The following is a 115343-nucleotide window of genomic DNA, read 5'->3' as shown; positions in this document are numbered from 1 at the left end:
CAAATACCCTCGGCAATCTCAAAGATCTCTTTCGGAGTATGCACTCCCGTATCACCGGATCGTTCCGCATATACTCGCATGACCGCACGTATGCTGACACTCTCCTCTACGATATACTCCGGATATTTCTTATTCCGAAAACACCAGATATCTCCTCCTGCCGCATTATCTCCCAATAGAAGCTTTTGATTAATGACAACCCCGGCACCAAAACCGGTACCCAAGGTGACTCCCAGCAGGTTCTTATATTGCTTCATGCTTCCTGCCTCCCGCAAACGGCGGTTTATATCCGGAAGGGCTCCGGTTAACGCTTCTCCATATGCGAATAAATTCCCATCGTTATTGATAAATACCGGTATCCCGAATATATCTTCCAGAAACGGTCCTAACGCTACTCCACCCCGGAAAGAGGGGAAGTTGGGTAAATCGCCTATGATACCGGCTTGATAGTCTGCCGGACCGGGAAAAGCGAAACTGATAGCGACCGGAGTTTCCGGCAAGCCTGCCTGAATTGCCTTAAAACCCTCTACCAAATTGCCTAAACACTTATCTAAACAATCCGCGCATGCCGGAAGAACTACCGGATCGGCTATCTCTTTTCCTCCTTGGATGGCAGAGAAAACAAAATTCGTTCCTCCCGCATCCAATGTCATTACTATTCTATTGTCATTTGTATACATCATATATTCCTTTTCTTTATTTACCCATGTTCCGCCAGTGCCACCGTGGTGGCACAGCCGTGCCATAGGGTTGGCATTGGCGTGCCATCAAGGGTGGCACAGTTGTGCGATGCCTATGGCACGGTGATTATTGCCTAAATCGTACGTAAGCTTTTATAGTACCACAGTATTTACCTACGGACGATCCATACGGGCGGATCGTATATTCACCCACGCAAGCCGGAATGATAAAAGTCTCCGCGTAATGAACGATGAATGGTTCAAAAGCGTTTGTCGGACTCTCCACGATCAACTCATCTCCCTTGATTACATTCAGCACTTGCACCCCTCCATTCGTATTGTGAGGCACGATATCCGTGAACCAATGACGGCGGGTCTCGATGAACTCGTTCTCATGCAAGCCGGTCCGCTCCTCCCGCCAACCGTCTCCCTCGGCGATCATCTCCACTTGGTTGATCAAGTTATGACGGACAAACTCCGTTTGCCGCTCCCATTGGATCACTTTCGAGCCGTGGCCGATATTAATCGGTCGAGGCAGTCCGTCCAATCCCAAGCGGCCCCAGTCCCAAAGCTTAAAGGTAAAGATACTTGGGGTAGCGCTAATCTCCAGCACCATGGCACCGGCTCCCGAACAATGGACCGTTCCGGCGGGGATCAGATAATGATCATGGCGTTTGGCAGGCCATTTGTTGACATATTTCTCCGTATCGAAAGGCTTTCCGGTCTGTTGGGAGTCGTTTAGGGCAGCGATCATCTCGTCCGGATTTACACCGGTTTTCAATCCCAGATAAACGGTAGCGTCCTCCTCGGCATCCAGCAGGTAGTAGCTCTCGTCCTGCGTATAATAAATCCCGAACGTATCCCGGATATATTGGGTGACCGGATGCACTTGCAAACTTAGGTTTCCTCCTCCCATCGTATCCAAGAAGTCGAAACGGATCGGGAAATCTTGTCCGAAACGAGCCTCGACCGGCCCGCCCAGCAAGTCTCTCGTCTTATAGAATACCAAGTCATTGGAAGGGATCTCAAACAGCTCTCCGGCAACTTTCAGGTATAAACTATTTTCCTCGGGCACGCAATCAAAACACCAGCCGAAGTTATCTTGCTTTTTATCCAGATCACAGACCTCTTTCATCCATTGGCCGCCCCAAGGAGCCGGATCGAAGAAAGGTACTACCCGGAACGGAGTATGCGCCGTTTTCTCCAACCCTTCTTTCAAGATCTCCCCGGAAATCATCTTAGGTGTTCCGACGATATGGGTATCCAACCAATAATCGACCTTGGGAAGGACTTTCTTCTTCAGATTATCGCAAACAATCCAATCAATAAAATATCCTCGCTTATAATGGTACGACGGGGCTTCCTCCCGGTTTTCCACTCCTAGCCCGTTCACCTCTTTTCTACGGGAACGCATCTGGATCTCCCAACGAGCCATATCCGCGTAGATCAATTTGTCCGGAGCGGGAACGATCTCGGCGGCGGCGTGGCCATAAACGATTGTCCAGCCTTTTTCATCACGCAAGGACTCCCGGCAGGCGTTCACCTTCTCCTCATCCAAGAAATCCGTATAAGAGAAATGAGCCCGGCGGCCAAACAACCGGTCATCCGTCAGATAAGGATAGGTCATCGCCTCTATATCTTCTGCCGATTTAAATAAATCTCGCGTATTGATAAAACGATCGGGCGCGAGTGCTTGCAGTTCACGCATCAACTCCTCGTGATGAACCCCTTGGTAGCATTCCACCACCCAAACTTGTGATCCATTCGTTTCTGCATGTATCTCCGCCAATCGCTTCCGTATCGATTCCCAGCCTTTCCACAAGGTACCGTCTACAACGGTGGCCGGCATTTTATCATAATTACTTTTTCTCATCTCTTTTGATATTTAATATTGCACGCTTGTATTTAACTCTTATTTTTCTCTGCCCAATCCCTTAATAATTCAATCGCCTTAGATAACACTCCGGCCGATCCTTTAAAGTTTCCGGAACCACTAGGAATACCTCCTTTACCATACCATTCGTAGAATCCGTTATTTTGGATCACACGCTCGATCATCGGATGGATCTCCGCATAAGCCTCCTCAACCATACCGTTTACGACAAGCTGCTGGATCATCCGACCGCCAAACCATGTCCAATCCCCGCCATTCTGATACAGATAAGCCTTTGACATTCCTCCATGGAAAAAACCATCCGGATACACGGGATATAAGGTAAGACCAATACTCGACATACCCGACAGGCGAACATTCTCAAGCATCTGGGCATTTACGGTACGTATCTCGTCTTCCGTTAATAAGCCAGCCTCTATAGCGACAGCCGTCCCACCATGATAATGAATGGCCAGCTCGTCGAATCCTTCCGGTATCGGCGATTTCTCAGGATAGATATGAGGAATGAATTTCTGTCGCTTCTCGTCCCATAAATGAGTCCGTACATTCTTGGCGATTCCCTCCCGTAAACTTCTCCAACGGGGAGCTTGCGGAGAATCGGGAGCCATCTCCAATAAATAATCTAAAGCGATAAGAAACATAGCGTTATCATATACGTCAATGGCCGGATCGGATAGCTCATTCATGTCACATCCGAAATCATCGTTCGGCTGTACGTCGCCCCAATCAGCGGTCATCGCTCCATAAAGCAATCCATATTTCTCATTATATCGTTCCCGCATCAGATAATCTACCATTGCGTTCATTCGCTCGAGAACGGTCTTCCCGGCAACTTTCTCATTCAATATCTCCCGATCACCCGTCTTACGAATGTATTTACCTGCGATCTGAATCAAGGAAGACTCTTGGTCCGTCTCTACCGTATTCTTAAAAGCGACATGTTTCGGGGCGGCATTCGAATAATAAGGCGTATCATCATACCATGTAAAATCTTCTTTCAGCACATAACCATCGATCATCTCATCATTCGGCTGTTGAAGAGCGAAAAACAATAAGATAGCTTCCCGCAGTTCGTGTGGATCACTCTCCTCGCAAGCGATCTCTATAAACGTATTCATATCACGAGCCCATATCTGGGAATAACCGCTGCCCGCGTTAAAACCATTGCGGATGGTAGCACGAGCCATACTATCGACCTTCAACAAATTCGTATCAGACAATATCTGATTGGCCAATCGCTGTCTATCGGTTAATCCCGTACAAGACAAAAAAGATACAAATACAAAAGAAACTACAACTAGAATTTTATTCATGGCATTATGTTATGATTTATGTCGGCAAAATTATTTCAATAATCCAGAAAGGAATACTACATTTGTTCCGATTTACTTGTACAATCTTATGATTTATAGATCATGGTCAAGATAAAAGAAGGATTTAAGGGAGAACGGCTCGTTTCTTTACCCGAGGAACTATTGGCAAGCTACCGGAGGGAACCGCTCATCAATAATTTATATGTACGCAAGATCGGTTTCTTCCCACGTGTTAAATATCATTTTCTCCAAAAAGAACATGGCTGTGACTACGCCATGCTTATTTATTGTACGGAGGGAAAAGGATGGTATCGTATCCTCGGTAAACAATATACCGTGGAGAAATACCAATATATCATCATCCCTCCCGGTATCCCCTACTCATTCGGGGCAGACGAGGGAGATCCATGGACTATTTACTGGTTACACTTCCAAGGGAAGCTTCGCGATCAATTCCTGCCGTCGCATCCGGTTCCGGTCACTATTTCGCCGAATGAATATTCCCGTTTACAAGATCGGTTACGGCTGTTTGAGGAGATATATAGCAGTTTCTCCATGGGATATATTAAAGAATATATGATTTATTCCTCCATGTGCCTTTACAATTTTCTGGCCTCTTTCATCTATCTGGAGCAATTCCGCCATATCATGATTCCCTCGCAAAAAGAATATCCGTTCACGGCACGGGTTATTCATTATATGCGTGAGAACATCCAGCAGAATCTTACCTTGAAGGAATTAGCGTCTTATTTCAAATATTCCCCTTCTCACTTCTCGGCTCTCTTCTTTGGCGAGACCGGGGTCTCGCCCATGAATTACTTCATACGCTTGAAAATACAGAAGGCTTGTGAATATATCGAGCTAACGAATATGAAGTTGAATGAGATCGCCACGCATCTGGGATTCGAGGATGCCGCCTACTTCTCGCGTACGTTTACGAAAGTTATGGGTTGCTCTCCTTCCGTTTATCGTAAAAAGGAGATGGAGATATAGAATTCGTTTGGATTTCTAGTATTTCTCATGAGAATAAAATATATTTGTACAATAGATATTTAAACGAACATAAAGTAAGTAGTTACTATGATAGACCTAACACAGTTCACCCCTTGGACTCTCTTTACGGATCTTGGATTCATTTCGATACTTCTATTGGTTGGCAAATTCATACGAGTCAAGGTAAAACTGATACAACAATTATTCATCCCACCCAGCTTGATCGCGGGCTTGCTAGGACTGGCGTTCGGACCTAATGGACTGGGGTGGATTCCGCTTTCCAATGACTTAGGTACTTATGCGGCTATCCTTATCGCCTTGGTGTTCGGCGCGTTGCCTTTATCTTCCCCGAACGTCTCCATGAAAGAAGTAGCGAAACGAGTCGGGCCGATGTGGGCGTACGCTCAGGTGGGTATGTTATTGCAATGGGCATTAGTAGGCTTGTTCGGATTGTACGTGATCAAGCTGATCTGGCCGGACCTGAATGACGCTTTCGGCATTATGCTGCCGACAGGCTTTTATGGCGGACACGGCACGGCCGCCGCTATCGGGTCCGCGTTCGAGGGATTGGGCTGGGACGAGGCTCGCAGTTTAGGCATGACAACCGCTACCGTGGGGGTTATTTGCTCGATCATCGGAGGTTTACTGATGGTCAAATGGGCGGCCAAGCATAAACAAACCGCTTTTATCTCGGATTTCGACGATCTACCGGACGAGCTGAGAAGTGGGTTGCTGCCAGAGGATAAGCGGGATTCCATCGGAGAGGCTACTACTTCCTCCATATCCATCGATACGCTGACTTTCCATGTGGCTTTGGTATTTGTCGTGGCTTTTTTGGGATATATGGTTAGCCAAACCGTAAAGGTGTATTATCCGGTATTGGAGTTACCTGTTTTCAGTTGTGCCTTTATCATTGGATTAGTATTAAAGAAATTCTTCGACGCGACAACCATATCCAGATATATCTGCCCGCAGACGACCCAGAGGCTGAGCAGTTCCTTCACGGATATGTTGGTAGCTTGCGGTGTAGCGTCTATCAAGCTAGGGGTGATCGTAAAATATGCCTTGCCGCTTATCGTACTCATCATAGCGGGCGTGGCGATCGTCTGGTGCATAACATTCTTCTTAGGAAGAAGATTAGCCAAGACCTTTTGGTTCGAGCGCATGATTTTCGCTTGGGGATGGTGGACCGGCACGATGGCCATGGGCATCGCCTTGCTGCGGATCGTCGATCCGAAACTTTCCAGCAAAGCGATGGATGATTACGCGATGGCTTACCTGCCTATCGCTCCCATAGAGATCTTATTGATCACCTTCGTCCCCATCCTTTTCGTCAACGGATTGGGAGTTTGGTTGCTATTAGCCTGCTTGGTCCTTTCCCTACTGATCTTGCTACTGGCGTGGAAGATGGGATGGTGGATTACTCGCTCTTGATACTATTTACCGGGTTCTCGTTCGCCGCTTTCCAGTTCTGGAAGCTTACGGTCAATAATGTGATTACGGTTACGATCAATAAGGCGATTAAGAATACCCACCAATGAAGCGGAGTCTTATAAGCGAAACCCTCGAGCCACATCTTCGCGCCCTGCCAAGCGATCGGCGCCGCTATCACGAAGCAAATACCTACAATCCTCAGATAGGCCTTATTAAACATCAGCAGGATCTCCCCTACCGTAGCTCCATGTACCTTGCGGATACCTATTTCCTTACGGCGGTATTGAGTCTCGAACACCACTAAGCCAAATACCCCGACCAAAGAGATAATAATCGCCAGTAAACTAAAGACCGTAACCAGATCGCGCAGGTTCTCCTCTTTCCGGTAAAGATGATTAAAGATCTCATCATAGAACTCGATATTGAACGGATAGGAAGGGTCTAATTCTCTCATCGTCTCCTGGATGTGTCCTACTACGGCATGAATGTCCGATCCGGCTTTCAAGCGGATATAAGAGATTGGCAAAGAATAACCAAAGTTTCCGACCAAGAAAGCGATATTATCCTCTCCACCACGAAGCGAGGTGAATTTCACATCGTCGGAGAAACCGATAAGATGACCGGAAGAATAGCTATCGAACGCGTCACCCACTTGCATATCCAACCCCTCCATCGCCGTACGATTGAATATATAAGACACATGATCCGAAAGTTCGTCCGCCTTTGAGAAATCTCTCCCTTCTATAACCGGAATCCCCATCACCCGCAAGAAATTGGAAGATGCTATAATTATGAAATACTGAAAGTCCTTGCCCTTATAACTACCGCCATTCGTGTTATACCCGTCCTTAGAGCCCACTTTCTCCATAGCGAAAGCTACATCCTCGATCCCCGGATTCTCTTTCAAGCGATTCACATATGTATCGTGATGCTTATTGTACATTGTCTCATTCAGCTCCACGATAGCTACCTGATCCTTATCGAATCCTAAAGAGAAATTCCGCATATAACTATTCTGGATTTGTACAAAGCAAGCCCCGATAATCAACACGATCGAAACAACGAACTGGACACAAATCAATGTCGTACGTAACTTACGCCCGGAAGGAGATAACCCGAAGCTGCCCTTCAGCACCAAGGCCGGAGGAAAAGAAGTTATATAATAAGCAGGATAAATACCCGCCAGCCAACCGATAACCAACGCTACGATGCCACACAAGAAAACGATCGGAAGATTTGAGACCAAACTCAAATCGGCCTCGATAAAAGGTAGCGCTTCCGCCCAATCCAATCCCCAAACGATAACGAGACTTACCAGCCATGCTATAAAACTAATAAGGGCTGCCTCTATCAATAAAGATCTGCGCAACAAAGTATCCGAACTACCCAATACCTTCTGCGTATTGATACTTTTGATTCGCAACGGAGTCAGAGAAGTGCTAAAGTTCGTGAAGTTAATAGCCGCGACAATGACGATCAGAAGAGCTATACCGAACAATAAGGCCGTGACTTCCTTGTTTCCGCTCCGGAATGTACCACCGTCTTGCGTCTCATTCATATAATAAATATCAGTCAGCGGAACGAGCCGGATCTGTTCTCCTTCATGGTAAATCTTCTTGAAATCAAAATGACGGTTGAAATTATCGGCAACCTCATCTGCCATGGCAGGATTATCAAGCAATAAATAACAAACCCAGTTACTTGAGCTAAAATTATTGATATTATAATCCGGATCGATCGCCGTATAGACCACGTTCCGAAGCTGCGTGTTCTCCGGGAAATCCTTATAAACCGCACCAATCGTAAAGAGTTTAGCCGATTTAGTCCAGATATTTTCTTCCGCTCGCAACGTCTTACCAACCGCGGAGATGTCTTCCCCAAACAACTTGTCAGCCAAGCTTCGGGGTACCATTACTTTCTCGGGATCTTTCAAGCAATCGATATCGCCTTCCACGATCGGGAACGCGAATATCTTCGGTAAACTAGCGTGGCAGGTTGTCACGATTTCCTTAAACCCAAACGGTTGCCCGTTTCTATCCACCGAGAGATAAACACCATTTTGGCCAAAAGAAGGAGTCAACAATGTACCCGCCTCTATATGCGGGGAAGATTGGATGACAGCCTCCACAAAGGCACGGGGTAATATTGTCCCGAAAGTACCCGGAATGGTCAAGTCCACCCTAAAAATCCGCCCGGACGTAGGATGGCAACGGTCAAAAGTCCGCTCAAAATTAATCTGTATCAAAATCACGATAAAAGCGGCGAAAGCAACCGCAAGACCGGCTACGTTCAATGCGGTCGCCATTTTAAACCGCCTCAACACACTTAGAAAGTTTCGAATAATCGTTTTCATTTTATTATAGTTTCATTTATTATTCCGTTTTAATGCTATCCACCGGATTCGCGTTCGCCGCACGCCAGTTTTGGAAAGTTACCGTAAACATCGTTATTAAGGAGACAATTAATAGAGCGAATGCAAATATCCACCAATAAATAGGAGTTTTATAAGCAAAACCCTCTAACCATTTCCGTACGCCATAATAAGCCAAAGGAGCCGCTATGATAAAGCAAACGCAGACAATACGGAAATAAATCTTATTGAACATAACCAAGATCTCATGAACCGTGGCCCCGAATACCTTACGAATACCGATCTCTTTCCGGCGATACTGGGTCTCGAATATAACGAGGCCGAATATACCGACAATAGAGATAATCACAGCCAACAGGCTAAACAATAAAATCATCGTACTTAAATTCCGTTCTTGATGATATAAATGATCGAAAATCTCATCATAAAATTCCACCTCACAAGGATATGTGGGATCTAAGTGGGCTACTGTCTTACGGATATGATCCACCACGCCCATGATATCGCTTCCCGCTTTCACACGAATAAAAGAATAAAGCATCAAACGAGGTTCATTAATAACAAAACCTAATTCGGAGACGCTTTGTCGCAAGGAAGTAAATTTAACATCATCTACAAATCCGATGACGGAACCATCGGCCGATTCCTCCTCAAGCCATGGAATCCGCATGATATCATTCGGTTCCATGTTCCATTTATCCCGCATTTGTCTATTGAATACATAACTATAGTTGTTACCTCTCTCATCAGACTCGGTAGGCATCCGCCCCCCAATCAATGGAATACCCATTACTTTGAAGAAATTCCAAGAAACAGAAAGAGAAGTGAAATTAACACTCTGCTCTTTATATACACCTCCCCACGTACGATAGCTATCCTCCGATCCAAACTTCTGGGAACAGAACGCCACATCCTCTATTCCCGGATATTCTTTCAATCCACCCACGTAACTATCCTTATGGTCATGCATAATATTCCGGTTCAGCTCGACAACTACTACCTGATCTTTGTCGAAACCCAAAGAATATTTTTGCATAAACCTATTTTGTTGACGAACGAACATGGCTGATATAATCAATACGATAGAAACGATAAACTGAAAACCGATCAATGCCGTACGCAACTTCTTCCCAGAGGAAGAAAGCCCGAAAGAGCCTTTCAATACTAATGCCGGAGGGAAAGAAGTCATATATAAAGATGGATAGATCCCCGCAATAAGACCTATTATAACAGATAATACAGCTAAGCCACCTACTAAACCGGGGTAAGCAGTCAATGTCGTATCCGCTTGCACAAAATACAGCCATCCCATATGTCCTAATCCCCAAACGATAAACAAAGAACAAAGGAAAGCAAGCAAACTAATACCCACGGCTTCAAATAACAGGGAAGCACGTAATATGCCAGCAGAACTCCCCAGAACTTTTTGCGTGTTGATACTCTTGATGCGCAAAGGCGCCAAAGAGGTACTAAAATTCGTGAAGTTGATACCCGCCACAATAATCACCAGAAAAGCGATCAGCATCAGTAACCGGGCTTTCTCCGCGCTACCGCTTTTCACTAAACTTCCGCTGGAATCCTCGTTCATATAATAAATATCGGTTAGGGGGACCAGCTCGACATGTATATCTTTCGCCATATCCCCATATTGCTTCGAATAGTCAAAATGGGCATCAAAATTCTCAGCTACTTCTTTCGGGGAAGCAGAAGGATCTAGCATCACGTAACAGAAATAGTTACTACTTATCCAATTCGTCAGTGCGTAATCCGGAGACATCTCTGTATAAATCACGTTTTTCAACTGTGTGTTTTCCGGGAAATCCTTATAAACACCTCCTACGACCAAATATTTCACACCCGGTTTCGTCCAGATCCCACCATCGGGAACGATCTGCTTTCCAATTGCCGATTCCTTTCCAAATAATCGGTGAGCCATACTTTCGGGCATCAAGGCTTTTTCCGGTTCCGACAAGCAAGAAGATTCTCCTTCACACATCGTAAACTGAAACATCCGGGTAATCTCCGGATGGCAAGTTATGATCGTCTCCTTAAAACCTTGCTTTCCTTCTTTTCTTGTAACAGTCACATACATCTCTCCTATATACGGATTGATTAACGTACCAGCCTCAATATGCGGGGAAGAGTGGATAAACGCCTCTATCAACGGGCGGCAATGGATCATGCTTGCTCCATCCGGGAAAGAAAGTCCCATCCGATAAATCCGGGTCGAGTCCGGATGACAACGATCGAAGTTACGCTCAAAGCTTACTTGCATCATGATAATTAAAAACGCGGCGAAAGCGACCGCCAATCCCGCTACATTCAAAATGGTAGCTACCTTGAAACGTATTAATACATTGATGAAATTGCGTATGATTGTTTTCATAACTTGCTCTATTTTATTGATACTAAAATCGACCCAAAAAGAGTATTCCTTAAATAAGATGGCTGATATTCATTCGTTTCAAGATATTCAAAGAAACCTTGTTCAACGCAATTGTCTCAACCTCTTCCGTACGGAAAAACTTACTTAAACCTTCGATCTTAATCATGGCTGTATTTGTTTTAATTTATTATACTCAAATCCATCTAATAATATTCAAATAACGTGCCAAACTACATATTAAACTAATACTCAATAAATTAATTCTCAATTCATAAAACAGAAGTGTCCAATAATTGGACACCATTGTACAATTATTGGACACATGCTTTTCTATGAAAGCAGCAATCTGATTCTACAAAAATCTTCTATTCATTCTTAATACTATGTACTGGATTCTCATTCGCCGCACGCCAGTTCTGGAAAGTGACAGTCAATATCGTGATAACCGCTATGATAGCAAAAGCGATCAAATACACCCACCAATACATAGGAGTCTTATAAGCGAAATTCTCAAGCCATCGATGTACCACGTAACCGGCGATCGGCGCCCCCAAAACAAAACAAACACATAAGATTCGTATGTATGTTTTGTTAAACATCACGATAATCTCCTCGGTAGTAGAGCCTAATACCTTACGGATACCGATCTCTTTCTTCCGGTACTCACTATCGAATACGACCAAACCGAATACCCCTACCACCGAGATAAAGATCGCGATTAAACTAAATAAGGTAATCAATGAACTGAGGCTTCTCTCTTTCTCATAAAGTCCGTTCAATACCTCATCGAAGAAACGGACATTAAACGGATATTCCGGATCAAATGATTGAAGCGTAGTCTTGACATGTTGCATAGCCCCCCGTAAGTCAGAGCCGGCCTTTACCTTTATATAAGCGTAATTAGGTTGGTTTCCCCAATTATTAGTACCCCATACAAAAAAGGCCATAGGCGTTACCTCCGTACGGAAAGAGGCGAATTTAACATCCGGCATAAAACCGACAATCTCCATACTATCTATTAAAGATCCTATCTCCAGCCCATATTCTGTCCGGGCACGTTCGTTAAAGACAAACGTGCCATAACGTTTCGCCTTATCTTCCTCCCGGAAATCACGACCTTCCGATATTTTCACATTCATCACCTTCAAAAAAGAAGATTCAACCGGTAGACATTGGAATTGTATATCCTTATCCCGGTATTTACGTCCCCATCCCATGTATTGGTCCTGACTAGAAAGGAGCATCTCCGCATATGTAACCTCTTCGATACCGGAGAAAGATTTCACTTGGCTGGCGAAAGCATCCCGACTTTTCCGGATGTTGTTATTCATATTCGTAATAATTATCTCTTCCTTATCATAACCGAGAGGGGTGTTTTGCATATAATAATTCTGCAAATACATGAATGTAGCACCGATTATCAGACCAAATGAAGCTACAAATTGTATACCGATCAGCACGTTACGTAATTGGCGACCTTTCGGGGATAGACCGAAACTTCCTTTCAATACCAAAGCCGGAGGGAAAGAGGTCATATAATAAGATGGATAGATACCAGAAAAAATACCAGTCGCTATAGCGATAAGGGCGGTTAACCATACTAGCCCCCAATGTGCCGACAACGTAATATCCGCATCAATCAAGGATGCGATACTTGTCTTTCCCGTCATATACACCAAGAGCAGCCCTATAAAATAAGAGAAAACACTAATAAACATGGCCTCTAATATCAAAGCCAGACGGATCACAGACTCTTCGCCACCCAATACTTTCTGCGTATTAATGCTCTTGATACGCATTGGAGTAAGCGCCGTGCTAAAGTTCGTAAAATTGATGCCAGCGATCACTACGATCACGATAGCGATCGCAAACAACACCAACAAAGTTTGCTTACTGGATTTAGGAGTCGTATCATATTGAATACCCGTTGTATAATGAACATCAGGCAGTGGGTTCAAACGAATATGATACCCGCCCCAATGTTCTTTCACGGGAGTAGGATCAAAATGAGCCGCAAAATTCTCAAACAGCCCTTCAGCGTTCTTTGGATCATCTAACCGAACATAAAATACATAACTCCAGTTTCCCCATTCTTGAATATTTTCCCTCGGATCCATCCTCTGGTAAATACAGTTTTGTACAGACGAATTACGGGGAAAATCTTTATATACACCTCCAACTATCAACCTATCACCATTCTCAAATAACAACTGTTTACCAACAGCCGATCCGTTTCCAAATAATTTATAAGCCATGCTTTGCGGTAGCAAAACACTGGTCGGTTCCTCCAAGGCCGATTGATTCCCTTCTAAGAAATCAAAATCAAACACCTTTGTAAAATCTGGATAAACATTTAAGTATTGTTCCCTGAAACTATTCCGTTCGCCATTCTCTTCCACAGAGAAAAATAATGCACCATCCCATGAATTTACCAATGTCCCTGCGACAATATGTGGAGAAGATTGAATGAAGGCATCTGCCAACGGACGGCAGACAATCGCTTGCCCATCGCCATCGTTCTGTATTATTTCCACCCGGAATATTGATTCCGTATCTGTATACCCCCGGTCAAAATTCCGGTCATACTCGACTTGCATCATAATTAAGATGAAGGCAGCAAAAGCAATCGAAAGTCCTAATACATTTAATAGCATCGCCATCTTGAAACGGCGCAATACACTCAAGAGATTCCTCAAAATAGTTTTCATACGTAATTTTATATTACCTGTTATATTATTCGTTCTTAATGCTACGGACCGGATTCTCATTGGCGATATTCCAAGATTTCAGGATCACGCATCCCCAAATGATCGCTAGAACCAGTAGAGCCGTAGATATGAAAATAAAAACAGTCAGCGGTATCTTATCCGCGAATTGCCTCAACCAGCTCTCTCCCACGACTCGTGAGGCTATCACTCCTAAAAGGATAGCCGGGAAAGCCGTGATCAAAACATCCTTAGATAAAAGACGTAAAATATTCGGGGCCGTCGCTCCATTCACCTTGCGAATCGCTATCTCCTTGCTCCTACGGTGCATCTCGTCCGTAATATACCCTAATAATCCCATTAAGGTGATCAGCAAGATAGCGATCGAGGCAACAAAGACGCCGTCACGGAAATGACGGGTTCCCTCATACTGAGACTCTATGATCGTTTTCAGCACCGTAAAACCGACATCCTCATTCGGAAATAGTTCCGCTATCTTATCATTCATTTCCCGTAAATATTCCGGAGTTAGCTCGGAGACACGAACCGTAAAGTTACAATAACTCATCCGGTCACAACCAAACATGATGACCGGTAACTGGGGAGTGAAGAAGGAATTCACCATGAAATCACGGGTTACACCCACTATTTTTCCTTTTAAATTACCCTCATCATCATAAATATATTTACCGATCGCAGCATCCGTCCACCCACGTTTACTCACGAATGACTCATTCACTAAAATATCCCCGTCACCTTTTAGTGGTTGCCCCTCAAGCAAGGGGATTTTCATCAGAGAGAGATAATCGGCGTTATAGTTTACCTGACGGGCCGTGAACAGCCAGTTTTTCTCATTATCCAGAATAGGGAAACCACCATAACCACTTAGAATGTCCATGGACGAAAGCCCCGTAGCCATGACATAAGGTAACTTCTTGAACTCGGCGGTAAGTTTGGCCGTTTTCGGATCATCCATATTATTCAAGGGGGCATACACTATATTTTCCGGATCATATCCTAAATCATTATTCATTAGCCGATCATATTGCAATAACACGATCACCAATAATGTAATGACAAACGCTATTCCCCCAAACTGGATAAAAAGCAAACTCCGCTTCCATCCCTGCTTACCCGAAGTAGATACCCGGAATACTTGGGTAACCGGGATAACGCTGAACAAACGGGCCGGTAGCAAGGCGGACAAAATGAATATAGCCAAGATCATGATCGCAGGAAGCCATATAGTCTGCGCATTCAATAAAGTGCCCAAAGTAGGAACAGCCGCCATATCCGCTACATATTCCCGGAAAGCGAATAAAAGCAATGCCATACATACAAGAGCCACTACAAATAAAGCCGCCGTCTCAAACAAGAACATATTGAAAATGTCCTTGCAGGAAGCTCCATTACATTTGTGTACTCCTACGGATCTCGCCCGGATCGGCAGAGAAGATACCGAGTTCAAGATATAATTCATCGCCGCCACGAATAACAAAGCGAAAGCCAGTACGCTCATGATCACCACCATCCGCTTCACCTCGGTACTTTGCGTATATATCTCCGAGACCGGTTTGATATAAAGCTCCATATCAAAACCTTGTTTCCTCTCTCTTTCTACATCTATATATTTAGGCAATAAAGCCGGTATTTTCTGATTGATTTGTTCCGGGAACACACCCGGTTTCAGGCGGATATAGCCCAGATAACTATCGTCGGCACCCCAACCGGCATAGGCACCGAACTGGGTTTTCATATTAATGAAAGAAGCGACAGCGTCAAAACGTAAATGACTATTTTCCGGTATGTCACGGAATATCCCGGCCACCGTATAAGGATAGTTTTTTCCGTACAGCAGTTGTTTCCCGATCGGATCTTCCTTGCCAAATATACGTTCAGCCATTTTTTCCGATAAGAAAACTTGATCTTCGATTCCTAACAAACGGTCATCCCCTCTTAGCACCTTGATTCCCATCGTACGGAAAAAGAGGGAATCCGCCATCATCAAACGGGGCTTGAACCGATCCTCACCATGATACAATACGGCTCCGTATCTTCTCCGGCAAACCGTCGCGTACTGTATCTCGGGGAACTCTTGCCGCAAAGCCTCCGGGATCGGGGCAAATAGGATACGAGACCCATCTTCCTCTCCCGTTTTATCATCATTGTATCGCACATGCACGCTATACAAATCTTCCACTTGGTCAAAGAATGTATCGAAGCTCAATTCAAAAGCGACCCTAGCGAACAGGATCAATCCCACTCCAAGTCCTAGTGTCAAGGACAGAACCTTGATCACATTTCCCCCTCGGCCTCGAAGTAAATAACGGATTGTATAATATAGCTGTCTCATCGATTTGTATTTAAGTTAAATTGAAAGCTAACCGACCTTCACAGGCCAATTAGCTTATAAAAAACTCTTGTGTGTATGTGTTTATGTCATGTTGACTAAATAAATTCACTAACGGAAGAAACAACGCTACCGTCGAATAAATTGATCACACGGTGGGCGAAACCCGCGTCGTGCTTGGAGTGCGTCACCATTACGATTGTCGTTCCCTCCTTATTCAGCTCGGTGAGCAGCTGCATAACCTCGGCACCGTTCTTGGAATCCAAGTTACCCGTTGGCTCATCGGCCAAGATTATCTTCGGGTTGGAAACTACCGCACGGGCGATAGCCACACGCTGTTGCTGACCTCCGGAGAGTTGCTGAGGGAAGTGAGCCGCACGGTGGCTGATATTCATCCGCTTCAAGATATCCGTTACCATCTGCTTACGCTCCGACGCCTTGATCTTTAGATAAGTCAACGGCAGCTCCACGTTCTCGAAAACGTTCAACTCGTCTATCAAGTTGAAGCTCTGGAACACGAAACCGATGTTTCCCTTACGGACCTGCGTACGCTCTTTCTCTTTCAAGTGTCCTACCTCTTGGTCGCCCAAGTAATAATTTCCCTCGGAAGGGTTATCCAGCAAACCCAGAATATTCAACAACGTAGACTTACCGCAACCGGAAGGTCCCATGACAGCGACGAACTCGCCATCTTTTACCTCCAAAGAAACCTTATTCAACGCAATTGTCTCAACCTCTTCCGTACGGAAAAACTTACTTAAACCTTCGATCTTAATCATGACTGTATTTGTTTTAATTGTTATCTAACTATTTAATTTACCATATCTAATTCAAATAGTGTGCCAAACTAACTAAATATTTAATTCTCAAACAAGTAGTATTTTACTTTCCAAAACAGACTGTCCAATTATTTGACAGTGGTGTACAAAATTTAGACACTACTATCCAATATCTCGACATAAAAAAATAGTCTAAATTATAATAGTCTAACTCGCCACGCATATACCATAGTTTCAAAAAGACTTCCTGCATGATATCCTCGGCATCCTCCGGGTTATCAAGCAGCCTTCTCGCGTAAAGGAATAGTTTCTCCCGCAAAGGCAATATCTCTTTTTTAAACTGTTCTTGTTCCATTCTATCTTAATGACAATCGAGAAAAGAAAACGTAACATGGCTGGAGAAAATAAATTCAAGGTCTTTGTCATTCTAGTATTATAGTCGTGCCACCCTTATGGCACGATAATGCCACGGCGATGGCACGATGATGCCATAGCGATGGCACAACGAAGCCACGCTGGTGGCACAGCCGTGCCACTATAACGGCACCGGCTTGGCACTGTAAGTTATTACTAAATAGCCCTATACATCACAGATACGGATACACTTCTCCAAGGAAGCGATCTTGTCTTCTTGGGCGGGGACGAACTCCTGCCCAACGAAGCCTTTATAGCCTGTCTCCATAAGAGCCTTGATGATAGCCGGATAATAAAGTTCCTGCGTCTCGTCGATTTCCGCACGTCCCGGACTACCTCCGGTATGGACATGGGAGAAGTATTGATTATATTTCCGGATATTCTCGATGATATTCCCCTCCATGATCTGCATATGATAAATATCATATAGTAACTTAAAATTAGGGGAACCGATACGGCGACAAAGCTCCGCCCCCCAAACCGTATGATCGCACAGATAATCCTTATGGCCGACACTGTTCAAAAGCTCCATGGTCAAGACGACCTTATGTTTCTCCGCTAACGGGATAAGGCGCTTCAACCCCTTCTCGCAGTTCTCCCAGCCTTGCAAGTCCGTTACGCCATTACGTCTGCCGGAGAAGCAAATCAAGTTTGTCAATCCAGCGTCCGCCACCATCGGGATCACCTTCTCATAACTGGCGACCAACTCGTCATGCAAGGCCGGATCATTGAAACCTCGATCTATTCCAAGCCCGGCCCCTTGCGCCATCGCCACCGTCAAGCCATGTTTTTGTACGATCGGCCAATCTACCGGGTCCAGCAACTCAACGGATTCAATCCCTATATGCTTGCAGATCTCACAGAACTCGTCCAGCTTATAATCGCCGAAACACCATTTACTTACGGAATGGCGGACATTTCCTTTCAAGGGTTCCTTCACGTCTGTTTTCTTTTTCGCGGCGGCTGCCGCCTCGATACCTGTAGTCGCCAAAGCCACGCCTCCAGCTAAAAATGTCTTGATAGCCGTTCTTCTTGATATGTTTTCCATGTATTCGAATTTGATAGTTAATAGGAGACAAATATAGTGAAAATCGGATATAATATCCTGAGGCGTTGGTATTACATCCAAAAACACTACTTTTGCATCGGAAGTCACTCTACATGAAAAACACATCATATACAAAACGATCTATTTATCTGATCCTATTCTTTATAATAGGATGCACTTCATCCCTATACGGAATGGAAGGCGCAGGTGTGTATTTCAAGGCGAGCCTATGCGGAAAAATCTATAAGCATTTATCCTTTCTTGTAGAAGAGGACATCCGTCCGAGAGATGACTTTAAGGAAGCGGAATGGTTCCTCACCACCGTTGAGGTAAACTACAAGTTTAATAAATATCTTCTGGCAGGAAGCGGATATATGTCTCTAGCACGATACAAGGCATCCGACGAGTTACGAAACCGATATTATCTCTACGCTACGGGGACTTATTCGGCCGGACGTTTTACCCTCTCTGTCCGGGAACGTTTTCAAAGTACCTATAAGGTTCACGCCGAACATCCCAAGAATTATCTGCGTTCGATGCTGACCCTCTCCTATAAGATCGGCAAGAGTGGTTTCTGTCCTTTTGCCTACACCGAGGTCTTCAATGATACGCGAAATAAGATGCGGTCCGATAAGATCCGTTTCTCCACAGGAAGTAATTACCAACTAAACCCGAACAATAACCTCCAACTCTATTATCGCTACCATATATTTAATGTAGACGATCCCGTGAATTACCGCCATGCGATCGGTATCTGCTATACCCATCGCTTTTAATAAGAATTTTCGTACCTTCGCGTCCCGAGTGCTTGATAAACCTCGTTAAAAACAAGAAGACATGCAAAAAACAGTTACAGTACCTTTCATGCTGCTAGGTATACTTTTTAATATATGCCTTGTAGCGTCCAATCTTTTAGAGACAAAAGTAGTGCAAGTAGGCGGTATAACGGCTACCGCAGGTTTGATCGTATTCCCGATCTCGTATATCATCAATGATTGTATAGCGGAAGTGTGGGGATTCAAGAAGGCACGGCTAATTATCTGGAGTGGCTTCGCCTCTAATTTTCTGGTGATCGCATTCGCGCAATTGGCGGTATTATTACCGGCCGCCCCTTTTTGGGAGGGTGAGGAAGGTTTCAATTTCGTCTTCGGGATGGCCCCACGTATAGCGGTCGCCAGCTTGATAGCGTTTTTGGCCGGTTCTTTCCTGAACGCCTATGTGATGAGCAAAATGAAAATCGCCTCCAACGGAAAGAATTTCTCGTTACGAGCGATCGTGTCTACCCTTATCGGTGAGAGCGCCGATTCCCTGATCTTTTTTCCGATCGCCTTCGCAGGATTGATCCCGGCCGGAGAATTGCTTATCATGATCGGGACGCAGGCGGTACTTAAATCCTTGTACGAGGTTATCATCCTTCCCGTCACCATCCGTGTCGTAAAGTACATCAAGAAAGTAGACGGGAATGATGTGTATGATCTTGGTACCTCGTATAATATCCTAAAGGTTAAAGACATTTAGGCCGGGACCAAACAATGACTGGCCTTCATTTGAATAGATGCGACCAATCCTCCCTTTGCTGCGGCATATAGGACTTCATTCCCAATAATTCAGCCGCCCGGCAATTCACGGAAGCGTCATCAATCAGCATAGTCTCCTCGGCTAAAAGATTCGAGTCCTTCAGTACGTACTCAAAAATATCCGCGTTCGGCTTCAGCATATGCAATTCGTAAGAGAGGTAAATCTTATGGAAGAAATCTTGGGCACAAAGACCTTGATAAGAGAAATAGGTATCTTCGGACCATTTCCAATGAAGCTCGTTCGTATTGCTCAGAAGCATCGTATTATAGCGTTCACGAAGCTCCAATAGCAGACGCAACTTATTTTCCGGGACGTCTCCCAACATGGCGATCCATGCCGTGTCGATTTGTTCGTCCGTCAGGGGCTTTCCCGATAAGGCACGAATATCATCGCGAAACTGTTCCACCGAAATCGTTCCCAACTCTAATCGCTCAAACAAGTCCTTATGTTGATAGTTATTCGTGATCTGTTCCCGGATATTCTCCACGCCCAGATTCTCGAAAGCCTCGATACAACGGTTGCGAGTCAGGTTAATAAGCACACCGCCCAAGTCTATAATCAAGTTCTTTATGCCTTCCATATCATTTCTTTTTATACCAGCTACGACGTCTACGATGTCGTCTTTTCTGTTGATAACGATTGATCCGCTTGTAAACGACCCAGACAAACAACAAGCCGAAAACAGCGAATATCAATATAACAATCCAAGAGTTAAGATTGTCACCTTTTACCCGGCTCCACATTTCCAGAACCACCTCCGTCTCGTTCCCGAAATCACGGATCATGGCACAACGTTCCACGACCCTCCGGTCCGGATATTGAGCCGGGTCTATCTGGATACGCTCCGCTCCCGGTCCGAAGAAATAACTTACGTCCGAGAACTCGGTCAGCGTCGTATCGATCTTTTCCGCCAATATTTCCGGGGTAGCCACGGTGCTGACATATCCGGTCACTTCCATATTACGGCTGACGATGTCCGGACGGCATAGATAGTCCATAAAATAACTGGCGGCCTTCACGTTGCGAGCGTATTTAGGGATCGCCCAACCATCGTACCAGATATTACTACCCTCCAAAGGAACCTCATACCCCAGATCTACGCCTACGGCACTCGCCTCTTCCATGGCCCAGACCGCGTCGCCGCTCCAAGTGAAATTCAGCCACGCCTTTCCTTTCGTCATCATCTCCTTACCGAAATCGGCCTCCCAACCGGCGATATTCGGTTTCATCTTCTTCAAGTATTCCTCGGCGATAGCGATCATTTCCGGGGAGCTATCGTTCATCAATTGCTCCACCGTGATCGTACCATTCGCCAATTCCCTCGCATGGGCGTATATGATAGCGGTTCCATAAGCGTCACGATAACTATCCTTCATTAAGATCTTATTCCTGAAACGAGGGTCCCAAAGGCATTTCCACGACATTACCTCGTCCCTCGAGACATCGGCTTTATTATACAACAGGCCGGCGGTTCCCCACATATAAGGAACCACGTAGTCGGTAGTCTTACGGCCCGGCTGACTTAACTTATTCAGTTCCTTTTGGATATAGGGGGAGACATTGTCGATATAATCCGGTGTCTTCCCGAAATTACGGTCGATCGGTAGCAAGAGATTTTTCCGCAGCATGCGCTCAAGGATATACTCCGAAGGGCAAATCAAGTCAAAATCCTCATGTCCCCGCTCGATCTTGGTCAACATGATCTCGTTGATATCAAAGACCTGATAGATAATCCGGACTTCCTCACCCGTCTGTTCCTTATACCATTTCGGGAAATCCGTCAGGACGTCCTCGTCGATATAATCTCCCCAGTTATAAATCTTCAAGATCTTGCTTCTCTCCTCGTCCGAGCGCCCGCAAGAAGTGAACAGCCCCATAAGCAGGGCCAAAACAGACAGAATCGATATAAATTTCTTCATTTTCATTTACGCTCGCTTCGCTTTCTCAGCACGTTTATTTATAACAATCAACAATACTAACACGGTTACGAATATAATCGTTGAGAGGGGACGCAGTTCCGGGGTCAAACCTCCTTTCCGGGCATCCGCGTAGATAAAGGTGGAAAGGGTTTCCAAGCCCTCATTACCAATTGTAAATATGGTCACGGCGAAATCGTCGATAGATAGCGTGAAGGCAAGGATAAAGCCACTGATCATACCCGGACGGATTTCCGGGAAGATCACCTTCCGCAAGGCCTGAAACGGAGTCGCCCCCAAATCCAACGCCGCCTCGTAGATATTCTGGTTCATTTGTTTCAAGCGGGGCATGACGCTTAATACCACATACGGCGTACAGAACGTGATATGCGCCAGCACGACCGTCGTCAAACCTTGAGAGATCCCTAAGCTGACAAACAACAGGAACAAGGAAATACCGGTAATGATATCCGGATTCAACATCGGGATGTTATTGACAAAACTCACGGCATTGCGGGCCCTTGCCTTCAAATTAAAGATCCCGATAGCGGCTACGCTCCCCAACAAGGTAGATACCGTAGCGGCTATCATGGCGATAGCGAACGTATTCCAAAGTGCGCTGACCAACGAATGTTGTACGTTGCCGGCAAAAAGAGAGCTATATAATTTCGTGGAGAACCCGGTCCAGTTACCCAGTACTTTCGCCTCCGTAAACGAGAAGATCATGATAATCAAGATTGGCGAGTAGAGCAATAATAACAAAGCCCATAGATATCCCTTAGCTAAATATTTCACCATCAGATAAGCCCTCCCTCATTCGCCGAATCACTGCTCTCATTGCTGAACAATCCCGTGATTCCGATTAATAACAACATGATAAGAGAAAGCGCCGCCCCGTAGTTCCACATACCGTTATTGATATTCTCCTGTATGGTCGTACCGAAGAGCTTGATATTGTTCATCGTCAACAACTCGGCGATGGCAAACGTAGAGATGGTCGGCATAAACACCATCATGATACCGCTCATCACTCCCGGCATCGATAGTGGGAATACGGCCTTGATAAATACCTGCGACGGATTCGCCCCCAAGTCTTGCGCCGCCTCTATCAAGCTGTGATCCATTTTCTGGAGTGTATTATAAATCGGGTAGATCATAAAGGGCAGGAAGTTGTACACCATACCAAAGATCAAGGCCCCCTCTCCCAGCGGGAAATTCAAGAAATCGAACAAAGCCACGGTAGCCAACGTACGGATCAAGATATTGACCCACATCGGAAGGATAAACAAAACGACCATCGTACGGGAAGTATTAAATCGGGCTTGGCTCAATATCCAAGCGGCCGGATATCCCAGCAGCAGACAAAGAATGGTCGTTATCAAAGCGATCCCGACTGAATACACGAAGGTGTTTATCGCCTCGGGATGGATCATAAACTTACGGAAATTGGCGAAGGTAAACATCCCTTCGTCATTCGTAAAGGCGTAATACACGATCAAGAGGAGCGGTATCACGACAAAGATGGCCAAGAACAGGACATAAGGAATGGTCCAGTTCCTTCGTCTCATAAAAAATGCAGAAAACGTATTGATCACTTCCTTCCCTTTTTAAGCATGAATAATTCGAATTTTATCCGGGGCGATCGTTATGCCGACATGGTCTCCATCATCCCATACATCGTTGGTATCGACAAAGATGTCCTCGTCCCAATCCGTAAACACGGTCAGATGATAATGGTTGCCTTTGTAGAGGATAAATTTCACCTCTCCGGTCAGGCGACCGTCTTCCTCGTTATCCTCCAAGATCACATCTTTAAAATCGATCTCGACTTTCACAGGCGTATTTGGCTCTATATCGGTTACCTCCTTGCATTCGAACGTACAGCCTAGGAATTCCACATGCGTAGCGTCGATGAGCTTTCCCTCGAAGGTATTGCAAATACGCTCTTTCTTCATTACATGGATATCGAAAGGCTTGATAAGAAGCCCGACCTCGCTACCCGCCTCGAAGCAATGGTAATCCTGTACCATGAACTCGTATCCGTTCGGGGTTTGCACCATCATCTCATAATGCACGCCCTTAAAGATGGAGGAGGTTACCGTACCCGTCAACATCGCCGCCTCCGACGGCTCGAAGATGTAAATATCCTCGGGGCGCAACACGACATCTACCGGCATTTGCTCCCCGAATCCCTCGTCCACGCACTCGAACTCATGACCGGCGAAAGAGACTTGCCTATCCTTGATCATCGTTCCGTTCAAGATGTTACTCTCACCGATGAAATCAGCGACAAACGAATTGACCGGCTCGTTATAAATATCGATCGGGGTACCGATTTGCTGGATCTTTCCCTCGCTCATGACAACGATCGTGTCGCTAAGCGTCAGCGCTTCCTCTTGGTCGTGGGTCACGTACACGAACGTAATGCCTAAGGACTTATGCATCTCTTTCAATTCCATTTGCATGTCCTTGCGCATCTTCAAGTCCAAGGCCGCCAACGGCTCATCCAGCAATAACACCTCCGGCTCATTCACGATAGCGCGAGCGATCGCCACACGTTGCTGCTGGCCACCGGAAAGGGAATCGACATCCCGATCCTCATAGTCTGTCAACCCTACCATTTTCAACGCTTGTTTCACTTTCTTCTCGATCGTGGCGGAAGGAAGTTTCTTCAGCTTCAGGCCAAAGGCGATATTATTGTACACATTCAGATGTGGAAATAAAGCATATTTCTGGAATACCGTATTTACGGGACGTTTATGCGGCGGCGTCTGCGTAATCTCCTTCCCGGACATCGTGATAACGCCCTCGGAGGCCGTCTGGAAGCCGGCTATCAAACGCAACAGGGTAGTCTTTCCGCAACCGGAAGGCCCCAAAATGGTTACAAACTCGCCCTTGCGGACCTGTAAATTTACATCATTCAGCACGGCTTTCTCGCCGAAATACTTCGATACGTGCTCCACGCTGATAATGCGATCCGATTTTCGTATTGACATTCTCGCTTGATCTAATTAGAATTAAACAATCATGAACAATGTTCTTATTTATTTTTGCGCGAATGTACAGATTTTAATAAGGCCGGGCACTATCGTTTTTACAAAATCTGACCTTACACCGGGTGAGAAGCGTCGCATTTCTCCAAGATTCGACCGCGCACCCGACGCGGGCGGGATATTTGGGAAATATTCAATCCACGTATATCCGGTAGCTCCCCGATCCCAATCGGTACACAGCCTTCCCATCCTTCAATCCCACGGGCGTGATCCCCTCCTGCCCTTTCTCCATACGAACGGACTTCTCCGATTTGGCGGGCAGATATAAGGTAGCCGTCGTATTAGCGGGAATGGTTGCCTCGTATATATAGCCCTTCTTTTGGATTTGCCATCCACTCTCGATACGGCCATAGGCGGAATCGTAATGACCCCGGATGAACGAGAAGGTTCCGCCGATACGGGGTTGAAGGATGATGTGCTTATAGGCGGGTTGTTCCTCATCCCGCTGGATACCCAAGGTATAAGCTATCATCCACTCCTCGATAGCGCCATACGAATAATGGTTGAAAGAGTTCATATCCACAGGGCCGAAGCCATTTACCAACGTGTAGGAATTCCAACGTTCCCAAATCGTGGTAGCGCCTTGCAGGACAGGATACAGCCATGAAGGATAGGCGGTTTGCTCAAACAGCTTATAGGCGACATCGTCATAACCATTGTCGGATAATACCAAATTCAGGTAAGGCGTACCGATAAAGCCAGTGGTAAGCGTATAATTATGTTTCTTGATATTCTCTACCAGATGCCGGATCGCCAAGGGTTTGTTTTTCTCATTGAACAGATCGAACTGGAGAGGAACCACGTATGAGGTCTGCGTATCCACGATCTTCGCCTCGGTAGCCGCCGTTCCGGGCCACATACCTACTTGCGAGTCCTTACCAAAGATAGATTCCACCGTCGGGGCGAACGTGCGTCCTTCCTCGTTTACAAACAGGTCGTTAAAAGACCTCTTCACGTTCTCGTAGAAAGTACGGAAACGCCTTTGGTCTGCGTCCTTCCCTAAACGTTTCGCTACCTGCTCCATAATCAAAGCGTCGTAAGCGGAGTAAGCGGTGTTCGTCAACATGGAATTCGTCGGCTCGATAGCCAGCCAATCGCCGAAACCACCGAAGGGCTGTACATAGCGTACGGCACGACGCTCCAAATAATCCATATAAGCGACCATGGAAGCGTAATGCTGCTCCAGAATACGCACGTCTCCGTATTGTTGATACATTTGCCACGGTACGATCACGCCGGCTTCCATCCATCCCATGGCACCTCCGCCATCCTCCGCGCCGTGAGGCGGGAAACCGACTACGGGTATATAGTTCGCGTAACTACCGTCATCTCCTTGATTATCCCGGACCGAGTAGAGCCAACGGGTGTAAAACGGATCGACATTCATATTATAAGTAGCCGTACGGGCAAATACCTGCGCATCCCCTGTCCAGCCCATACGCTCATCCCGTTGCGGGCAATCTGTCGGAACCGACAAGAAATTACCCCGTTGGCCCCAGATGATATTATTAAACAAACGGTTGACACGCTCATCCGACGTCTCATAACCGCTCGTCCGCGCACCGATAGATTCCAGCACGATCCCTTTCACCGCCTCCAAGGGTAACGGCTTGTCCACCCCGTGAATCTCCACGTAACGGAAACCATGGAACGTAAAGCGAGGCTCATACGTCTCACCCGCCGCATCCCCTCTCAAGATATAGCGATCCGTGGAAAGGGCGCTCCGGTAATTATCCGTATAGACTTGCCCTTTCTTCTCCTTATACATCGCGATCGTGTACGGGGCGACAGGTTCGGTAGGGATCGTTTCCGGATAATTCATCTCCCCGAAACGGATCGTGATTTCCTGTCCGGCCTTTCCCTTGAAAGTCAGACGGGGAACACCGACCATATTCTGCCCCATATCATAGACATAGACGCCGGGGATAGGCTCTACCACGGACTGAGCGGTCAGGGTCACATTATTTTGTATCGGGCTGCCTACATATCCTTGAATCTCCACATTTACCGGAGGAGCGGCGAATAAGGTCGCCGGTTTCCATGACGAGTCATCAAAACCCGGAGCATCCCAGCCGTTCACCTCTTTCCGGGCATCGTATTCCTCTCCATTCTGAAGGCCGTTAAAAGTGATCGGTCCCCGGTCATAACATTTCCAGCTATCATTCGTAACGATCGTCTCACGAGTACCGTCGGCATACTCGATCACGATCTTTCCCAATAAGGACTGGCGGGTTCCGTATTGATCCTGCCAACCGGTAAGGAAACCGCTATGCTCGCTCCACCATCCGGCGCCCAACATCGCCCCGATACCATTATCGCCTGGTCGTAGCAAATCCGTTATATCATACGTATTATACATGATACGGTAACGGTAATCCGTCCAACCCGGATTCAGATAATCCTTTCCAACCTTCCGCCCGTTCACCGAGAACTCGTAGACACCCCTAGCGGTAGCATATAAACGGGCGCTCTTGACCGGTTTCTCTATCTTTATCTCTTTCCGGAGCATGGGAGCGGATACGTTCTCACCCGGATACCAGACATTGAGCTTTCCCTCCCCTTTCTCCACATAAGTCTCGGCAGGATTGTACAGAAGCGTATTCCACGTATCCTCGCTGATACGCAAGTTGGAGAATGTAGCGGTCTGCCCTTTAGGTTGCAGGAAACCGATCGCATACAAGCGGCAATGATAAACCAACTCTCCATCCGGATAAGGATACACGGTGAAAGCCCCTTCCTTGCCTCCCCAGAAATCACCACGGCTCTTCCGTTCTTTCTCCTCGGGAGTCAAAGAGGAATTCACCAAGGTCTTTCCATCGATCTCTATATCCACGAAATATTTCAAGGCATATTGGGCCGTCGTCACCTTCAACCGGATATGATGCACCTTATGCTTATCCGAGGCTGGGATGATAGAGGCCAGACTTTCCGCCGCATCTTGCCTCGTTTTTCCATCTGTGGTATGACGTAAAATGAAACGGGCGTCCCCCGAACCATTCAAGTCCAGTTCAGCAGACACATAATTATCAGCGTCCCTCGACCCAAAGACAAATACGGCTTTATCATTACCCTCGGCAACCCGCACATCATAGTCGATCACATAATGCGAGCGATATTTGGAGAGTTGTGTCTCCGACGAGCCGATCCAACGGGCGCCACTCCATCCGGAACCCAGAAGACCGGTCTCGAACCACGCAGGCTCGGTGGAGGTAATTTCCGTTCCCGATTCATCCCATACGGAAACTTTCCAATAATAGCGAGTGGAAGGTTGCAATGCTTTTCCTTGATAAACTACGCCGACCGATTCCCCGGAAAGAACCTTTCCCGAATCATAGATATAACGCCCGGCAGCCAATTGCTCCGGACTATCGGCCACCCATAACCGATAAGCCTGCCCACAGGCCCCATAGCGATCGGACTCCATCTGCCAGTTAAAACGTGGCTGACTGACATCAATTCCCAGTGGATTGGTTTGATACTCAACCTGTAGGTTCTTCAATACGGTAACCGCACCCAGAGGTAGCCATCCGGCCAGCAACCCTAAGATTATAGACAAAATACATCGTGTGCTCTTCATAATACAAAGAATTAAAATGATAACAGTACAAAAATATCCATTATCATCTTAACTCTTTGTTTCATTTTTGGGAGAAGATGTAGCAGTTTTGACACTACTCAATCTTTCCTACCATCTTGGACGGGTCTACCCAACGATCAAACTCCTCGGCGGTCACATAACCGGACTCGATAGCCGCCTCCCGCAAAGTCTTATTTTCTTGATAGGCTTTCTGGGCGATAGCGGCGGCCTTGTAATATCCTATTTTCGGATTCAAGGCGGTAACCAGCATTAAGGAGCTATCCAGATGGCGTTTGATGTTTTCGTTCACCGGGGTAATGCCTTTTACGCAACGTTCACTGAAATTCAGGCAACCGTCACCAATCAAGCGGGCGCTTTGCAAGAAGTTCGAGATAATCACCGGCTTAAATACGTTCAACTCGAACTGCCCGTTGGAGCCAGCTATCGAGATTGTCACGTCGTTACCCATTACTTGAGCGGCGATCATCGTCAATGACTCGCATTGCGTAGGATTCACCTTTCCCGGCATGATGGAGGAACCCGGCTCGTTCTCCGGCAAATGGATCTCACCGATACCGGCACGAGGACCTGAGCCCAACATTCGTATATCGTTCGCGATCTTCATTAAGCTGACCGCTACGGATTTCAAGGCTCCATGCGCCTCAACCAAGGCATCATGGGTAGCTAGGGCCTCGAATTTATTCGGAGCGGTTACAAAAGGAAGCCCAGTCAACTCTGATATCTTCTTAGCGACACACTTGTCATAATTGACCGGGGCGTTAATACCGGTCCCAACCGCCGTACCTCCTAAAGCCAACTCGGAGATATGCGACAGGGAATCCTTTACTTTCCGTATACCATATTCCAATTGAGCCGCATAGCCACTGAACTCTTGCCCCAATGTCAATGGAGTGGCATCCATAAAATGAGTCCTCCCGATCTTCACGATCTTCATGAACTCCTCACTTTTTAGCGCCAACGCACGATACAGACTCTCCAATCCCGGGATCGTCACCTCCGCAGTCACCTTATAGGCGGCAATATGCATAGCGGAAGGAAACGTATCATTGGAGGATTGCGATTTATTCACGTCATCGTTCGGAAGCAGCACTTTCTCCTTATCCGTTAGCTTTCCTCCGGTCAGCACATGCGCCCGGTTGGCGATCACCTCATTGACATTCATATTCGTCTGGGTCCCGCTCCCCGTTTGCCATACGATCAAGGGGAAGGAGTCATTTAATTTACCCGCCAAGATCTCGTCGCATACCTTACCGATCAACTCGCATTTCTCCGGAGACAAGACGCCGGCGTCTTTATTAGCCAAAGCCGCTCCTTTTTTCAAGTAAGCGAACGCCTCTATCACCTCTTTGGGCATCCGGCTAATATCGGTGGCGATCTTGAAATTATTCACGCTCCGTTGTGTTTGCGGCCCATAATAAACGTCCACCGGCACTTCCACCTCACCTAAGGTATCTTTCTCTATTCTATACTTCATGACACATAAGTTTTATTAATCTCTTCTATGTATAAACTATCCGGATATCGAATTGTTTATGTTACATATCACAAGTATATCATGAAAAGACATTTATCATGGAACAGAATTCAGATCATAGAAAAACGGCTTATTTCGCCTCCGATGTTTTTTAATAGTTTTTCTTCTCGTCAATAATGTATTCGGGACGGGCCTTGATCTCGTCAAAGAGGATACCGACATATTGCCCTAACACGCCGACCGTCAATAGCTGCACACCTCCAAAGAAGATAATGGAAGTCATGATAGAAGTCCAGCCAACCTCGGCGTTACTAAAACCATAGATCTTGCCCAACGTGAACCAAACCGCCAAGATTATACCGACCAATACGGATATAAACCCGAGACTCGTCGCCAAACGCAACGGCTTCTTCGAGAAATAAAGCATTGCCGTCGACGCAAATTTCAGCATCTTACTAATCGGATATTTCGTCTCGCCGGCGATACGCGCCTCACGCTCATAATAAAACGGCACTTGGTGGAAGCCCACCCAGCTTATCAAGCCACGGATATATTTTCCCCGTTCCTTAAAACGGTCGAACTCATTCATCACCTTCCGGTCCACTAAACGGAAATCTCCTGTATCCAGCGGGAAATGGACCTCGCTCATATAATTCATCACCCGGTAAAAAGCCTTGGAGGTGAACAGCTTGAAAAGACTCTCCCCTTCCCGTGACTTACGGACGCAATAAACCACGTTGGCATCCTCTCTCTCCTGCACTTCCAGCAGATCCGGAATCAATTCCGGCGGATCCTGCATATCGGCGTCGATGATAATCGCCAAATCAGCGTCACAGTTATTGATACCCGCCGTTACCGCCGGTTGATGACCGAAATTCCGGGAGAAGTGAATCACCTTCACATGAGGATCGGTAGCGGCTATATGATCCAACAAAGAACGTGTCTTATCCTGACTGCCATCATTTATATAGATAATCTCCGTAGGGTTCGGCAACTTTACCAAGACCTCTTTCGTACGCCGATACGATTCCTCGATCACGGCTTCCTCGTTATAACACGGGACTATAACCGCTAACTTCTTCATGCCTTTTAAGCTTTAAAGGTATAAAACTTATTTACTAAAAAATTAATCACCGTATAGAAAGCCATTCCAATCAAGTGGTTGTAGTAATGATCGATCGTAAGTCGGGAATTCAAGATCAGTACCAATCCGTACTGTAAAGCATAACAAATAATGAAAGCGATCGTGAACCGAACCGCCCCTTTCGTCCATCCGGTGGAACTTCCCTTGAAAGTCCATTGCTTGTTCCAGATGAAACTGTTTAATATGCCTGCCACATATCCCGTTAAGTTAGATAAACCTTCCCGGCATCCGAAGAGTTTCATCATCACCCAGATAACAATCATCGTTATCAAGGTATTGCTCAACCCGACTACACCATACTTAATAGCTTGCTTAATCGTCTCCATTCTTACTTATAATCTCGGAAATCTCCTCGGGTGTCAATTCCTTGACATTCGTGATCGTGAAAACATTCGAGAGGAAATCGCCGTATTGGTTACATTCATTGATCACCCGGTCCAACGTGGCTTTTATATCCGTACGTACCGGGATCAAGAACACCAGCTCCACATACTGCTCACCGATCGTCAAACGCTCGATCTCGCAGTCCGTTTTCGGCAGATAATAAGCAAACTCCCGCTCGATTGTCTGCCGCTGATATTCTTGGAAAGGTTTCTTGCCTTTAGACGTCATCAAGACATAGAAACGCAGCTTCTCCCCTTTTCCTCCCAAGCCGGTCGAGATATAAATTTGTTTCTCGTCGGAGAAATCGGACTCTAAGGAGATACGAGACTCCATCAAAGCCATGTAGGCCCAATCTGTCACTTCCGGGTCCGGATGCTGGGTGTATTCCTCCAACAAGCGGTACGCACGGACGGATTTCGAGGTAGCCAATTGAGATAACAAATATCTCTTCTCGGTCTTGTCCGTGGTTTCCTCCGTCAACAAAGTGTTGTACAGGGTCTCGCACTCATCCTCCGATAAGGGACGGGGAGGCCGGTTTTCCTTCCGTACGTTTTCCGAGTATTTGAAATACTCCATCTGAAGTTCAACCGGCACACGCTGTTCTAGTATATGGAAATGTCCCTCCATCCTGCTGAAGGAATCACGGAACTTTTTGAATACATCACCTTCTTCTTTCATAGATCGTCTTTTTTCGTTATTAAACTCCCATAAACAAGAAACAAGAACAAAGGTAATGTTTTTTCCGGAATAAATAAAAATAACGTTATTTAAGCTCCCGCATAAATTAAGAACCCAAGTCCGATCACGAATAAAATAAACATCCCGACATTCAGACGATTGGAAATGGCTGGCGCTCCCTTGAACTCTTTCCAGATAAGGATGCCCCATAAAGCGGAGACTAGCGTGGCTCCTTGCCCCAATCCGTAAGATATAGCCGCTCCCGCCTTCTCTGACGCTATCATACTGAAAGATTGACCGATACACCAGATAACACCCCCCAATACACCCACGAGATGCGTACTCATATCTCCTTTAAAATAACCGGATATGGAGACAGGCTTACCTTCCACCGGATGTTTCATTGCCAATGTGTTAAATAAGAAATTACTAACAAATACTCCTATGGCAAAAACAAATACGGCGGTATAAGGCGTCAACTTCCCGGGTGCCGGAGAAGCGAAATTCTCCATATCCATGGAAGCGGCGACAAAACGATAGAAAAAGGCCATGATCACGCCGGCCACAACCGATATAAGGATCCCCTTCCCCGATACTTTCTTGGTACCGACCAAGGCTTTCTTATAAGCCAGGCCGTTCAAGATGATGGCGATCGTGATTAAGGCTACACCGATAAAGATATAAGTCGGTTCCCCCTTCGCCGCCCCAAAATAGTTAACCAATACGCCTAGCACCAAGGCCAATCCGATCCCTACCGGAAAAGCGACCGACAATCCGCAAATGGCGATCGCCGCAGACAACAAGATATTGGCAGCATTAAAAATAATACCGCCCAAAAAGGCACTCCCTAAACTAGCGAGATTCGCTTGCGCCAAATCCGGCAGGAAACTGCGTCCTTCCGTCCCGATGCTGCCCAAGGTAAAGCCGGAAATCAGAGAAAAGAGCAAGACACCAATCACGTAGTCCCAATAGAAGAACTCATATCTCCAAGTCTTGGAGGCTAATTTCTGCGTATTCCCCCACGATCCCCAACAAAGCATCGTAACGACACAGAATATGACAGCTAAAGAATAATCTTGTACGATATACATAAAATACTATTTAATAGATGGTTGATGCATCATATAATTCTCTATCAAGGAAGCGACCTCCGTAGGCGGCATCTTCTCGATCAAACGAAGATCACGGCCATTGGGATTTGCCACCCAATTGTTAGTCCCCTCATCATCTACGACATGAAAGGTACCTCGCTCTACATCGAAATAAGGCTCATAACCTTTTATAGCGACCAATACCGCCGTATGATCCCAGCTCATGCGCCCTTCCGGGTCTCCCTCCGCGAAACAAAGGGCATACGCATCTTTTACAGGACTGTTCTCCACGTTCATTTGCACCAGTTTCTTTCCGGTCAAGATTACGTTCCCGATCTCAAAACCGCTAAAGACAATCTCTGTAGGCCATTCATCCGCTACGACTTTAGAGGCAGGGACATCGCAATACACATTAAATTCTTTTCCTTCCGGAAACAGGCCCGCCATAGAAACCAAACGTTTCACTTTCTTGGCGACTAATTCCTTTCCGGAGAGATCGCTATATTCATCAGCTCCCGATTGAAGCAAGTCCCTTAAATTAGAGAAGAAACCAATCGTACAAATAACAACGCTGGTATCCGGTTGTTCGCTCAGAATCTTACGGTACACCTTCAGAGCATCCGGAGCGTCGGAAGTCTTCGCCGTATGATGCGGATAGTTAGCGGGTAACTCGTCAGTCCACTTCGTTTTATGCCAAGTAGTCAAGGAGGCCCCCGGTTCGCTCTTTGGTGCCCCTACCGGTATGTCCGGACGGTTGAAATAAGTATTCAACACCTCAATGCAAGGTACCACCCGCTCATCATGGTTGGAGGAAAGAGTCGCAAGGATATTTACCTGACCGCTATCCGCCAAGGCATGCATCAAGGCCATAGCGCCCACATCATCATAGTCCGGACCTAAATCAGTATCTAGAATAAGATTTACCGGTTGAGGCTTATCGGTTTGAGGAATATTTTTCGACACATTTCCCTTACAGGAAATCAACAAGGCAAATAAGCCCATCAGAAACAATGATTTCTTCATAATCTTTATAATTTATTGGTGAACAATCTCTTTCGGAGCATCCGAGTAAATCAGTATCTCGCTGAAATGAACGGAGACATCATTACGTGGATTTAGCCATTTAAACGTAGCCGTATGTTTTCCCTTGGGCAGCTGATACTTCCAGAACAGGTCGTTCCTACGAGTCGTATAGGATGCCGGAAGGTTCGCCGTCTCAACCAGCTCCCCATCTAGGTACATCTCTACTCTCGCTACGTATTTATCATCTTTAGCGTTCACAAAGCCTTTGAATACGGCGCCTGTTCCCTCAAAAGGCAGTTCTCCTACATCGGGCAAATTCTTATTAACCGCCACTTTCTCTATCGGATACATACCCTCGAAAGCCTTCTCGTAACGAACGGCTACAGGTTGCTGGCATTTGATCGTCACCTCGTCACCTGAAACGGAACCGCCGTTGCGCTCTATCACTTGCAACGCTTGATCGAAGCCCATTTGGTAAGTCTTATTCAATGAGATGGTCGTATAGGCAAAATCCATATTCTCCACTTCTCTCAAGTTCTTCATCCAATAATCCGGTATATGGCTATAACCAAGGATTGTTCCTAAGATACCACCCGCGGAGGCTGGGTTGCAATCCGAGTCTTGTCCGCAACGGGTAGAGATATCCAATGTTTTATAGAAATCTCCCTCACCATAAAGCAAGCCGATAAGAATGTATGCGCTATTGATCACGGCATCAATATTGAACGGAACAAAAACACCATCCGGACAACCAATATCCGAGCTCCATTTCTTCTCACATTCAAACCAAGTGCGTTTCCAATCGTCCGGATATTCCTTATGCCAGCGGATCACATCGCTCATACATTTATAATAGATACTTTGCTCCGGTATCGTCTTCAATGCCTCGGTCACGATAAACTCGATATCATCCGAGATAAACGATAACGAATACATCGCCCCGACATACACACCGCCGTACCAACCATCTCCATAATTCATGATATGCCCGATCTTATCAGAAATCTCGGAAGCCGTATTCGGCATACCCGGCGACATCAGTCCGGCATAGTCCGCCTCGATCTGATAATCAAGATCATCCGCATGCGGGTTATTCAGCCAATGACCGGATGCCGGCGGCATGATCCCTTGTAAAATATTATAACGTGCCGACTGGTTAGCATGCCACAACGTATATCCAGCCGTAGCGAACGCCATGGCGAATGAGTCTACAGGAGCATCCAATCCCAACCGGTCAAAGACATCTACGAACGTAAGGTCCATATAAACATCATCGTATAATCCGGGAACATTCTCGTACCACCATTTGATATACCCGTCCGGCCATACGATCGGTACGTATTCCTGAATCATCGTTCCGTTATATTTGAACTCCGTCGGACCGCCATACGTACAGCCTATGGTTTGTCCGGCCCAACCTCCCTTAATCTTATCCATCAACTTTTCTTTACTAATCGTAAACTCAGCGGGAACCGTCGTTTGATCCTTTGCCGAGGGTTGTTGGGAACATGAGATCGCCCCTATAAATAAAGAGGCAGCCGCTATCATCGCAAATACTGTTTGTTTCATAATATTAGATTGTTTTTTAGATTAATCAAAGATATCTACCTCATTTCGATAAGGAGCGGAAGATTGCGCTCCCACACGAGTCACGGAAATGGCGGAAGCTTTGCAAGCGAATCTCACGGCTTCCCTTAAATCCCGCCCCTCGGCCAAAGCAACCGTTAAAGCACCGTTGAAAATATCCCCGGCCGCAGTAGTATCAACGGCTTCCACTTTTATCGCAGGAACCATATCTACCATGGAATCACAGTAAATCAAAGCTCCTTTTGAACCTAAAGTAATGATTACGTTCTGTACCCCCATCTCCATTATAACTCGCGCAGCCTTCTCCGCGGAAACCTCATCCGTGATCTTCACGCCGGAGATCATCTCCGCCTCTGTCTCATTCGGGGTAATCATATACAGATGGCGGAGTAACGCAGCCGACAATGGTTGAGCTGGAGCCGGATTTAGTATTACTCGCTTATTTTTCTTCCAAGCTGTCTTTGCGACAAACTCAACAGTATCCATCGGTATTTCTAACTGCATTAATATCAACTCGGCTTGTTCTATAGCTTCCTCTGCCTTCGCTAAATCTGTTGGCTGTAAATTCGCATTTGCCCCAGAAGCCACAACAATACAATTCTCAGCATGGGCATCTACCGTAATCAACGCTACGCCAGATGGATTCTTTGAATCTGAGAAAATATAAGAAGTATCTATGCCTTCTTCTTCAAATAATTGCTGAGACTGATGTCCAAATATGTCACTACCTGTTTTACAAATAAATGAAACTTCTCCTCCCAATCTCGCAATGGCAACTGCTTGATTCGCACCTTTCCCCCCGGGATTCATAAAAAATGTCCCACCTAACACAGTCTCCCCCGGCCGGGGGAGATGGTTTGTTTTTATTACCATATCAGTATTACTACTTCCAACTACCAATATGTTATGTTTCCGCAAGTTTCTTTCACTCATATCTTAATTATTTAATAATAACCGGGATTCTGTTTTAACTTCACATTCGTATCAATCGCCCAATACGGAATAGGAAATAGTTTCGTAAAATCACCCTTCGCCTCTTTCTCATACCATGCATCATTCCATTTACCAAAACGAATCAGATCCTGACGACGACAACCTTCCCATGCTAACTCTCTACTCCGTTCATTTAAGATTTCCTCCAAAGTTAAATCTTTTTCTTGATATAATGGAGCCCCAGCTCTTGCTCTTACCTCATTAAAATATGATAAAGCCTCTGAAGCTCGACCTAAACGGACTAAAGCTTCCCCTTTCATCAATAAAATATCCGCATAACGATAAAAAGCATAATCATTGTTCATTCCATTCATTAAGCCTGATTCATATTCATATTTCGCAAAACGAACTCCATCATCTAATAATGCAGGATCATATTCATTATATAAAGCCTTTACTTGAGGACGATAAGTTAGCTGACGATTAGGTCCTAACATTAAAGGATTTCCTGATGAATCAAATTGAGGCCCTTCTAACCAAGATTTCTTTCGTACATCTTGATCCGTATATAATTTATAATGACTTTCCATCGCACAGAATCCATCCCAACAAAAGTCGACGATACCAAAAGTCTGCTGGCTCAGCGTATGTAAACACATTTGATGAAAAATCATCGCCGAGGATGTATAAATATTATCAACAGCTACCACAAATATGTTTTCTTTAGAATCTTCATTATTCACCTTGAAGTTAGAAAAGTAATCAGGTTCTAACGACAATTTACCAAACCCTATTACTTTATCGCACGCATCAGAAGTCTCTCTCCACATCTCTTTTCCAATCCATTCTTTTGCGTTTAAATAAAGTTTTGATAACATTGTATAAGCCATAGCCTGTGTCACACGTCCATAATTGTTAGCCGCCGGGACCTCATCCAACAAATCGATATTCCCTTTAATCTCTGATTCTATGAATTCAAACAAAGCAGGCCGTCCTACTTGATCCGGTAATTCTTTTTCTTTGAAATCAATTGCCAAAGGGACATTTCCATACATATCGATAGCATTCAAGTAAAGCCAAGCCCGCAATATTTTCACCTCAGCCACCAGATTTTTCTTTGTCGGAAAATCAACCTCCGATTCTTCCATCTGGTATAGAATCTGATTACAGAGAGTCACCCCATCAAAAATAAAACTCCAACAATTATTCAAATTACCAGATTGAGAATGGAAATTATGTCGGTGCAAATCTATCCATACCCCATTATCCCACCATAAATTTGTTTCACGGTAAGGGCATAGACCTTCATCTGATGTAATGACTAATGTACCCCAGATATTCCAGTGATTAAGATAAGAAGTCAAATGAGTATATGCCCTTCCTACATTCATTATCATTTCATCCTCATTCTTAAAAAATTCATCCGCAGGAATTGTCGAATAAATCTTCTCATCTAAATTCGTACAAGATTGCGCAAGAATACTAAAAATAGCAATCGCCAATATATGAATCTTATGTAATGTTTTCATGATAGAATCCTTTTAAAAGTTAATATTCAATCCCAATAAGAATGTCCGAGTTCTCGGATAATACTCATACCGATCCATTCCCGGCTCTAAGCCCGATAAATCAACTTCAGGATCAATACCTTTATAACCTGTAATCGTAAATAAATTTTGAGCGGTCAGATACAATTTCAATCTTGAGACCCATGAAGTATTCAGCCTAAAATTATATCCAATTGTAAGGTTATCTAGTTTCATATAAGAGCCATCTTCTACAAAACGATCAGAAAACACTGCAGATCCCTTATATTCAGGATGTTCCAATGTGGATACCAAGATATTCTTCCCTCCAAAGTAATTAAACCCCTCATAATACATTCGATGAACATTCAAAACATCATTTCCTATCGCTCCTCGCAATAAAAAACTTAACTCCCAATTCTTATAGGTAAACGTATTGGAGAAACCAAATGTCACATCTGGATATGCGTTTCCTATTACTTGGTAATCCTCTTCATTTATCACTCCATCCTTATTCAAATCCTCCAATATATTCTGTCCATTTTCGTCTACACCCAAAAAACGTGGCCCCCAGAAATTTCCAATCGGACCTCCTTCTACGATACTTTGTGTATATTGCTGAAAATCTTCTGGGATATAGCCAGTCCGGATTTGTACCATCGCATAATCTTTATTTGAGAACTTATCCAATTTATTCGTATTATGGCTTAACGTAAGCATCGAATTCCAACGAAAATCCTTTGTTTGAACAGGTATAGCATTAATCGTTACCTCAATACCAGAATTCTTTATAGTACCTACATTTGTAAAAAGCTGATTATACAAATTAGGAGGAACAGGCACTGTATACCAATACAATAAGTCTTTTGTCGTACGATTATAGTAGTCAACTGTACCTCCTAAACGACCTTCCAGCACTGAAAAATCCAAGCCTATATTAAGCTCACCTTTACGCTCCCATTTTAAATCAGGATTGGGATTACTAGCAGGTTTATACGTACTAATCCAATTTTCCTTATAATAAAAAAATCTATCTTTTTCCAATAATTGCAATGATTTATAATTTCCTATCTCTTGATTTCCAGTAACACCATAACCTACACGTAATTTTAGATCATTGATCCATTTTATGTCCTCCATAAAATGTTCTTTATTAATACGCCATCCAGCACTAATAGCAGGGAATGTTCCCCATTTATTATTTGCACCGAAACGCGATGACCCCTCATAACGTACTGATGCGGAAAGCAAATACCGTTCTTGGTAATTATACATAACACGTCCAAAAAAAGCGATCAACTTATTTTCATCCTTGTAACTACTCATACCTGCTTTTCCTTGCGTAAGAGCTGCTCCCGCCCCAATATTATGGTAAGAAAAATAGTCTGTATCATACAGATAGTTACGAGACCAGTTCTCTTCATATTCTCCTTTATTATATGAATACCCCGCTATCGCTTGAATTGTATGATCCTTAAAAGCCTTCCTATAATCAACACTAGCTTCTAACAGGCTATTGGTCGAGGATGATTTTTTAATTTCAGCACTTCCATTCGTCCCAAAATCTTTCGGATAGTAACGACCAAAATAAGATCCGGTATTTGAAGACGATTGAGTGATTGATCCCATTACAGACGCTTTTAATCCCTCAATTATTTCAAATGAAGCTTTCATGCTACCCATAACATCCCGCATTTCTTTTTCTCTTGTAGATTCATTTACCATCGCTACAGGATTGAAGTATTGAAACGGTCCCGGATTATAATAATATCCTCCAGATATTGGTGTAATACCTTCCTGATCATAAACAGGCTCCGTTGGATTACGTCTGGCCACTTGTTGCAAAATCGAATTATCAGCTAGTTCGCTTTTCCCTTTTGAATATGTCAAATTATAATCTATAGACAAACGATCATCAAAATTTCTTTGATTGATACTCATTTTAGCCCTCAACTTATTATTGCTCGTTTTATCTAAAAGTCCTTGATCATTTTGATAAGATAGAGAAGCACGATAGCCCAAGGACTTTGCCCCTCCCGAAAACGCTACATTATAATATTGACTTATAGGATTTTTCCGAGTCACTTCCTCAAACCAATCTGTAGAGGCCCCAAAATCATATTGATCTTTCATGGTTGGATAATAATCATTGATTACAGATCTAAATTGCTCCGCAGTTAATACATCCAATTTTTTCGCTACGGATTGCATAGCTACATAAGTAGAAAATTCAATTGTTGTTTTTTCTCCACCACTCGCTCTTTTAGTCGTAATCAAAATAACTCCATTCGTACCTCTAGTACCATAGATGGCCGCGGCAGAACCATCTTTTAATACATCTATCGATTCAATCTCTTCAGGATTGACGCTCTCCAAACTTCCCCCAATAATACCATCGATCACTACCAATGGAGAAGCGCCACCGGACAATGTCGTCATACCCCTTAACTGAACCTTGAATTCTCCATTAGGATCTCCTCCATCAGGCTTTACAATATTCATACCAGCAACCTGTCCTTGTAATAACTGCATAGGATTGCTGATATTTCCTTTCACGAAACTTTCTTCTTTCAAACTAGATATTGATCCCGTAACCTCTTTTTTTGTAGTCGTTCCATAACCGATAACAACAACTTCATCCATCTGGGTAACGTCCTCTCTCATTTTTACACGCAAATTTTGTTTATTTTCAACAGGTACATCAATAGAAGTAAAACCTATATATGAAAATGAAAGTATAGCGTTGCCATCCTTCAGCGTTAATTCAAATTTACCATCTACATCTGTGATCGTACCATTACGTGTTCCTTTCTCCACGACATTAACCCCGGGTAAAGGATTATTCACTGCATCTATAACCTCCCCTGTCACTACAAACGCATTAGTTACCGCATAGGCAGGCAAAGTCAACATAAAAAAAACAATGATTACCCAAAATCGTTTATCAAGTAATCCCTTAATGCTTAAAGTGTTTATTTCTCTATTCATAACAATATGGATTAGATTAGGTTTATTCTTTACAGTTTACATACTCTCTTATCAAAAAAACGTCCTGTATCCCATAGGCTACTGATTTAATGTTAACAAATCCTCACATTAGCTCCTCTCTTGATATTGCAAATGTAAAAAGAGAAAAAACAAAAAAATTATCAATCAATTGGCATTACAGATAAACCCAAATTGATATATTTGCATTGTTTATTACGTAAGTATTACTATTTATCAAGTACTTAAAAAACCATCTATAGCCATATGAGCAGTACACACACACTTATAATCCTTGTCAATTCTTTGACAAAAACAGAAAAAAGGTATTTTCATCTTTATTCAAATTTACAAAGCGGAGATAAAGTGTATATATCACTTTTTAATTTAATAGACTCCAATACCTCTCCTGAAGATTTGTATTCATGCTTTTGTAAAATTCAGAATGGAAGGAACTTTGAAGCCGCAGTTAAACACCTTTATCGCACAATTTTAGATTGCTTAGTTAAACTCCGAGAGAAACAAGATATACAAGCAAGAATTTTCAACTACATATCTAAAGCAAACATACTATTTGAGCGTGAAATGTATGATGAAGCGTTCATCGAGTTAGATAAATCCAAGAAATTAGCAAGTATGTATGAAAACGATCCCTTGCTTTTACTAATTCGGCGAATAGAGCTAAAATATTTAAGTGCCCTAGAATTTGAGACAATATCTGAAAAACAGTTGATAAATAAACAAATGAAAGTCAATGAAGTAATAAAATATGCCAAAAGCCTTAACCAACACACACAACTATACGATATACTTAAACATCGTCTTATCCATAAAGGATATATCCGTTCTGATAAGCAAAAAGAAGATTTGAACGATCTCGTGTTGAGTGAACTATATCTAATTGCCAATAGTTCATACCGAAGCTTTGAAGCTAACAAGTTACATTTGTTATTCCAAGCCACTTATTATCTAAATGTAGGGAATTATAAATTAGCTATTCAATATTATCAAGAACTCATTGGATTATTCAATGAGAACCAACATTTAATACTAAATCCCCCTATTTACTACCTTAGCGCTATACAAGGTGTTTTAGACAGTTTATATGTCGCTGGCCTATACCGCGAAACCTCATTTTTCCTTTCTAAGCTAGAAGCTCTGACAATAGGTGAGTATTCCACTGAGTTCATACTACATGTAAAAACATTAGTATATATCTATAAATCTAATAGCTTATTACATATGGGACATTTTGAACAAGCCAAAAAGTTAAAGGAAAGACAAGAAGAAGAGTTACTAAAAAAAATAACATCATTAAGACTTGAAACCCAATTATCTTTATATCTAAGTTCCGCTATTTTATGTATGTATACAAAAGATTATAGTCAAACCCGTAAATACATGAAAAAGATTTTCAGTTTAGGAAAACTACTTCACACATTTCCTACTTATAAGATAGCTAGATTAATAAATTTACTATTTCAAGCAGAGTTAGGGAACTATGAGTTCTTTGAAAATGAGATCACGTCTATCAAAAGAAACATCCAATTTGAAAAACATACTTATATTACAGAGAAATTAATATTCAAATTCGTACGAGATTATCCGCTCCCCTCTTATGAGAAAGCCCGAAATAAACAATGGCAACAATATCAAAAAGACATTCAAAAAATAAAGGAAGACAAATACGAGCGTCAACTCCTAAAGACCTTCGATGTTCTATCTTGGATCGAGAACAAAATAACCCGCCGATCTTTAGCGGAAATTCTCGCAGAAAAAAGTCAATCTTATTAAGTCCACCTTTGCTTAACCCTTTTCTTAGACCTTCAAGTCATGACGTATGTAAAACCCGGCTTTCCATAATACCACTCATCTGCTGCAACGCCCAATCCACCAATCCTTGGATATGGGGAATAAGACTTAATCCTCTTTCCGTTAAGCAGTATTCTACTCGGGGAGGAACTTCCGCATAGACCTTTCGTTCGATCAGACCATCCGATTCCAACGTACGCAAAGTTACGGTCAGCATACGTTGCGATACATCTGCGATGGTTTTATGGATATCACTAAAACGCATGGTACCATTGGCGCTTAAAGTGATAAGCACTAACATAGACCATTTATCTCCTAGCCGGCTCAATACGTCTCTTACGGGACAATTCCCTGTCGGATGAAAGTTTTTCATTTTTTAACCTTTTCTATTTACTTGAATCTCAACAATGGTTACATCCATGTAAGTTCCTTATTTATAAGTGCCTTCTTGTTTTCTCTAAAAAAGGGACTTACTTTTACACCACAAAAGTAATAAACTTACGAAAAATAACTATTGTATCACTTAATAATTTACGATTATGGCAAAGAAAGTAGCAGTTTTAGCGGTAAATCCAGTAAATGGATTTGGTTTGTTCCAATATTTGGAATCATTTTTCGAGAATGGCATTACTTATAAAGTATATGCGGTAGCCGATTCAAAAGAGATCAAAACGAACTCTGGCATAGCTTTGACAGTAGACGATGTGATCGCTAATTTAAAAGGGCATGAAGATGAATACGACGCAATGGTATTCGCTTGTGGCGATGCGGTTCCTGTTTTCCAGCAGAACGCTAGCAAACAATACAATATCGATCTAATGGATGTGATTAAGAATTTCGGGGAAAAGGGTAAGATTATGATTGGACATTGCGCTGCTGCTATGCTCTTCGACTTCACCGGAATCACGGAAGGAAAGAAGCTAGCGGTACATCCGTTGGCTAAACCTGCCATTAGCAAAGGACAAGCTACAGATGAGGATTCCGTAGTCGATGGCAATTTCTTTACAGCGAAAGAAGAACATTATATCTGTACTATGATGCCTCAAGTATTGGAAGCCTTGAAGAAATAAGTTATTTAGCTTCATCAGCAAAGTATCTTAGGTTCGCCGGCAAAGTATGTTAAGTTACTTTGCTGATGAAGTTAACTTCATTTGATAAGGTTGTAGCGTATTGTCTATAACATTTTATAAGGGATAAAAAATTAGATGATACATTCAAATAATAAATCCAAACAATAAGCATGCAAATAACACGAATATGTAAATCATTGATTATCATCATCCTTAAAAACATGATTATATTTCTGAAAAAACACGTACATGTTTTCCACAAAAGTCGTACATCTTTTTCGGAAAACACGTACACGTTTTTACCGGGTCATACGACAGAAGACAAGAACAAATATAGAAATAGACAATAACCCTCCTTATCATGATGAGAATTTCCCTCATCAGTCCCGTGTAAGTTTGAGGCTATATCAAAACCCAAGCCCCAACTCAAAGGCGAACCGGAAACTATCCGTCGAACCGAACCAAGAATATTTAGTGGTGAACTTATTCAAGAAAGTAAGCCAAATCCCGCCACCATAGGAAGTATGCCAACTATGGGAACGCTCACCGGGAAACCAGACCCGCCCATAATCAAAGCCCGCGAATAGACCATATTTTAAGGGAGTGAACGGATTCTTTAGTTTTCCCATGTCCAAGCGTAAATCCGAGTATTGGTAAAAGGATTGCTTTCCGATAAAACGGTTCTCACGGAATCCCCTTAAATCAATCGTGGCGGCTTGATAGAACTCATAGTCATTATCGAATAATACCGTTCCCTTCATCAAGGAGGCCCAAGTAAAACGATCCGAGAACCGTACGTTCCATGAAAGGCTTCCCTGCGCATAGGGGAAATTACGTTCCGGCTTTTTCAAATTCATTTTCCATCCGGCCGTCCATTCGGTTTCCAATAGGGGAAGCCACGAATAAGGCTGTTTCGTTATCCGGTAAGTAGCACCAAGACCTACGAAATAATTCGTGCGGAAAATAGGATGATCTTCTCCATAAACCGTATAAATATATCGATCATCCGTACGTTTAGCCTTGTACATATCCAAAGAGCCAAAGAATGTCATCACCTCTTCTTTCCTCAAATCCATCTCGAAGGATGGATTAAACATATACGTCCGGAGCTTCACCCGGTTATAATTCTTTTTCTCCTCTTTATAGCCCGCCGTATTATTTCCAAATCCGAAGAAGTTCTCGAAGTTACGGGGTGAAGAAATGGAGGCATTTAGGTATAAACGTCTCCGGCCATCATAATTAGGGAAGATACCTGCATACATGAACCCTTTCAAATAATTATACCCGATCCGATGCTGATAGGTGAATGGGGCTCGTTTAAAGCCATACATCGTATATGTAAAGAACGTACCCAAACTAATACCTTTATCCGAATCATATATTCCCCACGGGGTAAAAGATATCTTATGGTATTTTATCTTTTGGTAATCATATTTATAATCTTTATCGTAGACATGTATTTTCCGGTTATGATTCAATTGGTATTGGTTCTCCCCCTCTCCGGAGATCAAGTATATCGGAAAATCTTTCCGTGTATTTCCCTTCACTTCAAACGTATCGTTTCCCGCAAGCCCATATAACCACAGTTCCTTGGTTTCCTTGCCGGAGAATTGTTGTTCCAACCTACAGTCTCCGGTCTCGGGATCATAAATCCGTAAAACAGTCCGGTCCGGCGCTTGCCGCTCGATCAAGAAATAATCGGATTGATTGGTTCCGGCAACCACTGGCGTACGTTGCAATAAGCGATAATATTGACTGGCAACCGCTTCCAACTCTAGCCTCCTTCGTTTCAACTTTCGTTTAATCAGTTCTATCTCATCATGTTTTACACCTTCCGGCAAATAAGTAAAAGCGCTATCGATCAAAGAGTCGGTCATCTGTCTCCGAATTTCTTGGGCTTGGCGTATCCAAACCGACTCATCACTGCGGCCTGCTACCGCCATATCCAGCGCAAAAGCTAGCTTATTGATTTTCTTTGTATCTTTTAAAATCAGGCTATCATAATTACAGATAAAATCCAACGATAACATCTTCAACATTTGCTTGAACAATACTCCGTCCACCTTCGTGAAAGCATGATTCCTATCGATCACGATCGGGGTATAAATTACGCTATCATTGACGGTATGTGACTGCCACTCCCAGTTTTCGTTCGTCTTATTCCAATCTCCGGTCCACATATCGAAAATACGTTCCCGAATGTATAGATTTTGATCCGCCATATAGTTTTTACTCACTTGAAGGCTGTCTAGAAAGTCTTCCGTGGTATACAAATTAGACCTTAAATTAATATCCGGAACATTGATTAGATTGACCAGCCTATCTTGTATATCGCTGCCGTCCGCAACTGTGTCTTTCCGTATGTGGGAAGGAATATAGTAAATACGGGAGGGAGAAAAACTCAATCCCGCGGACTTCGCTAAATAATCTGCGACCAAAAAGGTATAGGGATTGATAATCGTATAAGCATCTCCTAAGAACTCATCCAAATATGTATTCTTAAAATCAGTCTTATTATATATTTCCCGGAAAAACTTCGACTCCAAGAAACTTGTAGAGCCACCCAAGGGCTTTAGCAAATACAATTGCTTACGCTTATTCTCCAACAATAATCCGTGAAACCCTTCCGCTTGCCCGACGATATCCATCCCACCCCCCAACGTTTCTATCGTAGCCGAAGGAACCCTGATCGGGATCGTATAAAGGTGACGATAATGCCTCCCCCACATCCAATTATAGATCTTGCTTTTACCACTATCCGCTTGCGGATAAATGGACTTACGTACCCAATCTTGAGATTGGGAATAAAGCAAGCCGGGCATAAGCACAAAGAGTATGAGTATGATATATTTATAGGACGACCGCATGGACAATTTCTTTCTATCTCTGTTTTACTAATAACAGGGGTAAGACAAGAGTTGTTTTGTTTTTTTAGCCTAAGAGAAGAATCAAGGACTTGACGTATCAACAAGCGATAATTATATATTTTTGGTAGACAAATCTAAAATCATGCTATAAAACATTATTCAGAAAGGTTATAAATACAAAGAAGAAAGTTACTTTTACACGCAATTTCAATAATATTGATACGCATGAAGAACATAAATACACTGTCGGGCTTGTCTGTTGCTAACTTCAGCAAGCAAATTGACGGGAAAGAAACGGCGCTTTATACCCTGTGTAACAAGGTTGGAGCAGAGCTAGCGATCACGAATTATGGAGCGAAAATCGTCTCGCTGATGGTTCCGGATAAAAACGGAAAAATGACCGATGTCGTTACTGGCCATAATTCGATTGAAGAGTACTTAACATCAGAAGAACCTTATTTCGGTGCCATTTGCGGTCGTTATGGAAATCGTATCGCCGCTGGAAAATTCACGATCGACGGTATTACTTATGACAAATTAGCCATAAATAATGGCCCCAATAGCTTGCATGGCGGAATCAAGGGATTCAATGCGGTCGTATGGGACGCCAAACAAATAGACGAGCAAACCATTGAGTTGAAATATACCTCCGCCGATGGTGAGGAAGGTTTCCCCGGAGAACTAAAGACAACCGTAACTTATCATCTGACAAATGAGAATGAAGTCGTTATCTCCTATCAAGCCTCTACGGACAAACCTACGGTCTTGAATCTAACCAATCATTCTTATTTTAACCTATCCGGTGCGGGAGACCCTTATATAGGAGACCATATTCTCACGATCAACGCCGACTATTATCTGCCTACAGACAATACGGCAATCCCGTACGGACCTAAAGAGAAGGTAGAAGGTACACCGATGGACTTCCGGACTCCTCATGAGGTAGGCGAACGAATCAATGACAATTTCGAACAGCTTATATTCGGTAAGGGATATGACCACACGTACATATTAAATAAAGAGGACAACGAACTTTCTTACTGCGCTCGCTGCTCCTCCCCCAAGACCGGTATCGTAATGGAAACTTATACGACTCAACCGGGCGTGCAATTATACACAGGTAACTGGATGACTGGGAATTTCGAAGGTAAGAACGGACAACGCTACCCGGAACGGGCCGCTTTATGTCTGGAAACCCAGCATTTCCCCGATAGCCCCAACAAACCGGAATATCCGACAACGGAACTCCGCCCGGGCGAGGTTTTCCAAAGTACTACTATTTATAAATTCAGTGTAGAATAAGAGAATAATTTAAGTAATCTAATAATCTAAAACAACAAAAAAGAAATGGAATCAACAGCAAAAAAGAATTACACATTGCCTATTATCATGATGGTGGCTCTCTTCTTCATGATATCTTTCGTGACGGGTCTACAGAACCCATTCGGTATCATCGTTAAGAACCAGTTCGCTGCCAGCAACTTCATGTCGCAGCTGGGTAACGCAGCTAACTTTATCGCCTATGCCTTCATGGGTATTCCGGCCGGTATGCTATTGCAGAAGATCGGTTACAAGAAAACCGCTTTGTTAGCGATCATCGTAGGTTTCTGTGGTGTAGGTATTTCTTATCTTTCCGGTGTGGCTGGTAGCTACGCTGTTTATTTGACAGGTGCTTTCGTGTCCGGTTTCTCTATGTGTATGTTGAATACCGTAGTAAACCCGATGTTGAACACGCTAGGTGGTGGTGGAAACAAAGGTAACCAATTAATTCAGGTTGCCGGTTCCGTGAACTCTATCGGCGCTACGATCGTTCCGGTATTGGTTGGTTATTTGATCGGTGACGCTGCTAAGGCTCAGATCAGTGACGCTAACCCGGCATTGTTCTTGGCTATGGGTATCTTTGCCATCGTATTTATCGTATTGTTCTGCATGCAAATTCCGGAACCGCATATGGTTAAGGAAAATGAAGCCAAGACTCCGGACAAGCACAGCGCGCTTTCTTTCCGTCACTTCATTTTAGGTGCCATCGCAATCTTCTTGTATGTGGGTGTCGAAGTAGGTATTCCTAACTTCATGAACTTGTTCGCTACTTCTCCTGAGATCGGTATCGATCCTACAGTAGCCGGTTCTATCGTGGGTACATATTGGTTCTTGATGATGATCGGACGTCTGTTCGGCGCCTCTTTCGGAGCTAAGATCTCTAGTAAGGCGATGTTGTCATCAGCCGCCACGGTAGGTATGATCTTTATCTTGATCGCTATCTTCGCCCCTGCTACGACAAAAGTTAGTATGCCTGTATTCTTGTCTGATATCTCTTTCGGTATGGTTGAGGTTCCGGTTGGAATCATGTTCATGGCTCTTTGTGGTTTATGTACTTCCATCATGTGGGGTGGTATCTTCAACTTGGCAGTAGAAGGTTTAGGTAAATATACGGCAGCCGCTTCCGGTATCTTCATGGTGATGGTTTGCGGTGGAGGTATTCTTCCGTTGATCCAAGGAGCTGTAGCCGACGCTGGCGGTTTCATTACTAGCTTCTGGGTGGTATTCCTAGGATTGGCATATTTGCTATATTACGCTTTGATCGGTAGCAAGAACGTAAACAAAGATATTCCTGTTGAATAATAAGGACAGGACATAATATGATAAAGAAGAAATTATCCGGCAGAGTTATCTGAATGGGTAATTTCTTCTTGTTTATTCAATTATTTACCTTAATCAAATTAAGTATCATGCAACAAAAAATCAGAACTAAATTTAAAGAGTTATTTAATACCGAAGGTAGCTTATACACATCCCCGGGACGTATTAACTTGATCGGTGAACATACTGATTATAATGGAGGTTTCGTTTTTCCGGGTGCCGTAGATAAAGGGATGATCGCCGAGATCAAACCGAATGGGACGGGCAAAGTCCGGGCGTTCTCCATCGACTTAAATGATTACGCTGAATTTGGCTTGACCGAGGAGGACGCTCCTTCCGCAAGCTGGGCAAGATATATCTTTGGCGTATGCCGGGAGATTATTAAACGAGGTGGTAATATCCAAGGTTTCGATACCGTATTCGCTGGAGACGTACCTCTGGGCGCTGGAATGTCTTCTTCCGCCGCATTGGAAAGTACTTATGCTTTCGCATTGAATGACTTATTCTCATTGAATATCGATAAATTCGAGTTGGCTAAGATCGGTCAAGCTACAGAACATAATTATTGTGGCGTGAATTGCGGTATCATGGACCAATTCGCTTCCGTATTCGGCAAGGCCGGAAGTTTGATCCGCTTAGATTGCCGTTCTTTGGAATATAAATATTATCCGTTTAATCCGGTTGGTTACAAACTCGTGTTATTGGATTCGGTCGTTAAGCATGAGTTGGCATCCTCAGCCTACAACAAACGCCGTAAATCCTGCGAGAACGTGGTAGCCGCCATTCGCCGCAACCATCCGGAAGTAGAGTTCTTACGTGACGCTACGATGGAGATGCTGAACGAGGTAAAAGCGGATGTCAGCGCAGAGGATTACATGCGTGCCGAATATGTTATCGAGGAAATCCAACGCGTACTCGACGTATGTGCCGCACTGGAGAAAGGCGACTATGAGACTGTCGGCGAAAAGATGTACGGCACGCATCAAGGTATGAGCAAGCTTTATGAAGTTAGCTGCGAGGAACTGGATTTCTTGAACGATATCGCCAAGGAATGTGGTGTAACGGGTTCTCGTGTCATGGGTGGAGGATTCGGCGGTTGTACGATCAACTTGGTTAAGGATGAGTTGTACGACGATTTCGTGAAGAAAGCCTTCTCTGCTTATAAAGAGAAGTTTGGCCGTGAACCTAAATTATATAATGTAGTAATCAGCGACGGAGCACGCAAGCTCTGTTAATCTTTAAAATCCATAAAACGATGTCAGCAGCTTTTTATCAAGACGAAGTAAAATTCTATGTTGCCGTAGATTGTATCATTCTAGGGTTTAACAATAAGGAGTTGAATGTTTTATTATACAAACGTTCGTTCGAGCCGATGAAAGGACAGTGGTCTCTTATGGGAGGCTTCGTGAAATCCGGGGAAAGCGTGGATGAAGCAGCATCACGGGTATTAACCGATTGCACGGGCATCGAGCATCTTTTTATGGAACAAATAGGGGCTTACGGAGATGTATCGCGTGACTTAGGGGAACGGGTTATCTCCGTAGCTTACTATTCCTTGGTGAATATGAATGATTTTAGTCCCGAGATCTTGGAAAGCCATAACGCTACTTGGACCAAGATATCCGAGCTTCCTGACTTGATTTTCGACCATAACCAAATGATAAACGATACGTTGTCCGTCCTTAAAAAGAAAGCGGCAAGCCGCCCTATCGGTTTCAATTTGCTTCCCAAGCAATTTACCTTGCCCCAACTACAGACATTGTATGAGGCCATCTACCAAACCCTTTTAGACAAACGGAACTTCCGCAAAAAGCTAAACGCCATGGATATTCTGGAAAAACTGGATATCAAAGACAAGAAAAGTTCTAAACGAGGAGCTTTCCTCTACAAATTCAACGAGAAAAAATACAACAAATGGGTTGAACAGGGTTTCGACTTCTCGCTCTAATCCGAATGATGTATACCCGCAAGAATAAGGCGCTCAGCGGGCTATCTTAAATATCTCTCAATTTATCAAAAATATAAGAAGATAGGAACCTTTACCGAAAAGGAATTGTTTGATTGATATAACGGCTCTTACAAAGAGTTTGATTATCTTTGCAGTCAAATAAATAATTCATCTGATAAAATGAACGATATTCAAGTAATGAACAAAGCAGCTGATAACATCCGTATACTGGCTGCGTCAATGGTGGAGAAAGCGAACTCCGGGCACCCGGGTGGCGCTATGGGTGGTGCAGACTTTGTTAACGTACTGTTCTCAGAGTTCTTAATATACGATCCCAAAAATCCCAAATGGGAAGGACGCGATCGTTTCTTCCTTGACCCGGGGCATATGTCTCCGATGCTTTATTCCGTACTGGCTTTAAGCGGCAAATTCACATTGGATGAACTTCAACAGTTCCGCCAATGGGGAAGCGTTACTCCGGGACATCCTGAGGTAGACGTTATGCGTGGTATCGAAAACACGTCCGGCCCGTTGGGACAAGGACATACTTATGCGGTAGGTGCGGCTATCGCAGCTAAATTCTTGAAAGCACGTCTGGGTGAGGAAGTAATGAACCAGACTATTTACGCATATATTTCCGATGGAGGTATCCAAGAGGAAATCTCCCAAGGTGCCGGACGTATCGCCGGAACTTTAGGACTGGATAACTTGATCATGTTCTACGACGCTAACAACGTGCAGCTATCTACCAAGGTAGAAGACGTCGATGCGGAGAACGTAGCCATGAAATACGAGGCTTGGGGCTGGAAAGTCATTCAAATAAACGGTAACGACGTAAACGAGATCCGCAAGGCTTTAAAAGAGGCTAAGGCAGAGATCTCCAAACCGACTTTGATCATCGGTAACACCGTTATGGGGAAAGGTGCTGTCGGCGCTGATAACAGCTGTTACGAGAATAAGGTATCTACTCACGGACAACCTTTATCCGCGGCAGGAGCTTCCATAGCGGATACGATCAAGAACCTAGGAGGCGATCCGGAACATCCGTTCGCAATCCTTCCTGAGGTAGCCGAATTATATGCCAAACGTGCGAAAGAACTGGAAGTAATCGTCGCCGAGCGTTACGCCGTGAAAGACGTCTGGGCGAAAGCTCACCCGGACTTAGCGGCAAAGATGGAGCAATGGTTCTCCGGTAAGGCTCCTAAAATCGACTGGGCCGCAATCGAGCAGAAAGCGAACCAAGCGACCCGTGCCGCTTCCGCTACCGTATTAGGTGTGCTTGCTACCCATGTAGAAAACATGATCGTAGCTTCCGCCGACCTTTCCAATTCCGATAAGACAGACGGCTTCTTGAAAAAGACCCATGCTTTCGTGAAAGGCGACTTTAGCGGAGCTTTCTTCCAAGCGGGTGTAGCCGAGCTTTCTATGGCTTGTATCTGTATCGGTATGTCTTTACATGGTGGCGTGATCGCCGCTTGCGGTACTTTCTTCGTATTCTCCGATTACATGAAGCCTGCGTTACGTATGGCCGCATTGATGGAGCAGCCCGTTAAGTTCATCTGGACACACGACGCTTTCCGTGTTGGAGAAGACGGACCTACACACGAGCCGGTAGAGCAAGAAGCTCAAGTTCGTTTATTAGAGAAATTGAAGAATCATAAGGGACACAACTCCATGTTGGTACTTCGTCCGGCAGACGTTGTGGAGACAACAGTCGCATGGAAACTAGCGATGGAGAACGTTTACACTCCTACCGCATTGATTCTTTCCCGTCAGAATATCACAGATCTTCCCGCTAAGGAAAACCGCTATCAAGAGGCTTTGCAAGCGGAAAAGGGTGCCTATATCGTCAATGAAGACGCTAATGCGGATGTAATTCTTTTGGCTTCCGGTTCCGAGGTATCGACTTTGGTCGAGGGCGCCGCCCTGCTTCGTGCCGATGGCATAAAAGTTCGTATCGTTTCCGTTCCTTCCGAAGGTCTATTCCGTTCACAAAGCAAAGAGTACCAAGAATCCATTCTTCCCGCAGGAAGCAAGATTTTCGGCTTAACCGCTGGTCTTCCGGTTAATCTGGAAGGGTTGGTAGGTCCTAACGGCAAGGTATGGGGACTTGAATCCTTCGGTTTCTCCGCCCCTTACAAAGTATTGGACGAGAAATTAGGTTTCACGGCTAAGAACGTTTATAACCAAGTAAAAGAATTATTAGCATAAAGATGGGTATAGTAGGTTTGTGTAGCGATCACGCTGGTTTTGAGTTAAAAGAATATATAAAGACAATCCTCGATGAAAGGGGATTGTCTTATAAAGATTTTGGAACTTATTCCTCTGACAGTTGCGATTATCCGGATTTCGCCCATCTGATGGGCAAGGCCGTAGAAGCTGGCGAGGTTTATCCGGGAATAGCTGTCTGCGGTACAGGGAATGGCATTAGTATGACCTTGAACAAACATCGGGGTGTCCGTGCCGCCTTATGCTGGCGAGAGGATATCGCAAAACTGGCACGTGAGCATAACGATGCGAACGTGTTATCAATGCCCGGTCGTTTTATCAGCAAGGAAGAGGCTAAGAAAATCGTTGAGATATTCTTGGATACACCTTTTGAGGGTGGTCGCCACCAACGTCGTATAGACAAGATCCCTTTGTAGAGTCCGCGAAAAAGTCACTTTATAAAATAAAGAAGGCTCTCCCATGGTTCGCTTACCATTCGGAGAGCCTTTTCGTATCACCGTTTAAACGGCAACGTACATATAATAGATGACGGATGCCAAATTTGAAGACTTTCTACTATTAAACATTCGATCTCGCTTTTTGTTCTTTCCATTTAGTTAAAAATGTACGGGCTACCGTCGGGAATAACTCCAGCAACAGTATTTCTTTCTCATTCTCAGCCAATAACACATCCAAATCCTCCAATACAGGATTCTCTTGCATCACGTAATGGGAACCGTCGTAAGGCACCTCATTTTGTACGCCGGCGATTTTCAACCGGAACGCCGGATCTACCGGAATCGGCGTCTTGCCATACTCTCCTTTTACCAAGGCGATAAACTGGTTGGAAGGATTACTATACATCGGGCGACCTTTCTGCTCATCCAGCGCACAGGAAACCGCTTGCGCCCCGATAATCTGGCTCGTAGGCGTCACCAACGGAGGCAAGCCGGCATCCATCCGTACTTGCGGAATGAGCGACATCGCCTTCTCCAACAAGTCGATCTGCCCCAATTGCTTCAACTGGGCAACCATATTTGTGTACATACCTCCCGGGATCTGCGCTTTTTTCACCAACTCGTTCGGCTCGGGGAAATCAAAATACTCCTCGATCGCACGGCAATAAAGCAGCAAATCGTCCTCCTTATCTTTCCGAGCGGCCTCGATGGCATCGTTGAAGAAGCGGTCGATCTCGGAGGGGAAACTATCCTCTACGGGATTAAAGGGCCTCGGGAATTTCTTCGCGGTATCGAACGAGGAAAGTTCCTTGCGGATCGTCAATAACTCCTTGTTGATCTTAGCGATCGCATCCATATCAAGATCCAGCTCGATACCCAATTTCTTGCAAAAGATATAGACCAGTTCCACGGCGGGAGCGGCTGGTCCTCCAGCGAAGTTCCATATATTCGTATCAACGATATCCACCCCATTGATAATGGCGGATACGACCGACGCCAATCCGTAACCGGGCGTACAATGCGTATGGAAATCCACCGGTACTTTCAAGCTCTTCTTGAACAATCGCACCAATTCCGCCGTACGAGCCGGAGGTATCAAACCACTCATATCCTTCAGGGTGATCATATCTGCGCCCAGCGACTCCAGTTGAAGGGCCTTGTTTAAGAAATACTCATTCGTAAAAACAGGCTTATGCAAGGGCCGTCCATGCAAGGCGGCTTTTATACGTTCTACCGGGGAATGGTGAGGATCTATCGTATAACAGATGGCACAGTCGGCCTTTCCCCCGAATTTCTTTACATAACGGATCGTGGATTTCACGTTATCCACGTCGTTCAAAGCATCGAAAATACGCATGATATCGATACCGGAACGAATCGAGTTCCGGCAAAAGCCTTCTATAATCTCGTCGGGATAAGGATTATAACCGAATAAATTACGCCCACGGGAAAGAGCGGATAGCTTTGAGGAATTACCTATTTCCGCTTTGATGATCTCTAAACGATCCCACGGATTCTCACCTAAATAACGCATCACGGAATCGGGAACCGCCCCACCCCATACTTCCATGGCGTAAAAGCCTGCGTCTTTGTAGTAAGGAAGTACACGGTCTATTTGCGCTTGAGACATTCTTGTAGCGAATGCCGATTGCTGACCATCGCGAAGAGTCAAATCACGAATCAATAATTTACGTATCATACCAAATTTGTTTAGATCGTTTTAGTCAATATTCTGATTATATAACAGGATCTAAACAAATTTGATAAAGATTACGGGGTTAATAATAACCAATTTTTCTAAAACCTCAGTCTTTTACTTCCACAACGATCATTACGGGAAAGTGGTCGGAAGGAGTGCGGGCCTCGTATTTGCTCAATGACACCTCTTTCGGGAAATTACCGTTTTGCTCCTTCTGGGCGCTTTCTTTCACCTCGGAGCGATAGGTATCCGTTAAGATTCCATACTTCTTCACCTCAAATTCTTTCGTAAGAAAAAGGTGGTCGATACGGCTATCGGTCTTACGGTCCGGATGGAAACCGTTGAAGGTACCATTCGGGGCATAGCGGAAATCTGCGATCTCATAAGAGTCACGCATGATACCGGAACCATCTAACAACTTATACGACTCACTTGTTTGATCAACATTGAAATCTCCGGTCAGGATAGCGGGAAGTCTCTTCGGGAATTCCTTGATCTTCTTCAAGATCAACTTAGCGCTCTCGGCACGTGCTTGTACGCCTACATGGTCCATATGAAGGTTGAAGAACAAGAAAGTGAAGCCGGTCTGTTTGTCCCGAAACTCGCCCCACGTACAGATACGGGGCAGAACGGCGTCCCAGCCTTTATTCGGACGGTCGGTGATCTCGGATAGCCAGAAATCGCCATGCTCCAAGACCTCGAACTTATCCGTGCGGTAAAAGATAGCCGAATGCTCTCCCGCCTGCTTACCATCGTCACGTCCCACGCCGATATAATCGTATCCGGGCATGGCTTGCCTCAAGTCCTGCAATTGCGGATATTTGCCCTCTTGGGTTCCAAAGATATCGAACCCGTGAAACTGTACGATCTGGGCGATGTAGGGATAGCGTTGTCCCCAGCCATTACCGTTCGTGGAATCGCTGCCGTTGGCGTTACGCAAATTATAGGTGGCAACTACCATTGTCTCCGCCTGTAACGTCATCAAGGCGCAAAGGATAAAAGCGAAAGTATAAAAGAATTTCCTCATGGTTTATATATTTAAAATGCGTGACAAAGATAACGTTTATGCCTCAAAAAACACCTCACCTCGGTTTGCCAAATCGGGGTTATCGCTCGAATACTTTCAATAACGCCAGCCTATCCTCCTCCTTTTTCACCCGAAGATAATTCCGGTAACCACTAAAGCCTGCCATAAGTACCAGTTCCATATTAGTCTTGCCTGCATTTGCGGGAGATACCCGCAAGCGGTCGAGAGCCATCAGACGGCAGCGGTTTATCAAGCGACAGAAATTCATGCCATACTCCTTGTTGATAAAAGCCGACAGGTAGCTACGGTTGGTACTTAGCCCGGCGGCGAGGTCGGTGATCCGCAACTTGGGGTCCAGATAAGGTTTCTTCTCACGTAGGTAGCGTTCTAGGCGTTTACGGTCTAGAGCCGGGAGATTGGGAGGCATATCCTCCACTTTCAACGCCTCGGGCTGGACGATGAGATAATTCTTGTCGAGCATGTTATAACAGAGCATCATATAAAACACGAACGTTGGCAACACCCCCAGCCACACGAAATAGGAAGAGGAGAAAGTCTCCATATCGAGCAACAATCCCGCCAGCGGAACGGGTACGCAAGCCAAGATAAAAACTTGCACGGCCGCCAGCCAATCCAAGGAGATACGTTGCGCCTCCGACGAGTAATCTACGATGAACCGCCTGTAACGGTATATGTTCCGGAGGTTTAGCGCCGGGTAAAGCGTATTGTAGATAAAAAACACGAGACTTACCAGTATACCGCCCTCGAACGAGGCCCCCATAAGGAAGACAGGCACCACCCAGTGCCATCGATTCAGCCTCCGCCGCTCGCCGGTATCCGTTATCATGGATACCACCCAGAAAAACATCACCTGATCCAGCATCAACGTCAATAAAAAGACGGGATGGTAATACGAGAAAGCGCACGGGGCGACCGAATAAAGCACCAACCCGAGCCAACCCAGCGACGTCACCAAGTAAGTCAGCGCCAAGAGCGCCCTCAACCGCCTTTCCTGCCCGCCCCTTCCGTACCGGCAGGCGTCCAGCAACATCAATACCATACATACCATGGCGCAGACGATGGGAAGACTGAAAGCGAAAGCCTCCATAAGACCAAGGCTCATCATGCCGTGCCTCCTTCCTCCTTGGGCTCCCGCTTCCCGGCGGCCGCTTCCCGCTCGGCGACGACGGCACGGGAATAGGTACGGAAATCCTTGAAACCTACCTGCCCGATCAGCGAGCTCACGCTCTTGCCTTGGTTGGCGGGATGCGAGCGGAGCCTATCCAACTCCCTCAAGCGGAAACGGTTCAGGTAACGATTGAAGTTCATGCTATACGTCTGGTTGATAAAGGCAGATAGCACCGTGCGGTTCACGTCCAAGTCCTCCACCAGATCAGTCATCTTATAACCCGGCCTCAAAAAAGGCTTGTGTTCCCGGAAAAAACGCTCGAAACGTCTCTGGGTCAATTTCCCGGAATGGCTACGGCGGAGGCGCACGTCTCCCGCATCCGTTTCCCCGGAGGAAGAAGGCGGGGATTCACGGCGCAAGACGTAGAGGCAGTATTCCCGCCGTATGACATGGTACGATAGCAAAACGTGTTGGAGGGCGATGCCGCAAGACACGACTGCCGTCCAAAGGGAATAGTAGAACCGGCTCCGTGGTATGAACGTAGGCAGGACCGATGAGAGCAGCGAGGCGATGGACACACCTACCAAGAAGATCACCCAGCCCGCCGGCCCGCGAACCAGCGTATCCTTCCCTCTCGCCCTCTTATAATAAGATACCAGCAGCGCCAGCGTAAGGATATAATACAAGAGGCCAAAAACAACCCTCAGCAGGGGCTTGAGGGTAAAAAAGCGGGTATACCACTCGTACCCTGCGGGAATCACCTCCGCTTTCCCCCTCACGATCTCCAGCCGCACGTCGAAAGGCACGAAGCACGACCAGACCAACATCGCCAGCGCCAGCAGCCCGGGTACGAGATAATGGAGAGGCGGGAATTCCTCCGGCTCGCCCAGCCTCGTGAGGAAACGGACGATCCGGTAGAAGAAGATAGACGGCAAGACGAAACAAAGCAGGCAAACCACGTTGAGCCGGACAAACAACGAGGGATAAAACTGATAGCAAAACGTGACCAACCACCCGGTAGCCGAGACAGATAGGTAAACCAGCAATATCCTCTTCAAGTCACGCTCCTCCCGAGACAGGCAATCCTGCAAGGAAAGCCCCACCACCATCCCGCAAGACACGGCGGAATAGACGGGTACCAATACCATGATAGAGATCATATAAACAGTCAGGATATCCATGCCCCAAATATATCGCTTTTTTATCAAGGCCTGCCGCTTTTTGATAGAAAAGAGACATTTTTACCTTTTTGCGCGTGAATTACGATCTGTCCTATCAATAAAATCAGCTAATTACGATTTGTCCTAATAGATTCGGACGGATTGTCATGCGGGAAACCCGCTCCCTCCCATATCTTAGCGGCAACTAAAATACGAACATCATGAAAGAACAAATCATCCTAACAACAGGCGTCTTACTATTCCTTTCGCTCGTATCGGCATGGGGGCAAGGGACAAGCACAATAGATATAGATCTTAGTGACGATAGCCATAAAGGGGGAATTACCATTAGTCAAGACAATAGCGTATATCGTATTCACGGTACGTATGATGTCCAAAAACAAGGATTGCCATCACAAGAAACCGGATACGGCACAACAGATCAGAATAAATCGAAAGCCGTTATTGTGGTCGCCAGTGGCATACAGGTAAAGATCACGCTGGAGAATGTAAACATCGAGAATCTCCAAGAAGACGAACCTTATTGCGCCTTATACGCCGATGGAGCCAAGAAAGTAGAATTGACCCTAGCCGGAGATAACAGCTTAGCAGGTGGCCATGACCTACCCGCCATTTGCGCGCCTACAGGCGATGGTACCGAGCTTATAATAAAAGGTAAAGGAAAACTAACGGTCAAAGGAGGAAATGAAGCCGCCGGAATAGGCTCACGATACAGTAAAGATGCGAAAGGAACCATCACGATCGAGAACGGTACCATCATTGCCCATGGGAAAGGATATGGAGCCGGTATCGGAACAAGTGCTAATTCCAATGGTGGAACCGTCCGGATCAAAGACGGGAATATCACCGCCACAGGGGGTGATTCCGGGCCGGGTATCGGGGTATCGGGGACTCCCGCTCATGCTAATCCACCCATAACTTCCGGAACGATAGAGATCAGCGGGGGAATCGTAAATGCCACCGGATATAACGGTATGGGCGCAGGGGAAGGAAAGGTAGGGGAAACAGTCACGATAAGCGGGGGGATCATCTCCGCTATAACGAATAAAGATGGAGGCAAAGCTATAAACGCGTCATCTTATGTCCTCCCCTCCGGTCAGAATAGCGCTATCATATTTCTAAAGGAATATAATTATAGTAGCATTGAGGGTAGCATCAAGGGTAGCATGATAGATGGCAACAACGTCGACATTACCCACTATACCATCGACCGGGATTACGAGATACCGCCCGGCTATACACTCCATATAAGAAGGAAACAGACATTGACGATCGCCGATGGCGTAACCCTCACCAATGAAGGGACGATCAGCAATGAAGATAGTGGAACCATCGACGGCAACGGAACGATAGAGAACAATGAGGATCTCAAGAGTGACAATACCAATATCAAGGTTCAGCTTAATGGTCAGAAGATAAAGTACAAAGTGAACTTTCAAACCAATTATCCCATCGACGACGGCACTAATAGCACAGAATACCTATCAGAAACTGACGCATTAAGGCCAGGTGAGCTCACCTATACATATTACACCCTAGTAGAAGGCTGGTACGACGATAGAGAAGGCGGGAATCAAATAACCAAGATCACCGGGCCTATGACCCTCTACGCCCATTGGACAGAGAACCTGATCAAGACCACCGCCTCCCCGGCCACGCTGGAAGGGACGTACGCCACGCCACTGGAGCCGAATGAGCTTTATGACCTGTCCGGGCTCCTCGCTCCCGATACCTACGGCGATAAGTCCGACTATAAGTTCGAAATCGACGGTGCAGCTTATGGCCTGACGGTAAACAATGATAACAAGCTATGCGGTTCCCCCAACAAGGCTACCGCAACATCCGGAGCTAAGATACGCATTGACATCAGCCATGTCAATTGCGAGAAGCCGGAGAGCGTAGACATCCCAATAACGATCCACCCGAGAACACTCACCGTCACCCCGCGGGCCGACCAAATACTGTATAAAGGCGAGGCCCCGAAATATGACACAAGCGGAGAAGCCAAAGGAGAAACAGCAGCCTTCTCCGGGCAACTGGCCATAGACTCCCCAACCAACCTTATCATTCCGGGAGATCTCAAGCTAATAGATAACGACAAGTTCCTAGCGTCCAACTACAAGCTGGAACTCACGCCGGATATCCCATGTACCTATACCGACAAGCTACCGGAAGAGGCCCGTGTAGAACTTGGTGGCGACAAGAAGGGGGAATGGTATGCCGGAGCCGTTATCTTCTCCGCTCCTCCCGGTTTTACCATCAAGCTGAAAGAAGTGGAAGAGACGGGTATACAAACTAAGGCGATTAGCCCGCTAATCGCTTCCGGCGAAGTCTTCGCCGCCTCCTTCACCTTCAGCCAAGAGGGAACCTTCGACGTGACCTACCTGCTCAAGCGTGACGACCCGTATACGCAAGAGTACGAGCATAAGGCCACGGATATCCGCCTCGACCTCAACGCCCCTACCGTAACCGTTTCCACCAATAACCTCGGCTATACGCTCACCGCCACCGATGGCAAGGGCAGCGGCGTAGCTTCCGTCCTCATCGACGGTGCTTCCGTGCAGCTTACCTCCGACCGCTATGACGGTTCCGGAAGCGAGGGCCTCCATACCTACAAGGTGACGGACCATGCGGGACACGAGAGCGCGGGCACGTTCAGCCTTGCCACTCCGTCGCCTCCGGTATACACGGTCGTAATCCCCGAGACCGCAAACGCAACCCTCACCCCCTCTCCCGGTACCTATTACTATGAGGAGGGTGATCAATTCTTCCTCTACATTGAGCTAGACTCGGCCTACAGCCAGTCTACCCCCGTGGTAAAGGCGAACGGCCGGACGATCACCCCCAACCGAGACGGCAGCTACACGATAGCCGTCTACGAAGATATCCGGATCACGATAGAGGATATCATCGTATCCACCGCCCGGATCACCGACAACAAGAGCCGTATCCGCTCCTCCGGCGGCATACTCTACATCAACACCTCCGCCCCGCTCGACGTATCGATAACGACAATGGCCGGAAAGCTGATCCGCCATTCTCCCCTCCCCGCCGGTAGCAACCACTTGTACGGCCTGCCGGCCGGCTTCTACGTCGTGAGGCTATCCAACGGCACGACCGCCAAGGTAGGAATCGCCCGGTGATAAACCAAAACGCCCCGGAAAGAATCGATCCTTCCGGGGCGTTCCTGTATTCCAAGGCTAGCCTAGTCTGAGAACGCAGACATGATCGGACGAGCGATCCACACTTGCGGCTGCGGTACGTCCAACAGGTAGGCGATCGTACCGGCGATATCATATACCATCGTACTCTCCGGGATCTTGAAGCCTTTCTTTACGTTCTTTCCATAGAAAACGATCGGGGTTTGCATCTCGTTCATCGTCTTGCCACCGTGACCGGTCTCGATACCGCCGTGGTCGGCCGTCAGTATAACCACCGTATCATCCATGATACCCGCCTCACGAACGGCGTCCATCACTTGCGTCAAGCAACTGTCCAAATGATTCACCATCGCGAAATACTCCGGGGAGCTCCAACCCTTGCCATGTCCGGTACCATCCGGCTGATCGTATATGATCGCACAAAGGTTCGGCTTCTTCTCCTTGATATACTGAACGGCTACCGGGGTACATCCGTTCGGGTTCTCAGTCGACATCGGGGCATGCTTACGGAAGCTCATGGCCAAGGTATCCACCAGATAATTCATGCCTTCCCACTCATAGATATAGCCGATCTCAGCCTCGGGAGCCTTATCCCGGTACAGGCCGAAGATATTCGGGAAACGGTTGTCGCTATTCACGACACGCGAAGGAAGCTCCGGCGTACGAGATCCCCACTCCGTATATCCGTGCAACTCCGGTCCCGCTCCCATAAACATGGAAGCCCAATTACAAGCACTCGACGAAGGCAGGATCGAACGATTCTCTAACGTGGAGGCGCCTTCCGCCATCATCTTACGGAAAGTAGGCATATCCGCCCCATTATTCAAGCAATGGGCGCTCAAGCCGTCGAAACCGATCAAGATTACATGCTTTGGCAGATTCTTCTCTTTCAAAGGCGCTTGCTGAGGTGCCGTATTACAGGCGCTCAGGCAGTATGCGATTACCGCACAACAAATAAATAAGATTTGCTTTTTCATCTTACCGTGTTTTTCTTTTATGATTAATATTGAAGTATCTTAGATTCCGTCAGACAAAGGTACAAAGTTTAACTAAAGTTCAAAAAGATCATTTATCTTTGTGGCTTAATCTAATCTTATTTTCATAAATACGTATGTACAAACATTTCCTAACAAGCGTATTGCTTGTATTTTTCATGCTATCCTGTAGCAAACCTTCCCCTTTTGAGGGAAAGATGCGAGAAAGCGTACAAACCTCCCTAAGCTGGAGAAACGACACGACCGGTATCTGGGAAACAGCCGGCTGGTGGAACTCGGCGAACGTATTGACCGCCACCATTCGCTACGGCGCCGTAACCAAAGATCCGGCCATCCCATCTGTCATAGAGGATGTATTCGAGAAAGCCCGTCATTACCAAGTAGGCGTAGACTCAACCGGTACTCCCCGTTATTGCGACAACTTCATCAATGATTATTACGATGACGAGGGTTGGTGGGCATTGGCATGGATCGAGGCCTCCAAACTGACCGGAGAGAAAAAGTACCTAGATATGGCCGAGATCATATTCGATGATATGACAACTGGCTGGAGCGACGCTTGCGGAGGTGGCATCTTCTGGAAAAAGAACCCTTTGCATTACAAGAACTCCATAGCGAACAACCTGTTCTCCCTGACAGCTATCCGATTATATAAAGCGACCCAAAATCCGGCGTATCTCGACTGGTTCAAGAAGAACGTGGATTGGTATACGCAAACCGGCATGATCAATACGGACATCTACCAAATCGAGGACGGCACGAAAGACGATTGTACCCCCAACCGCAACGCCCACTACACGTATAACCAAGGCGTAGCCATCGCTGTCTTAGCCGAGATGTATCTCCAAACCAACGATAAATCTTACTTGGAGCTAGCGGAAAAGATCGCCGACGCTACCATTACCACGCAATTGGTAACCGACGAGGGTATACTTCGTGAGATGAAGCCCGAGATCGATGATAGCAACGACGGTGTCCAATTTAAGGGTATCTTCATCCGTCATTTAGCCTTCCTGTATGAAGTGACAAAGAATCCGGCTTATAAAGATTTCATCTTGAAAAACGCAGAATCCATCATCACGAAAGATTATGACCCCACATCCAAAAGCTTCGGTTGTTATTGGTACGGCCCTTTCCACAAGGAAAGCTCGGCAGCAAACGCTTGCGCTTTGGAGTGCGTGATAGAGGCTTATGAGTTAACGAAACAGAGATAATCATATATGTTAAAAACATCGCTGTCCTGTACAAGTATTGACGAGGGGCGATGGCAATAGTGGCGTAAGGCTACAACAGTATCGCCTCTAGCCCTCAAGAGTAGTGGCATGAGGCGATACCAGTATAGGCATTTCTTTTTACCAATAATAGGTCTCCATAATCTCCTTCATTTTAGGGGTATTCGTGTCCTCATCCTTAACATCTTTCCGCAGCTTCAGCATCTCCTCCTTCATTTGCCGGATAATCTTGGCGTATTGGGGATCGTTGTAAGCGTTGTGATTCTCACGAGGATCGGATTGAAGGTCGTAAAACTCCCATGCTGGTGTCGTGGTCTTATCCTCCGAACCAGTCATATTCAGACGGTCGCCATAGAAAAACATCAGTTTATACCGCTCATTACGGATACCCATATGGGCCGGACGGTTCGAATGTTGGGTCCAATAACGATAATACATCTCCTTACGCCAATCCTTTGGGGTATTTCCTTTCAGATTATCGCGAAAACTATGGCCCTGCGATTCTTTCGGGGTCTTCACGCCTGCGTAATCCGCCAGCAAAGAGGCAAAATCCACGTTCAAGATCATATCCTTATTGCGGGTCCCCGCCGGGATCTCTTTCGGGTAACGGATCACGAAAGGCATACGTAGAGACTCCTCATACATCATACGCTTATCGAAGAAACCATGCTCTCCTAAGAAATAACCTTGGTCGGATACGTACACCACGATCGTATTATCGGCGATTCCCATATCGTCCAGCGCTTTCAATAACTTCCCGATATTATCGTCGATCGTAGCCCCGCAACGCAGATAGTCGCACACCAATTTCTGGTAAGCGGCGCTACGGGCGGCAGATCGATGCATGCCCTTCGTCGTAAAAGGCAACTCCGGATACCGGCACCACCATTTATCAGGGTCTTGCGACGCCACGTCCCAACGACGAGCCAACTCCTCCAAAGGCTGTCCGGAGAAGGTACGTCCATTCGTCTCCGGCCCCCAATCAAATAAGTTCTCCGGTTCCGGGAAAACAACGCCGTCATACAAATGCCTCATCCGTTCCGGGAAATCCCAAGGCTCGTGTGTAGCCTTGAAATGACAACACATCATGAAAGGCCGGTCCTTATCGGCCTCTTTCATCCAACGGATCGCCTTATCCGTCACGATATCCGTGGAGAAACCTCGTACCCGCTCCCCGAAATTACGCTCACCCGGCCAAGGGTCCGTACAGTTTATGAAAGTAGGGTCCCGGTACTCGCCTTGGTCATGAAACACGGAATAGAAGTCGAAACCTTGCGGTTGCGTTTTCAGATGCCATTTACCGACCAAAGCGGTCTGATAGCCTCCCGCCCGCATTTGCTTGGCGATATTATCCTGCTCCGGATCAAAGGAATCACTTAACGTGTAGACACCGTTCACGTGACTATAGGCTCCGGTCAAGATCGCCGCACGACTAGGGGAAGAGATCGAGTTCGTACAAAAACAATTATCTAACACGCAGCCCTCCGCAGCCAAGCGACGGATATTCTCGTTCCGGGCATAATCACCCAACACCCCCCCGTAAATGCCCCAAGACTGGGAAGTATGATCATCCGAAAGGATAAACAAGATATTGGGACGTTCCTCTTGCACTGGTTTATCGGCGGCAAAAAGGAACTGCCCGTTCCCCGAAAGACAACAGGCAGTCATTCCGATACTTATGATCGATTGTTTCATAGGTCATGACGTTTTTTCCCTTGTACTAGACCCGGTTCCCTACGCTCTGTTCCCTTTACGCGCATTAGGTTATCCCCTAACTCATGACGTTTCAGGTCGGCGATCTTCATCAATTTCGCGGCTTCCTCAGGATACTGGGTGATCACGTTATAACGCTCTCCCGGATCACGGCGCAAGTCGTACATCTCCGGTTTCATGATCTCCAGATTCGTCAACTTACCCGGCTGGCCGTCGTTTCCCGGCTCATAAGCCCCGTAAGTAACGTATTTATGAGGGAATACCAGCTTAAACATACCGTCCGTGACAGCCTCCAAGTCATTCTTGTTATAATAATAGACAAAGGATTCACGAGGATTCGCGTCTTTCTTGCCCTCTATCAATGATAAGATACTAACGCCATCAATCTTGCGAGTAGGCAGCGGGGCCTGCGTGATCTCGGCGAACGTAGGAAGAAGGTCGATATTAGAAGCTAACTTATTACAAGTCGTACCCGGTAACGTCTTACCTTTCCAGTACATGATACAAGGAACCCGGTTACCACCATCAAAGGTCGTAGCCTTTGCCTCACGTAACCCACCGGCTGAACCGGCATGATTCCCGTAATTGGTCCAAGGGCCATTATCGGAAGTCAAGATCACCAACGTATTATCTTCCAAGCCCAGCTCACGCAATGTCTTGAATATCTCACCTACACTCCAGTCGATCTCCATCATCACGTCGCCATATAAACCCTGCTCGCTCTTTCCCTTGAATTTATCGGAAACGGCCAACGGTACATGGGGCATATTATGAGCCAGATACAAGAAGAAAGGCTTATTCTTATTCTTCTTGATGAAATTAACAGAACGGGTGGTATAATCCGTAGTCAACCGTGTTTGGTCCGTATTATAACCGATAATCTCGTTTCCGTCATAAGTCGGCAAATCCGGGAAATTAAAGACCTCACCTTGTTGCGGGTGGAATGGCCACATATCGTTAGAATACGGCAAACCATAATACTCATCGAAGCCATTTTGCAAGGGAAGAAATTCCTTTTGGCTACCTAAATGCCATTTACCGAAGATAGCGGTACTATATCCTTTCTGTTTCAATACCTCTGCGATCGTCATCTCATCCGGATGGATTCCGTAGTTCGAATCCGGTCCCGGAGCGCCGGCGAAACCGATACGATTCGGATAGCAACCGGTCAACAAGCCGGCACGAGACGCTCCACTGATCGGCTGTCCCGCCAAGAAGTGTGTAAAACGAACGCCTTCCGCCGCCATTTTGTCGATATTCGGAGTGGTATATCCGTAAGCCCCATTAAAAGAAAAATCTCCGTACCCCACATCATCCAAATTAATCAGGACGATATTCGTGTAATCAGCGGCTATGCCTGCCATTGAAAAGGCTGAGGCGGCCGTCAGTAACATTAGTTTATTCTTCATGATATTATTTATTGATATATTGGCTTTTAATTAAACAAATATAAACATACATAATCAGACGTTCTTTCTTTTTACATTTTTTAAAGCAAGAATAGTCCTAGGATTATCACTTTTCTAAAGAACGCTCAAAAGCATCTCTCATCGCTTGCAACTCCTTTACTTTCTCGGGATATTGATCTTTGAAATTCATATGTTCCGTGTTATCCTTTTCTAAGTTGGAAAGGAACAACTCATTAAGGACCTTCTCTCCCTCCGGAGTCACGTCATGGGGATTCGCTATTAATTTCCATTCCCCGCAACGGACAGCCCATTGCTTCCCAAAATCAAAATGAAGTGCCTTATGAGGAGAAGATTTGGAACTGTCTTTGATAAGTGGGAGTAAGCTCTTTCCATCCACATCCATCCCTTCCGCTGAAAGACCGCATAATTCGACCAAGGTAGGAAACCAATCGATATTCATCGCAACCTGATCACGTACCTCACCTTGTGGCAGCTCCTTGGGCCAGCAGATGATAGCCGGAACCCGGATACCTCCCTCAAACAAAGAGAATTTTCCGGCCCGGTAAGGACCGCTATAGCCTCCTCCTCTAAAAGTACGTTCCTCCATGCTATGCCCGTTATCCGATTGGAAGATCAAGATGGTATTATCAGCCAACCCCTCGGCAGCCAAGAAGGTACGTAACTCCCCTAAATAATCATCGAAAGTAGAGACAAACGCCGCATACATTCTTCTGGGATTAGGTAGGTCCGCATAATAATCCAACCATTTCTCGCTGGGCTGCAATGGGTAATGAGGGATATTTACCGCCCAATAGATAAAGAACGGTTTCTCTTTATCTTCCGTAGCGAATTTCTTGATCTCTTTCAGGTTCTCTGCGGCGAAAAAGTTGCCCGGAGAATAGATCTCCCTCTCATTCTGCCACAAATCATGCCGATTCGGGCCACCCCAATAATAGAAATGGGAATAATTATCCACACATCCTCCTCGTATTCCCCAAAAGTAATCGAAACCCTGTGCGTTCGGCCCCTGTTCTATACGGTCGCCCAAATGCCACTTTCCGATCAAGGCGGTACGGTAGCCATTCGATTTCATTCGCTCGGCTATAGTCTCTTTCTCTACCGGTAAGAAACTATTCCCTCCCGCATTCACTGTAAGTCCCGCACGTTTGGCGAATTGTCCCGTCAATAAGGAAGCCCTCGACACCGAGCTAACCGCCGCCCCATAAAACTGGGTAAAGCGAACGCCTTGATTTGCCAAGGCATCCATATGGGGAGTACATAAATCTTTCGCCCCAAAGCAGTTCACGTCCAGTGATCCATGATCGTCCGTATAGATCAAGATCACGTTCGGATGAGCCGACTGAGCCTCAACGATACCAGCGAGCAGAAGCCCGCTGGTAGTTAAAATGAGTTGTTTTATATTCATGATTTATTTTCAAATACGATACCTCGCCTTAGTCCCAGTTCGGATTTTGCTCCAAATTTGGATTCAAGACTGTTTGGTTATAAGGGATCGGCCATAAATAATCTCGTTTCGGATTAAAAGAACGTTTCACGACTTCTATTCCATCATAATTATGCATCATACCATTATTCTCTTTCTCGGCGGTTTTCCAACGCAAGATATCCGAATAGTAGAGTCCTTCAAAGGTCAACTCGATACGGCGTTCACGGCGGATTACCTCACGCATCTGATCTTTCGTCAAACCTTTTGGTACTTCCGGCATATTGATATCCGGACGCCTACGCAATTGGTTGATGGCATCATAAACTGACTGATCAGGACCACTCGCCTCATTCTGCGCCTCGGCATACGTCAACAGAACTTCCGCATAACGAATTAAAATGAAATTGAAAGCCGAACGTTCTACTAAAGGAATCGTTACATCATCCTCATAAGAAGTGTATTTCTTCACACCGAAACCCGTAGTCGCCACATCTTCTTTTGTGATCGTCTTTCCTAAATACGGATAACCGATGCAAACGATCGATTTCAATAAACGAGGATCTCTGTTCTCATACGGACGAGTCGGATCATAAAGCGGTGACTCTTCTATCGTCTTCCCGTCAATACAGAGATATGTATCAACCAGTTCCTTCAAGGGAGCCGGACGATTCAAGCGCCAGATATTCTGATCATAATCCGTTGGATACTCCGGCAATTTCGCTTCTATATCAAAGATTACCTCACAATTATATTTATTATCTTCGCTAAAGAAATGACGATAATCATTGAATAATTGATAAACGCCAGACTCCATTACCTGCTTAGCAGCTTGGGCCGCCTCCGCCCAACGAGAATTATATAATAAAGTACGGGCTTTTAACGCTAACGCAGCACCTTTTGTCGCACGTCCCAAGTCTGAGCTAGCATAGGTGTCCGGTAGCACGGCAGCGGCCTCCTCCAAATCCTTGACAATCTGATTCACTACCTCGTCCTTGGAATTGCGAGGTAATTCGGCTTGCTCATCCGCATTGGGAGCATCTATAATCAGTGGCACACCTCCGAATTTATCGACCAGACTTAAATAATAGAAAGCTCGTAAGAACTTGGCTTCACCCACCATCTTCGCCTTCTCCGACTCATCCATATCAACACCTCCGACATTAGCGATGAAAGTATTCGTACGGCCAATACCAACGTAACAGTTCTTCCATAAACTTCCGATTAGAGCCGTAGTAGACAAATGTTCACCCTTTCCAATCGCTTGCGTACCATTCGCCTCGTTATAAGGCATCGCATTCGCTGTCAACATATCGAATTCCATCGTATGCAATGAACGCCAAGGTTTCAATGCGTTGTAACATCCCATTATACCGGCGCTCGCATGCTCTTTTGTCTTCCAGAATGTTTCCGTGGAATATTGATCGGAAGGATCTACATCCAACCAGCTATCGCAAGCGATTAAACTCATACAAGCGACAGCGACACATATCATCTTATATATTTTACGTCTCATATTATTATTCCTTATTATTTAAAATGTGACATTAACACCTGCCGTATAAGTCCGTACAGACGGATAGGCATACCAGTTGCTTCCCTTCAAGTTCTTCTCCGGATCAAAATCCTTCATCGGAGAGAACGTGAATAAGTTTTGCGCATTGACAAAGACCTTTAATCTCTTAACCACACCGCTTTTCAAGAAAGAGGCCGGTACGTTATAAGAAAGTTGCAAGTTCTTCAAACGTAAATAAGAGGCATTTCTCAACCAGAAATCATTTGTACGGAAATTCTCGTTCAAGCATCCTTCATACGTAGTCAAGATAGGCAATGTAGCGCTGGTTCCCCGCTCGGGAGTCCAAGCATCCGTCAACCATTGTTCCGGCAAACCACAACCAAACCATAAAGGAGTAGCACCAATGCGGTCTCCATATGTATAGACATCAGTTACACCTTGGAAGAAAGCGCCCAGATCCCAATCCTTATATCCTAAGTTGATATTGAATCCATAAGTTATCTTAGGAATCACACCACCACGTATCTGGCGGTCATCTTCGGTAATTTTCCCATCTCCATTCGTATCCTCAAACTTCAGATATCCCGGTTTAGTAGCTGCGGTTTGATACGGACTATTCTTGATTTCCTCCTCAGATTGGAAAATACCGATAGCATGAAGCATATAATAAGAATCGATAGGCTTTCCTTCTTCCAAGATAAACATTCCATCAATGATTGTTTGCCCCTTCAAGCTAACGATCTTATTCTTGATAAAGGTCATATTTCCATTTACCTCGTAACGGAAGTCCCCGATATTGTTCCGATATCCCATATTCAACTCGAAACCTTTATTGCTCACCTCGCCGATATTACGGATCGGGCCATCCAGACCACCTACTTGATCCGGCAAAGTAACCTTTCGCAAGATGTCGGAAGTACGTTTATCAAAGAACTCGAAAGAGAAATCTAAGTTTCCGTTTAACAAGCTAGCGTCAATACCGACATTCGTCATGGTCGTTGTCTCCCATGTGATGTTCGGATCGTTATAGGCGGTAATAGCCGCTCCGGATTGCATCGCTCCATTTAACGGGTAGTTATAATCCGTAATTGAACCATCATTTTTTATCACCTTCAAGTTCATTAGGTCCACGTAACGGAACAAATCGATACGCTCGTTACCCAATTGTCCCCAAGAAGCTCTCAATTTCAGATTATATATCCAAGGAATATCTTTCATAAACTCTTCCTCGCTCAAACGCCATCCGGCAGAGAATGATGGGAAAATACCCCAACGATTTCCTTTGGCAAAACGAGACGAACCATCATAGCGAAAGTTACCCTCAAATAAATAACGATCCTTATAACCATAATTCACCCTACCAAAGTAAGACATCAAGACTGATCTCGAGGAAGTACCCGCTACACTCGGATTACTAGAACCTGCGTTTAATTCGTGCAACTCGTTCCCTAAGAAACCTTCTACCTTAGCGGAAAACTCAGTCTTATCATCGCTCTCAAAACTATAGCCAGCCAATACTTTTACGTCATGGGCATCATTGAACTTCTTGCCCCAAGATAAAGTATTGAATACTGTAACTGCCAAGTCATTCTTATCACCTTTATAGGCATGGCGTGTATTCTGACCGTCATAAACCACTCGTTTCTCCTCATTGGTCTTCAACTGATATTCGTATACATCAGGCGCAAAACGAGATTGCAGATAATCATATTTGTTTAAACCGACATTCAAGTTATAAACGATATCAAACGGAAGCTTATATTCCGCAGACAAATTCGCCAACATACGCAAGGACTTATGCTTGTTCTCGCCCTCATCGGCCAACGCCAACGGATGGCGATAGATATTATGCCCAGGAGTACGGATAAAGGTATCCGCATAGCGACCATCGGCCGTATAAGTCGGGTGGAAAGCCTGCGCTTTATAAGTCATCTCCACTAAGTTTGCCACACCCGCTACCGGCTCATTATAGATCTGATAATGCGCATTGATATTAGCGCCGATCTTCAAACGGCTATTTACCTGAGCAGTCGTATTCACAGCTAAGGTATATTTATTGGAATCCGTTCCACGCAATACTCCATTTTGATCACCATAGCCTAAAGATACGGAATACGTATATTTATCATCACCTCCGGAGAAACGCATGTTATGCTCCATAATAAAGGCATTATTATACATAATATCCAACCAATTATTCTGCGGATACATAATCGGGTCTGTTAACATACCTTGTTTGTACTCCTCGATTAACGCATCAGAATAATCCACCGTTAGTTTACCTTCGTTCCGTTGCGCTTGGTTTCTCATTTCCATAAACACGACCGGATCATATACGAAGTTAGGCAGATAGGTAGCCTGCTGCACGCCGAAATAGTTATTATAATCGACGGTAAACTTACCTTTCTTTCCCCCCTTTGTCTTTACCAAGACAACGCCATTCGCCGCACGAGAACCGTAGATAGCGGAAGAAGCCGCATCTTTCAATACGGAAATACTCTCAATATCATTCGGATTTACCGCTTCCAACGGGAACTCGATGCCATCCACCAAAATCAACGGGTTATTATCGTTCAAGGTTCCCTGACCACGAATACGAATCGTCGCCCCGTCCGCTCCCGGCTGAGCACCCGCTTGATTTACGTAAACACCTTGCGTACCTTGCAACGCTTGGGTCGAGTTGGTGATCGGACGATTCTCCAACGTCTCCGCATCCAAAGAGGAGATCGCTCCTGTTAAATTCACTTTCTTCTGCGTTCCGTAACCTACGACCACAACCTCATCCAACTTCTGGGTATCCTCGGACAGGCTAACCATTACTTTCGAAGAATTACCAACCTCGACCGTACGATCCGTATAACCAATAAAAGAAACTACCAAGATCGCATTGTCCGGTACTTCCAGACTGAAGTTTCCATCGATATCCGTAATCGTTCCGTTCGTAGTGCCTTTAACGACAACATTCGCCCCGATAATGGGTTCTCCCAAGGCATCTTTTACTTGCCCGGTAATCTTTCGTGGCGAAGACTGGAATAAGGCATTCGGATGTGAGACACTTGAAACACTCTTTGACTTAATTATAATCTGCCGGTCTACAATCTCATATTGGTATCCCGTATTTTTCAAGGCTTGCTCTAAGACCTCCTCTAACGAAGCATTATTTGCTTTTACACTCGTTTTCCTATTTACATTTACTTGATTATCATTCAAGAAGAACGTGTACTCACTATTTTTCTCTATTTCTTTTAGCACTTCCGATATACTGCAATCCTGTTTATTCATGGAAAGCTTATAATTCTGTCCATAGGTAGAAGCGGATACAGTGCATGCGAAAGCCAAGGATAACAACGCACTTATCTTCATGACTCGGTTTACTTTTCTGATTTTTTTCATAACTTTGTAATGTTTCTGATGAATAAATTAGCAGGTGTGTCGGCCTCTCAACTCCTAACGCCTGCCGTCAAGAACATTTGATCAGGAGGAGAAACCTAGTTTTTCCTCCTGTTTTTTATTAGACTCAAGAACTGTTAACAAGCATATCTCCTAGAATTTAACGTTAGACACTCATTTATCTCCCTTTATATATAGTTCATATTCATTGTCTTTCTCTCTGTATTTAATGGGCGACGTATTGCTCAGCATAAACAGGATTCGCTCCAAGGACTCATCCCGTACCTTAAACGTAAACCGATATTTCTCCGCTATCTCCTTCGGGCACTTTATCTTCCGCCCGAACCAAGGCTCCAGACGGGTAAGGATCATGCTCAAGCGTTCGTTCTCAAAACTGAGGACACCGTTACGCCAACCCGAATACTCCTCGGCATTAACCGTCTTAACTCTAACGGTATTCGCTTGTTTGTCGAAAACCAACATCTCGTTCGGGTTCAATATCACCTCACGCCTGTTCTTCACATTGGGACCTCCCAAGCCAATCTTCACCTTACCGTTTAACAGGATCGTCTCCAACTTGCTCTCGGAATCATAATTGAAAACCTCGAAGGCCGTGCCCAAGGCCGTTACATCCATGTTCTTGGTATGCACGGTAAATGGTCTTTCCCGATCTTTCGCTACGTCGAAGAAGGCTTGCCCTTTTAATTCCACATCACGGGTCTTGCCATCGAAACTCTTTGGGTAAATCAACTGGCTATTCGGCCCCATTCTCACGGTCGTGCCGTCCGATAAGGAAACCGGCTCTATGCAACGGACACCGGAGGCCATTACATATATATATTGATCTTCTTTCGTATGAGACCAATAAACTACGCTTCCTACACCTAAAAGTAGCAATATGGAGGCGGCTATCGCCGTAATCTTATAGACCCAGAGTTTACGGACACCGTTTGTCGCCATTGTCCGGGCTATGATTCGTTCCCACATGCGATTCCCCACCACGGGATTCACGCGATCCGCAGCCTCGTCCCATTGGGAACGCATACGCTCTTCCACTTTTGGGTCACACAGCAAACGTTGCCGATCTTTCTCATCCAGAGCATCTCGCATCAACTTCTTCAATATCGTTCTCGTATCTTCGCTCATGTTTATTATTCTTGTTCTATTTATAAATACACGCCACGACTCCCTCCCCCCTATTGGAAGATAAAAAAATTCGCTTAGGTTAATCAAATTCAGATAAGATACCCAAATACGATTGAAAAATAATCATGCCTAAAGCCTCAAGTACAATTAAATGTCCATTACTTATAGGTACTCTTTAAAATTATCTTTACGAAATTGTATTTTATCAGTATCTTCCTTGCTTTCCATCCTTATATTTCCGTCCTTTGTATTCAATGAAATTGGTTGCCGACGGTGTCGGCAGTATTTCCGACGCCGTCAGCAATATTTCCGACAGCGTCAGCAGCATTGCCGAGGGCGTCGGCAACCGATTTCATCAAATAGAAACGCCAAAGAGATAAACGTTAAATCTCCGAGGCATCCTATACATTATCCATTTAAATAACGAGAAAATCATGGGTAAACCAAGAAGTGGCATCCAAGTCAGTATTTATAATACACCGGGCAATGAACAACGCGGGCCAACATCCTGCGCACGAGTCATCACCAGAGATACCAAACGCATGAACGATATATGTGAGTATATTTCCGAATGCTCATCCGTCACCTCCGCCGACATAAAAGGTGTATTGGAGGCGCTTACTTCCTATATCGGCAGGGAATTATCCTATGGGTACAGCGTGGAACTGGAAGGATTGGGACATTTCTCGCCATCGGTAAAAAGCAAAGAAGTAACGGACCAGAAAGGAAATACTAAATCAAGCGCTAGCATACACGGCGTTAACTTCCGCTGCTCTCCCCGACTGAAGGAGATGGTAAAAAAGAACGCCCCCATCTTGGTTAAACGGGAAAATCTGCCCAAAACGGGAATCGAGGGAAGGAAGGCTAAGATGTTATCTTATCTAGAAAGAAACTCATATATAAATCTCACCGATTACGCCGGCTTGAACAATTGTACCCGCTACCGTGCGAGCGAGGATATCAAGCAATTTATCAAGGATAACGTAATAGCCAGCGTAGGATATCGAACACACCGGATTTATGTGCTGCCTGAAAAAGAAGACGAGCAAAACTAAAACTTAGGACGAAAGTGGCACTTCCGGACTCTATAAATACGTGACCTAGGAAAGCGCTAGATAAACCAGATAAGTAACATGATATTTTTCTTCAAGAACTTCAAGGCTTCGCTGATTTGGTTCTCAACGGTCTTCTCGGAAATATTGAGTTGGAAGGCTATCTCTTTATAGCTTTTATGCTCCTTCCGGCTTAGATTAAAGATAACCCGGCGTCTTTCCGGCAATTCCTCTATCAAATGATCGATATACTCCCCCAAGTTATAGGCGGTGATCTCTTCCTCTAAGTCGTAGGAGGTCTCCATAGCGGACAAGACCGTCATTTTATAAAAGTCCTCGTTCACGTTCTTCCGGTGCTGATTAAAGATCAAGTTACGGGTGATGACAAACAGAAGCCCCTTGAAGTTATCATCCTCCCGGATGAATTCCCTCGACTCCCAGACCTTGATAAACACCTCTTGTACCACATCCTCGGCCACATCCCGATTATTCAAATAAAGCCCGCAGAAATGATAAACCTTTTCCCAATATTGTTTATACAACATCGAAAAAGCCTCCCTATCTCCTTCTTTCAACGACTTTATAATTTGTCTCTCTTTCATTTAGCATCACATATCGTTTCGCAAAGATAATAAAATCATATACTAATAAAAGTTAATGATATCCCAGTTCTCCCGGACTTCTTTGTACTATTAATATAGCACGAGAAATAATGGAAGAAGAAAACAAACATATAAGCGATTTATTAATCCGATACGTAAATGGACTCTATACACGGAACGATATAGAGACCTTGCGGAAGTTAGCCTCATCCATAACGGAGCGAGCAGAATTAGAAAGCGAAATGGACCGGGTCTGGAGCGAAGCGCAGGACTTACCTCAATCCGATTCCCATAATCATCTGCTTTATAAAAAGGAGGCGCAAGACCTGTTGGATAAGACACGTAAAAGAGAAAGAAGAATCTCCCTATCCACTTTCATCAAGTATGCGGCGAGCATAGCGATTATCGTTTCCATCGGATTCGGAGCGAAACTATACCTAAATCATTCAGCGAAGCAGCATGCATCTGCCAGCGACCATCTCCTAACGGAAATAAGCGTCAATCATGGCGAACATAAGCAAGTCACCCTTCCCGATGGTACGGTCGTTCATCTAAACGCCGGTACCGTCATGCGATACCCAACGGAATTTACCTCTGACATCCGTTTGGTAGAAATGGAAGGAGAAGCTTTTTTCAATGTCATGAGAGACGAGGGCAAGCCCTTCATCGTCCGTACCCGACAAGCCGACGTAAAAGTACTCGGAACCTCTTTCAACGTAAAAGCCTATCAAGAGGATGAGTTGATAGCCGTCAGCGTTCGGACCGGAAAAGTTGAGGTGGATATGCCCGAAAGCGTAATGCGTCTATTACCGAACGAGCAAGTAATCGTGAATAACGCGAATGGAGAGATCCTTAAAAAGAACGAGGACGCCCAAAAAGTAACGGCTTGGCTGCAAGGTGGCCTTTATTTCAACCGAACACCTATCAGTAGCGTTATACACGATTTGGAGCGGATGTATAATCAAGAGATCGTACTCGATCCGAATGTCGTATTCGACGATTACATCTATGGCGAGCACGACAATAAAAGTCTGGAAGCCGTACTGAACGCAATTCAATATTCAACCGGCATCCGATACCGGACGGAAGGAAACCGGATCGTGTTATACAAAACGAGTTATTAACCTTAAAATCGATTTGCCATGAAAGATACGACCTAAGCATAGCCACATAAAAAAGGGAAACCGACCTCTGACCTTCGATCTCCCTTTATCTTTCCCGATATGTACACCCTTGGATTGGACCCCCTTGGAGATTACATAAATCGGACTGTTTTTAAAAGTGTATAAAAACAACCTTTAAACATACAAAATTATGAACTTTCCAACTATTACTAGGTATAATTGGATGTGTTGTTCTATTATTTTAGTTTTTTTAGCGTTAAGCTCCCCTAAGCCTCTGCAAGCCCAAGAAAATCAAAAAGAAAGAATAACGATTCAAGTAAAAAACCAACCCATACAAAAAGTCTTCGATGATTTGTCGAAGCAGACAGGATTAAAGTTTTTCTATGGAGAAGCCATCGCGAACCGGAACGTACAAGTTAACCTAAAGTTCAAAAACGCTCCCATCAACAGCGTATTGAACGAGATCACCCGGCAAGCCAATCTTTATTTTAAGCGAGAGAATAACACGATAGCCGTCAGTCTCGGAAACGCAGGCAACGCCTCCGTTCCAGTGACGCAAGACCGGAAAGTGACCGGTATCATTACAGATGAACGGGGCGAACCGATCATCGGGGCGAACGTCGTGGTAAAAGGTACGTCCAAAGGGACAGTTACCGACCTGAACGGTGAGTATAGCATCGAGGCGAATGGTAAATCGATCCTGCTCATATCTTACATCGGCTATTTATCGGAAGAAGTGGCCGTAGGCAACAACAAGACCCTTAATATCCAGCTAAAGGAAGACGCCCAGAAGCTTGATGAGGTAGTCGTGATTGGTTACGGAACACAGAAACGAAGCAATCTTTCCGGAGCGATCTCGAAAGTCACCTCCGAGGTTATCGAATCTAAGCCCGTGACCAACGTGCTATCCGCCTTGCAGGGAGAAATACCGGGAATGGTTATCCAACGAAGCTCCGGCCAACCGGGTAACGAGGACTTTAAGATGAACATACGTGGAGTCTCATCCGCTAACGGAGACAATGCCCCGCTGGTTTTAGTAGATGGTATTCCCGGTGATATCAATATGATCAATCCGCAGGATATCGATGCCATCTCCGTCTTAAAAGATGCCTCCGCCTCTATTTACGGAGCACGGGCCGCAGGCGGCGTTGTCTTGATTACGACTAAGAAGGGAGCGACCGGCGCACCTAAGATCACTTACAATGGAAACTTGTCGATCTCCAAGATGACCGGTATGATGAAAGCGCCAACCAATTATGAGATGGCGATCATGGACAACGAGGCCAATATCCATAACGGCTCCGCCCCTATGTATACGCAAGAGCTTCTGGATAGGATCTTGTCCAACGACCCGAATCCGATCGATCACCCGTTGTATGGAGGATGGAAATTGTTCTTTACGAACACGGACTGGATGGACGAGCTGTTGAACAACGGCGTTCAGCATAAGCACAATCTCACTATCTCCGGTGGCGGCGAGAAATCCAATTATTATTTATCCGCCGGTTATAGCAAGCAATTCGGAGTCGTAAAATATGCCGACGACAATAACACCAAGTATAATCTACGTATGAACTACGATTATAGGATCACGGATTGGTTAAAGCTGGAAACCAAAGTAGCCTTGGACAATAATAAACGTACCGATGTAGGCAGCAACGGAGCGTGGGTAATCGGTGAGGCGATTCTGGATATGCCTAACCACCCGGTCTATAATGCCGATGGTAACTTCTTCACCCAAGGAGGCTGGAGCAATGCCGTAGCGTTGGCCAAAGAGAGCGAGACCGCCACGTTCAAGACCCGGGAGATGAATGGTAATTTCAGGTTAATCGCCAACATTATCGACGGACTGACCTTAACCGCCCAAGCCGGTGTTAATTATAAGAACAAGAACAATGAGGATATAGCGAAAGCGATCCCTCTTTATACATGGGACAATAATATCACCTACTACACCGGAGCGGGAAGTCCGGAGCAGTCTGCCGTGGATCGCACGACAGAAGAGACCGTTTACCAAAATTACACGGCCTACTTGAATTACGATAAGAACTTCGGCCCGGACCACCATCTGGACGCCATGTTAGGTATGGCCTACGAGACGGAGGAAGTCCGCATGTTCATGGCACGCCGTGATAACTTCATCTCGGATGAGCTGTGGGAGCTTAACCTCGGAGGCACGGGAAATATGAAGAACGACGCCAAAGCCGAGCATTGGGCTACCGGCTCTACCTTCGCCCGCCTAGGCTACAGCTTTAAGAACAAGTACATTCTGGAGACAAACTTCCGTTATGACGGTAGTTCCCGTTTCGCCCCCGGCAACAGGTGGAGAATGTTTCCCGGAGTCTCCGCCAGCTGGCGTATCTCGCAAGAAAACTTCTTGAAAAACTCCAAGGTATTCAATGAGCTGAAGTTAAGAGCATCATACGGACAGACCGGAAACCAAGAAGGTATCCGCCTGTATGACTATATCCAGTTGCTAAAGTTTAGGGACGATGGCTGGGGAACTAAATTAATCTATCCGTTCGGAAACGGTTCCCAAAGCCAAGCCATGGGCTTAGACGTATTGGCCGGGGTAGACCGGACATGGGAAATTCTGGAGAATGTCAACGTGGGTGTCGATGCCGCTTTCCTTGATTCCCGCCTCGGCTTCTCGTTTGATTATTTCGTAAAAATGAATAATAATATGTTAATTCCGGTAACTTATCCCAGCATGTTAGGTGCGGAGGCACCCTACTCGAACTCGGGTAAATTACGCACGAACGGCTTCGAGTTGACATTGAACTGGACCGACAAGATCGGCAACGTTGAATACTCTGCCCAATTCCAGTTGACCGACGCCGTGAACAAATTAGTTGAATACGGAGGTGCCGATACCTATAAACTAGGATTGAACGAGACCCGGGAAGGTTATCCCATGAATTCCTATTTCGCTTACGTATACGATGGCGTGATCAAGGACCAAGCGGATCTCGACGCTTATAAGAAACTAGAGGGCGTACCTTCCAATATCGGCATCGGAGACGCGAAGTTCAAGGATTTGAACGGCGACGGTAAGATCTCCACCTACGGTGATAAAGATGGGGATGACGGCGACGCCGAATACGTTGGCTCCACCACTCCCCGCTATTCCTTCGGATTGAATCTGGGCGCTAAATGGAATAACTTCGATATCAGCGTATTCTTCCAAGGAGTTGCCAAGCGCACCTTGTTCCGTGAAGGAGACTTCGCCATGCCTTGGAGCGACTGGTGGAGATACCCGCCTCAGTTCTACTACGGCCAGACATGGAACGAGGATCGCCCGGACGCCTATTATCCCCGCTTGACGCATGGGGAGATCCGGCATTGGAATTATCAGGCATCCACCCTGCAAAAGATCAACGCCGCCTACATTCGCCTAAAGAATATCCAGATAGGCTACACGCTCCCCAAAGGTGCGTTACAGAAACTAGGCATCGAACGGACACGCTTTTACGTAAGCGGACAGGATCTATTCGAGATACATAACGTAAAAGGAGGATGGGACCCCGAGTCGGACAAAGCCGGATTCAATTATCCGTTCCAACGTTATTATTCTTTCGGTATTGACTTAACTTTCTAAGGTTCCACGAAAAAACAAATTAGCAGTATGAGACGATTTAATATAATTATAGCGCTATCGGCCACACTCGGGCTATCTAGTTGCGACTTGGATATGACACCTATGGATCAAGTGTCCGACACCGTATTTTGGCAAAAGCCTTCTGATTTCGAGTTGGCCGCCAATGATTTCTACTTCAGCCTGATGGAGGCCTCCCAATATATAGATAAGAACTCGGATATCGCTTTCGGATCGGGGGCGGACGACGTAAGCGATGGTTCTTATTTAGCACCGGTCAATTCGGATGATTGGGATGAGCCTTGGAAATTCATCCAATCCACTTCCTATCTGCTCAAGAAAGCGGAGGAGTCTGGATTGACCGATGACGAGATCGGACGCTGGAAAGCTGAGGCCCATTTCTTCCGGGCCTACAACTACTGGAAACTGGTCAAATTCTACGGAGGGGTTCCCAAGATAGAGATTCCCTTGAATACCTCCTCGGAACAGCTTTACACGCCTCGCTCCTCCCAGCAGGAGATCATTGATTTTATCATCGACGATCTCGATAAGGCGATTCCTTTGCTTCCCAAGCAAAGCCAGTTGACTACCGAGGAATTGGGCCGTACCACGCAAGGGGCCGCCTTAGCGTTAAAAGCCCGCGTATCCTTGTACGAGGGAACTTGGGAGAAATACCATCAAGGCTCCAACGCCGATATGTATATCCAATCGGCCATCGATGCCGCCCAAGCCTTAGTGGATTCCAAGGAATACGCCTTGTTCCGGGATAAAGGGAAGGAAAGCTATAAATATCTACATATCTTAGAGGGGGATGATAGCAAGGAGGTCTTATTGGCAAGGCGTTATTATAAATTGAGAGTGACCCATAACTGGACACGGGAACTTTGGTTCGGTGCCATGGTTCCTACAAAAAACCTTGCGGATATGTATTTATGTAACGATGGTCTGCCCATCGATAAATCTCCTTTATTTAAGGGATTCCAATACCAGACGAGTGAATTCGAGAACCGGGACTCCCGTATGGAGCAGACGTTTATCGTTCCCGGTAGCGAGGTCTTTTTCGAGGGAGGTCTCTGGACACCTACCTATCCGGGATTTGTAGGGAATAGCGCTACACGCACAGGCTATATGATCCGTAAGTTCTTGGATGAGACATTGGATGCCGCTCAATTCATCGGCGAATACGACTTCAAGGAGTTTCGTTACGCCGAAGTCCTGCTGATCCTCGCCGAGGCTTTATACGAGAAGAACGGACAAATCACGGACGATCAGTTAGACATCACCATCAATGATCTGAGAAACCGGGCGAATATGCCTCACCTAACCAACGCTTTCGTCTCCGCCAACGGACTGAATATGCTGGAAGAGATCCGGCGTGAGAGAACCGTGGAACTGGCATTCGAAGGATACCGCCGGGACGACCTACGTCGTTGGGGCACGGCGGAAACGGTTCTTCCCCTTGCGATCCGTGGCGTGAAATTCGTGGGTACGGAGTATCAACAGAAATTCCCGGAGTTGGTGATCGGGCAGGATATACAGGTGGATAGCGATGGCTTTATCATCGCCCAACCCGCATCCGCCCGCAAGTTCCAGACACCGAAGCATTGGCTGTCACCGATACCTTTGCAACAGGTACAATTGTCGAAAGGAACCTTGGAACAGAATCCGGGCTGGTAAGGGTTTTTCCAAGAATAAGCGACTATATATATGAGGGTAGGCCCTACCTTCTCGTATAGGTAGGGCCTACCTATCCGGGAGGGGAATCCCATTTAAATATGAATTATCTTAAATTTTTATAGCATGAAGAAATACTTTTTAGCGGTAGCTAGTTTTTTTATTTATTCTCATATCAGTCTAGGCCAAGTGTATCCGGGGCAGATGGATTCCACGTTTGTCCCTGTACGGAGTCACCACTATGACCCGGAGTTAACATTTGATTTTTGCGTGAATGAACCCGCTTGGAGCAATCAGGCGGGTATCCATTCCGCCTTCGGATCGACCGACCGGCTTTATTTCCGGAAGGAAGTACCCGTAAACCATGACAACGATTTATCATCTTCCTACTCTACGACCGTTTGGAGGGGGGAAAGAGCGAATGCCCAGATATTGGTATGGTCGTCAGAAGCGTTGGAACAAGTACGTGTCTCTACGCAGGACTTGAGGAGCGCCGAGGGAAACATCATCCCGAAAGATCGGATTACCTTCGAGTTGGTGCGTTACGTATTGTCCAATTATCCGTATGCCGAGAAAAAAGCCATCTGCGGGGAATCTCCCTACAAATCCGGCTTCTTGATGCCAGACCGTTTCGAGACGCTGGACCGCTTCGATCTCCCTTCCCAAACCACCCGTCCGGTATGGATGATGGTGGATGTGCCGAGAGGAACCGTTCCCGGCACGTATAAAGGACAGGTGGAGGTGCGGGCGAAAGGCAAGGCTCCTCAACTATTGAATCTGGAGATCGTGGTGCAAAACCAGTTGCTCCCCTATCCGAAAGACTGGAAATACCGTCTGGACCTATGGCAGAACCCGTGGGCCGTGGCATGGTACAATCACGTGGAACCGTGGTCACCAGAACATAAAATGCTTCTCAAGCAGCATTTGAAGCATTATGCCGATGCGGGTGGTACCTACATCACGACTTATGGAGTACATTCTCCTTGGTCCGATAACTCCTATATGATCGAGGGGGGTATGATCGAGTGGATCAAGAAAGCGGACGGCACATGGGCCTTCGACTACAAGATCTTCGACGAGTACGTAGAATTAGCAATGGAATGTGGCATCGACGAGGCAATCACCCTCTATACCCCGATTCCTTGGGGATTCCGTCACCGCTATAAGGACGAGGCTACGGGCGATTATTCTTATATCAACTGGGCGCCAAGCTCGGAGGAATTCAAGAAGATGTGGAATATCTTCCTCACGGATTTCAAGTTCCATCTAGAAGCTAAAAGCTGGTTGGACATCACCTATATCGGAATCAACGAGAATCCGATGGAAGAGACCTTAGCGGCTATCAATGTCGTGCGCAACCATGATAAATGCTGGAAGATCACTTACGCCGGCAATTGGCATAAGGAATTGGACGGACTGCTGGACGATTATTCTTTCCTTTACGGAGAGGAACCTACCATCGCCGAGCAAAAGGCACGGGCCGCCACCGGACGCACGTCCACCGTATACGTATGCTGTAACCCGCCGATCCCGAACAACTTCGTGTTCTCTCCTCCTATCGAGGGACGTTGGATCAGTTGGTATGTAATGGCGTATGGTTATGACGGCTTCTTGCGATGGGCTTACGACGCTTGGCCGGAAGATGCCGATCGCGACGCACGTCATGGCTCTTGGGCAGCAGGCGATTGCTACATGGTATATCCGGGAGGCAAAAGTTGCATCCGCTTCGAGAAAATGAGAGAAGGTATCGTGGATTTCGAGAAGGTCCGTATCTTACGGGAACTGACCGCCCAATCGGGTAACGCTCAAGCCCAAGGCTTATTGAAGCAGCTAGACCAACATTTGTCTATCTTCCCGAAAGAGAAAGAGTTCGATGAGAACAAGATCTCGGCGGATGTACGTAAGGGTAACCTCATCATCCGTCAACTGTCCGATCTTTTGGCGAAATAATGGGCTTATATAGCAGGAAAGACATAAAAGCATATCGTTTAATCCTATCACTCATGGCAAGCGTAGCCGCAGGGCCGGCCTTCTCGCAGACAACAGGTGTTGTTTGCGAGGAGTTCGACCAGATACAGCTGACGCACGTATTGACGCCCACCGGCCCGCTACCGACCGCCTTGGACCCGAATGGCGTATCCCCCTATATGAGTTATAGCGAGACCTCAAATCGTCCGGTGCCTAAAAGGTACCGGATGATCTCGCTAGAGAACGAGAAAGTCAAGGCTATCATCTGCCCCGATCTTTGCGGGAAAGTAATATCCCTCACTCACAAGGAGAGCGGCAAGGAGGTCTTGTACAGGCCAGACGTAATCAAATACACACGGATATTACCCCGTTTCTATTTCGTGGCCGGGGGGATCGAGGTCAGTTTCCCGATCTCCCACTCTCCCACGCAAAATGAGCCGGTGCTTTATCAGATCGATCATACGGGAGACCGCACATATGTAACATGCGGAGAACGGGAATCTCATTACGGTATGCAATGGTCTGTAGAATATTCCTTAGGAGATAAGGACGAATGCCTTACCCAAAGGGTTGTTTACTACAACCCGGGAAAGCAAGCCTATCCATGGATGTCATGGTCCAACGCCGCCCTTCCTTGCGCACCGGATACCCAATACGATTTCCCGAACGGGACCGTATTATCCCATGCCTCCACGTTGGACACGATCGACTGGAAAACGGAAGGAACCCATCATGAACGGGATATCAAAGAGATGACCGGCTACTTCTGGAAAACGAAAGACGTGAATACTTTCGGGGCCTACACTCCCTCCTTGGGCAGCGGGCTCTATCATATCGCCGACGAATCCAGTACGCCCGGTATCAAGCTATGGAGTTATGGCGTAGCCGGCGACAAGGAATGGTCCATGCTCAGTACCCCCGACCGGCAGCCTTACGTAGAAATCCAAGGTGGCCCGATCAGCGACCAGTCCATCAAGCTCGAATTGCGTCCCGGCGAGAAAAAGAATCACGTAGAATATTGGATACCGACAGATCATCCTTTGGATATCTATTCCTTAAAGGTTCCGGCATTAAGGCTTCGCCCGATCGATCGCATCCCGCTATTCGACTGGGCCCGGAAGAATGAATCTTCCATCTGGATCGCCTTAGCCGATGCCTATAAGAATAAGTCCATGCTTCCCGCCGCCCCCTATCCGGAAGACGGGCAGTGGGCTCCATCCGGCATGGAAGATCTGGACGATGCTTTTCGTTGGGCGATCCAAATATCTCCCCGGTCGGAACGGGATTATTGGCAATTCCACTATGGGACTTGGTTGGCTGGAAGAGAACGTGTAGAGGAGGCGATCGAACAACTATCCATCCCGGATATCGATCTGGCAAAAGCTTTATTGGCAAGGCTATATGTTCGTCGGCAGGCGTGGGAAAAGGCGAGAGATACTTACGCCGCTATCCCCGAGACCTCGTGGTTGAACCTACATCCCCAGTTGGTTATCGAGCGGGATAAAGTATTAAAGAAGTTTGGAACAGAGGCTTTATCGGAACGGGAAAAATGGCTGGATAAGATAAACGCGTCCTCTGATGAATGGGTGGTCGAGCGAAAGGTACAGCTACTGATTGATAAGAAGCAATATCAAGAAGCCAAGGATTTATTACTATCCACCCATTTCCAGAAAGTGCATCAAACTTACACCCGTACGGGACTTTGGGAACAGATCAACGAAGGCTTGGGCCTCTCCCCGCAACCTGTACCGGAACAACTCGGCGAGGATCGCTTAGCCCGGTTCGGTGCCTATCGGGAATATGAATAAAGGGAGGTGTGTTTTTAGAGCAGTAGCTTCATATAAGTCTCCGCATATTTAGCCAGAAACGCCCGGATCACTTTCAAGGCCGTAGAGATATGTTGTTGTACCGTATATACCGAGATACCCAAACTGTCGGCTATCTCCTTATGGGATTTCATATCTTTACGGCTCATATCAAAAACCCTTTTTTGTTGTGGGGTCAACGTTTCAAGCGCCTTATCCAACAATGCGTTTAAATCCGTATCCAATACCGAGTCCTCCGTCTCGTTCGTGCTATCCAATGAGGCGGACCGTATCTTATCCCTCAGCTCCAACTCACGATCCAGTCCCGCCAACAGGTTTAAGATCCGATTTTTCACGATCGTATACACATACGGGCCAAAAGGTACATTCGGGTTCAAGAAACGGCGATTCTGCCAAATAGAGGCGAAAGCATCCTGAAAAACATCTTCCGCCATATCCCGGGATTTAAGGAATTTCAAGGAAAACCACATCAGGCGATCCTTATACAGGGCATATAATTCACAAAAGGCCGACTCGTCCCCTTCTAGCAAGTCCGCCACAAGCCTTCTTTCTTTCTCTGAATCAATGTCTGCCATTCGACTTATTCTCCCACTTCGATTACATAGGTTCAAATGTATGCAAAATTCCCAAAGGTAAAAACAAATTGAACCAAAATCAGCAACTCCATCATACAGCTTTATAAACTCACGATAACAAACATCTTTGCTCATTCGGAAATAATCATGTATTTTTGTCTGTTCATTTAAGAAAGGATGATGTATTGATGAAAGTTTGTATCGCCGAAAAGCCGAGTGTGGCCCGGGAAATCGCGGAAGTATTAGGGGCAACCCAACGAATGAATGGGTATATCGAAGGAAACGGATATCAGGTAACTTGGACATTCGGGCATTTGTGTACCCTGAAAGAACCGCATGAATACGCGGAGAACTGGAAACGCTGGAGTCTGGGGTCGCTACCTATGATCCCTCCCCGGTTCGGTATCAAACTAATCGAGAATCCTACGTATGAGCAACAATTCAAGGTAATCGAGAGCCTGATGCAAAATGCCGAGATGGTCATCAACTGCGGTGATGCCGGCCAAGAGGGGGAGTTGATCCAACGCTGGGTCATGCAAAAGGCAGGTTGTAAATGCCCCGTCTACCGCCTTTGGATCTCCTCGCTTACAGAGGAGGCGATCCGGGAAGGTTTCCAAAAACTAAAAGAACAGACGGAATTCAATAAGTTATATGAGGCCGGGCTATCCCGTGCCATCGGTGACTGGTTGCTGGGGATGAACGCCACCCGCCTTTATACCTTGCGCTACGGGCAGAACCGGCAGGTATTATCGATCGGCCGTGTGCAAACCCCGACGCTCGCCTTGATCGTAAACCGGCAAGCCGAGATCGACAATTTCAAGCCGGAACCCTATTGGGAATTAAAGACCATTTACAGGAATACGACTTTCTCCGCCACGAAAGGTAAGTTCACGAAGAAAGAGGAAGGTGAGGCTTTTCTGGAGAAGGTAAAGGAACAGGATTTTACCGTTACCAGTATCACCGAGAAGAAAGGGAAGGAATTCGCCCCTCGCCTATTCGACTTGACCTCGTTGCAGGTGGAATGTAATAAGAAATTCGCGTTTACGGCGGACGATACCCTAAAGCTGATCCAATCGCTCTACGAGAAGAAGGTGACAACCTACCCACGTGTGGACACGACTTTCCTTAGTGATGATATCTATCCGAAAGTTCCCAATACCTTGAAAGGGTTGGTGGATTATACGGAGCTTACCGCTCCTTTGATGAATCAAAAATTGCCGAAGAGCAAGAAGGTGTTCGATAACTCGAAGGTTACCGATCACCATGCGATTATCCCTACCGGAGTCCCCGCCCGCAATCTTACGGATACGGAACGGAAGGTGTACGATTTGGTAGCCCGTCGTTTTATCGCCGCCTTTTATCCGGATTGCGAGATATCGACCACTACGGTCTTGGGTCAAGTGGATAAGGTGGAATTCAAGGTGACCGGAAAGCAAATCCTCAAACCGGGTTGGCGTGTCGTATTCGGAGCCGAGCAGAAAGATCCGGAGGCTGAACCTACCGAGGAAGAAGGCGTATTGCCCGATTTCGTGAAAGGAGAAAGCGGCCCGCATAAACCGATCTTGAAAGAGACTTGGACCCAGCCTCCGAAACCCTATACGGAAGCAACTTTATTGCGGGCGATGGAAACCGCCGGTAAATTAGTGGATAATGACGAGCTGCGGGAAGCCTTAAAGGAAAACGGTATCGGCCGCCCTTCTACCCGTGCGGCGATCATTGAGACCTTGTTCAAGCGTAATTATATACGGAAGGAGCGCAAGAATCTTTATCCCACCGCTACCGGTGCGGAATTGATCGGCACGATCCATGAGGAACTGCTGAAAAGCGCGGAGTTGACGGGTCTTTGGGAGAAGAAGCTTCGTCAGATCGAGCGGGGAACTTATGAGGCCCGTACTTTCCTTGATGAGTTGAAGCAGATGGTAAACGAGGTCGTCATAAACGTCCTTTCCGACCAAACCCGGCGAACGATTACGATTGAGGATACGTCTAAAGCAGCTAAAGAAACTCCCAAAGACGAACCCAAGGAGAAAAAGGAAAAGAAACCTCGTAAGCCTCGTGCCAAGAAAGAGAAAGAGAAAGAGAAAGCAGAGGCTACTCCTGAATTGGAGCTTCCATCAACGGATAAGCCCGTTTGCCCCATCTGTCACAAAGGCTCTATCCTCCGGGGCAAAACCGCTTATGGCTGCTCTGAATACAAGAATGGATGTACGTTCCGCTTGGATTACGCTACGTATGGAAATAATTTAACGGATGAGGAGTTAGGTACGGTTATCAGTAAATTAAAGTCTATTTAAAATATGAGAACAGAATGGTTTCCTCTGGTAAACGAGGAAGGTGAGACGATCGGAAAGGCTACTCGCAAGGAATGTCATAGCGGAAGTAAGTTGCTACATCCCGTAATCCATTTACATATCTTTAATAAGGATGGAGATCTATATCTACAAAAACGTTCCATGAACAAGGATATACAACCGGGAAAATGGGACACGGCCGTAGGTGGGCATATTGATTATGGAGAAAGCGTGGAAGAGGCCCTGCGCCGTGAGGTTCGTGAGGAATTGGGCATTACTGATTTTACGCCTGTCTTCATCAAACGTTATATATTCGAGTCTTCCATAGAGAAGGAATTGGTAAACAGCTTCCGGACCACTTACGATGGCCCCATCACCCCCGATCCCGAGGAACTGGACGGAGGACGTTTCTGGCCGATCGAGGAGATCAAGGAGAATCTGGGGAAAGGCGCATTCACCCCGAATTTCGAAAAGGAATTCACCGCTATTTTCCTATAAGATAAAAACGCTACACTTCGGCTAGAATAGTTATTCAAGAGCCTATTTATTCTTCGTAAGATACAGTTACATTCCACAAACCACGGCGTGAACTGTACAGACCACGACGTGAATTATACAAACCATGCTGTGGTCTGTACGATTCACGCCGTGGTTTGTGGAATGTAACTATATATGATTATCTTTATATATAGTAAATAAGATGTTTTGTCCTATAGTAATCGACCTATTATATTATAACTGTAACTCCATATGTATCTTACCTCGAAACCTAACAATCTTTGCCTAAAGCACTAATACCTCTACCTTAAATCTAATGTTTGTTCAGACCTTAAAACTAATCTTATATATTAATGTGTGGTTTATACATATCTTGCGCCGTCAAACCGCATTCCTTTTTCATACGGATGCAATAATCGAGCGTTCCTACCTCCGGCGTGATATTGTTGGAACCGAACGTGAACTTTACACCCGCGGCTTTCGCTTTCTGAATGATCGCTTTATTCGGAATATGATAAAGCTCGTTTATCTCCAAAGCCTTTCCACTTTTTGCCAAGGCATTCACGAAACGGTCGATACGCTCTTCTGTCCAAAACATATCATATCGGTCACTCATCGCATCGGGAAGGAAACAGGAATTCACGTACATATCGACCGGCTCTTCCAAGACAGAACAGATACGGTCCAACATCATATCCATATATGCTTGCTCATCATCGATAATCACTTCCTTGTTTACCCATAGGTGCGTACGCCGCCCCTTATGATCCAGAAACGTCATGGCATCGGTAAACACATAGTCAAAGCTGTTGCGGGCCGCCTCCGAAAAGGTTGTTACCCACTCACGTCCTTCCGCTTGCATAGCCAAGATAAAGGGTTGGGTACGCATGGTATCCAGATAATTATACAACTCCGTATCGTTCGTGATCGAGAAGCCGATGCCACAATTGATAGCCAAGCCATAATTAACACCCGTCTGGCGTGACTGCCGTGCGGCTACTTCCTTCGTCAATCCACCTTTTAAATGAACATGATAATCAAGCACGGGGAAGTCCTCTTGATGCAAACGAATAATCTCGTCCGTCTGCTCATCCACGGCATTCGCCCATTGAGCGGGAATGTCTATTCCTTTCGCGCTAAACGCCTCTAACGAGATATTCTTAAACTGAAGATTTCCACGTCCCGTACCCACCAGCGAGATAGTACCTTGGGATAACAATGCTTTAGCGTTCTCCTTCAAACGGAAAGGTTTGGAAGGCTCTATATATTCTACGACAGTCTCACCATTAATCCGCACCCGGACAAGCCGTCCTTCTACCCGGATATTCATCTTGAACCATTCGTTCTCTTTCACGAAACTCTTCGTCAGGTTCCGGACCGACACCAAGCTACCCGTCATCCGCCACCAAACCGGATCTTCCCGATCGTTGTTCAAGGCGATACGATATCCTTTACGATCCGTAGCGTCCGTATGGATACCAATATAACCTTTGCCACCGGTCGTGGTACGTACATCCATATCTAACTCAAAGTTCGTATAGCCTTTGCCATCGTTCAACAAAGCACGGGCGTTGGAACCGGCCAACGTAAGGACATCATTTTGTATGACCACGACGCCGGATGTTTTCCATGCGTTGTGATCGACCGTATCGGATACGTTCTCTTTCGTAAATCCCGTGAACACCAAACAGGCGATCACGGCGGCAATCATTAATTTAATCTTCATGACATCTCTTTTTAAAAGTTATGCCGCAAATGTATCCGGGAATAAGAAGCAAAAAGAAGATTGATATAAAAATGTAGACAGTACGATCCTCTATCCCATTAAATACAAATCAGTTAATAAAGATCACTATCCTAAAAAATGTAGATTGATTATAACGGATTCCGGTTAACCCCGATCCTCATCACCCAACCTTCAAACTCATCACGAGGCACTAACGCCTTATTACGTACCTTGGTCCGGTAGTTATAGATCGTACTCAACGAACAACGAAGAAAAGCGGCTATCCTTACGCTGTCCGTAACTCCCAACCGCATCAAGGCGAATATACGAAGTTCCTTATTCAACAGATCCTCCGATTTCAAGACGATACGTTCCTCGGGCTGCAACAAAGCGTTGAAGTCCCTGACAAACGTAGGATATAATCCAAGAAAGATTCGATCGAAGTTAACATAAAGCGCTTCCACCTCATTCTCCACCATACGGGTCGAACGGAGCATCTTGAATAACTCGTCCAACTGTTTATTCATCGCCTTTTTCTGTAGCGATTTCTGGTAATCCTCCAGTTTATTAATATAGGTGGAGCAGAGATCGAGGAAATGAGCGATGTATTCCTCCTTGATATGATTTGACTCCGATAGCTGTATATTTCGCTCTTGCAATAAATTATTCGTCTCGCTTATCTCTCCATTCAACTTTACCAAACAGGCATTGGTATTAACCAACTCTTCTCGTATCGCTGAGATCTTCCGCATCTGCCTATACACATAGGCAAGAGAAAGGATCAGAAAGAGCGTCAATAGGCTGATCAACAAGAAATAAGTCATCAATTGCCTTTTGCCTTGAGCTTCCCGTGTCTGATAGGAAGCATTAATGATAGGATAGAATTTAGAGATCTCATTCATGCGGAACTGTATATTGCAAGTAACGGCACCTTCTCCGCAGACCTCGCCTGTCCGTGAGCCAGATATTTCTGCGCCAGATTTATCTTATACCGATAAGAGGCCGTATCTAAGACAGACAATAACGAATCCTTGTATAAATCAAGTTGTTTCCTATATTCAAAAGAATCCAGATTCGTACTGTAATAAGAGAAAAACGAATAATAAGCCTCATAGAAATCCTGTTTCTGCTCTTTAGACAGCAATTCACGGTCTATGCTTCGCAACAGACTTTCCGACTCACGGTACATCCCGGAGAAAGCATAAAGCGTAGCCAGTCGTAAGCGGGAAGTATAGATGCGTGCCGTATCCTTCATAAATGACGCTATCTCCATATTCCGCTTTATGTAATAGATGGCCGAGTCTTGTTGTATTTTCTTGAATTCCTCGTATAATTGGTGGTTGATCTCATATTCCTGCCACAACGATATCTTGCTCAAGAGAAACATGTCCTTTAGCTGCGTGATCCGTTGCTCCCGTTGCTGCAGATAAAAAGATCTATTCAAGACAGCTTCATCCAGCTCCTTGGCCAACGTGTCCCCTCTCAGCCCTCCCCATGCGAAGGCTTGAACCATCCCGACAATTAGAAATAAGATTACCTTTATTAGTTTATTCATTACACGAACTGAGAATTATCCAAAAGAAAAGGGTTCAGTCAAATCAACAGAGCATAAATAGCTTACCTCGGCTGAAGACTGAACCCAATATTTTAAAACGCCCCGAAAGGGTGTTATTTACACATCTCGTTGATGATCTGTATTAATTGACCGCCTAATTCCTCGGCTTCCTCCATCGTATGGGCCTCAGAGTAGATACGGATGATCGGTTCCGTATTGCTCTTACGCAAATGAACCCATTTATCCGGGAAATCGATCTTCACTCCGTCGATATCCGTAATATCGTATTGAGAGAACTTCTCTTTTACTTTCGCCAAGATAGCGTCCACGTCGATCTCCGGCGTTAACTGGACTTTTTGCTTGGAGATGAAATACGGAGGATAAGAAGCCTTCAACTCGCTCGTCTTCATCTTCTTCTTTGCCAGATGAGTCAGGAACAAGGCGATACCTACCAAAGCGTCGCGTCCGTAATGGCTGGCCGGATAGATCACTCCACCGTTGCCCTCACCACCGATCACGGCATTCGTAGCCTTCATCTTGGCAACCACGTTCACCTCGCCTACAGCGGCGGCATTATATTCGCAACCATGAGCACGGGTAACGTCGCGAAGCGCACGGCTTGAGCTCAGGTTACTTACCGTATTACCCGGTGTATGACTTAATACGTAGTCACTGACAGCGACCAAGGTGTATTCCTCGTTGAACATCTCGCCATTCTCGCAGATAATCGCCAAACGGTCTACGTCCGGATCTACTACGAAACCGACATCCGCTTTCGCATGTCCCATCAAATCGGAGATCTCTGTCAAGTTTTCCGGAATGGGTTCCGGATTATGAGAGAAGTTTCCATGAGGGGCGCAATGCAGCTTGAAGATTTCCTTCACGCCCAACGCGTATAATAAATCAGGGATCACGATACCTCCCACGGAGTTCACGCAATCGATAGCTACACGGAAGTTAGCGGCCTTGATAGCCTCCACGTCCACGAGATCCAGATTCAAGACGCTCTCGATATGTTTTTGCTTATAAGTCGCATTCGGGATTACCTTGCCCAAATGATCCACGTCGGCGAACTCGAAGTCCTCGGCGGCAGCTATGCGTAATACCTCAGCCCCCTCAGCGGCATTCAAGAACTCACCTTTCTCATTCAAAAGCTTCAAGGCATTCCATTGCTTCGGATTATGACTGGCGGTAAGGATAATACCTCCGCAAGCCCCTTCCATAGCTACGGCCAATTCGGTAGTAGGAGTCGTGGCCAGATCGATATCCACCACATCAAATCCCATACCGGTAAGCGTTCCTAGGACGACTTGTTTAACCATCAGACCGGAGATACGTGCGTCACGCCCTACAACGATCTTATTGGTCTCCACTTTTGTGTTTTTTCGGATGAATGTAGCATAAGCGGCTACAAACTTAACAATAGCTAACGGATTCAATCCGTCTTCCGGGCTACCGCCTATTGTACCGCGAATACCGGAAATAGATTTAATTAGTGTCATAAGTTTTCTTCAAATATATATTCTAGAATTTCGTAATATACAGGTTGACCGTTTGATTGATCATTATAGGCTCCTCTTTTGAAAGGCACTATCATTTTCACTTTAGCCCGATCTCCAACATACTTCAAAGGCTCTTGCATTCCCTCACTTACATAATAATAAGAGGGATCATAAGGTGAATTCTTCGAATAATCCCCATATGTAAAAGCGATAGGAGAAGTTCCATTACTATGCGGGCCATAGTTCTCAATAGCGACAATAGTAGAATCCATGAAGTAACTCATCTTACAACGGTACAACATTTTCGTCTTATATTGCACCGCTCTCTGATCGCTTCCCTTATCAATAATATTCAAATAGACACCATTATCCAAGAGCACAAACTGATTTTCCTTAAATACGCTATCAGCAGGAAAATCATCTAAGATCTCAAGGCCCTTATCATCGATAAAACGCTCGATTGCCTTTTTCTCATCTTTCAACATATCCGTGTACGACTTTGTCTTGCTACAAGAGATAGCGACTAATGCGGCACACAGAATCAACAGGATATTAAAACCTTTCTTCATTTGTTAGTCTTTAATTGAATGAATCGCAAATGTAAATAATCTTCGTCAAACCTTACGCATGTTTGCCTAAATCTTCTGATTTATTAGGATTAAATTCCTGTAAACCTTTCTCAAACACGGCTACGGCCTCAGATAAAGAGCCATAGAACTCACCTCCGGACGCATTTTTATGTCCGCCTCCGTTGAAATAAGTAGAAGCAAACTGATTGCAAGGAAAATCGCCCACGGAGCGAAGCGATACCTTTATGTAATCGCTGTCCTCACGAATAAAGACACTAAAGCTTACGTTCTCTATGCTTAACGGCAAGTTCACGAAACCTTCCGTATCTCCAGTCTGGTACTGAAAACGATCCAGTTCCTCTTTCGATAACGTGATAAGAGCCGCCTGTTGTTCCGGATAGACCCTCATCTTCTCATACAACACATATCCCATCATACGTAAACGGCACTCGGAATAGACCTGATTCACCTTACGATAGATCAAATCCTTATCAATCCCCTTCTTGATCAATTCGCTGACGATCGTATAAATCTCCGGTTTATTCGAATTATAGGTGAACGATCCCGTATCCGTCATCATACCCGTATAGATACAAGCGGCGGCATCCCGATTCAATAAATCGAACATCCCCATACGACAAATAAAACGGAAGATCATCTCACTGGTAGAAGACATCTCCGGATACGACATCGTCACACGACAAAAATCCGCGGGGTTCAAATGATGATCAATCATCACCTTGCGGCCTTCTGAGGCGATCACCGCCGGAGCCAGTTTCTCGATACGTTTGGGCTCATTGAAATCAAGGCAGAAAATAACATCCGCTTCCTTGATCAATTTCTCGGCGAAATCCGGATATTTCTCATGTATCACGACATCCTTAGCGCCCGGCATCCATCTATAAAAAGAGGGAAATGCGTTCGGTACCACTACCGCTACATTATCCTTACCGTAAGCGGATAGGAAATGATATAAACCAAGGGATGAACCTAATGCGTCGCCGTCTGGTGAGACATGCGTCACGATAACAAAACTCTCGCCTTTCTCTACGTATTTTTTGGCTTTCTGAATCTTCTCTTCTTGAATGATTTTAGTGATCATATAATCTTTTTGTTTTCACCCCAAAGGTACGACTTTTTTAGTTTCCGGCTATCAAAAAAAGTTCAATAAGGATCTTTACTGATATTATTAACAAAAGGGTTAAGGCGGCCAACAAAACTTTTGGTTCCCGTATCTTCATATATATCAAGCATAAAACAAGAAAACCATAACCTCCTAGCATCTCAAAGAAGCTAAAACGACCCGTAATCGTCGCATAAGGCAGGGCGCTGAACACGTCCACCACCCTTACCATGCCATGAACCAGCCCTTCTACGATCTTCTGTATCCAGTCATATCCACAGAAATCCACCGGATAGCCTAACCAGAAAAAGGCAAAAGGAATCAAAAACATAGCCAAGAGAGTGACCGGTAGATTCGTAAACAAGAAAACTGTCGAAAATTGTCCAAAATAATAAAAACAGAGCAAAGCAGTCCCTATCTGCGCAGCTATAGACACCGTAATCCATTCCCAAGGCATGGCCAACAAAGGATTTCTCACCACTATCCATTCCTTGAAACGAGGCACTAGGAATAAAATAAAAAACACAGCCAAATAGCTTAACTGAAAACCAATATCAAACAGGTAATACGGATCATAGGCCAGCATACAGAAAGCGGCGGCGGCCAATGTATTATATCCATCCGTAACACGCCTAAGCGCCCTTCCTGTTAAATATAAAGATAGCATCAAGGCGGCCCGTACCGCCGAGGGCGCTAATCCTGTGATAAAGACAACCCCCCAAAGACTTCCCACCAGAATGATATAACGAACCCAACGTCCTATCCCCCATCTTGGCATAAACGAGCAAAAGAAAGATAAGAATCCACAAATCACGGCAACATGAAAACCGCTCACCGCTAATATATGAGACACGCCCGCCAAAGAGAAGCGCCTTTTCGTTTCCCGACTCATCGCTTTCTTATATCCCAATGTCAATGTAGCCAAAATAGATTTCTCCTCATCAGACAAACGCAAACGATCAAATGTATTTACCAAAGAATATTGAGCCTTGGTAGCCAATAAATCTAAAGAAGAAACAGGCTCATTTACAAGCGCTATACGTCGGTCACTATACCAACAGACCTCAACCGCCAAACATACAATCAAAACAGAGACTATAGCTCCCCATATCCAACGGGAATCGTATCGCAACTCCGCATGCGCTCTCCCACACGAGAAGCCCAGAAAAAGAAAAACCAAAGCAGATAAAACCCCTAAAACATATAGGAGCGAAGAGGCAGGTAAAAACGCATAGCATAAAATTCCGGTTATCCATAAAAAAAGCGGCCGTACAAAAGGCCGCTTTTGTATTTCCTCAATCATGATAGTTAGGTTTTGTGATATATTAATGTGTTCTACAAAGCTTTCAAGTCTTTAATTGTTTGTATCGGATCTGGAGATTTGAATACGAAGTTACCGGCGACTAACACATTGGCACCGGCGTCAACCAAGCGCTTCCCCGTCTCTAAATTCACCCCGCCATCTACCTCGATCATAGTACTCAATCCCTTCCGGTCTATCATTTCTCGTAAACGGGCCACCTTATCTACGGAATGCTCAATGAAACGTTGACCACCAAATCCCGGATTCACGGACATCAATAAAACCATGTCCACATCTTGGATAATATCTTCTAATAAGCAGATGGGCGTATGCGGATTCAAGGTGACACCCGCTTTCATGCCCGTTTCCTTAATAGCCGCTACCGTCCGATGCAAATGGGTACATGCCTCATAATGCACGTTCATCATATAGGCTCCCGTAGCCGCGACCTCAGGGATAAACTTCTGGGGCTCCACGATCATCAAGTGCACATCCATCGGCTTCTGGCATATAGACTTTAATGCGTTAAGTACCGGGAAACCAAACGAGATATTCGGCACGAATACCCCATCCATAATATCCAGATGCAACCAATCGGCGTCACTTTTATTTATCATCCCCACCTCCTTCCGCAAATCCAGAAAATTAGCGGAAAGCAGGGAAGGCGCTATCAAATGCTTCATAATCTTGTCTTTTGTTTTTACAAAAGTACACAAAAAAAGAAAGAGAACCTAATAATATAGATTCTCTTTCCGTAATTCTTAGTTCAACACATACCCGCAGAACTCCGGACGTACAGCCGGTTCCGCTTGATAAGCCCTCGCAAACTGTTTCAAGAAATCCATCGTTTGCTTCCGAGGCGAACTTTTCGCCTCCGGGGCACTTTTCACTTTTTTCTCCAAATCATCCATGCATTGCGTAGAAAGCTTCCTCATAGGCACCTTTATTTTTATCTTGTTTGCTAATAAAACGTAGGGACCTAAGACTTATTGCATGGAAAGAAAATTATTTTACACCATAGATAGCTCGATACGGTTCTCATCGGCCATACGGCGCATATTCAAGATAGCATAACGCATACGCCCTAAGGCCGTATTGATGCTAACCCCCGTGATATCGGCGATTTCCTTAAAACTAAGATCTTGATAGTAACGCATCTCCAACACCTCACGCTGGTTATCCGGCAAATGCTTTACCAATTTCTTCACGTCAGACAATACTTGATGGCGCACGATATTATCCTCTATCGTACCATCGCAAAGCTTGATGTTATTAAATAAGTCGATTTCTACCTCATCATTCGAGATCGTGTTCTCGCTACGTTCCTGACGGAAATTATCTATAATCAAGTTATGGGCAATACGAGTAATCCATGCCTTAAACTTGCCGTTCTCGGTATAGCGACCTTGTTTTATAGTCATGATAACCTTCACGAAGGTCTCTTGAAAGATATCCTCCGTAAGCTCTTTGTTACGTACTATGAAATAAATGTAAGAATGAATGCTACTTTTGTATCGATTTAATAAAATATCGAAAGCGGCATTATTACCTTCTGCATAAAGGACAACCAATTCCTCGTCGGTCATCATTTTTAAAGTCTTCATTACTTTCACATTTTTAGTTTATTCGAGTAATGTTTATGCTATAGGCGATGGGGTTTAACTGTTATACAATGTTATTTATGAAAGCAAAAGAACGAAAAATATTTTAAACCAACAAACATTTTATTTCAAATTATAAAAAGAATGTCCCCTGCCCGCACCTTTAACGTACGAACAGGGGACTTTACTGATCTAAAATATATGTATATTAGAACTTGTATCCCAATGTCAAAGCTACACGAGTCGTGTTTGTTTTCATCGTGGCGGGTTGGGCTTCGAGGAATGGCTTCGGATCATCTCCCGCAAACATATTAGAGAACGCATAAACATCTTCCTTATGCGTACGGAATACACAAGCCAAGTCCGTATAGAAGTTCGGGGTGAAGCGATAACCGATACCTACCGTATAATTCATGACCCCTTTATCGATCGTATAATTAGGAATCGTACCAACCGTAAAGACCTCTTTCTCTCCATTCTTCAGTTTATCCTTGATCGGACTATCGCTGTAGGCGACACCTGCTCTTACGGCAAATTGAGGAGTAACCTTTACCTCCGCACCTACACGGATCGTATTCATTGACTTGAAATTATCCGTTATATCTTGGTTAGTATACACGTTACTGCTACCATCCGTTTGATACATACGCATATTCTTATAATTCATCAACTCGTAATCAACGCTTATCAAAGCGGTCGTACCCAAGATTGCGGCGGCACTAAAGATCCATTTATCCGGAGAACGGAATTCATAGTCATAATAAGCATTATTAGGAGTAGCCGCATCCAGTTTACGCTCCTTCATCTCCCCTTTATCCATAAAGGTCAGATAAGAACCGGCCTCACCATAATAACGATCTGTCATCTTATACCACGTAGGTGAATTATAAGCTACACCTAAACGAAGAAAATCAGTAGGACGAACAATGGCACCCACATTAAATGAATACCCGGTACCATCCGTATCCAAGTAATTATCTAAGTATAAATTATTGCCGTTCGTAAATTCCTCATCATACGATGACTGATATCTATAGTTCAGATCCGTAATCGCAACCGTAGCGCCAAGCATCACAAGTTCCGATATATTTATACCGAAAGCCAAGTCATATTGATCCACGGAACCTCGCTCTGAAACTTTTAATTGACCTCCTTGCAATAAATACGGACTCCATTGCCCATCCGCATCTTTATCCCCGAACGCACTATAATACTCTTTATCATTATCGTTATATGAATCCATATAACCGGCATTGTATCCTAGAATAGATAGCCAATCACCTAAGTCTTGGTTATTATAAGGGTTATAGTCTTTACCCTCCCCCAACAGTCCGCTAGGCATTCCTGCCGCACGCATGGCCACATAATCAGAAAGAGAAGTATTCAAATCACCTCCTGTAGCCATCGTATAGTTCCGGTTATAATTCTTCAAGCGATTATAAGAGAAACCAACGTTCCAGCTCACGATACCCTCATCATTCGCTGTCGGGAAATATCCTACGTAAGCGATATTATCGAAACTCACCTTCGTACGGCTGTTGTCCACCTTCGAACCAAGCCAATCGGTCTTCGCGGAGGCCGAAGACAAACTCAATGTCGTAACCACCTCCGAGCTTTTATAAATCGCCAAGCCTGCCGGGTTCGTATTCATAGCGGAAATATCACCACCTAACGCACCAAAAGCACCACCCATTCCTAAATAACGAGCCGTACCATTCAACTCCGTCTGGGAATACTTAAAGGCATCCAACTGTGACTGCGAAAAAGCGGTGCCGCCACACAGGGCAAGCACCGACATTATAATTCCTATCCTTTTCATCGTATCTCTAATTTTATCAACCTAACACTTTTACCTGCGACCACCACCGGCACGGCCACCTCCGCCACCAACAGAGCCTCCACTAGAACGACCTCCACCGAAGCTACCGGAAGAAGAACCTACCGAACTACTACGAGAAGGAGAGGAACTTCTAAATTGACTGGAAGAAGAGCGACTATTTGAGAAATCGCTACTGCTTCTGGAAGAAGAACGTGTTACCGGAGCTGAATATTGACGTCCGGAAGAAGATGCGGCTCCAGAACTACTTCTGGAAATCCTTGTTCTCGCCGAGCTATTACTTATGCCCGAGCTACTTCTTGTCGTTGCCGAATTTCTAACAGAAGAAGAGGAACGACGTCCCGCACCAGAGGAAATAGCAGATTCCCTACGGGTAGATCCCGCACGTCCATTGCTCAAGGAACTTGAAGACGAAGGTCTTGTAGTCGATCCGGAATTTCTCAAGGAAGAAGAGCCACTGCTCCGCCCACCTGTATAACCGGAACCTCTGCCACTCGCATAAGAGCGATTATCTCGATAAGAAGAACGTCCGTTTGAATAATGTCTACTTGGAGTCGAATAGTAACCGGGATAGTAATGATGGTGATGTCCCCAATGGCCACCCCAATAGCCTCCACCCCAGCCCCAAGACGGGCCATACCATGGATCGTACCACGGACTATAATAGCCGGCATAAAAGCCTCCCCAGCCCCAGCCGAATCCCCAAGACGGGCCGTAGAAGCGAGATGAATAAGTCCACCAAGGGCTATAACTATAGAACCAAGGATCGTACCAACCTGTATACCAAGGCGAGCCCCAACCGTTGCCGACATTGATATTAAAATTCACGTTCGCGCTACCGTTCGAATAATCCGTATCATAGCCGTAACCATAATATCCGTCACTCAGATACAAATCGACTTGATCCGCTCCGGCGATCGTAATCTTACTCGGCGAATGATAACGAATGATACGTTCCGTATATTCAGTATCCGAACGACGCTCGGAAGAAGACTCATTCTCATCGCTATCCTCATAGATAACGGAATCATCCTCACGATAAGGCTCCTCCACCTCGACTGATGTATAACGACGGTTATATTCATCCACATCCCGGCTGTCTGAAGAAGCTTGGCTCTTGGCTGTAGCGACCAGGGTCCTAGACTCCTGTTTCGGCTGAACAACCTTTTTCTCTTCAACCTGTTCTTTCTTTTTCTTGTTTTTGGAAGAGAAATACACATCATCAAAGAACTCCTCCTGAGCCGCGGCACTAAACGCGATCAGAAGCATCATCACTAAAGATGTTAATTTCATGGGTTTCATATTTGTTTCTCCTCTACATTAAATAAATATTTTTCTCTTTTCATGTTTGACACCCTTTTATGCAAAGGGTTTAAACGCTTTTTAGTTTTATAACAATAAACTCAATGCAATGTATGTACAAATATAATCGGTTCACGCTAATGTCCCAAGATTTACATATACTTTAACTTATAAAACTCACACATTTATTGTTATCTATAAAAGAAGATGCAAAGTTGGCGTAAACGCTGCAATCTCCGCAAATTCTTATTATTTTTGTTTCAAATTATAACGAAAAAATTACGCATATGGTATTAGCCTCGACAATAGATTTCACATTGCCCTTAGCGGACCCGGTATTAAAATTTCTCTTGATTCTTTTAATTATCCTGGCCGCTCCCCTTTTATTAAACAAGCTGAGAATCCCTCACCTGCTTGGACTGATCATTGCCGGCGCAATTATCGGACCGCACGGCTTTAATCTCGTATTACGGGATAGCAGCATTATCTTGTCCGGGACGGCGGGATTGCTTTATATCATGTTTCTCGCCGGATTGGAAATCGATATGGCGGATTTTAAGAGAAATAGTACGAAAAGCCTAGCTTTCGGCATGTACACATTCCTCATTCCGATGATCCTAGGAACGGTTGTCGGGATATGGGTCCTGCGATTCAACGTATTGACCTCCGTTTTACTCGCCAGTATGTTCGCCTCCCATACATTGATCGCCTATCCGATTATCAGTAAACTGGGTATCAGCAAAAACAAAGCTGTCAGTATCACCGTAGGAGGAACGATGATCACTGATACCTTGGCATTGCTCGTCCTAACGATCATTGTCGGCATGGCCACCGGACAGGTCAACGATATGTTTTGGATTCGTCTGGGGGTTTCCATCTTGATATTCGCGTTAATCGTATTATTCGGTTTCCCTTTCATTGGGCGTTGGTTCTTTAAGCATGTACACGATAATATATCACAGTATATATTCGTGCTGGTGATGGTATTTCTGGGATCTTTCCTAGCTCAGGTAGCGGGCATGGAGGCGATCATCGGGGCGTTCTTATCCGGACTAGCCCTAAATCACCTTATCCCGCAAAGCTCACCCTTGATGAATCGTGTCGAGTTCGTAGGAAATGCCATATTCATCCCATTCTTCTTGTTGGGCGTAGGTATGTTAATAGATTATCGTACGTTCTTTACCAGTTTCGAGACCATTAAAGTTGGGCTTATCATGATTATCGTAGCTACGGCCGCCAAATACATAGCCGCTTGGATGCCCCAAAAGACTTTCCATCTGTCCACGGATCAGCGAAGCGTTATTTTCGGCTTAAGTAACGCACAAGCCGCCGCTACATTGGCCGCCGTGATGGTCGGATATAACGTAATCACCGGAACAGACGCTAATGGGGAACCAATCCGGTTATTAAATGAGAGCGTGTTGAACGGTACGATCCTGATGATACTTGTCACTTGCACCATCGCCTCTTTCGCCGCCCAAAAAGGCGCTCATAACATAGCGGCCCAAGATATATCCGATAAGGAGGAAAACAAAAAAGAATCAGAGCATATCTTGATACCGGTCAGCAATGAAGAGACCGTGGAAGAGCTGGTCAACCTCAGCTTGGCGATCAAATCTCCCCAAAACAAGAACGGCTTGTTTGCCCTAAAAGTGATAGATAACCATCATTCAGACGAGAAAGCGTTAAAACAGTCCCGCAGGGTTCTACAGACCGCAGTCAATACGGCTGCCGCCACGGATACCCAGATGAAAGATTTATTAAGATATGACTTAAGCGTATCGAATGCTATCGCCAGCGTGGTAAAAGAGCGGGAGATCACAGATCTGGTAGTGGGATTGCACAAGGAAAAAGATATACCGGCGGCCTTCCTAGGCCATATCGTGGAAAGCGTATTGGCGGAAAGTAGTGTAAGTACATTCATATACAAGCCCGCACAACCCATCTCTACTGTTAGACGGCATCTGATCATCATCCCGGAATTGGCCGAAAAAGAAATCGGTTTCAACCAAATCATCTTCCGGCTACGAAACGTGACCCAGAACACAGGTGCAGCGACAGTCTTTTACGGTTCGGAAGCGACCTTGAATGCCTTAAAGAAATTATTAGCCAAGAAAAGCGGAGAAGCCAGTTATATCGAATTCAACGACTGGGATGACTTCCTGATCGTTTTCCGGGATATAAAACCGGACGACACGATGTGGATTATCCTTAGCCGCAAGGAAGGACTTTCCTACGCTCCCGCCATGGCCCGTATCCCCAAGTACCTCAACAAATACTTTCAGGCAAACAGTTTCGTCTTGGCATATCCCGTGCAAGCTGGCATGAACGAGGGCACTCGCTATCTGACTTAGCCATTACGGAACCAGCCTCTCACGCCAAGACTTTCGAGGTGAGTACGGCATTTTCCGCTTAGCGTATCCTAGACGGAGGATCAAGGCAGGAATCTCGTTGGTGAAAGACAAGTCTTTCGCCAGCAAACCGGAAAGATCACGCACCTCACAAGGCTGGTTCAAAAAGGCGAAAGCGATATTCTTTTCCGTAGCTCTCAAAAGAAAACGTTGCAAACTCCGGCCTAGCGCAAACCATTCCGGTAGCGTATTTGTCCGTAAGGCGAACAAGGCTAAATGAGAAGAAGAGTCCAGCTTCTTCTTGTCTCCCCTATTTTGTATGCCGACTTTCAAGACACTTCCCATGATTGTCTCTGAGATAAGACGGGGAAGATTCGGCGCCCCGAACACCGCATAACTCAGGCCGTCCGATGTAGCTCGTACATGATTCTTATTAAAACGCATCCATGATTTCAGCTCTCGTTTAAACAGATGATCGTTCATTTGCCGGTTATTCCCCGCAAATATATAAGAAGAAAGCGTATCGAACTCCCACTCTCCTTTCGACCACAAATGCAGACTGATATTTTCCTCCAAAGGCGTATTCCTCAAATAGCTCAATTGATCCGATGGAATCATTTCCCCGGAATATATGCCTCGATTCGTCTGTCTGACCGAAATTTCCTCGATAAGCCCACTCGTCTCCTTAATCATCGATGCCTCCGACAAGAGCACGGTGATCTCCCCCGATCCTGAAAAAACCGGTAGCGGAGCATATCCTTTTGCCTCAGCCGCAATGCAAAGATTCTCGGTGGCACATCCTAAGCTAATAAATAACTCACGGTTATCCGGATCTACGGCCGGAAGGGACTTACTCATATCCGGAAGAATCTGTATCCTATCCTTTTGCACACGAAACAACCAAGGTTGGGTATTATGCCCCGATGGGGCTTTCACGGCTTGTTCCATCATATAGATAAAATCCGGCCGTATATCACTTATCCGCAATGATCCTGTTTCCATATTATTATACACTTTCTCATTCTAGCGATGCCCGCTACCTCTTTCCGTTCGTGCCCGGACAAACGCCTCAAAAACAAAAAATCCCGTAAAGCTTTCGCTTTACAGGACTCTCTGCGGAAAGACAGGGATTCGAACCCCGGGAACCTCTCAGTTCAACGGTTTTCAAGACCGCCGCAATCGACCACTCTGCCATCTTTCCAATAAGTAAATCGTGTGACCTGGGAGGGGCTCGAACCCTCGACCCAATGATTAAGAGTCATTTGCTCTACCAACTGAGCTACCAAGTCAACATGTTATTTGTTTGAGTGACCTGGGAGGGGCTCGAACCCTCGACCCAATGATTAAGAGTCATTTGCTCTACCAACTGAGCTACCAAGTCAACATGTTATTTGTTTGAGTGACCTGGGAGGGGCTCGAACCCTCGACCCAATGATTAAGAGTCATTTGCTCTACCAACTGAGCTACCAAGTCATTCTGTTTTGCTATCGTTACTTTTTCAAACCACCGTTTGTTTCTCGATTGCGGGTGCAAAGATAGAGGTTTTATTTTTCCCCGCAAACTTTTCGACTACTTTTTTTTCTTAAAATTTTAATCAAACTCGTAAATATCCGAGGGTGTAGTCCGCTTCAACGCTACCAATGAGACATCTTTCCCTACCCTTATGCCCTCTTGGAAAAGACGTATATCCACTGTCTTATAGGCCAGTTCGGGATGGTTATTGTCCCGGCTGAGATGGCAAAGCCAGATATTCTTCAAACCGGTATTATAATGGGTCGCCAAGAACTCTGCAGCCTCCCTATTACTCAAATGCCCGGTGGGGCTCGCCACCCGCTCTTTCAAGAAAGCGGGATATGTACCGAAACGAAGCATCTCCTCATCATAGTTCGCTTCCAATATTAAATGGTTCGCCATGCAGATATATTTCCCCACCGTGTCCGTGATATGGCCTACGTCGGTAGCGAAAGTGAATTTATGATTACCATACTCGATATGGTATCCCACATTATCAGTACTATCGTGAGGCACCTCGAAAGCCGTGATACGGAAATCACGGATAAGGAATGGAACTTCTTTTTCTATAACCTTGCGGGAGACACATAAGGTCTCCTCCACATACCGGCTCTTATCAATCCCCCGGTGCACGTCGGCTGTCGCATAGACAGGAATGCAAAGCTTCTCGCCCAAATACCCGACCGTCTTGATATGATCCGCATGATCGTGGGTAATCAACACGGCCACGATCTTGGTAAAATCGATCGACCGGTCCTTCAATACTTTCTTTATGGTCCGGATTCCGATACCTGCGTCAATCAGCATACCGAATTCCGAAGTCCCCAAATAATAGCAGTTCCCACTGCTCCCACTCGCTAAACTCAGAAATGATAGTTTCATACTCTCCTATTCCGCAACACTGCTTTTTTTCTGTTTTACATAGTATACACTAGGGGCGGAACGTCTCAGGGATCGATACCTCCCCGATCAACGAGCAGTTCATATGCTCCTTCACCTCGTCGGGTGTCAGCCCATGGCCGAAGAGGAACATTAGCTTCGTCACGGCGCTCTCCGTCGTACTATCGAAGCCGCTCGTCACGCCTGCCTCCAACAATTTGTGCCCCGTCTCATAACGGTGCATCTCCACACTTCCGGCCCTACACTGAGTAACATTCACGATGACGATACCACGGTCTACAGCCTCCTTCAACATATTCAAGAACCATTCCTCGCACGGAGCGTTTCCGCTTCCGAATGTTTCCATCACCACGCCTTTCAGACCCGGGATATTCAGGATACTTTCCACTACTTGCGGAGAAATTCCGGGGAATAGTTTTAGTATAGCGATATTTCGGTCCAACAAATAATGCGGCTTCAGCGGCTTACGCGATACCGGATGATATACCTGCGGCAGATCATACTTAATATAGATACCCGCATGAGCCAAAGCCGGGTAATTGTACGAACGGAACGCATTAAAATTATCTGCGTTTATCTTACTCGTACGATTCCCCCTCAATAAATCATTCTCAAAAAAGATACAGACCTCCGGGACCAACGGTAAGCCGTTCTCCTTGGCGGCCGCTATCTCGATCGCCGTAATCAAGTTCTCCTTCCCATCGGTACGCAACATCCCGATCGGTAATTGCGATCCCGTAAGGATCACCGGCTTACTCAGGTTCTCGAGCATAAAACTCAATGCCGATGCCGTATACGACATTGTATCCGTGCCATGCAGTACCACGAAGCCGTCGTATTTCTGATAATTATCGGCGATGATTTTCACGATCTTCATCCACGAGTCCGGCCCCATCTCCGAGGAGTCCATCGGAGGATCGAACTGTATCGTGGCCACCGAATACCCCAGTTTCTTCAACTCCGGCATATTGTCCTTCAAATGCTGGAAATTAAACGACTCTAACACTCCAGTCTCCGGATTCTCGATCATACCTATCGTCCCACCCGTATATATCAACAGGATGGAAGCCTTTTCTTGTTGAGTATGCATGTCCATATAATTATGCAAAGTTAATAAATTATTCTTCTCCTTTCAACACCGGAACACTTATATGATATTTTACGGCGATTATACGTGCGAGGAACACGCTCAACGCCGATACGAACTGTATCATCGCCGCCGACATAGAAGTTTGCATACATATATAATATATCAAACCGCCAAAGACACAAGCCAACGCATAAATATCTTTCCGGAATATCAAAGGCTCCTCATTAATCAATATATCCCTCATCATACCGCCAAACGAGCCGGTTATAGTTCCCATCACGATCGCCACCCACATGGGAAACCCGAAATCCAAGGTCTTGGCGATACCTACCACCACAAACAACCCCAATCCGATAGCATCGAATATAAAAAATGTATTGTTCAAACGGATCACGTATTTTCGGAAAGCGATAACGAACAACAAAGCCAAGGCCGAGACAATCAAATAAGAGGCTTGTTCCATCCAAAAAGGCACCGCATTCAATAAAATATCACGAATCGTACCTCCTCCTACAGCGGTCACGACACCCACCACATAGGCGCCAAACCAATCAAATTGTTTCGCAGAAGCCAATCTTATGCCACTTATGGCAAACGCAAAGGTCCCTGTATAGTCACAAAAGGTGATAAAATCTATCATTTTGTTTTTTTCGCAAAAATACGGAATAGTTCGCAAATAACAGCATTTATAGAAAGAATACCTAACAATAATTTAAACCAAACGAATCCCTTAATGTTTATTATATATAAGTTTGCGGAGTGGTTATAACCGTAACCTATTGATTTTTATTTACAAAAGAGAATTGAGTTAGATGAGGATGAAAAAATGCATGTTGATCGGGTTGATCTGTCTGCTATCCAGCCAATGGATGTGGGGGCAACACTTCCCTCAGATGGATGCCCGCAATTACGTGAGCGACACGGCCCTTTTCATTCCACGCCGCCCTTGGTTGGCAGCAAGCGAGGTATTCGGAATGAACATGGCCGTCTGGACTTTCGACCGTTTCTTAATGAACGAGGATTTCGCGAAGATAAACGGACATACGATTAAGCAAAACTTCAAGACGGGGCCTGTTTGGGACACGGATAAGTTCTCTACCAATCTGGTGGCCCATCCCTATCACGGATCGTTATATTTCAACGCGGCCCGTAGCAATGGACTGAATTTCTGGCAATCCATTCCATTCGCGGCGGGAGGCAGCCTAATGTGGGAATTCTTTATGGAAACGGAACCGCCCTCCATCAATGACATGCTTGCCACCTCTTTCGGCGGTATAGAATTAGGTGAGATTACCTACCGGCTCTCCGACTTATTCATCGACAACCGCTCCCACGGGGCGGAACGTGTGGGACGGGAGATCTTATCCGGTTTGATATCTCCGATGCGGGCGATCAATCGTATCATCACGGGAGAAGCTTGGAGACACAGCAGCTCCAAGGGGCGTGTCTACACCTCGGTTCCCGTAAACTTCATCGTGGGTGTTGGTCCTCGCTTCCTTGCCGAGCAGGAAGGCTCCAAGCATGGCACTACGAGCATGCACGTATCCTTCAGGTTGGATTATGGAGATCCTTTCAATGATGATTTCTATTCGCCCTATGAATGGTTTCAGTTGAAGGCCGGGTTCGATTTCTTTTCGAGCCAGCCGCTCATCAGCCAAGTCAATGCCGTTGGGGCTATCTGGGGGAAACAGGTCTGGAGTAAAGGCCCTCGTAGTCTGGCCGCTGGAATCTTTCAGCATTTCGACTACTATGATTCCGAGTTAAAATCCAATAGTTCCCAAACGGTAGCTCCCTACCGCATATCGGAAGCGGCGGCGGTCGGTGGTGGATTGATCTATTACAAAAGAGGCACGCCGGACAATAAGGTAGATGTTTACGCCGAATTATACGGAACAGGAGTCGCCTTGGGCGCAAGCATCTCCGATTACCTCCGGCTGGAAGAGAGAGATTATAATCTGGGAAGCGGTTATAGCGTGAAAGCGTTTACCGGATTGGCCTACGATAAACGCTGGGCGTTCTTGATCGATTTGGAGAACTACCATATCTTCACATGGAAAGGATACGAGCCGGATATAGACTGGAATGCGGTGGACCCTACAAAGTTAAACGTACAAGGCGATGCCGGCAACGCACGTTTAACGGTATTTTCCACCACCTTAGCCTATATGTCCAAGCATAAATGGAATATTGCGTTGCGAAATCGTTATTTCTCCCGCCGTACCCATTATAAGTATCATAAAGATATAGATAGCTCCACGTATGATATTATGCTGACGCTTGGGTGGAGGATTTAATTCTTCCGCTCAAGCTCACGCAGATTCTCCATCTTCTTGCGCTGCATAAACTCATAGATGCCTTCCAAATGCTCCGTCACTTTTTGGTTTCCGAACTCATAGACCTTAGAGACCAGCCCATCCAAGAAATCACGGTCGTGGGATACGACGATCAACGTCCCGTCAAAGTCAAGCAACGCCTGCTTCAAGATATCCTTCGTCTTCATATCCAGATGGTTTGTCGGCTCATCCAGAATCAGCAAGTTCACAGGCTCCAACAATAGCTTAATCATGGCCAGACGTGTGCGCTCGCCACCGGAAAGCACCTTCACCTTCTTCGCCGAGTTCTCGCCGCCAAACATGAACGCACCCAGCAGATCCTTGATCTTATTACGGATATCGCCTTGCGCCACATCGTCTATCGTCTGGAAAACCGTAAGATTCTCATCCAGCAGGGAGGCTTGGTTCTGGGCGAAATAACCGATCATCACGTTATGCCCCAGCGTCAACGTCCCCTCATGCTCGATCTCTTTCATGATACACTTCACCAAGGTAGACTTACCCTCGCCATTCTTCCCGACGAAAGCGATCTTATCCCCTCGCTCGATCATCAGATTAGCGTTTCGGAAAACCGTATGATCGCCATACGCTTTCGAGACATTCTCGATCGTCACCGGATAAGAGCCCGAACGGGGCGAAGGCGGAAACTTCAAGCGCAAAGCCGAGGTATCTTCCTCGTCCACCTCCAAGATCTCCAGCTTCTCCAGCATCTTCACACGGCTCTGCACCTGCAAGGTCTTGGAGTACGTGCCCTTGAAACGCTCGATGAACTCTCTCGTCTCGGCGATCATCTTCTGTTGCTCGTCATAAGCCTTCTGTTGTTGCTCACGACGTTCCTTCCGTAATTGCAAGTATTGGCTATAGTTTACCTTATAATCATAAATCCGGCCCATCGTCACCTCGATCGTACGAGTCGTGATATGATCCACGAACGCACGGTCGTGGCTGATCACCACTACGGCCTGACCGTTATCGATCAAGAAATCCTCCAACCACTGGATAGACTCGATATCCAAGTGATTCGTCGGCTCGTCCAGCAAAAGGACATCCGGTTTCTTCAACAGTAGTTTCGCCAGCTCGATACGCATACGCCAGCCACCGCTGAATTCACTGGTTTGCCGGTCGAAATCCTCCCGTTTGAAACCCAGTCCCAACAAGGTTTTCTCTATATCGGCGTCGTAATTGATCTCCTCTATGGAATAGAATTTCTCGCTCAAGGTAGAGACCCGCTCGATCAGCTCCATATAACCATCCGACTCATAGTCCGTACGAGTCTCCAGTTGCTTATTCAATTCAGCGATCTCCGCCTCCATCTCGTGCAGATGGGCGAAAGCCTGCGCCGTCTCCTCGAAAACGGTACGGCCATCCTCCGTCATCAAATGCTGCGGCAAATAAGCGATCACGGTATCTTTAGGGGCGGACACTTTTCCACGGCTTGGCTCCCGCACGCCAGCCAATATCTTCAACAAGGTAGATTTACCGGCACCGTTCTTACCCATCAAGGCGATACGATCTTTCTCGTTAATCACAAAAGAAACATCCGAGAAAAGGGCGCTTCCACCAAACTCTACTGTTAGTCCGTCAACTGAAATCATATGTTTATCTTAATACATTATTATAATGAAGCCGCGAAGATAAGAAAAATCCCTTTCATTAGGGATGTACAGGAGATTTCATACGATCTTTCCGGAACAAGACTAGGAAGAAATTGGTTACCGACGCCGTCGGCAATATTTTCGACGCCGTCAGCAATATTTCCGACAGCGTCAGCATTATTGCCGACGGTGTCGGCAACCAATTGCATAAGGGACTAATCCCTTAAACTACCTTTAAAAAAAGCAGAAGCATCCACATATTTTCCAACAAAACGCTTGTTTTATAAACAGAAACTCCTATCTTTGCACCCGCTAATACAAACAGCTTAAATTAATTATTCAAACATGGCAACAAAAATTAGATTGCAAAGACACGGTCGTAAAGGTTACGCCTTCTACCAAATCGTGATCGCAGACAGCAGGGCTCCACGTGATGGAAGATTTATTGAAAGGATAGGTTCTTATAATCCGAACACTAATCCTGCTACAGTAGATTTGAACTTCGAAAGAGCTTTGTATTGGTTACAAGTAGGTGCTCAACCTACAGACACAACTCGTAACATCCTTTCTCGCGAAGGCGTTTGCTTGAAAAAGCATTTATTGGAAGGTGTTAAGAAGGGTGCGTTCGACGAAGCCGCAGCTGAGGAGAAATTCCAAGCTTGGTTGAAGAACAAACAAGCTTCCGTACAAGCTATCAAAGAAAAAGACAGCGAAGCAGCTAGAGCAGAAGCTAAAGCACGTCTTGAGGCTGAGAAGGAAGCTAATAAGGCAAAAGCAGAAATCGTAGCTAAAAAGAAAGCAGAATTGGCAGCAGCTGAAGCTGCTAAGCAAGCTGAGGAAGCAGCCGCAGCGGCTCCCGCTGAAGAAGCTCCGGCAACTGAAAGCGCTGAATAATTCGTGCGATGCCAAAATAAAAAAGAGGACATTTTTCAATGCCCTCTTTTTTTATGCCTTTTCCACCAGCTACCGGATCTTCCTAATGCGTATAATCGATCAGCCGGATGCCATCGCCTAAATCGTTCTGGATAACATCCTTCATCCTTTTGGCGAAAGGACAGGCATAACCTATCGGCGTCCCTTTTTGGATACAGGAAGCAAAAGCGATACTATCCGCCCCTCTATTCACCAACTCCCTCGCCCTTAATACGGCCTTTTTTCCGGGACAACCTCCGCAATTGATAAACCCGATGATCTCAATATCTTCCTCTACGCCCTCAAAGGCTCCCTTTTTCTCACGGATCATCCTAAAATCAGTAGTACCGGGGCAAAAATCCTCTGTTTGCATACATCTGATAATTCCTACTTTCATAAAGCATCCCTCCCAATTAAAAAAGCCGTAAAATCTAAAATTCTACGGCTTTCCGATCTATAAATGATGATTAACTAAGTCGTGTTACTTCTTCTTCAACAAGAAAGTATCGATCTGTTTCACAAACTCCTCACGGGGAAGAGCTCCCATCGATATCTGAGGCTGTCCTTCCTTAGGGATAAACAAGAACGTAGGAATACTTTGTATGCCAAAAGCGGCAGCCAACTCCTTTTCCTTATCCACATTTACCTTATAAACTACGATATCATTCTTATACAGGATAGCCAAATCCCTTAAAATAGGAGCCACTTGCTTGCAGGGACCACACCAGTCCGCATAAAAATCGATGATACAAGGCTTATCACCTTCATATACCCATTTCGTAGCGTTCTTCTCGTAATTGAATACCTTTTGCAGGAACTCTGCCTTGTTCAAAGTAACGACCTCTCCCTTGGAGGCGGTACCAGCCTCACTTGATTTATCTGATTTAGCGGACATCGAGCAGCTTACTAATAGCAGCACAACCGAAACCAGCCATAAACTTTTCAACTTTCTCATATAGAAACCTTTTACTTGATTGATAAATTATTTGCTACAAAAATAGCAATAAAAAGGGGATTCCCACACATTCTATTCTTAAAAGAAAAGAATAAACAAAAAGAAAAAAAGCGCATAAGACTCTTGTATATTCCAAAAGAATGACTACCTTTGCAAAGCAATTAAACGAAACGTTTGATCGCACAACATATTGGAAAGATGGCAGAGTGGTCGATTGCGGCGGTCTTGAAAACCGTTGAACCGAGAGGTTCCCGGGGTTCGAATCCCTGTCTTTCCGCAGAACCTACTGAACAAAACAAGAGAGTAAGTGGACAAAAACCTACAAATCGCTGATTTGTAGGTTTTTTTATTGCCTATAAGTCTTGTCTCCAATGCCTTATCAGAAGAAAATTCGGCTCACCCGATAATCAGTGGGGGTATCTTCAGGCTCATCTATATTTCATTTCAGCCGGCAACCTAAGACAAGTCGACCTACAGAAATATAGAAGTCGGCCAACAGATGAGATCATGGGATAACCATTGCCATATAAATCGCTGTCTTATATCCTGTTAATCAACAGACCAACTCACTTGAGAAAGGCTTCCCAAGT

The 115343-nt window shown here is 45.5% G+C and carries 85 protein-coding genes, 5 tRNA genes and 1 pseudogene (1 of these 91 running past the window's edge); 26 read left to right on the top strand and 65 right to left on the bottom strand.

The features are described 5' to 3' along the window. The 3 genes from DW205_RS16605 to DW205_RS16595 form a co-directional block, all read right to left on the bottom strand. On the bottom strand, positions 1–683 hold the 5' portion of the coding sequence (locus tag DW205_RS16605; RefSeq protein WP_005866408.1) for an ROK family protein. It extends 421 nt beyond the left edge of the window; the window shows 683 of its 1104 coding nt (coding positions 1–683); the start codon lies at positions 681–683; its stop codon lies off the left edge, out of view. A gap of 124 nt (positions 684–807) precedes the next feature. Further along, positions 808–2553, bottom strand: a complete 1746-nt coding sequence (locus tag DW205_RS16600; RefSeq protein WP_005866406.1) for a class I mannose-6-phosphate isomerase — start codon at positions 2551–2553, stop codon at positions 808–810. A 32-nt stretch (positions 2554–2585) separates the two neighbouring features. Beyond that, positions 2586–3887 (bottom strand): hypothetical protein, encoded by a 1302-nt coding sequence (locus DW205_RS16595; protein WP_005866404.1) that lies wholly within the window; start codon positions 3885–3887, stop codon positions 2586–2588. Positions 3888–3989: 102 nt separating this feature from the next. Between DW205_RS16595 and DW205_RS16590 the strand changes: the two genes are divergently transcribed. Both DW205_RS16590 and DW205_RS16585 read left to right on the top strand, forming a co-directional pair. After that, entirely contained in the window at positions 3990–4880 is an 891-nt protein-coding gene (locus DW205_RS16590; RefSeq protein ID WP_005866402.1) for an AraC family transcriptional regulator, read from the top strand. Between the two features lie 87 nt (positions 4881–4967). Beyond that, positions 4968–6314 (top strand): sodium/glutamate symporter, encoded by a 1347-nt coding sequence (locus DW205_RS16585; RefSeq protein ID WP_005858025.1) that lies wholly within the window; start codon positions 4968–4970, stop codon positions 6312–6314. Here the strand turns inward: DW205_RS16585 and DW205_RS16580 are convergent. From DW205_RS16580 to DW205_RS16550, 8 genes and pseudogenes are all read right to left on the bottom strand, one after another. Beyond that, on the bottom strand, positions 6301–8667 hold the full coding sequence (locus tag DW205_RS16580; RefSeq protein ID WP_005866400.1) for an ABC transporter permease: 2367 nt from the start codon (positions 8665–8667) through the stop codon (positions 6301–6303). The two genes, DW205_RS16585 and DW205_RS16580, sit on opposite strands and share 14 nt — an antisense overlap. Before the next feature lie 19 nt (positions 8668–8686). Next, positions 8687–11071: an ABC transporter permease gene (locus DW205_RS16575; RefSeq protein ID WP_005866398.1), complete on the bottom strand. Its 2385-nt coding sequence runs from the start codon at positions 11069–11071 to the stop codon at positions 8687–8689. An 82-nt stretch (positions 11072–11153) separates the two neighbouring features. Beyond that, positions 11154–11237: pseudogene (locus DW205_RS22325) on the bottom strand (ABC transporter ATP-binding protein); the annotation flags it as partial. A 199-nt stretch (positions 11238–11436) separates the two neighbouring features. Beyond that, positions 11437–13779: an ABC transporter permease gene (locus tag DW205_RS16570; protein ID WP_005866394.1), complete on the bottom strand. Its 2343-nt coding sequence runs from the start codon at positions 13777–13779 to the stop codon at positions 11437–11439. A gap of 25 nt (positions 13780–13804) precedes the next feature. After that, positions 13805–16129: an FtsX-like permease family protein gene (locus DW205_RS16565; RefSeq protein ID WP_005866392.1), complete on the bottom strand. Its 2325-nt coding sequence runs from the start codon at positions 16127–16129 to the stop codon at positions 13805–13807. 95 nt (positions 16130–16224) lie between these two features. Further along, complete coding sequence (locus tag DW205_RS16560; protein WP_005858035.1) at positions 16225–16905, bottom strand: ABC transporter ATP-binding protein; 681 nt, start codon at positions 16903–16905, stop codon at positions 16225–16227. A 103-nt stretch (positions 16906–17008) separates the two neighbouring features. Beyond that, positions 17009–17260, bottom strand: a complete 252-nt coding sequence (locus DW205_RS16555) for an RNA polymerase sigma factor (RefSeq protein ID WP_005866389.1) — start codon at positions 17258–17260, stop codon at positions 17009–17011. 225 nt (positions 17261–17485) lie between these two features. Further along, entirely contained in the window at positions 17486–18367 is an 882-nt protein-coding gene (locus DW205_RS16550) for a hydroxypyruvate isomerase family protein (RefSeq protein ID WP_008774274.1), read from the bottom strand. A 113-nt stretch (positions 18368–18480) separates the two neighbouring features. On the opposite strand from DW205_RS16550, the gene DW205_RS16545 reads away from it, so the two are divergent. Together DW205_RS16545 and DW205_RS16540 are read left to right on the top strand one after the other, a co-directional pair. Continuing rightward, positions 18481–19143 (top strand): DUF2490 domain-containing protein, encoded by a 663-nt coding sequence (locus DW205_RS16545; protein WP_008774273.1) that lies wholly within the window; start codon positions 18481–18483, stop codon positions 19141–19143. A 61-nt stretch (positions 19144–19204) separates the two neighbouring features. Continuing rightward, positions 19205–19885 carry a queuosine precursor transporter gene (locus DW205_RS16540; RefSeq protein ID WP_005858047.1) on the top strand — a complete coding sequence of 227 codons (681 nt, stop codon included), beginning with the start codon at positions 19205–19207 and terminating at the stop codon, positions 19883–19885. Between the two features lie 25 nt (positions 19886–19910). On the opposite strand, the gene DW205_RS16535 is transcribed toward DW205_RS16540, so the two are convergent. From DW205_RS16535 to DW205_RS16460, 16 genes are all read right to left on the bottom strand, one after another. Continuing rightward, positions 19911–20525: an HAD family phosphatase gene (locus DW205_RS16535; protein ID WP_005858049.1), complete on the bottom strand. Its 615-nt coding sequence runs from the start codon at positions 20523–20525 to the stop codon at positions 19911–19913. 1 nt (position 20526) lies between these two features. After that, positions 20527–21864: an ABC transporter substrate-binding protein gene (locus tag DW205_RS16530; protein ID WP_005866383.1), complete on the bottom strand. Its 1338-nt coding sequence runs from the start codon at positions 21862–21864 to the stop codon at positions 20527–20529. Positions 21865–21870: 6 nt separating this feature from the next. Continuing rightward, positions 21871–22659 carry an ABC transporter permease gene (locus DW205_RS16525; protein WP_005858053.1) on the bottom strand — a complete coding sequence of 263 codons (789 nt, stop codon included), beginning with the start codon at positions 22657–22659 and terminating at the stop codon, positions 21871–21873. Then, a complete protein-coding gene (locus DW205_RS16520; RefSeq protein ID WP_005858055.1) occupies positions 22659–23456 on the bottom strand; it encodes an ABC transporter permease in 798 nt (265 codons plus the stop codon). Before DW205_RS16520 ends, DW205_RS16525 begins: the two co-directional genes overlap by 1 nt. A gap of 12 nt (positions 23457–23468) precedes the next feature. Further along, positions 23469–24857: a polyamine ABC transporter ATP-binding protein gene (potA, locus tag DW205_RS16515; protein ID WP_005858057.1), complete on the bottom strand. Its 1389-nt coding sequence runs from the start codon at positions 24855–24857 to the stop codon at positions 23469–23471. 190 nt (positions 24858–25047) lie between these two features. Continuing rightward, complete coding sequence (locus DW205_RS16510; protein WP_121963119.1) at positions 25048–28491, bottom strand: alpha-L-rhamnosidase; 3444 nt, start codon at positions 28489–28491, stop codon at positions 25048–25050. Positions 28492–28585: 94 nt separating this feature from the next. Then, a complete protein-coding gene (fumC, locus tag DW205_RS16505; RefSeq protein ID WP_005866379.1) occupies positions 28586–29986 on the bottom strand; it encodes a class II fumarate hydratase in 1401 nt (466 codons plus the stop codon). A 151-nt stretch (positions 29987–30137) separates the two neighbouring features. Continuing rightward, positions 30138–31070 carry a glycosyltransferase family 2 protein gene (locus DW205_RS16500; RefSeq protein ID WP_005866377.1) on the bottom strand — a complete coding sequence of 311 codons (933 nt, stop codon included), beginning with the start codon at positions 31068–31070 and terminating at the stop codon, positions 30138–30140. A 5-nt stretch (positions 31071–31075) separates the two neighbouring features. Next, entirely contained in the window at positions 31076–31456 is a 381-nt protein-coding gene (locus DW205_RS16495) for a GtrA family protein (protein ID WP_005858065.1), read from the bottom strand. Beyond that, complete coding sequence (locus tag DW205_RS16490; protein WP_005866375.1) at positions 31443–32192, bottom strand: hypothetical protein; 750 nt, start codon at positions 32190–32192, stop codon at positions 31443–31445. Before DW205_RS16490 ends, DW205_RS16495 begins: the two co-directional genes overlap by 14 nt. Positions 32193–32281: 89 nt before the next feature. Further along, positions 32282–33283: a GRP family sugar transporter gene (locus DW205_RS16485; protein WP_005866373.1), complete on the bottom strand. Its 1002-nt coding sequence runs from the start codon at positions 33281–33283 to the stop codon at positions 32282–32284. Between the two features lie 6 nt (positions 33284–33289). Further along, positions 33290–34306, bottom strand: coding sequence for a nucleoside hydrolase (locus DW205_RS16480; RefSeq protein ID WP_005866371.1), 1017 nt, complete (start codon positions 34304–34306; stop codon positions 33290–33292). A gap of 12 nt (positions 34307–34318) precedes the next feature. After that, positions 34319–35875 carry an ADP-ribosylglycohydrolase family protein gene (locus tag DW205_RS16475; protein ID WP_005866369.1) on the bottom strand — a complete coding sequence of 519 codons (1557 nt, stop codon included), beginning with the start codon at positions 35873–35875 and terminating at the stop codon, positions 34319–34321. A 21-nt stretch (positions 35876–35896) separates the two neighbouring features. Further along, the gene (rbsK, locus tag DW205_RS16470; protein ID WP_005866368.1) at positions 35897–36826 is read right to left on the bottom strand and encodes a ribokinase; all 930 of its coding nucleotides are present in this window, start codon (positions 36824–36826) and stop codon (positions 35897–35899) included. A gap of 11 nt (positions 36827–36837) precedes the next feature. After that, on the bottom strand, positions 36838–38355 hold the full coding sequence (locus DW205_RS16465) for a RagB/SusD family nutrient uptake outer membrane protein (RefSeq protein ID WP_005866366.1): 1518 nt from the start codon (positions 38353–38355) through the stop codon (positions 36838–36840). A gap of 12 nt (positions 38356–38367) precedes the next feature. Next, positions 38368–41340: a TonB-dependent receptor gene (locus DW205_RS16460; protein ID WP_005866364.1), complete on the bottom strand. Its 2973-nt coding sequence runs from the start codon at positions 41338–41340 to the stop codon at positions 38368–38370. A gap of 264 nt (positions 41341–41604) precedes the next feature. Here DW205_RS16460 and DW205_RS16455 point away from each other — a divergent pair, with 264 nt between their 5' ends. Next, positions 41605–43131 (top strand): hypothetical protein, encoded by a 1527-nt coding sequence (locus tag DW205_RS16455; RefSeq protein ID WP_005866362.1) that lies wholly within the window; start codon positions 41605–41607, stop codon positions 43129–43131. A 37-nt stretch (positions 43132–43168) separates the two neighbouring features. On the opposite strand, the gene DW205_RS16450 is transcribed toward DW205_RS16455, so the two are convergent. After that, positions 43169–43522 carry a helix-turn-helix domain-containing protein gene (locus DW205_RS16450; protein WP_005858079.1) on the bottom strand — a complete coding sequence of 118 codons (354 nt, stop codon included), beginning with the start codon at positions 43520–43522 and terminating at the stop codon, positions 43169–43171. A 166-nt stretch (positions 43523–43688) separates the two neighbouring features. Here DW205_RS16450 and DW205_RS16445 point away from each other — a divergent pair, with 166 nt between their 5' ends. Then, positions 43689–44219, top strand: a complete 531-nt coding sequence (locus tag DW205_RS16445) for a DJ-1/PfpI family protein (protein WP_005858081.1) — start codon at positions 43689–43691, stop codon at positions 44217–44219. Positions 44220–44626: 407 nt separating this feature from the next. Here the strand turns inward: DW205_RS16445 and DW205_RS16435 are convergent, their stop codons facing one another. Next, positions 44627–47086 carry a hypothetical protein gene (locus DW205_RS16435; protein WP_005866357.1) on the bottom strand — a complete coding sequence of 820 codons (2460 nt, stop codon included), beginning with the start codon at positions 47084–47086 and terminating at the stop codon, positions 44627–44629. A gap of 225 nt (positions 47087–47311) precedes the next feature. Here DW205_RS16435 and DW205_RS16430 point away from each other — a divergent pair, with 225 nt between their 5' ends. From DW205_RS16430 to rpiB, 6 genes are all read left to right on the top strand, one after another. Further along, positions 47312–48388 carry an aldose epimerase family protein gene (locus DW205_RS16430; protein WP_005866355.1) on the top strand — a complete coding sequence of 359 codons (1077 nt, stop codon included), beginning with the start codon at positions 47312–47314 and terminating at the stop codon, positions 48386–48388. 45 nt (positions 48389–48433) lie between these two features. Next, positions 48434–49708 (top strand): MFS transporter, encoded by a 1275-nt coding sequence (locus DW205_RS16425; protein WP_005866353.1) that lies wholly within the window; start codon positions 48434–48436, stop codon positions 49706–49708. A gap of 107 nt (positions 49709–49815) precedes the next feature. Beyond that, positions 49816–50961 (top strand): galactokinase, encoded by a 1146-nt coding sequence (galK, locus tag DW205_RS16420; protein WP_005858095.1) that lies wholly within the window; start codon positions 49816–49818, stop codon positions 50959–50961. Between the two features lie 20 nt (positions 50962–50981). Beyond that, complete coding sequence (locus DW205_RS16415) at positions 50982–51674, top strand: NUDIX domain-containing protein (RefSeq protein ID WP_005866351.1); 693 nt, start codon at positions 50982–50984, stop codon at positions 51672–51674. 180 nt (positions 51675–51854) lie between these two features. Then, entirely contained in the window at positions 51855–53885 is a 2031-nt protein-coding gene (locus DW205_RS16410; RefSeq protein ID WP_005866349.1) for a transketolase, read from the top strand. Between the two features lie 2 nt (positions 53886–53887). Then, positions 53888–54319, top strand: a complete 432-nt coding sequence (rpiB, locus tag DW205_RS16405; protein WP_005866347.1) for a ribose 5-phosphate isomerase B — start codon at positions 53888–53890, stop codon at positions 54317–54319. 142 nt (positions 54320–54461) lie between these two features. On the opposite strand, the gene DW205_RS16400 is transcribed toward rpiB, so the two are convergent. The 4 genes from DW205_RS16400 to DW205_RS16385 all read right to left on the bottom strand — a co-directional run bounded on the left by DW205_RS16400 (position 54462) and on the right by DW205_RS16385 (position 59403). Then, on the bottom strand, positions 54462–56039 hold the full coding sequence (locus DW205_RS16400) for a carboxylase (protein WP_005866345.1): 1578 nt from the start codon (positions 56037–56039) through the stop codon (positions 54462–54464). A gap of 106 nt (positions 56040–56145) precedes the next feature. Then, entirely contained in the window at positions 56146–57066 is a 921-nt protein-coding gene (locus DW205_RS16395) for an endonuclease/exonuclease/phosphatase family protein (RefSeq protein ID WP_005866343.1), read from the bottom strand. A gap of 79 nt (positions 57067–57145) precedes the next feature. Further along, positions 57146–58192 (bottom strand): AraC family transcriptional regulator, encoded by a 1047-nt coding sequence (locus DW205_RS16390; protein ID WP_005866341.1) that lies wholly within the window; start codon positions 58190–58192, stop codon positions 57146–57148. Further along, on the bottom strand, positions 58189–59403 hold the full coding sequence (locus DW205_RS16385; protein ID WP_005866339.1) for a hypothetical protein: 1215 nt from the start codon (positions 59401–59403) through the stop codon (positions 58189–58191). The genes DW205_RS16390 and DW205_RS16385 overlap by 4 nt, the downstream gene beginning before the upstream one ends. A 173-nt stretch (positions 59404–59576) precedes the next feature. On the opposite strand from DW205_RS16385, the gene DW205_RS16380 reads away from it, so the two are divergent. Beyond that, a complete protein-coding gene (locus DW205_RS16380; protein ID WP_005866337.1) occupies positions 59577–62519 on the top strand; it encodes an InlB B-repeat-containing protein in 2943 nt (980 codons plus the stop codon). A gap of 62 nt (positions 62520–62581) precedes the next feature. Here DW205_RS16380 and DW205_RS16375 read toward each other — a convergent pair whose 3' ends face one another. Beyond that, positions 62582–63514, bottom strand: coding sequence for an alkaline phosphatase (locus DW205_RS16375; protein ID WP_005866335.1), 933 nt, complete (start codon positions 63512–63514; stop codon positions 62582–62584). A gap of 134 nt (positions 63515–63648) precedes the next feature. Between DW205_RS16375 and DW205_RS16370 the strand changes: the two genes are divergently transcribed. Then, the gene (locus DW205_RS16370; protein ID WP_005866333.1) at positions 63649–64746 is read left to right on the top strand and encodes a glycoside hydrolase family 76 protein; all 1098 of its coding nucleotides are present in this window, start codon (positions 63649–63651) and stop codon (positions 64744–64746) included. A gap of 138 nt (positions 64747–64884) precedes the next feature. Here DW205_RS16370 and DW205_RS16365 read toward each other — a convergent pair whose 3' ends face one another. The 6 genes from DW205_RS16365 to DW205_RS16340 all read right to left on the bottom strand — a co-directional run bounded on the left by DW205_RS16365 (position 64885) and on the right by DW205_RS16340 (position 75382). After that, a complete protein-coding gene (locus tag DW205_RS16365; protein WP_005866331.1) occupies positions 64885–66459 on the bottom strand; it encodes a sulfatase in 1575 nt (524 codons plus the stop codon). After that, on the bottom strand, positions 66456–67886 hold the full coding sequence (locus tag DW205_RS16360) for a sulfatase (RefSeq protein ID WP_005866329.1): 1431 nt from the start codon (positions 67884–67886) through the stop codon (positions 66456–66458). Before DW205_RS16360 ends, DW205_RS16365 begins: the two co-directional genes overlap by 4 nt. 106 nt (positions 67887–67992) lie before the next feature. Continuing rightward, positions 67993–69312, bottom strand: coding sequence for a sulfatase (locus tag DW205_RS16355; RefSeq protein ID WP_005866327.1), 1320 nt, complete (start codon positions 69310–69312; stop codon positions 67993–67995). Positions 69313–69340: 28 nt separating this feature from the next. After that, entirely contained in the window at positions 69341–70846 is a 1506-nt protein-coding gene (locus DW205_RS16350; RefSeq protein WP_005866325.1) for a RagB/SusD family nutrient uptake outer membrane protein, read from the bottom strand. Positions 70847–70864: 18 nt separating this feature from the next. Continuing rightward, positions 70865–74239, bottom strand: coding sequence for a TonB-dependent receptor (locus DW205_RS16345; protein WP_008774244.1), 3375 nt, complete (start codon positions 74237–74239; stop codon positions 70865–70867). 171 nt (positions 74240–74410) lie between these two features. After that, positions 74411–75382: a FecR family protein gene (locus DW205_RS16340; protein WP_005866321.1), complete on the bottom strand. Its 972-nt coding sequence runs from the start codon at positions 75380–75382 to the stop codon at positions 74411–74413. 434 nt (positions 75383–75816) lie between these two features. Between DW205_RS16340 and DW205_RS16335 the strand changes: the two genes are divergently transcribed. Next, positions 75817–76437: an HU family DNA-binding protein gene (locus tag DW205_RS16335; protein WP_005866317.1), complete on the top strand. Its 621-nt coding sequence runs from the start codon at positions 75817–75819 to the stop codon at positions 76435–76437. Positions 76438–76493: 56 nt separating this feature from the next. On the opposite strand, the gene DW205_RS16330 is transcribed toward DW205_RS16335, so the two are convergent. Next, positions 76494–77036: an RNA polymerase sigma-70 factor gene (locus DW205_RS16330; RefSeq protein WP_005866315.1), complete on the bottom strand. Its 543-nt coding sequence runs from the start codon at positions 77034–77036 to the stop codon at positions 76494–76496. Between the two features lie 110 nt (positions 77037–77146). Here DW205_RS16330 and DW205_RS16325 point away from each other — a divergent pair, with 110 nt between their 5' ends. The 5 genes from DW205_RS16325 (at position 77147) to DW205_RS16305 (ending at position 87205) form a co-directional block, all read left to right on the top strand. Next, positions 77147–78160: a FecR family protein gene (locus tag DW205_RS16325; RefSeq protein ID WP_005866313.1), complete on the top strand. Its 1014-nt coding sequence runs from the start codon at positions 77147–77149 to the stop codon at positions 78158–78160. A gap of 190 nt (positions 78161–78350) precedes the next feature. Further along, positions 78351–81758 (top strand): TonB-dependent receptor, encoded by a 3408-nt coding sequence (locus DW205_RS16320; RefSeq protein WP_005866311.1) that lies wholly within the window; start codon positions 78351–78353, stop codon positions 81756–81758. Between the two features lie 27 nt (positions 81759–81785). Continuing rightward, positions 81786–83432 (top strand): RagB/SusD family nutrient uptake outer membrane protein, encoded by a 1647-nt coding sequence (locus DW205_RS16315; protein WP_005866309.1) that lies wholly within the window; start codon positions 81786–81788, stop codon positions 83430–83432. 123 nt (positions 83433–83555) lie between these two features. Then, positions 83556–85379, top strand: coding sequence for a DUF4091 domain-containing protein (locus tag DW205_RS16310; protein WP_005866307.1), 1824 nt, complete (start codon positions 83556–83558; stop codon positions 85377–85379). Between the two features lie 53 nt (positions 85380–85432). After that, positions 85433–87205: a DUF5107 domain-containing protein gene (locus tag DW205_RS16305; protein WP_005866304.1), complete on the top strand. Its 1773-nt coding sequence runs from the start codon at positions 85433–85435 to the stop codon at positions 87203–87205. Between the two features lie 14 nt (positions 87206–87219). On the opposite strand, the gene DW205_RS16300 is transcribed toward DW205_RS16305, so the two are convergent. Beyond that, positions 87220–87798, bottom strand: a complete 579-nt coding sequence (locus DW205_RS16300; RefSeq protein ID WP_005858137.1) for an RNA polymerase sigma-70 factor — start codon at positions 87796–87798, stop codon at positions 87220–87222. A 188-nt stretch (positions 87799–87986) separates the two neighbouring features. On the opposite strand from DW205_RS16300, the gene DW205_RS16295 reads away from it, so the two are divergent. After that, positions 87987–90092: a DNA topoisomerase 3 gene (locus DW205_RS16295; RefSeq protein WP_005866302.1), complete on the top strand. Its 2106-nt coding sequence runs from the start codon at positions 87987–87989 to the stop codon at positions 90090–90092. 3 nt (positions 90093–90095) lie between these two features. Next, complete coding sequence (locus tag DW205_RS16290) at positions 90096–90587, top strand: NUDIX domain-containing protein (RefSeq protein WP_005866300.1); 492 nt, start codon at positions 90096–90098, stop codon at positions 90585–90587. A 343-nt stretch (positions 90588–90930) separates the two neighbouring features. On the opposite strand, the gene DW205_RS16285 is transcribed toward DW205_RS16290, so the two are convergent. From DW205_RS16285 to DW205_RS16240, 12 genes are all read right to left on the bottom strand, one after another. Further along, positions 90931–92313 (bottom strand): DUF1080 domain-containing protein, encoded by a 1383-nt coding sequence (locus DW205_RS16285; RefSeq protein ID WP_005866298.1) that lies wholly within the window; start codon positions 92311–92313, stop codon positions 90931–90933. Between the two features lie 149 nt (positions 92314–92462). Beyond that, positions 92463–93215, bottom strand: a complete 753-nt coding sequence (locus tag DW205_RS22590; RefSeq protein WP_005866296.1) for a DUF6377 domain-containing protein — start codon at positions 93213–93215, stop codon at positions 92463–92465. Beyond that, a complete protein-coding gene (locus DW205_RS22585; RefSeq protein ID WP_005866294.1) occupies positions 93212–93868 on the bottom strand; it encodes a hypothetical protein in 657 nt (218 codons plus the stop codon). Before DW205_RS22585 ends, DW205_RS22590 begins: the two co-directional genes overlap by 4 nt. Positions 93869–93981: 113 nt before the next feature. Beyond that, positions 93982–95370, bottom strand: a complete 1389-nt coding sequence (gene glmM, locus DW205_RS16275; RefSeq protein ID WP_005866292.1) for a phosphoglucosamine mutase — start codon at positions 95368–95370, stop codon at positions 93982–93984. Beyond that, positions 95367–95939 carry a DUF4827 family protein gene (locus tag DW205_RS16270; protein WP_005858151.1) on the bottom strand — a complete coding sequence of 191 codons (573 nt, stop codon included), beginning with the start codon at positions 95937–95939 and terminating at the stop codon, positions 95367–95369. Before DW205_RS16270 ends, glmM begins: the two co-directional genes overlap by 4 nt. Positions 95940–95991: 52 nt before the next feature. Next, the gene (locus tag DW205_RS16265) at positions 95992–97041 is read right to left on the bottom strand and encodes a bifunctional oligoribonuclease/PAP phosphatase NrnA (RefSeq protein WP_005866290.1); all 1050 of its coding nucleotides are present in this window, start codon (positions 97039–97041) and stop codon (positions 95992–95994) included. Between the two features lie 37 nt (positions 97042–97078). Further along, positions 97079–98365 carry a ComEC/Rec2 family competence protein gene (locus tag DW205_RS16260; RefSeq protein WP_005866288.1) on the bottom strand — a complete coding sequence of 429 codons (1287 nt, stop codon included), beginning with the start codon at positions 98363–98365 and terminating at the stop codon, positions 97079–97081. 32 nt (positions 98366–98397) lie between these two features. Continuing rightward, positions 98398–99048 carry a ribulose-phosphate 3-epimerase gene (gene rpe, locus DW205_RS16255; protein WP_005866287.1) on the bottom strand — a complete coding sequence of 217 codons (651 nt, stop codon included), beginning with the start codon at positions 99046–99048 and terminating at the stop codon, positions 98398–98400. Between the two features lie 78 nt (positions 99049–99126). Beyond that, positions 99127–99300, bottom strand: coding sequence for a hypothetical protein (locus DW205_RS22320; protein WP_005866285.1), 174 nt, complete (start codon positions 99298–99300; stop codon positions 99127–99129). Positions 99301–99375: 75 nt separating this feature from the next. Further along, positions 99376–99969: an RNA polymerase sigma factor gene (locus DW205_RS16250; RefSeq protein WP_008774229.1), complete on the bottom strand. Its 594-nt coding sequence runs from the start codon at positions 99967–99969 to the stop codon at positions 99376–99378. A 205-nt stretch (positions 99970–100174) separates the two neighbouring features. After that, a complete protein-coding gene (locus tag DW205_RS16245; protein WP_005866281.1) occupies positions 100175–101785 on the bottom strand; it encodes an OmpP1/FadL family transporter in 1611 nt (536 codons plus the stop codon). 30 nt (positions 101786–101815) lie between these two features. Continuing rightward, positions 101816–103105 (bottom strand): hypothetical protein, encoded by a 1290-nt coding sequence (locus tag DW205_RS16240; protein ID WP_005866279.1) that lies wholly within the window; start codon positions 103103–103105, stop codon positions 101816–101818. Positions 103106–103392: 287 nt separating this feature from the next. Between DW205_RS16240 and DW205_RS16235 the strand changes: the two genes are divergently transcribed. Next, positions 103393–105459, top strand: coding sequence for a cation:proton antiporter (locus DW205_RS16235; RefSeq protein WP_005866277.1), 2067 nt, complete (start codon positions 103393–103395; stop codon positions 105457–105459). A 3-nt stretch (positions 105460–105462) separates the two neighbouring features. Here the strand turns inward: DW205_RS16235 and DW205_RS16230 are convergent, their stop codons facing one another. From DW205_RS16230 to DW205_RS16195, 8 genes are all read right to left on the bottom strand, one after another. Beyond that, on the bottom strand, positions 105463–106458 hold the full coding sequence (locus DW205_RS16230) for a hypothetical protein (RefSeq protein ID WP_005866275.1): 996 nt from the start codon (positions 106456–106458) through the stop codon (positions 105463–105465). 114 nt (positions 106459–106572) lie between these two features. Beyond that, positions 106573–106657 (bottom strand) — tRNA-Ser (locus DW205_RS16225). A 15-nt stretch (positions 106658–106672) separates the two neighbouring features. After that, positions 106673–106745, bottom strand: a tRNA-Lys gene (locus DW205_RS16220). 19 nt (positions 106746–106764) lie between these two features. Continuing rightward, positions 106765–106837 (bottom strand) — tRNA-Lys (locus DW205_RS16215). Between the two features lie 19 nt (positions 106838–106856). After that, a tRNA-Lys gene (locus DW205_RS16210) sits at positions 106857–106929 on the bottom strand. Positions 106930–107046: 117 nt separating this feature from the next. Further along, positions 107047–107850, bottom strand: coding sequence for an MBL fold metallo-hydrolase (locus tag DW205_RS16205; protein WP_005858162.1), 804 nt, complete (start codon positions 107848–107850; stop codon positions 107047–107049). A 49-nt stretch (positions 107851–107899) separates the two neighbouring features. Beyond that, positions 107900–108964, bottom strand: a complete 1065-nt coding sequence (locus DW205_RS16200; RefSeq protein WP_005858163.1) for an asparaginase — start codon at positions 108962–108964, stop codon at positions 107900–107902. Between the two features lie 22 nt (positions 108965–108986). Further along, positions 108987–109598 carry a trimeric intracellular cation channel family protein gene (locus tag DW205_RS16195; protein WP_005858164.1) on the bottom strand — a complete coding sequence of 204 codons (612 nt, stop codon included), beginning with the start codon at positions 109596–109598 and terminating at the stop codon, positions 108987–108989. Positions 109599–109770: 172 nt separating this feature from the next. Here DW205_RS16195 and DW205_RS16190 point away from each other — a divergent pair, with 172 nt between their 5' ends. After that, complete coding sequence (locus tag DW205_RS16190) at positions 109771–111252, top strand: DUF3943 domain-containing protein (protein ID WP_005858165.1); 1482 nt, start codon at positions 109771–109773, stop codon at positions 111250–111252. On the opposite strand, the gene DW205_RS16185 is transcribed toward DW205_RS16190, so the two are convergent. Continuing rightward, positions 111249–112886, bottom strand: a complete 1638-nt coding sequence (locus DW205_RS16185) for an ABC-F family ATP-binding cassette domain-containing protein (RefSeq protein WP_005858166.1) — start codon at positions 112884–112886, stop codon at positions 111249–111251. The genes DW205_RS16190 and DW205_RS16185 overlap by 4 nt on opposite strands. A gap of 345 nt (positions 112887–113231) precedes the next feature. On the opposite strand from DW205_RS16185, the gene DW205_RS16175 reads away from it, so the two are divergent. Further along, entirely contained in the window at positions 113232–113780 is a 549-nt protein-coding gene (locus tag DW205_RS16175; protein WP_005858168.1) for a 30S ribosomal protein S16, read from the top strand. Between the two features lie 82 nt (positions 113781–113862). Here the strand turns inward: DW205_RS16175 and DW205_RS16170 are convergent, their stop codons facing one another. Both DW205_RS16170 and trxA read right to left on the bottom strand, forming a co-directional pair. Continuing rightward, a complete protein-coding gene (locus DW205_RS16170) occupies positions 113863–114195 on the bottom strand; it encodes a CGGC domain-containing protein (RefSeq protein ID WP_005866270.1) in 333 nt (110 codons plus the stop codon). Between the two features lie 84 nt (positions 114196–114279). Then, positions 114280–114753, bottom strand: coding sequence for a thioredoxin (trxA, locus tag DW205_RS16165; RefSeq protein ID WP_005858169.1), 474 nt, complete (start codon positions 114751–114753; stop codon positions 114280–114282). Between the two features lie 192 nt (positions 114754–114945). Between trxA and DW205_RS16160 the strand changes: the two genes are divergently transcribed. Continuing rightward, positions 114946–115030 (top strand) — tRNA-Ser (locus DW205_RS16160). Positions 115031–115343 lie beyond the last annotated feature (313 nt).

Source organism: Parabacteroides sp. AM17-47 (assembly GCF_003434625.1).
GTDB classification, from domain to species: Bacteria; Bacteroidota; Bacteroidia; order Bacteroidales; family Tannerellaceae; genus Parabacteroides; species Parabacteroides distasonis.
Note: the sequence above shows the minus strand (reverse complement) of the source record. Positions and strands in the feature narration are given on the sequence as shown.

Bases quoted from the DNA above. Each gene is read 5' to 3' on its own strand.
- DW205_RS16240 (WP_005866279.1), bottom strand. From the start codon at position 103,105: ATGAAACCCATGAAATTAACATCTTTAGTGATGATGCTTCTGATCGCG.
- DW205_RS16550 (WP_008774274.1), bottom strand. From the start codon at position 18,367: ATGGAAAACATATCAAGAAGAACGGCTATCAAGACATTTTTAGCTGGA.
- DW205_RS16375 (WP_005866335.1), bottom strand. From the start codon at position 63,514: ATGAAAAAGCAAATCTTATTTATTTGTTGTGCGGTAATCGCATACTGC.
- rpe (WP_005866287.1), bottom strand. From the start codon at position 99,048: ATGAAGCATTTGATAGCGCCTTCCCTGCTTTCCGCTAATTTTCTGGAT.
- DW205_RS16500 (WP_005866377.1), bottom strand. From the start codon at position 31,070: ATGAAGAAGTTAGCGGTTATAGTCCCGTGTTATAACGAGGAAGCCGTG.
- DW205_RS22320 (WP_005866285.1), bottom strand. From the start codon at position 99,300: ATGAGGAAGCTTTCTACGCAATGCATGGATGATTTGGAGAAAAAAGTG.
- DW205_RS16340 (WP_005866321.1), bottom strand. From the start codon at position 75,382: ATGAGCGAAGATACGAGAACGATATTGAAGAAGTTGATGCGAGATGCT.
- DW205_RS16185 (WP_005858166.1), bottom strand. From the start codon at position 112,886: ATGATTTCAGTTGACGGACTAACAGTAGAGTTTGGTGGAAGCGCCCTT.
- DW205_RS16465 (WP_005866366.1), bottom strand. From the start codon at position 38,355: ATGAAAACATTACATAAGATTCATATATTGGCGATTGCTATTTTTAGT.
- fumC (WP_005866379.1), bottom strand. From the start codon at position 29,986: ATGAAGTATAGAATAGAGAAAGATACCTTAGGTGAGGTGGAAGTGCCG.
- DW205_RS16390 (WP_005866341.1), bottom strand. From the start codon at position 58,192: ATGATGAGCCTTGGTCTTATGGAGGCTTTCGCTTTCAGTCTTCCCATC.
- DW205_RS16565 (WP_005866392.1), bottom strand. From the start codon at position 16,129: ATGAGACAGCTATATTATACAATCCGTTATTTACTTCGAGGCCGAGGG.
- DW205_RS16335 (WP_005866317.1), top strand. From the start codon at position 75,817: ATGGGTAAACCAAGAAGTGGCATCCAAGTCAGTATTTATAATACACCG.
- DW205_RS16540 (WP_005858047.1), top strand. From the start codon at position 19,205: ATGCAAAAAACAGTTACAGTACCTTTCATGCTGCTAGGTATACTTTTT.
- DW205_RS16485 (WP_005866373.1), bottom strand. From the start codon at position 33,283: ATGTATATCGTACAAGATTATTCTTTAGCTGTCATATTCTGTGTCGTT.
- DW205_RS16570 (WP_005866394.1), bottom strand. From the start codon at position 13,779: ATGAAAACTATTTTGAGGAATCTCTTGAGTGTATTGCGCCGTTTCAAG.
- DW205_RS16400 (WP_005866345.1), bottom strand. From the start codon at position 56,039: ATGATACGTAAATTATTGATTCGTGATTTGACTCTTCGCGATGGTCAG.
- DW205_RS16355 (WP_005866327.1), bottom strand. From the start codon at position 69,312: ATGAATATAAAACAACTCATTTTAACTACCAGCGGGCTTCTGCTCGCT.
- DW205_RS22590 (WP_005866296.1), bottom strand. From the start codon at position 93,215: ATGAATGAGATCTCTAAATTCTATCCTATCATTAATGCTTCCTATCAG.
- DW205_RS16290 (WP_005866300.1), top strand. From the start codon at position 90,096: ATGAGAACAGAATGGTTTCCTCTGGTAAACGAGGAAGGTGAGACGATC.
- DW205_RS16325 (WP_005866313.1), top strand. From the start codon at position 77,147: ATGGAAGAAGAAAACAAACATATAAGCGATTTATTAATCCGATACGTA.
- glmM (WP_005866292.1), bottom strand. From the start codon at position 95,370: ATGACACTAATTAAATCTATTTCCGGTATTCGCGGTACAATAGGCGGT.
- DW205_RS16380 (WP_005866337.1), top strand. From the start codon at position 59,577: ATGAAAGAACAAATCATCCTAACAACAGGCGTCTTACTATTCCTTTCG.
- DW205_RS16575 (WP_005866398.1), bottom strand. From the start codon at position 11,071: ATGAAAACAATCATACGCAATTTCATCAATGTATTAATACGTTTCAAG.
- DW205_RS16430 (WP_005866355.1), top strand. From the start codon at position 47,312: ATGAAGAACATAAATACACTGTCGGGCTTGTCTGTTGCTAACTTCAGC.
- DW205_RS16480 (WP_005866371.1), bottom strand. From the start codon at position 34,306: ATGAAGAAATCATTGTTTCTGATGGGCTTATTTGCCTTGTTGATTTCC.
- DW205_RS16560 (WP_005858035.1), bottom strand. From the start codon at position 16,905: ATGATTAAGATCGAAGGTTTAAGTAAGTTTTTCCGTACGGAAGAGGTT.
- DW205_RS16195 (WP_005858164.1), bottom strand. From the start codon at position 109,598: ATGATAGATTTTATCACCTTTTGTGACTATACAGGGACCTTTGCGTTT.
- DW205_RS16320 (WP_005866311.1), top strand. From the start codon at position 78,351: ATGAACTTTCCAACTATTACTAGGTATAATTGGATGTGTTGTTCTATT.
- DW205_RS16305 (WP_005866304.1), top strand. From the start codon at position 85,433: ATGGCAAGCGTAGCCGCAGGGCCGGCCTTCTCGCAGACAACAGGTGTT.
- DW205_RS16250 (WP_008774229.1), bottom strand. From the start codon at position 99,969: ATGAAGACTTTAAAAATGATGACCGACGAGGAATTGGTTGTCCTTTAT.
- DW205_RS16410 (WP_005866349.1), top strand. From the start codon at position 51,855: ATGAACGATATTCAAGTAATGAACAAAGCAGCTGATAACATCCGTATA.
- DW205_RS16285 (WP_005866298.1), bottom strand. From the start codon at position 92,313: ATGAAGATTAAATTAATGATTGCCGCCGTGATCGCCTGTTTGGTGTTC.
- DW205_RS16445 (WP_005858081.1), top strand. From the start codon at position 43,689: ATGGCAAAGAAAGTAGCAGTTTTAGCGGTAAATCCAGTAAATGGATTT.
- DW205_RS16235 (WP_005866277.1), top strand. From the start codon at position 103,393: ATGGTATTAGCCTCGACAATAGATTTCACATTGCCCTTAGCGGACCCG.
- DW205_RS16510 (WP_121963119.1), bottom strand. From the start codon at position 28,491: ATGAAGAGCACACGATGTATTTTGTCTATAATCTTAGGGTTGCTGGCC.
- DW205_RS16455 (WP_005866362.1), top strand. From the start codon at position 41,605: ATGAGCAGTACACACACACTTATAATCCTTGTCAATTCTTTGACAAAA.
- DW205_RS16595 (WP_005866404.1), bottom strand. From the start codon at position 3,887: ATGAATAAAATTCTAGTTGTAGTTTCTTTTGTATTTGTATCTTTTTTG.
- rbsK (WP_005866368.1), bottom strand. From the start codon at position 36,826: ATGAGTGAAAGAAACTTGCGGAAACATAACATATTGGTAGTTGGAAGT.
- DW205_RS16345 (WP_008774244.1), bottom strand. From the start codon at position 74,239: ATGAAAAAAATCAGAAAAGTAAACCGAGTCATGAAGATAAGTGCGTTG.
- DW205_RS16310 (WP_005866307.1), top strand. From the start codon at position 83,556: ATGAAGAAATACTTTTTAGCGGTAGCTAGTTTTTTTATTTATTCTCAT.
- DW205_RS16330 (WP_005866315.1), bottom strand. From the start codon at position 77,036: ATGAAAGAGAGACAAATTATAAAGTCGTTGAAAGAAGGAGATAGGGAG.
- DW205_RS16395 (WP_005866343.1), bottom strand. From the start codon at position 57,066: ATGAGGAAATTCTTTTATACTTTCGCTTTTATCCTTTGCGCCTTGATG.
- DW205_RS16265 (WP_005866290.1), bottom strand. From the start codon at position 97,041: ATGATCACTAAAATCATTCAAGAAGAGAAGATTCAGAAAGCCAAAAAA.
- DW205_RS16460 (WP_005866364.1), bottom strand. From the start codon at position 41,340: ATGAATAGAGAAATAAACACTTTAAGCATTAAGGGATTACTTGATAAA.
- DW205_RS16450 (WP_005858079.1), bottom strand. From the start codon at position 43,522: ATGAAAAACTTTCATCCGACAGGGAATTGTCCCGTAAGAGACGTATTG.
- DW205_RS16270 (WP_005858151.1), bottom strand. From the start codon at position 95,939: ATGAAGAAAGGTTTTAATATCCTGTTGATTCTGTGTGCCGCATTAGTC.
- DW205_RS16205 (WP_005858162.1), bottom strand. From the start codon at position 107,850: ATGAAACTATCATTTCTGAGTTTAGCGAGTGGGAGCAGTGGGAACTGC.
- DW205_RS16585 (WP_005858025.1), top strand. From the start codon at position 4,968: ATGATAGACCTAACACAGTTCACCCCTTGGACTCTCTTTACGGATCTT.
- DW205_RS16425 (WP_005866353.1), top strand. From the start codon at position 48,434: ATGGAATCAACAGCAAAAAAGAATTACACATTGCCTATTATCATGATG.
- DW205_RS16315 (WP_005866309.1), top strand. From the start codon at position 81,786: ATGAGACGATTTAATATAATTATAGCGCTATCGGCCACACTCGGGCTA.
- DW205_RS16260 (WP_005866288.1), bottom strand. From the start codon at position 98,365: ATGATTGAGGAAATACAAAAGCGGCCTTTTGTACGGCCGCTTTTTTTA.
- DW205_RS16350 (WP_005866325.1), bottom strand. From the start codon at position 70,846: ATGAGACGTAAAATATATAAGATGATATGTGTCGCTGTCGCTTGTATG.
- DW205_RS16475 (WP_005866369.1), bottom strand. From the start codon at position 35,875: ATGAAACAAACAGTATTTGCGATGATAGCGGCTGCCTCTTTATTTATA.
- DW205_RS16415 (WP_005866351.1), top strand. From the start codon at position 50,982: ATGTCAGCAGCTTTTTATCAAGACGAAGTAAAATTCTATGTTGCCGTA.
- rpiB (WP_005866347.1), top strand. From the start codon at position 53,888: ATGGGTATAGTAGGTTTGTGTAGCGATCACGCTGGTTTTGAGTTAAAA.
- galK (WP_005858095.1), top strand. From the start codon at position 49,816: ATGCAACAAAAAATCAGAACTAAATTTAAAGAGTTATTTAATACCGAA.
- DW205_RS16230 (WP_005866275.1), bottom strand. From the start codon at position 106,458: ATGGAAACAGGATCATTGCGGATAAGTGATATACGGCCGGATTTTATC.
- DW205_RS16435 (WP_005866357.1), bottom strand. From the start codon at position 47,086: ATGCGGTCGTCCTATAAATATATCATACTCATACTCTTTGTGCTTATG.
- DW205_RS16370 (WP_005866333.1), top strand. From the start codon at position 63,649: ATGTACAAACATTTCCTAACAAGCGTATTGCTTGTATTTTTCATGCTA.
- DW205_RS16530 (WP_005866383.1), bottom strand. From the start codon at position 21,864: ATGAAGAAATTTATATCGATTCTGTCTGTTTTGGCCCTGCTTATGGGG.
- DW205_RS16360 (WP_005866329.1), bottom strand. From the start codon at position 67,886: ATGAAGAATAAACTAATGTTACTGACGGCCGCCTCAGCCTTTTCAATG.
- DW205_RS16170 (WP_005866270.1), bottom strand. From the start codon at position 114,195: ATGAAAGTAGGAATTATCAGATGTATGCAAACAGAGGATTTTTGCCCC.
- DW205_RS16490 (WP_005866375.1), bottom strand. From the start codon at position 32,192: ATGAAAGAAGAAGGTGATGTATTCAAAAAGTTCCGTGATTCCTTCAGC.
- DW205_RS16200 (WP_005858163.1), bottom strand. From the start codon at position 108,964: ATGGACATGCATACTCAACAAGAAAAGGCTTCCATCCTGTTGATATAT.
- DW205_RS16555 (WP_005866389.1), bottom strand. From the start codon at position 17,260: ATGGAACAAGAACAGTTTAAAAAAGAGATATTGCCTTTGCGGGAGAAA.
- DW205_RS16590 (WP_005866402.1), top strand. From the start codon at position 3,990: ATGGTCAAGATAAAAGAAGGATTTAAGGGAGAACGGCTCGTTTCTTTA.
- DW205_RS16545 (WP_008774273.1), top strand. From the start codon at position 18,481: ATGAAAAACACATCATATACAAAACGATCTATTTATCTGATCCTATTC.
- DW205_RS16600 (WP_005866406.1), bottom strand. From the start codon at position 2,553: ATGAGAAAAAGTAATTATGATAAAATGCCGGCCACCGTTGTAGACGGT.
- DW205_RS16175 (WP_005858168.1), top strand. From the start codon at position 113,232: ATGGCAACAAAAATTAGATTGCAAAGACACGGTCGTAAAGGTTACGCC.
- DW205_RS16580 (WP_005866400.1), bottom strand. From the start codon at position 8,667: ATGAAAACGATTATTCGAAACTTTCTAAGTGTGTTGAGGCGGTTTAAA.
- DW205_RS16300 (WP_005858137.1), bottom strand. From the start codon at position 87,798: ATGGCAGACATTGATTCAGAGAAAGAAAGAAGGCTTGTGGCGGACTTG.
- DW205_RS16295 (WP_005866302.1), top strand. From the start codon at position 87,987: ATGAAAGTTTGTATCGCCGAAAAGCCGAGTGTGGCCCGGGAAATCGCG.
- DW205_RS22585 (WP_005866294.1), bottom strand. From the start codon at position 93,868: ATGAATAAACTAATAAAGGTAATCTTATTTCTAATTGTCGGGATGGTT.
- DW205_RS16495 (WP_005858065.1), bottom strand. From the start codon at position 31,456: ATGGAGACGATTAAGCAAGCTATTAAGTATGGTGTAGTCGGGTTGAGC.
- DW205_RS16190 (WP_005858165.1), top strand. From the start codon at position 109,771: ATGAGGATGAAAAAATGCATGTTGATCGGGTTGATCTGTCTGCTATCC.
- DW205_RS16365 (WP_005866331.1), bottom strand. From the start codon at position 66,459: ATGAAACAATCGATCATAAGTATCGGAATGACTGCCTGTTGTCTTTCG.
- DW205_RS16245 (WP_005866281.1), bottom strand. From the start codon at position 101,785: ATGAAAAGGATAGGAATTATAATGTCGGTGCTTGCCCTGTGTGGCGGC.
- DW205_RS16525 (WP_005858053.1), bottom strand. From the start codon at position 22,659: ATGGTGAAATATTTAGCTAAGGGATATCTATGGGCTTTGTTATTATTG.
- trxA (WP_005858169.1), bottom strand. From the start codon at position 114,753: ATGAGAAAGTTGAAAAGTTTATGGCTGGTTTCGGTTGTGCTGCTATTA.
- potA (WP_005858057.1), bottom strand. From the start codon at position 24,857: ATGTCAATACGAAAATCGGATCGCATTATCAGCGTGGAGCACGTATCG.
- DW205_RS16535 (WP_005858049.1), bottom strand. From the start codon at position 20,525: ATGGAAGGCATAAAGAACTTGATTATAGACTTGGGCGGTGTGCTTATT.